100 protein-coding genes, 1 tRNA gene and 2 pseudogenes (2 of these 103 cut by a window edge) are annotated in these 113,641 nt (G+C 70.6%); 65 read left to right on the forward strand and 38 right to left on the reverse strand.

All coding sequences use genetic code 11. From position 1 onward, the window contains the following. The 4 genes from OG897_RS38745 to OG897_RS38760 form a co-directional block, all read right to left on the reverse strand. Window positions 1–467 carry the 5' portion of a phage holin family protein gene (locus OG897_RS38745; RefSeq protein ID WP_266664809.1) on the reverse strand. Its footprint begins 13 nt before the window's first position, so 467 of the gene's 480 nt are visible here — the first part of the coding sequence; it begins with the start codon at window positions 465–467; the stop codon falls past the left edge of the window. A gap of 75 nt (window positions 468–542) precedes the next feature. Beyond that, window positions 543–2,045, reverse strand: coding sequence for a Na+/H+ antiporter NhaA (gene nhaA / locus OG897_RS38750; protein ID WP_266665041.1), 1,503 nt, complete (start codon window positions 2,043–2,045; stop codon window positions 543–545). Window positions 2,046–2,242: 197 nt separating this feature from the next. Continuing rightward, the gene (acs, locus tag OG897_RS38755) at window positions 2,243–4,213 is read right to left on the reverse strand and encodes an acetate--CoA ligase (protein WP_266664810.1); all 1,971 of its coding nucleotides are present in this window, start codon (window positions 4,211–4,213) and stop codon (window positions 2,243–2,245) included. Window positions 4,214–4,442: 229 nt separating this feature from the next. Beyond that, the gene (locus tag OG897_RS38760) at window positions 4,443–6,884 is read right to left on the reverse strand and encodes a bifunctional SulP family inorganic anion transporter/carbonic anhydrase (protein ID WP_266664811.1); all 2,442 of its coding nucleotides are present in this window, start codon (window positions 6,882–6,884) and stop codon (window positions 4,443–4,445) included. A 280-nt stretch (window positions 6,885–7,164) separates the two neighbouring features. Between OG897_RS38760 and OG897_RS38765 the strand changes: the two genes are divergently transcribed. Next, entirely contained in the window at window positions 7,165–8,430 is a 1,266-nt protein-coding gene (locus OG897_RS38765) for a hypothetical protein (protein ID WP_266664812.1), read from the forward strand. 273 nt (window positions 8,431–8,703) lie between these two features. Here the strand turns inward: OG897_RS38765 and OG897_RS38770 are convergent, their stop codons facing one another. Next, on the reverse strand, window positions 8,704–9,696 hold the full coding sequence (locus OG897_RS38770) for an ATP-binding protein (RefSeq protein WP_266664814.1): 993 nt from the start codon (window positions 9,694–9,696) through the stop codon (window positions 8,704–8,706). Window positions 9,697–9,808: 112 nt separating this feature from the next. Here OG897_RS38770 and OG897_RS38775 point away from each other — a divergent pair, with 112 nt between their 5' ends. Next, entirely contained in the window at window positions 9,809–10,636 is an 828-nt protein-coding gene (locus OG897_RS38775) for an oxidoreductase (protein WP_266664816.1), read from the forward strand. 378 nt (window positions 10,637–11,014) lie between these two features. Here the strand turns inward: OG897_RS38775 and OG897_RS38780 are convergent, their stop codons facing one another. Next, window positions 11,015–11,863, reverse strand: a complete 849-nt coding sequence (locus OG897_RS38780; protein ID WP_266664818.1) for an HAD family phosphatase — start codon at window positions 11,861–11,863, stop codon at window positions 11,015–11,017. A gap of 463 nt (window positions 11,864–12,326) precedes the next feature. Between OG897_RS38780 and ssd the strand changes: the two genes are divergently transcribed. The 7 genes and pseudogenes from ssd to OG897_RS38815 all read left to right on the forward strand — a co-directional run. Next, window positions 12,327–13,430 (forward strand): septum site-determining protein Ssd, encoded by a 1,104-nt coding sequence (gene ssd, locus OG897_RS38785; RefSeq protein WP_266664820.1) that lies wholly within the window; start codon window positions 12,327–12,329, stop codon window positions 13,428–13,430. Beyond that, the gene (locus OG897_RS38790) at window positions 13,427–14,578 is read left to right on the forward strand and encodes a TadA family conjugal transfer-associated ATPase (protein WP_266664822.1); all 1,152 of its coding nucleotides are present in this window, start codon (window positions 13,427–13,429) and stop codon (window positions 14,576–14,578) included. Before ssd ends, OG897_RS38790 begins: the two co-directional genes overlap by 4 nt. Before the next feature lie 29 nt (window positions 14,579–14,607). Beyond that, window positions 14,608–15,438, forward strand: a complete 831-nt coding sequence (locus OG897_RS38795; protein ID WP_266665043.1) for a type II secretion system F family protein — start codon at window positions 14,608–14,610, stop codon at window positions 15,436–15,438. Further along, window positions 15,435–16,223: a type II secretion system F family protein gene (locus OG897_RS38800; protein ID WP_266664823.1), complete on the forward strand. Its 789-nt coding sequence runs from the start codon at window positions 15,435–15,437 to the stop codon at window positions 16,221–16,223. The genes OG897_RS38795 and OG897_RS38800 overlap by 4 nt, the downstream gene beginning before the upstream one ends. A gap of 47 nt (window positions 16,224–16,270) precedes the next feature. Continuing rightward, entirely contained in the window at window positions 16,271–16,477 is a 207-nt protein-coding gene (locus OG897_RS38805) for a DUF4244 domain-containing protein (RefSeq protein WP_266665045.1), read from the forward strand. Further along, a complete protein-coding gene (locus OG897_RS38810) occupies window positions 16,464–16,847 on the forward strand; it encodes a TadE family type IV pilus minor pilin (RefSeq protein ID WP_266664825.1) in 384 nt (127 codons plus the stop codon). Before OG897_RS38805 ends, OG897_RS38810 begins: the two co-directional genes overlap by 14 nt. Further along, window positions 16,844–17,167, forward strand: a pseudogene (locus OG897_RS38815) (Rv3654c family TadE-like protein); the annotation flags it as partial. The gene OG897_RS38810 and the pseudogene OG897_RS38815, both read left to right, overlap by 4 nt. A 51-nt stretch (window positions 17,168–17,218) precedes the next feature. Here OG897_RS38815 and OG897_RS38820 read toward each other — a convergent pair. Next, window positions 17,219–19,597, reverse strand: coding sequence for a DEAD/DEAH box helicase (locus tag OG897_RS38820; protein ID WP_266664827.1), 2,379 nt, complete (start codon window positions 19,595–19,597; stop codon window positions 17,219–17,221). 163 nt (window positions 19,598–19,760) lie between these two features. On the opposite strand from OG897_RS38820, the gene OG897_RS38825 reads away from it, so the two are divergent. The 15 genes and pseudogenes from OG897_RS38825 (at window position 19,761) to OG897_RS38895 (ending at window position 40,147) form a co-directional block, all read left to right on the forward strand. Then, the gene (locus tag OG897_RS38825) at window positions 19,761–20,114 is read left to right on the forward strand and encodes an STAS domain-containing protein (protein WP_189826890.1); all 354 of its coding nucleotides are present in this window, start codon (window positions 19,761–19,763) and stop codon (window positions 20,112–20,114) included. A 116-nt stretch (window positions 20,115–20,230) separates the two neighbouring features. After that, complete coding sequence (locus OG897_RS38830; protein WP_266664830.1) at window positions 20,231–20,680, forward strand: ATP-binding protein; 450 nt, start codon at window positions 20,231–20,233, stop codon at window positions 20,678–20,680. 183 nt (window positions 20,681–20,863) lie between these two features. Then, window positions 20,864–23,335, forward strand: coding sequence for a sodium-translocating pyrophosphatase (locus OG897_RS38835; protein WP_266664832.1), 2,472 nt, complete (start codon window positions 20,864–20,866; stop codon window positions 23,333–23,335). A 224-nt stretch (window positions 23,336–23,559) separates the two neighbouring features. Further along, window positions 23,560–24,081 (forward strand): small secreted protein, encoded by a 522-nt coding sequence (locus OG897_RS38840; RefSeq protein WP_266664834.1) that lies wholly within the window; start codon window positions 23,560–23,562, stop codon window positions 24,079–24,081. 124 nt (window positions 24,082–24,205) lie between these two features. Further along, a complete protein-coding gene (locus OG897_RS38845; RefSeq protein ID WP_266664836.1) occupies window positions 24,206–25,756 on the forward strand; it encodes a methyltransferase in 1,551 nt (516 codons plus the stop codon). Window positions 25,757–26,522: 766 nt separating this feature from the next. After that, the gene (gene topA / locus OG897_RS38850) at window positions 26,523–29,357 is read left to right on the forward strand and encodes a type I DNA topoisomerase (protein ID WP_266664838.1); all 2,835 of its coding nucleotides are present in this window, start codon (window positions 26,523–26,525) and stop codon (window positions 29,355–29,357) included. 200 nt (window positions 29,358–29,557) lie between these two features. Next, complete coding sequence (gene tmk, locus OG897_RS38855; protein ID WP_266664840.1) at window positions 29,558–32,719, forward strand: dTMP kinase; 3,162 nt, start codon at window positions 29,558–29,560, stop codon at window positions 32,717–32,719. Between the two features lie 187 nt (window positions 32,720–32,906). Next, entirely contained in the window at window positions 32,907–34,112 is a 1,206-nt protein-coding gene (locus tag OG897_RS38860) for a DNA polymerase III subunit delta' (RefSeq protein WP_266664841.1), read from the forward strand. Between the two features lie 130 nt (window positions 34,113–34,242). Further along, the gene (locus OG897_RS38865; RefSeq protein ID WP_266664843.1) at window positions 34,243–35,811 is read left to right on the forward strand and encodes an alpha/beta hydrolase; all 1,569 of its coding nucleotides are present in this window, start codon (window positions 34,243–34,245) and stop codon (window positions 35,809–35,811) included. 155 nt (window positions 35,812–35,966) lie between these two features. After that, window positions 35,967–36,040, forward strand: a tRNA-Thr gene (locus tag OG897_RS38870). 419 nt (window positions 36,041–36,459) lie between these two features. After that, window positions 36,460–37,221, forward strand: a complete 762-nt coding sequence (locus OG897_RS38875; protein WP_266664845.1) for a hypothetical protein — start codon at window positions 36,460–36,462, stop codon at window positions 37,219–37,221. After that, a complete protein-coding gene (locus OG897_RS38880) occupies window positions 37,218–39,308 on the forward strand; it encodes a DNA methyltransferase (RefSeq protein WP_266664847.1) in 2,091 nt (696 codons plus the stop codon). Before OG897_RS38875 ends, OG897_RS38880 begins: the two co-directional genes overlap by 4 nt. Before the next feature lie 58 nt (window positions 39,309–39,366). Further along, window positions 39,367–39,492 (forward strand): annotated as a pseudogene (locus OG897_RS38885) (SGNH/GDSL hydrolase family protein); the annotation flags it as partial. 33 nt (window positions 39,493–39,525) lie between these two features. Then, the gene (locus tag OG897_RS38890) at window positions 39,526–39,912 is read left to right on the forward strand and encodes an SDR family NAD(P)-dependent oxidoreductase (protein ID WP_266664849.1); all 387 of its coding nucleotides are present in this window, start codon (window positions 39,526–39,528) and stop codon (window positions 39,910–39,912) included. Continuing rightward, window positions 39,833–40,147 carry a hypothetical protein gene (locus tag OG897_RS38895; RefSeq protein WP_266664851.1) on the forward strand — a complete coding sequence of 105 codons (315 nt, stop codon included), beginning with the start codon at window positions 39,833–39,835 and terminating at the stop codon, window positions 40,145–40,147. Before OG897_RS38890 ends, OG897_RS38895 begins: the two co-directional genes overlap by 80 nt. Window positions 40,148–40,209: 62 nt before the next feature. Here OG897_RS38895 and OG897_RS38900 read toward each other — a convergent pair whose 3' ends face one another. The 9 genes from OG897_RS38900 to OG897_RS38940 all read right to left on the reverse strand — a co-directional run bounded on the left by OG897_RS38900 (window position 40,210) and on the right by OG897_RS38940 (window position 48,276). After that, window positions 40,210–41,094 (reverse strand): LysR family transcriptional regulator, encoded by an 885-nt coding sequence (locus OG897_RS38900; RefSeq protein ID WP_266664853.1) that lies wholly within the window; start codon window positions 41,092–41,094, stop codon window positions 40,210–40,212. Window positions 41,095–41,154: 60 nt separating this feature from the next. Next, window positions 41,155–42,390: an MFS transporter gene (locus tag OG897_RS38905; protein WP_266664855.1), complete on the reverse strand. Its 1,236-nt coding sequence runs from the start codon at window positions 42,388–42,390 to the stop codon at window positions 41,155–41,157. Further along, entirely contained in the window at window positions 42,387–43,520 is a 1,134-nt protein-coding gene (locus OG897_RS38910; protein WP_266664856.1) for a Gfo/Idh/MocA family oxidoreductase, read from the reverse strand. The genes OG897_RS38905 and OG897_RS38910 overlap by 4 nt, the downstream gene beginning before the upstream one ends. A gap of 6 nt (window positions 43,521–43,526) precedes the next feature. Continuing rightward, window positions 43,527–44,162: a GNAT family N-acetyltransferase gene (locus OG897_RS38915; protein ID WP_266664858.1), complete on the reverse strand. Its 636-nt coding sequence runs from the start codon at window positions 44,160–44,162 to the stop codon at window positions 43,527–43,529. Continuing rightward, window positions 44,159–45,436 (reverse strand): 5-aminolevulinate synthase, encoded by a 1,278-nt coding sequence (hemA, locus tag OG897_RS38920; RefSeq protein ID WP_266664860.1) that lies wholly within the window; start codon window positions 45,434–45,436, stop codon window positions 44,159–44,161. Before hemA ends, OG897_RS38915 begins: the two co-directional genes overlap by 4 nt. Window positions 45,437–45,710: 274 nt before the next feature. Next, window positions 45,711–46,361, reverse strand: a complete 651-nt coding sequence (locus OG897_RS38925) for a GNAT family N-acetyltransferase (protein WP_266664862.1) — start codon at window positions 46,359–46,361, stop codon at window positions 45,711–45,713. Window positions 46,362–46,499: 138 nt separating this feature from the next. After that, entirely contained in the window at window positions 46,500–47,117 is a 618-nt protein-coding gene (locus OG897_RS38930; RefSeq protein WP_266664863.1) for a thioredoxin domain-containing protein, read from the reverse strand. 203 nt (window positions 47,118–47,320) lie between these two features. Then, on the reverse strand, window positions 47,321–47,836 hold the full coding sequence (locus OG897_RS38935) for a DNA starvation/stationary phase protection protein (protein WP_266664865.1): 516 nt from the start codon (window positions 47,834–47,836) through the stop codon (window positions 47,321–47,323). 62 nt (window positions 47,837–47,898) lie between these two features. Beyond that, complete coding sequence (locus tag OG897_RS38940) at window positions 47,899–48,276, reverse strand: DUF6479 family protein (RefSeq protein ID WP_266664867.1); 378 nt, start codon at window positions 48,274–48,276, stop codon at window positions 47,899–47,901. A 105-nt stretch (window positions 48,277–48,381) separates the two neighbouring features. Between OG897_RS38940 and OG897_RS38945 the strand changes: the two genes are divergently transcribed. Beyond that, window positions 48,382–48,921 (forward strand): SigE family RNA polymerase sigma factor, encoded by a 540-nt coding sequence (locus OG897_RS38945; RefSeq protein ID WP_266664869.1) that lies wholly within the window; start codon window positions 48,382–48,384, stop codon window positions 48,919–48,921. Between the two features lie 52 nt (window positions 48,922–48,973). Further along, the gene (locus OG897_RS38950; RefSeq protein ID WP_266664871.1) at window positions 48,974–50,269 is read left to right on the forward strand and encodes a hypothetical protein; all 1,296 of its coding nucleotides are present in this window, start codon (window positions 48,974–48,976) and stop codon (window positions 50,267–50,269) included. 43 nt (window positions 50,270–50,312) lie between these two features. Here the strand turns inward: OG897_RS38950 and OG897_RS38955 are convergent, their stop codons facing one another. After that, window positions 50,313–52,010, reverse strand: a complete 1,698-nt coding sequence (locus OG897_RS38955; protein ID WP_266664873.1) for a bifunctional 3'-5' exonuclease/DNA polymerase — start codon at window positions 52,008–52,010, stop codon at window positions 50,313–50,315. 147 nt (window positions 52,011–52,157) lie between these two features. Here OG897_RS38955 and OG897_RS38960 point away from each other — a divergent pair, with 147 nt between their 5' ends. Then, a complete protein-coding gene (locus OG897_RS38960) occupies window positions 52,158–53,378 on the forward strand; it encodes a DUF2786 domain-containing protein (RefSeq protein ID WP_266664875.1) in 1,221 nt (406 codons plus the stop codon). A 14-nt stretch (window positions 53,379–53,392) separates the two neighbouring features. Here the strand turns inward: OG897_RS38960 and OG897_RS38965 are convergent, their stop codons facing one another. From OG897_RS38965 to OG897_RS38975, 3 genes are all read right to left on the reverse strand, one after another. Next, window positions 53,393–53,896 carry a hypothetical protein gene (locus OG897_RS38965; RefSeq protein WP_266664877.1) on the reverse strand — a complete coding sequence of 168 codons (504 nt, stop codon included), beginning with the start codon at window positions 53,894–53,896 and terminating at the stop codon, window positions 53,393–53,395. Beyond that, complete coding sequence (locus OG897_RS38970) at window positions 53,893–55,365, reverse strand: HAMP domain-containing sensor histidine kinase (RefSeq protein ID WP_266665047.1); 1,473 nt, start codon at window positions 55,363–55,365, stop codon at window positions 53,893–53,895. Before OG897_RS38970 ends, OG897_RS38965 begins: the two co-directional genes overlap by 4 nt. Before the next feature lie 92 nt (window positions 55,366–55,457). Beyond that, window positions 55,458–56,156: a response regulator transcription factor gene (locus OG897_RS38975; RefSeq protein ID WP_266664879.1), complete on the reverse strand. Its 699-nt coding sequence runs from the start codon at window positions 56,154–56,156 to the stop codon at window positions 55,458–55,460. Between the two features lie 134 nt (window positions 56,157–56,290). On the opposite strand from OG897_RS38975, the gene OG897_RS38980 reads away from it, so the two are divergent. From OG897_RS38980 to OG897_RS39000, 5 genes are all read left to right on the forward strand, one after another. Continuing rightward, window positions 56,291–56,959: a hypothetical protein gene (locus tag OG897_RS38980; protein ID WP_266664881.1), complete on the forward strand. Its 669-nt coding sequence runs from the start codon at window positions 56,291–56,293 to the stop codon at window positions 56,957–56,959. Continuing rightward, window positions 56,956–58,041 carry a peptidoglycan-binding domain-containing protein gene (locus OG897_RS38985; protein WP_266664883.1) on the forward strand — a complete coding sequence of 362 codons (1,086 nt, stop codon included), beginning with the start codon at window positions 56,956–56,958 and terminating at the stop codon, window positions 58,039–58,041. The genes OG897_RS38980 and OG897_RS38985 overlap by 4 nt, the downstream gene beginning before the upstream one ends. Next, complete coding sequence (locus OG897_RS38990; protein ID WP_266664885.1) at window positions 58,038–58,790, forward strand: ABC transporter ATP-binding protein; 753 nt, start codon at window positions 58,038–58,040, stop codon at window positions 58,788–58,790. The genes OG897_RS38985 and OG897_RS38990 overlap by 4 nt, the downstream gene beginning before the upstream one ends. Window positions 58,791–58,870: 80 nt before the next feature. Beyond that, on the forward strand, window positions 58,871–60,052 hold the full coding sequence (locus tag OG897_RS38995; RefSeq protein WP_266665049.1) for an ABC transporter permease: 1,182 nt from the start codon (window positions 58,871–58,873) through the stop codon (window positions 60,050–60,052). A 90-nt stretch (window positions 60,053–60,142) separates the two neighbouring features. Then, window positions 60,143–62,350, forward strand: a complete 2,208-nt coding sequence (locus tag OG897_RS39000) for an FUSC family protein (protein ID WP_266664887.1) — start codon at window positions 60,143–60,145, stop codon at window positions 62,348–62,350. A 159-nt stretch (window positions 62,351–62,509) separates the two neighbouring features. Here the strand turns inward: OG897_RS39000 and OG897_RS39005 are convergent, their stop codons facing one another. After that, complete coding sequence (locus OG897_RS39005; RefSeq protein WP_266664889.1) at window positions 62,510–63,028, reverse strand: hypothetical protein; 519 nt, start codon at window positions 63,026–63,028, stop codon at window positions 62,510–62,512. A 247-nt stretch (window positions 63,029–63,275) separates the two neighbouring features. Here OG897_RS39005 and OG897_RS39010 point away from each other — a divergent pair, with 247 nt between their 5' ends. Beyond that, a complete protein-coding gene (locus OG897_RS39010; RefSeq protein ID WP_189826919.1) occupies window positions 63,276–63,515 on the forward strand; it encodes a DUF397 domain-containing protein in 240 nt (79 codons plus the stop codon). A 42-nt stretch (window positions 63,516–63,557) separates the two neighbouring features. Here the strand turns inward: OG897_RS39010 and OG897_RS39015 are convergent, their stop codons facing one another. Next, on the reverse strand, window positions 63,558–64,052 hold the full coding sequence (locus OG897_RS39015; protein WP_266664892.1) for an ATP-binding protein: 495 nt from the start codon (window positions 64,050–64,052) through the stop codon (window positions 63,558–63,560). A 342-nt stretch (window positions 64,053–64,394) separates the two neighbouring features. Here OG897_RS39015 and OG897_RS39020 point away from each other — a divergent pair, with 342 nt between their 5' ends. The 4 genes from OG897_RS39020 to OG897_RS39035 all read left to right on the forward strand — a co-directional run bounded on the left by OG897_RS39020 (window position 64,395) and on the right by OG897_RS39035 (window position 68,422). Then, window positions 64,395–65,258 carry a helix-turn-helix transcriptional regulator gene (locus OG897_RS39020; protein ID WP_266664893.1) on the forward strand — a complete coding sequence of 288 codons (864 nt, stop codon included), beginning with the start codon at window positions 64,395–64,397 and terminating at the stop codon, window positions 65,256–65,258. A 163-nt stretch (window positions 65,259–65,421) separates the two neighbouring features. After that, entirely contained in the window at window positions 65,422–66,879 is a 1,458-nt protein-coding gene (locus OG897_RS39025) for an aldehyde dehydrogenase family protein (protein ID WP_266664894.1), read from the forward strand. 140 nt (window positions 66,880–67,019) lie between these two features. Next, a complete protein-coding gene (locus OG897_RS39030) occupies window positions 67,020–67,544 on the forward strand; it encodes a DinB family protein (protein ID WP_266664896.1) in 525 nt (174 codons plus the stop codon). A 119-nt stretch (window positions 67,545–67,663) separates the two neighbouring features. Beyond that, entirely contained in the window at window positions 67,664–68,422 is a 759-nt protein-coding gene (locus OG897_RS39035) for a MerR family transcriptional regulator (protein WP_266664898.1), read from the forward strand. A 91-nt stretch (window positions 68,423–68,513) separates the two neighbouring features. Here the strand turns inward: OG897_RS39035 and OG897_RS39040 are convergent, their stop codons facing one another. Continuing rightward, entirely contained in the window at window positions 68,514–68,879 is a 366-nt protein-coding gene (locus OG897_RS39040) for a YbjQ family protein (protein WP_266664900.1), read from the reverse strand. 175 nt (window positions 68,880–69,054) lie between these two features. Here OG897_RS39040 and OG897_RS39045 point away from each other — a divergent pair, with 175 nt between their 5' ends. Next, window positions 69,055–69,897, forward strand: a complete 843-nt coding sequence (locus OG897_RS39045; RefSeq protein ID WP_266664902.1) for a DedA family protein — start codon at window positions 69,055–69,057, stop codon at window positions 69,895–69,897. A 564-nt stretch (window positions 69,898–70,461) separates the two neighbouring features. Here OG897_RS39045 and OG897_RS39050 read toward each other — a convergent pair. Then, on the reverse strand, window positions 70,462–72,132 hold the full coding sequence (locus OG897_RS39050; RefSeq protein WP_266665051.1) for a threonine/serine exporter ThrE family protein: 1,671 nt from the start codon (window positions 72,130–72,132) through the stop codon (window positions 70,462–70,464). Window positions 72,133–72,712: 580 nt separating this feature from the next. Then, window positions 72,713–73,207 carry an inorganic diphosphatase gene (locus tag OG897_RS39055; RefSeq protein ID WP_185034151.1) on the reverse strand — a complete coding sequence of 165 codons (495 nt, stop codon included), beginning with the start codon at window positions 73,205–73,207 and terminating at the stop codon, window positions 72,713–72,715. Between the two features lie 180 nt (window positions 73,208–73,387). Between OG897_RS39055 and dacB the strand changes: the two genes are divergently transcribed. The 6 genes from dacB to folE all read left to right on the forward strand — a co-directional run bounded on the left by dacB (window position 73,388) and on the right by folE (window position 80,820). Beyond that, a complete protein-coding gene (gene dacB / locus OG897_RS39060; protein ID WP_266664904.1) occupies window positions 73,388–74,803 on the forward strand; it encodes a D-alanyl-D-alanine carboxypeptidase/D-alanyl-D-alanine-endopeptidase in 1,416 nt (471 codons plus the stop codon). Between the two features lie 100 nt (window positions 74,804–74,903). Continuing rightward, entirely contained in the window at window positions 74,904–76,043 is a 1,140-nt protein-coding gene (locus OG897_RS39065) for a zinc-dependent metalloprotease (protein ID WP_266664906.1), read from the forward strand. A 187-nt stretch (window positions 76,044–76,230) separates the two neighbouring features. After that, on the forward strand, window positions 76,231–77,250 hold the full coding sequence (gene tilS, locus OG897_RS39070; protein ID WP_266664908.1) for a tRNA lysidine(34) synthetase TilS: 1,020 nt from the start codon (window positions 76,231–76,233) through the stop codon (window positions 77,248–77,250). Window positions 77,251–77,279: 29 nt separating this feature from the next. Next, window positions 77,280–77,840, forward strand: a complete 561-nt coding sequence (gene hpt / locus OG897_RS39075; RefSeq protein ID WP_266664910.1) for a hypoxanthine phosphoribosyltransferase — start codon at window positions 77,280–77,282, stop codon at window positions 77,838–77,840. 220 nt (window positions 77,841–78,060) lie between these two features. Continuing rightward, complete coding sequence (ftsH, locus tag OG897_RS39080; RefSeq protein WP_266664912.1) at window positions 78,061–80,094, forward strand: ATP-dependent zinc metalloprotease FtsH; 2,034 nt, start codon at window positions 78,061–78,063, stop codon at window positions 80,092–80,094. Window positions 80,095–80,214: 120 nt separating this feature from the next. Continuing rightward, complete coding sequence (gene folE, locus OG897_RS39085) at window positions 80,215–80,820, forward strand: GTP cyclohydrolase I FolE (protein ID WP_266665054.1); 606 nt, start codon at window positions 80,215–80,217, stop codon at window positions 80,818–80,820. A 36-nt stretch (window positions 80,821–80,856) separates the two neighbouring features. On the opposite strand, the gene OG897_RS39090 is transcribed toward folE, so the two are convergent. The 6 genes from OG897_RS39090 to OG897_RS39115 form a co-directional block, all read right to left on the reverse strand. Beyond that, window positions 80,857–81,342, reverse strand: a complete 486-nt coding sequence (locus OG897_RS39090) for a DUF3180 domain-containing protein (protein ID WP_266664914.1) — start codon at window positions 81,340–81,342, stop codon at window positions 80,857–80,859. Window positions 81,343–81,427: 85 nt separating this feature from the next. Next, on the reverse strand, window positions 81,428–82,027 hold the full coding sequence (gene folK / locus OG897_RS39095) for a 2-amino-4-hydroxy-6-hydroxymethyldihydropteridine diphosphokinase (protein ID WP_266664916.1): 600 nt from the start codon (window positions 82,025–82,027) through the stop codon (window positions 81,428–81,430). Continuing rightward, window positions 82,024–82,383 carry a dihydroneopterin aldolase gene (folB, locus tag OG897_RS39100; RefSeq protein ID WP_266664918.1) on the reverse strand — a complete coding sequence of 120 codons (360 nt, stop codon included), beginning with the start codon at window positions 82,381–82,383 and terminating at the stop codon, window positions 82,024–82,026. The genes folK and folB overlap by 4 nt, the downstream gene beginning before the upstream one ends. Before the next feature lie 209 nt (window positions 82,384–82,592). After that, the gene (locus tag OG897_RS39105) at window positions 82,593–83,033 is read right to left on the reverse strand and encodes a nuclear transport factor 2 family protein (RefSeq protein WP_266664920.1); all 441 of its coding nucleotides are present in this window, start codon (window positions 83,031–83,033) and stop codon (window positions 82,593–82,595) included. Next, window positions 83,030–83,899 carry a dihydropteroate synthase gene (folP, locus tag OG897_RS39110; RefSeq protein WP_266665056.1) on the reverse strand — a complete coding sequence of 290 codons (870 nt, stop codon included), beginning with the start codon at window positions 83,897–83,899 and terminating at the stop codon, window positions 83,030–83,032. Before folP ends, OG897_RS39105 begins: the two co-directional genes overlap by 4 nt. 112 nt (window positions 83,900–84,011) lie before the next feature. Then, window positions 84,012–84,497 (reverse strand): MarR family winged helix-turn-helix transcriptional regulator, encoded by a 486-nt coding sequence (locus OG897_RS39115; RefSeq protein ID WP_266664921.1) that lies wholly within the window; start codon window positions 84,495–84,497, stop codon window positions 84,012–84,014. A gap of 100 nt (window positions 84,498–84,597) precedes the next feature. Here OG897_RS39115 and OG897_RS39120 point away from each other — a divergent pair, with 100 nt between their 5' ends. Continuing rightward, window positions 84,598–85,524: an NADP-dependent oxidoreductase gene (locus OG897_RS39120; RefSeq protein ID WP_266664923.1), complete on the forward strand. Its 927-nt coding sequence runs from the start codon at window positions 84,598–84,600 to the stop codon at window positions 85,522–85,524. Window positions 85,525–86,025: 501 nt separating this feature from the next. Here the strand turns inward: OG897_RS39120 and OG897_RS39125 are convergent. After that, window positions 86,026–87,870, reverse strand: a complete 1,845-nt coding sequence (locus OG897_RS39125) for a phosphatidylglycerol lysyltransferase domain-containing protein (protein ID WP_266664925.1) — start codon at window positions 87,868–87,870, stop codon at window positions 86,026–86,028. Between the two features lie 148 nt (window positions 87,871–88,018). Here OG897_RS39125 and OG897_RS39130 point away from each other — a divergent pair, with 148 nt between their 5' ends. Continuing rightward, entirely contained in the window at window positions 88,019–89,137 is a 1,119-nt protein-coding gene (locus OG897_RS39130) for an esterase family protein (RefSeq protein WP_266664927.1), read from the forward strand. Between the two features lie 29 nt (window positions 89,138–89,166). On the opposite strand, the gene OG897_RS39135 is transcribed toward OG897_RS39130, so the two are convergent. Beyond that, a complete protein-coding gene (locus OG897_RS39135; RefSeq protein WP_266664929.1) occupies window positions 89,167–90,324 on the reverse strand; it encodes an ABC transporter ATP-binding protein in 1,158 nt (385 codons plus the stop codon). A gap of 199 nt (window positions 90,325–90,523) precedes the next feature. Between OG897_RS39135 and OG897_RS39140 the strand changes: the two genes are divergently transcribed. From OG897_RS39140 to OG897_RS39155, 4 genes are all read left to right on the forward strand, one after another. Continuing rightward, on the forward strand, window positions 90,524–91,255 hold the full coding sequence (locus OG897_RS39140; protein ID WP_266664931.1) for an ABC transporter permease: 732 nt from the start codon (window positions 90,524–90,526) through the stop codon (window positions 91,253–91,255). A 5-nt stretch (window positions 91,256–91,260) separates the two neighbouring features. After that, window positions 91,261–91,929, forward strand: coding sequence for an ABC transporter permease (locus OG897_RS39145; RefSeq protein WP_266664933.1), 669 nt, complete (start codon window positions 91,261–91,263; stop codon window positions 91,927–91,929). Between the two features lie 73 nt (window positions 91,930–92,002). After that, window positions 92,003–93,001, forward strand: a complete 999-nt coding sequence (locus tag OG897_RS39150) for an ABC transporter substrate-binding protein (protein ID WP_266664935.1) — start codon at window positions 92,003–92,005, stop codon at window positions 92,999–93,001. 157 nt (window positions 93,002–93,158) lie between these two features. After that, the gene (locus OG897_RS39155) at window positions 93,159–94,373 is read left to right on the forward strand and encodes a hypothetical protein (protein ID WP_266664937.1); all 1,215 of its coding nucleotides are present in this window, start codon (window positions 93,159–93,161) and stop codon (window positions 94,371–94,373) included. Window positions 94,374–94,392: 19 nt separating this feature from the next. Here OG897_RS39155 and OG897_RS39160 read toward each other — a convergent pair whose 3' ends face one another. Further along, window positions 94,393–95,556, reverse strand: coding sequence for an NADH-quinone oxidoreductase subunit D (locus OG897_RS39160; protein ID WP_266664939.1), 1,164 nt, complete (start codon window positions 95,554–95,556; stop codon window positions 94,393–94,395). 191 nt (window positions 95,557–95,747) lie between these two features. Continuing rightward, on the reverse strand, window positions 95,748–96,749 hold the full coding sequence (locus OG897_RS39165) for an SAM-dependent methyltransferase (RefSeq protein WP_266665058.1): 1,002 nt from the start codon (window positions 96,747–96,749) through the stop codon (window positions 95,748–95,750). Between the two features lie 175 nt (window positions 96,750–96,924). Here OG897_RS39165 and OG897_RS39170 point away from each other — a divergent pair, with 175 nt between their 5' ends. Further along, window positions 96,925–98,124: a sensor histidine kinase gene (locus OG897_RS39170; protein WP_266664941.1), complete on the forward strand. Its 1,200-nt coding sequence runs from the start codon at window positions 96,925–96,927 to the stop codon at window positions 98,122–98,124. 22 nt (window positions 98,125–98,146) lie between these two features. Next, the gene (locus OG897_RS39175) at window positions 98,147–98,830 is read left to right on the forward strand and encodes a response regulator transcription factor (RefSeq protein ID WP_266664943.1); all 684 of its coding nucleotides are present in this window, start codon (window positions 98,147–98,149) and stop codon (window positions 98,828–98,830) included. 98 nt (window positions 98,831–98,928) lie between these two features. Here OG897_RS39175 and OG897_RS39180 read toward each other — a convergent pair whose 3' ends face one another. Next, a complete protein-coding gene (locus OG897_RS39180) occupies window positions 98,929–100,041 on the reverse strand; it encodes a DUF5937 family protein (RefSeq protein ID WP_266665060.1) in 1,113 nt (370 codons plus the stop codon). A 138-nt stretch (window positions 100,042–100,179) separates the two neighbouring features. Between OG897_RS39180 and OG897_RS39185 the strand changes: the two genes are divergently transcribed. Continuing rightward, window positions 100,180–100,497, forward strand: a complete 318-nt coding sequence (locus OG897_RS39185) for a hypothetical protein (protein WP_266664945.1) — start codon at window positions 100,180–100,182, stop codon at window positions 100,495–100,497. Here the strand turns inward: OG897_RS39185 and OG897_RS39190 are convergent. Further along, window positions 100,494–101,705, reverse strand: a complete 1,212-nt coding sequence (locus OG897_RS39190; protein ID WP_266664947.1) for a low specificity L-threonine aldolase — start codon at window positions 101,703–101,705, stop codon at window positions 100,494–100,496. The two genes, OG897_RS39185 and OG897_RS39190, sit on opposite strands and share 4 nt — an antisense overlap. A gap of 158 nt (window positions 101,706–101,863) precedes the next feature. Here OG897_RS39190 and OG897_RS39195 point away from each other — a divergent pair, with 158 nt between their 5' ends. The 11 genes from OG897_RS39195 to OG897_RS39245 all read left to right on the forward strand — a co-directional run bounded on the left by OG897_RS39195 (window position 101,864) and on the right by OG897_RS39245 (window position 110,389). Further along, window positions 101,864–102,775, forward strand: a complete 912-nt coding sequence (locus OG897_RS39195; protein WP_266664949.1) for a Rossmann-like and DUF2520 domain-containing protein — start codon at window positions 101,864–101,866, stop codon at window positions 102,773–102,775. Next, window positions 102,772–103,752 carry a pantoate--beta-alanine ligase gene (gene panC, locus OG897_RS39200; RefSeq protein WP_266664951.1) on the forward strand — a complete coding sequence of 327 codons (981 nt, stop codon included), beginning with the start codon at window positions 102,772–102,774 and terminating at the stop codon, window positions 103,750–103,752. The genes OG897_RS39195 and panC overlap by 4 nt, the downstream gene beginning before the upstream one ends. Then, complete coding sequence (locus OG897_RS39205) at window positions 103,749–105,452, forward strand: L-aspartate oxidase (protein WP_266664953.1); 1,704 nt, start codon at window positions 103,749–103,751, stop codon at window positions 105,450–105,452. Before panC ends, OG897_RS39205 begins: the two co-directional genes overlap by 4 nt. Then, window positions 105,449–106,477, forward strand: coding sequence for a carboxylating nicotinate-nucleotide diphosphorylase (gene nadC, locus OG897_RS39210; protein ID WP_266664955.1), 1,029 nt, complete (start codon window positions 105,449–105,451; stop codon window positions 106,475–106,477). The genes OG897_RS39205 and nadC overlap by 4 nt, the downstream gene beginning before the upstream one ends. After that, window positions 106,477–107,277: a type III pantothenate kinase gene (locus OG897_RS39215; protein WP_266664957.1), complete on the forward strand. Its 801-nt coding sequence runs from the start codon at window positions 106,477–106,479 to the stop codon at window positions 107,275–107,277. Before nadC ends, OG897_RS39215 begins: the two co-directional genes overlap by 1 nt. 91 nt (window positions 107,278–107,368) lie before the next feature. Beyond that, window positions 107,369–107,668 (forward strand): hypothetical protein, encoded by a 300-nt coding sequence (locus OG897_RS39220; RefSeq protein WP_266664959.1) that lies wholly within the window; start codon window positions 107,369–107,371, stop codon window positions 107,666–107,668. A gap of 200 nt (window positions 107,669–107,868) precedes the next feature. Next, window positions 107,869–108,456 carry a hypothetical protein gene (locus OG897_RS39225; protein ID WP_266665062.1) on the forward strand — a complete coding sequence of 196 codons (588 nt, stop codon included), beginning with the start codon at window positions 107,869–107,871 and terminating at the stop codon, window positions 108,454–108,456. Between the two features lie 13 nt (window positions 108,457–108,469). After that, a complete protein-coding gene (locus tag OG897_RS39230) occupies window positions 108,470–108,664 on the forward strand; it encodes a hypothetical protein (protein WP_266664961.1) in 195 nt (64 codons plus the stop codon). Between the two features lie 165 nt (window positions 108,665–108,829). Beyond that, complete coding sequence (locus tag OG897_RS39235; RefSeq protein ID WP_266664963.1) at window positions 108,830–109,360, forward strand: BlaI/MecI/CopY family transcriptional regulator; 531 nt, start codon at window positions 108,830–108,832, stop codon at window positions 109,358–109,360. 9 nt (window positions 109,361–109,369) lie between these two features. Further along, complete coding sequence (locus tag OG897_RS39240; RefSeq protein ID WP_266664965.1) at window positions 109,370–109,900, forward strand: amino-acid N-acetyltransferase; 531 nt, start codon at window positions 109,370–109,372, stop codon at window positions 109,898–109,900. A gap of 156 nt (window positions 109,901–110,056) precedes the next feature. After that, on the forward strand, window positions 110,057–110,389 hold the full coding sequence (locus tag OG897_RS39245) for an Lsr2 family protein (RefSeq protein ID WP_266664967.1): 333 nt from the start codon (window positions 110,057–110,059) through the stop codon (window positions 110,387–110,389). On the opposite strand, the gene OG897_RS39250 is transcribed toward OG897_RS39245, so the two are convergent. Further along, a complete protein-coding gene (locus tag OG897_RS39250) occupies window positions 110,368–110,994 on the reverse strand; it encodes an SCO3374 family protein (RefSeq protein WP_266664969.1) in 627 nt (208 codons plus the stop codon). The two genes, OG897_RS39245 and OG897_RS39250, sit on opposite strands and share 22 nt — an antisense overlap. A 430-nt stretch (window positions 110,995–111,424) precedes the next feature. Here OG897_RS39250 and OG897_RS39255 point away from each other — a divergent pair, with 430 nt between their 5' ends. Further along, window positions 111,425–113,641 carry the 5' portion of an ATP-dependent Clp protease ATP-binding subunit gene (locus tag OG897_RS39255; protein WP_266664971.1) on the forward strand. The gene runs 309 nt beyond the window's last position, so the window shows 2,217 of its 2,526 coding nt (coding positions 1–2,217); it begins with the start codon at window positions 111,425–111,427; its stop codon lies beyond the right edge, outside the window.

Here is a 113,641-nt window from a genome sequence, read left to right on the forward strand (position 1 = left end):
CGTGCCACAGCGGACGTGTTGTCCTGCACCTGACGGGGGTGCGGCTTCGCGTTTCCGAGGACGGCGGCGGTCTCCTTGGCGGACGCTGCGGCCTTCTGCGGCCCCCGGCCCTTCTTGGCCTTCTTCGCGAAGACCACGCCGATCAGGGCGAGCAGGCCCGCGACCAGTACGTTCGCCGCGAAGGACAGGAGGAAGCACCAGGCGAGGTTCCAGTCGCTCCAGGTGTGGATGCCGTACGCCAGCGCGAAGCTCAGCATCGGCAGGGAGAAGATCAGCACCGCACCGGCCGCGCCGAACGCACCGCCGCCGACCGCCCCGCGCTTCACGTCCTGCTTGAGCTGGATCTTCGCCAGCGCGATCTCGTCGTGCATGAGCGCCGACATCTCGGTGGTCGCCGTGGCGACCAACTGGCCGAGGCTGCGCTCGGCGCTCTCGACGCCGTGGACGTTGCGCGCGGGGTCGCTCATCGCTTACTCCCTCTTTTGTTCAAGCTCTGCGAGTTTCCGTCAATCGTCGGATCACTCGTCGGATCTGAAGTCAGATCATGCCGGACCGCTGCTGTCGTCGCGCGCCGCCCCCGGCACTTCCGCGTTGTTGTCGGCAGCGGATTTCCCGGTGCCGTTGTTGCCGCTACCCGCACACTGCTCGGCCAGCCGTCGGTGTTCCGCCGCCTTCGCCTCGAAGATGTCGGCCATCCGCAGGTGGTAGTCGGGCTTGCCCACCTCGTAGACGTCCGGGATCCCGTCCATGTCCTCGTCGCGCTCTTCCTCGTCGTAGAGCGCACGGTACTTACGGACGCGCAGTTTCAGCAGTACGCCGGACAGGATTGCCGCGATCAGCGAGCCGATGAGGACCGCCGCCTTGACCTCGTCGGCCAGTTCCGGGTCGTCGCTGAAGGCGAGTTCACCGATCAGCAGCGAGACGGTGAAGCCGATCCCGGCCAGCGAGGCGACCGCGAAGACGTCCGGCCAGGCCAGGTCCTCGTTGAGTTCCGCCTTGGTGAAGCGGGCCGCCAGCCAGGTGCCGCCGAAGATGCCGAGGGCCTTGCCGACCACCAGACCGAGCACCACACCGAGCGTCTCCGGCTGGGTGAAGACGTCGGCGAGCGCGCCGCCGGACACCGAGACACCCGCCGAGAACAGGGCGAACAGCGGCACCGCGAGCCCCGCCGAGATCGGCCGCACCAGATGCTCGATGTGCTCGCCCGGCGAGTGCTCCTCGCCCTCGCGCCGGGAGCAGCGCAGCATCAGGCCCATGGCGACACCGGCGATGGTGGCGTGGACACCGCTGTTGTACATCAGGCCCCAGATGACCAGGGCGAGCGGCACGTACACGTACCAGCCGCGCACGTCGGCGCGCAGCAGCAGCCAGAAGACGACCAGGCCGACGACGGCTCCGCCGAGCGCCGCGAAGTTGATGTCGCTGGTGAAGAAGACCGCGATGATCAGGATCGCGAAGAGGTCGTCGACGACGGCCAGGGTCAGCAGGAAGGCCCGCAGCGCGGACGGCAGCGAGGTGCCGATCACCGCGAGGACCGCGAGCGCGAACGCGATGTCGGTGGCGGTCGGGACGGCCCAGCCGCCGGTGTCGCCGTCGCCGATGACGTTGACGAGTACGTAGACGAGGGCCGGGACCGCCATGCCGCAGAGGGCCGCGATCACGGGGAGGGCGGCGGCCTTGGGGTCGCGCAGTTCGCCCGCGACGAGTTCGCGCTTGAGCTCGATGCCCGCGACGAAGAAGAAGATGGCCAGCAGGCCGTCGGCCGCCCAGTGCTGGACGGACAGGTCGAGGCCGAGGAAGCCGGGTCCGAAGTGCAGCCCGCGGAACGCCTCGTAACCGGAACCGAAGGTGTTCGCCCAGATCAGCGCCGCGACGGCGGCTATGAGGAGCAGGACGCCGCCGACCGTCTCGGTGCGGAGCGCGTTGGCGACGTAACGCCGCTCGGGGAGCGGGAGCCGTCCGAGGAACTTGCTCCTGGTGGGCGTGGGGTCAGTGGGCGCGGCCACGGGTGAATACCTCCGGTCGGTGGGCAGCATGAAGCACATTGCCGACCAGACTTCCCGGCGCACCTGTTGAGTTTTGACGCGTTCCTGACGCGACGGTCAACTCTACCCGTGGTGCGCAAGGGCGTATCCGGCGATCTTCACCTTACGAGCGAAACGGGCACCCGGCGCGGGGAGCGCGGGGTGCCCGTGGGCCGTTCAGGGGATCAGCGGAGGGGGAGGGGGAGGGGGAGGGGGATTCAGTCCTCGCTGCCCGCCGAGTCCGGCAGCTTCGTCTGGATCAGGCCCATCACGGAGGCGTCGGTGAGCGTCGAGACGTCGCCCAGCTCCCGGCCCTCGGCGATGTCGCGCAGCAGCCGGCGCATGATCTTGCCGGAGCGCGTCTTCGGCAGCTCCGCCACCGGCAGGATGCGCTTGGGCTTGGCGATCGGGCCGAGCGTCGAACCGACGTGGTTGCGCAGGTCCGCGACGAGCGAGTCCGTCTCGGACGCCGTACCGCGCAGGATCACGAACGCCACGATCGCCTGACCGGTCGTCTCGTCCGCGGCGCCGACCACGGCCGCCTCGGCGACCGACGGGTGCGAGACGAGCGCGGACTCGACCTCGGTGGTGGAGATGTTGTGACCGGACACCAGCATCACGTCGTCGACGCGGCCGAGCAGCCAGATGTCGCCGTCGTCGTCCTTCTTCGCGCCGTCACCGGCGAAGTACTTGCCCTCGAAGCGCGACCAGTACGTGTCGATGAAGCGCTGGTCGTCGCCCCAGATCGTGCGGAGCATCGACGGCCACGGCTCGGTGAGGACGAGGTAGCCGCCCCCGCCGTTCGGCACCTCGTGGGCCTCGTCGTCGACGACGGTCGCGGAGATGCCCGGCAGCGCGCGCTGCGCCGAACCCGGCTTCGTCTCGGTGACGCCCGGCAGCGGCGAGATCATCATCGCGCCGGTCTCGGTCTGCCACCAGGTGTCGACGATCGGGCACCGGTCGCCGCCGATGTGCTTGCGGTACCAGATCCACGCCTCGGGGTTGATCGGCTCGCCGACCGATCCGAGGACGCGCAGCGACGAAAGGTCGAACTTCGCGGGGATGTCGTCGCCCCACTTCATGAACGTGCGGATCGCGGTCGGCGCGGTGTAGAGGATCGTCACGCCGTACTTCTGCACGATCTCCCAGAAGCGCCCCTGGTGCGGGCTGTCCGGCGTGCCCTCGTACATGACCTGCGTCGCGCCGTTCGCCAGCGGCCCGTACACGATGTACGAGTGCCCGGTCACCCAGCCGATGTCGGCCGTGCACCAGTAGACGTCGGTCTCCGGCTTGAGGTCGAAGACCGCCTGGTGGGTGTACGCCGCCTGGGTGAGGTAGCCGCCGGAGGTGTGCAGGATGCCCTTGGGCTTACCCGTCGTGCCCGAGGTGTAGAGGATGAAGAGCGGGTGCTCGGCCTCGAACGCCTCGGGGGTGTGCTCGGCCGACTGACGGCCGACGATGTCGTGCCACCACACGTCGCGGGTCTCGTCCCACGCCGTTTCCTGCTTCGTGCGCCGGACGACCAGTACGTGCTCGACCGTGGGGCACTTGGCGACGGCCTCGTCGATCGCGGGCTTCAGCGCGGACGGCTTGCCGCGCCGGTAGCCGCCGTCGGAGGTGATGACGAGCTTCGCGTCGGCGTCCTGGATGCGGGAGGCGACGGCGTCGGCGGAGAAGCCGCCGAAGACCACCGAGTGCGCGGCGCCGACGCGGGCGCAGGCCAGCATCGCGATGGCGGCCTCGGGGATCATCGGGAGGTAGACGGCGACGCGATCGCCCTTGCGTACGCCCAGCTCGGCGAGGGCGTTCGCGGCACGCGACACCTCGTCCTTGAGCTCCGCATACGTAATGGCGCGGCTGTCGCCCGGCTCGCCCTCGAAGTGGATGGCGACGCGGTCGCCGTTGCCCGCCTCGACGTGGCGGTCCACGCAGTTGTACGCGACGTTGAGTTCGCCGTCCGCGAACCACTTCGCGAAGGGCGGGTTCGACCAGTCGAGCGTCTCGGTGGGCTCGGTGGCCCAGCTGAGGCGGCGTGCCTGCTCGGCCCAGAAGCCGAGTCGGTCGGCCTTGGCCTGTTCGTACGCCTCCGCCGTGACGTTGGCGTTGGCGGCCAGCTCGGCAGGAGGAGCGAATCGGCGCTCTTCCTTCAGCAGATTGGCCAAGCTCTCGTTGCTCACGACATCTCCCATTCCCAGGGCGTCCGATGTGTCCCGGGGCCTAGCTCATCAGTCCGAAGCCCAGGTGACAAGAGCCATCCGAGAATTGGTTTAGACCTGTGGACTGGTGTGGCGCCGGTACGGCCCCCTCCGCGGGCGTGCGGAGGGGGCCGTACGGTCTCACGTACGCGAACCCCGAAAGGTTCAGGCTGCACCTGTCAGGCGCCGAGGTCTGCCGACTCCGCCGCCGAGGCATTCCGGTTCAGGCGCTGAGGTCCTCCAACTCGGAGTGTGCCGACGGCGTCACGCGGTCGAAGACCTCGATGGTCTCTCCGACGCGTGCCCCGTCGACCAGCAGATATGCCTGCGCCTCAGCCACGTGGAAGTACATCCCGTGCAGCTCCAGCGTCCCCTCGGCGAGCCTGCGCTTCACCGATTCGTGCTGCCGCAGGTGTTCCAGTTGCTGCACCACATTGGTCAGGCACAACTGCTCCACCACGTCGGTGGGCAGCCTCCCGGAGATCCGTGCCCAGGAGTGGTGCCTGCTCCTCATCCGCTTCAGGCTCGGCGCGCCGTGCCGCAGCCAGCGTCGCAGCGGGGTGCTCGCCACGTCCTCGGCGGGCCCGTTCAGCAGGGCCTGCATCGCCCCGCATCCCGAGTGCCCGCAGATGGTGATCGACTCGACCTTCAGTACGTCCACGGCGTACTCGATGGCCGCGGCGACGGAGTCGTCCCCGCTCTCCGAACCCGCGGGCGGAACCAGGTTCCCCACGTTCCGCACGGTGAAGAGGTCGCCCGGACCACTGGACGTGATCATGCTGGTGACCAGGCGGGAGTCCGCGCAGGTGAGGAAGAGCTGCGAGGGGCTCTGGCCTTCGCGGGCGAGACGGGCCAGCTCGTCGCGGACCAGCGGCGCGGTGTTGCGCTGGAACGCGCTCAGCCCGCTGGCCAGTTGACGCGTGCCGGTCGGCCGGACGGCTGCCTCGCTCGGGCTCGCCGCCGACTGCTCGACGCGGGGGGCGTGTTCGTCGCAGTGGTGGTTGCGCCAGGGCGTCCAGGGGCGGCAGCAAGTGTGTGCGGCGCTGGTCACGGGACCGGCGAGCCGGATGCCCGAACGACCGGTGACCTCGACTTTTCCGCCCTGCGCGACATGGCCGTCCTGCCAGGTCTGCAAGGTCTCGTACGCCGCGTGGTCCATGAAGGAGCCGTCCAGCTCGACCACCGTGTGCGTCCCCTGCGGAATCTGGCCGAGCGTCCGGGTCAGCCGGGGTACGGCCAGGAACGTCAACTGGCCGCGGGCCCGGACGTGATGGACGCCGTCGGGGGTCGTCTCGGTGACGATGCGGGTCTTGGCCAGCCGGTGCATGGCGACCGCGACCGCGACCGCGATCCCGAGGGCCACGCCCTCCAGGACGCCGAGCACGACGACACCGGCGACCGTGGTGACGTACACCAGGAATTCGCGGTGCCTGTGGACGTTGCGGATGTGCGCGAAACTCACCATCTGGATGCCGACCATCATCACCAGGGCGGCCAGTGCCGCCAACGGAATCCACTCCAGTACGCCGACCAGCAGCGCGCAGGCGCCCAGCACCCACACTCCGTGCAGCACGGTGGACGCCCGGCTGACCGCGCCCGTCCGGACGTTGGCGGTGCTGCGGACGGCACCGCCGGAGATCGGCAGCCCGCCGAGCAGTCCGGACAGCATGTTGGAGATGCCCTGGCCACGCAGCTCGCGGTCCAGGTCGGAACGCGGTACGCGTCCCTGCGGTCGCTCGGCGGCCAGCTTGTCCACGGCGACCGCGGACAGCAGTGACTCCAGGCTCGCCACCAGCGTCACCGTCAGCACCGCCGCGATCAGTCCCAGCACCGGGCCCTCGGGCATCTGGGGCAACGCGTGCGTGCTCCAGGAGGGCAGGTCGACCCGGGCGATCGAAGGGGCCGCCGCAGCGGCGACCGCGGTGGCGATCGCGACGGAGGCCAGGGCGGCAGGGATCTTGCGCAGGGTTCTTCCCGTACGTCCGGGAAGGCGTGGCCAGAGGATCAGTACGGCGATGGTGAGCCCGCCGATCAGTGGCGCGGCCGGGCCCAGGTTCGCCAACTGCTCCGGCAGGGCGAGGGCGTTGGCCGTGGCGGAGCTCTCGGGGGAGCCGCCGAGCACGATGTGCAGTTGGGCGAGTGCGATGGCGACGCCGATTCCCGCGAGGGTGCCGTGCACGATGGCGGGGCTCACGGCCAGGGCGCTGCGCGCCGCCCTGAGCGAGCCCAGCAGGATCTGTACGAATCCGGCACAGATGACGATGCCGCAGGTCGTGCGCCAGCCGTAGCGGTGGATCAACTCGGCGGTCACGACGGTCAGTCCGGCGGATGGGCCGCTGACCAGGAGGGGGGAGCCGCCGAGCAGCCCGGCGACGATGCCTCCGACGGCGGCGCCGATCAGGCCCGCGGCCAGGGGCGCGTCGATGGCGACGGCCAGGCCCAGCGACATGGGCACGGCGATCAGGAACACGGTGATCGAGGCGGCGAGGTCACCACCGGCGATCTTGAAGCGGGCCCGGTGGGGCTTTCCGCCGTTCGCGCTGCCGCTGTCACCGCTGTTGTCGACGTCACCGTCGCCGGACGGCGGGCTGTGCGGGCGGTTGAAGCGTGAGGCTCGGGTGGTGCGAGAGGTGTGTTCGGGGCGAGTGGGTACGCAAGCAGACATTGCTCTTGTCTCCTCCGGGGCAGCTCGGTCGCGGAACTGAGGTGTCGCGGCCGTGGGTCACGGCGTGCAGCGGGGGACTCTTAAAACTCTCGGTAAACGAATCGTAATCCAGAGTAAAGAGATGCGGGGTGGTTTGCGAGCAAATGGGCTATTCCTTCACCCGAATTAGTGAATAAGCATTTCGGGCGGCTTGTCGCAACTACCGGCGTGTGGGTGCATGCGAGGTTTGCCGCGCCGTTTCGGCCGACTCGCAGATCAGACCAAGAAAGAGGGTGGGCGGATGATGGCCGCCACGAAGAGAGCCACCTTCGGCGTCACCGCCGCCGCACTGTCCCTGGCCGCCCTCGCCGGTTGCTCGGGCCAGGAGTCACCGGCGAAGGAGGGCTCCCACGGTGCGAAGAAGGCCCCGGCCGCCGCCCCCAAGAGCCCGGTCCGTCTGATCGGCGACGGCTCGACCGCGTACACGGGACTCCAGCCGCTCCAGCCCGTACCGAAGAAGCTGGCGCCCGGCGAGAAGCCGCCGCAGTTCGTGGTCTTCTCCTGGGACGGCGCGGGCGAGGACAGCCAGCGGCTCTTCTCCCACTTCCGCAAGGTGGGGCAGAAGTACGACGCGAAGATGACGTACTTCCTCAGCGGCGTCTACCTCCTGCCCGAGGGCAGGAAGGACCTGTACAACCCGCCGCAGCACTCGGCGGGCCGCTCCGACATCGGCTTCAACGACGTCAAGGGAATCAGGGACACCGTGGAGCAGATCCGCGGCGCCTGGTTCGAGGGCAACGAGATCGGCACCCACTTCAACGGCCACTTCTGCGGCAAGGACGGCGGAGTCGGCACCTGGTCGAAGGACGAGTGGAAGAGCGAGATCGCCCAGGCCAAGTCCTTCGTCAAGAACTGGAAGTCCAACGCGGCCCTCAAGGACGTCAAGCCGCTGCCCTTCGACTACGAGAAGGAACTCGTCGGCGCCCGCACCCCCTGCCTGGAGGGCCGCAAGAACTTCATGCGCGCCGCTTCCGAGATGGGCTTCCGCTACGACACCAGCGGCGTCAACGACCAGATCTGGCCCGAGAAGCAGGGCAAGCTCTGGGATCTGTCGATGCAGCTGGTGCCGGTGCCGGGGCGGGCCTTCCAGACCCTCTCCATGGACTACAACTTCTACATGAACCAGTCGGGCGCGACCCGTGGTGACGAGGACAGGCACGCGTACTGGGGAGACCAGATGCGCGACGGCCTGGTGCAGGCATTCGAGCGTTCGTACAAGGGCAACCGCGCTCCGCTGATCATCGGCAACCACTTCGAGTCCTGGAACGGCGGCACGTACATGCGTGCCATCGAGGAGACCATCAAGACGGTCTGCACCCAGCGCGACGTGAAGTGCGTCTCCTTCCGCCAGCTCGCGGACTGGCTGGACACCCAGGACCCGCAGGTCCTGGCCAAGCTCCGCACCCTGAAGGTCGGCCAGCCCCCGAAGCCGGACTGGCCCACCTTCCTGAACCCGGCCACCCCCGCCCGACCCGCGACACACGCCCCGGGGACCGCACAGCACTGATCCCCTGTCTGGCCTGCGCGGGCCGAGCGACACTGACGGTCTCCGGCCTACGCCGGTTGGACGGCGCCGACCGCCAGGCGCTCGTCGAGGACGAAGGCCGGGTCGACCTGGGCAGCCAGGGCAGAGCCGCCGTCTGCGCCCCTCGCACCGTTCGGCGCCTGGGGCGCCTCTCGGGCTTCGGGGCGCCGCGCCGGACTCCGTCCGTCGGTCCGCTGTCGGTGTGCGCGGGCAGGGTGCGGGTCCGGCCGCACCGCGTGTCGGCCGCTGGGGCGGCTACGCCGGTTGGGTGGCGCCGACCGCCAGGCGTTCGTCGAGGACGAAAGCCGGGTCGACCTGGGCAGCCAGGTCGGCGCCGGTCTTCGCGTTTCCCCAGCTCTCCGCGTTCTTCAGGTGGAAGTGCACCATCTGGCGGGTGTACCGCTCCCAGTCGCGGTGCGCGTAGCTGTCCTCGGCGGCGTCCTGGAGGGTCTGGAGGGCGAGACGGTTGTCCGCCTCCAGGAGCTCGAAGCGGGAGGGGCGGCCCTTCTCCATGGCCCGTACCCAGTCCGAGTGGCCCATCGTGACGAGCAGGTCGTCGCCCACCTCGTCGCGCAGGAACTCCAGGTCGTCCGGGCCCTGCACCTTGTTGCCGACGACCTTCAGCGCGATGCCGTAGTCCCGCGCGTACTCCTTGTACTGGCGGTAGACGGAGACGCCCTTGCGGGTCGGTTCGGCCACCAGGAACGTCATGTCGAAGCGGGTGAACATGCCCGACGCGAACGAGTCCGAGCCCGCCGTCATGTCGACCACCACGTACTCGTCGGGGCCGTCGAGCAGGTGGTTCAGGCACATCTCGACCGCGCCGACCTTGGAGTGGTAGCAGGCCACGCCGAGGTCGGACTCGGTGAACGGGCCCGTCGCCATCAGCCGGACCTCGCCGTCGTCGAGGGCCACCGGACGCGCGCAGGCGTCGTACACCGGGTTGTCCTCGCGGACCCGCAACAGACGGGAGCCCTCGCCGGGCGGGGTCGTCTTGATCATCGTCTCGGCGGAGGCGATGCGGGGGTTGGTGCCGCGCAGGTAGTCCTTGATGAGAGGGAGGTGCGCACCCATGGCGGGCATCGCGGCGGACTCGTCCTCGCTGAGGCCGAGCGCAGCGCCCAGGTGCTGGTTGATGTCGGCGTCGACGGCGACGACCGGGGCCTCGTTGGCCGTGAGGTGGCGGATGAACAGCGAGGACAGCGTGGTCTTGCCACTGCCGCCCTTCCCGACGAAAGCGATCTTCATGTTCACCAAGAGTAGGTGAATGAATGCGGTGCGTGTGCAATTGAAGTGAAGAAGACCACTCCAAGGTGGGGCGGGAGGGGGCGCGGCGGAACGGTGCGTACGCTCCTTACTTATGAGTACGAACGCTGATCCGCTCGCGGCGCTGGGCGCCCTGCCCGGCGTGCCCGAGGCCGTGGGTTCCGTACGCAAGGCCGTGGACCGGGTGTACGGGCACCGCGTCATGCGACGTAGGAGCAACGCGGTCACCGGGGAGGCGGCGCTGCGCGGTTCGCGCGGCTCGGCGGCGCTCTCGGGTGCGGACTGGGCACTGGAAGAGGTGCGGCGGCGTACCGACTTCAGCGGTGACGACGAGGCGCGGGTGGTCGGCGGGGCGCTGCGGCTGACGGCCGAAGCCGGTCAGCTCCTGTCCATCTGGCGGCAGTCGCCGGTACGGGTGCTGGCCCGACTGCACCTGGTGGCTGCCGGTGGCGCGGGGGTCGAGGACGAGCTGGTGGGGCGGCCGAGGCTGGCCGGGGAGCCGGTCGACGAACCGCTGATCGAGCTGCCGCTGCCGAGTGCGAGCGAGGTCGCGGGGCGGCTGGAAGGGCTGTCGCAGCTGATCATCGCCGGTGGTGCGGCCGCTCCGGCGCTGGTGACGTCGGCGGTTGTGCACGGCGAGCTGCTCGCGCTGCGGCCGTTCGGCTCGCACAACGGGCTCGTCGCGCGTGCCGCCGAACGCATCGTGCTGATCAACAGCGGACTCGACCCGAAGTCGGTCTGCCCGGCCGAGGTCGGCCACGCGGAACTGGGGCGCGCGGAGTACGTCGCCGCTCTGGAGGGATACGTGTCCGGTACGCCGGAGGGCGTCGCGGCGTGGATCACGCACTGCGGGCGCGCCGCGGAACTCGGTGCGCGCGAGTCGATGGCGGTCTGCGAGGCGCTCCAGCGCGGCGCGGCCTGACGTGTCGGAACCCGGAGAACAAAGATGCGGCGGTACCGGAATCGGTACCGCCGCTGGCATGTCCGTCGAGTTACCAAGCGTCCTCGGATTTTTGCCCATCAGGTCGGGAACTTAGCCCGTGGCCTGGTGCGGCTGGCCCGTAATCGACGGGTCGACGTCGCGTGGGTGCTCGACTTTCATGCGCGGTCCGTGGGGCCGTCATGCGTAGCAGGTGATCCTCTCGGATGTCCTTGGTCTCGCGGGCCGTTGAATCCTTTGTACTCCCGTTCTCGGGGAAGCGGAACCCCTGGAAACGCTTCTTTACTTTTACTCTCAAATACGGGCAAAACATCCCGTGTGGCGTCGGGGCTGAGCAGTCGGGGCCGAGCAGAGGTGGACTCAGCCGGTGACGGCCGCCCGGCGGCGGCTCGCGTACCAGACGAGACCGGCGGTGGCGGCCGCCGCTCCCACTGCTGCCGCCGCCATCAGTGCGGGGCGCGGCGGCATGGAGAGGGTGGGCAGTCGCTGCTTGAGGCGGACGGGGCGGTTAAAGACGAGAATCGGCCATTCCCGGGCGGTCGCTTCGCGGCGCAGCGCTCGGTCCGGGTTGACCGCGTACGGATGGCCGACGGACTCCAGCATCGGCACGTCGGTCGCCGAGTCGCTGTACGCGAAACAGCGCGCCAGGTCGTATCCCTCGGAGGCGGCGAGTTCCTTGACGGCCTCCGCCTTGGTCGGGCCGTAGGCGTAGTACTCCACCTCTCCGGTGAAGCAACCGTCGTCACCGACGACCATCCGGGTGGCCACCACCCGGTCGGCGCCCAGCAGTTCACCGATCGGCTCGACCACCTCCGCGCCGGACGTCGAGACGATGACCACGTCCCGCCCGGCCGCGTGGTGCTCCTCGATGAGGGATGCGGCCTCGTCGTAGATGATCGGGTCGATCAGGTCGTGCAGGGTCTCGGCGACGATCTCCCGCACCTGCTGCACGTTCCAGCCTTTGCAGAGGGCGGAGAGGTATTCGCGCATCCCTTCCATCTGATCGTGGTCCGCGCCGCCCGCCAGGAAGACGAACTGTGCGTAGGCCGTTCGTAGAACGGCTCGGCGGTTGATCAGTCCGCCTTGGTAGAAGGACTTGCTGAAGGTCAGCGTGCTCGACTTCGCAATGACGGTCTTGTCCAGGTCGAAGAAGGCAGCGGTGCGGGGCAGCGAGTGGTTTTCCACGAGCCGAGCATAGAACCCCACCATTCGGCGTACGCTGGGGCGCGTGGGTTTGCCTGGGAAGGCTCTCGGGTACACCATGGAAGTCACGGATCGTTCGCGACCGTGCTACCCCGGTTCGGCTCCTCCCCCCCCGAGTCGAACCGTGGCAGACGACCCCCGCTCTCCCCCCCGGCGGGGGTCGTCGCATGTCCGGATGCTTTTTCGGGGCCCGTGGCGGCTCCTGATCCCTGTGCATCGTGCGACTCCTCTCTCCACGTTCGTGCGTCGGTGACACCTTCGTACCCACTCAACTCGTCACTCTGTGTAGTTGTTCCGTTCCCCTTGGAAGTCACTGGTATGGGTGAGTGGAATATTCACAACCGATGAGTTGTCCACAGTTTTCGAGCAAGATCCACATGATTTTCCGGATCGCTGCACGGTGATTCCCCACCGCGAACTTCGCGGATGTCGGAATCGCTTGAGATCGCAGTGAGAGGGGGCGGAGATCGTGGCTGGACCGATCACACCCGACCGCTTGTCGGCCGCCGAGGCGGGGCGGGGCGGACCGTTGATCGTCACCGAGGATGTGGAACTCCTCGACGATCTGCTGAGATTGTGCGCCGCGGCCGGCGCGGAACCGGAAGTCCATCACGGAATCCCGGAACGGCAGGGGAGTTGGGAAGCGGCCCCGCTCGTGCTCGTCGGCGACGACGCGGCGGCGAGGGTACGCGGAGCGGTGCGCAGGCGCGGCGTCATGCTCGTCGGCCACGACCAGGACGACCCGCTCGTATGGCGGCGGGCGGTCGAGATCGGCGCGGACTACGTACTGCGGCTGCCCGACGCGGAGAACTGGCTCGTGAATCAGCTCGCCGACGCGGCGGAGGGCGTCGGCGGGCAGGCGCTCACCGTGGGCGTGATGGGCGGGCGCGGCGGAGCCGGTGCCTCCACCCTGGCGTGCGCCCTGGCCGTCACGGCGGCGCGCACAGGCCGCCGGACCATGCTCGTGGACGGTGACCCGCTCGGCGGCGGGCTCGACGTCCTGCTCGGCGGGGAAAGTGCCCAGGGCATGCGCTGGCCGGATTTCGCCGCCTCACGCGGCCGGGTCGCGAGTGCCGCCCTGGAGGAGTCGCTGCCCCGGCTGCACGACCTGAGGGTGCTCAGCTGGGACCGCAGCGACACGGTGGTGATCCCGCCCGAGGCGATGCGGGCGGTTCTGGCGGCGGCCCGGAGGTCCGGCGGAGTCGTCGTCGTGGACCTGCCGCGCCGGGTCGACGAGAGCGTCGCCGAGGCGCTCGCGCAGCTGGACCTGGGACTGCTGGTGGTGCCCGGCGAGCTGCGGGCGGTCGCCGCCGCGCGCCGCGTCGCGGCCAGCGCCTCGATGGTGCTGGGCGACCTGCGGACCGTCGTGCGCGGCCCGTACACGTCCGGTCTCGACGAGGAATGGGTGGCCAAGGCGCTCGACCTGCCTCTGGTGGGCGAACTCCCGGCCGAGCCCGGACTCTGGGAGGCGCTCGCGGACGGGGAACCTCCGGGCGGCAGCCCGCGCGGGCCGCTGGCCAGGTTCTGCACGGCCTTCTGGGAGCGGGCACTGGTCGGGGGTGCGTCCGGATGAGCGCGACCGTACTGCTGAACGCCGTGCGCCAACGGCTCGCGGAGTCCGGGGCCGAGCCGACGCCCGCCAGGGTGGCTGCCGCGCTGCGGGCCCAGGGAAGGCTGCTGGGCGACGCCGAAGTGCTCGGCGCGGCAGCCGAGTTGAGGAACGAGCTGGTGGGTGCGGGGCCGTTGGAGCCGCTGCTCGCCGACCCGGCGGTGACCGATGTGCTGGTCTCGGCGCCGGACCGGGTGTGGGTGGATCGCGGGGCGGGCCTGGAGCTGGCCGACGTGACCTTCGAGGACGCGGCCGCGGTACGCAGGCTGGCCCAGCGGCTCGCGGCCGTCGCCGGACGGCGGCTGGACGACGCCCGGCCCTGGGTGGACGCACGGCTGCCGGACGGGACGCGAATGCACGCCGTACTGCCGCCCGTGGCCGTCGGAGGGACCTGTCTGTCGCTGCGGGTGGTGCGGCCGAAGGCGTTCCGGCCGGAGGAACTGGTGGCGGCGGGGACGGTGCCGCCCGGCGGTGACGTGCTGCTGCGGGCGCTGGTCGAGGCCCGGCTGTCGTACCTGATCAGCGGAGGAACGGGGGCGGGCAAGACGACGTTGCTCTCGGCCCTGCTCGGGCTGGTGGGTCGGCGGGAGCGGATCGTTCTCGCAGAGGATTCGGCCGAGCTGCGGCCGGACCACCCGCACGTGGTGCGGCTGGAGTCCCGGCCCGCGAACCAGGAGGGGGCCGGACAGGTCACCTTGCGGGACCTGGTGCGTCAGGCGCTGCGGATGCGTCCCGACCGGCTGGTGGTCGGGGAAGTGCGCGGGGCCGAGGTGACGGAGCTGCTGGCAGCCCTCAACACGGGGCATGAGGGAGGCTCGGGCACTCTGCACGCGAACGCGGCGGCCCATGTCCCGGCCCGGCTTGAGGCGTTGGGGACGGCCGCCGGGCTCGACCGGGCCGCACTGCACAGCCAGGTGGCGGCCGCGCTGTCGGTGGTACTGCATCTCGTACGGGACCGGGACGGGCGGCGCAGGCTCGCCGAGATGCACGTCCTGGAACGGGACGCGGCGGGCCTGGTGGTGACCGTGCCCGCGCTGCGGTGGGATCCCGACGGGTTCGTACGGGAGCGGGGCTGGCCCCGGCTGCGCGAGCTGATCGGGGGTGCGTGGTGAGCCCGTGGGGGCCGACCGCGTACGCGGCGATGGTGTGCGCCGGAATGGCGGCCCGGCTGCTGGTCGGCGGGGAGCGGGGGTTGCGCAGGGCGCGGCTGGTGGTGGCCGGGAGCATGGCAGAGGACGCGCGTCCCGCGCCCTGGGAGCGGCTGTGGGCGCTCGTACGGGAACGGGGGCGGCCGGAGTGGCTGTGCCTGCCCGTGGCGGGCGTGGTGGCCGTACTGGGGGAGTCGGTGATTCCGCTGCTGTGCGGGGCGGTGGCCGTGCCCGTGGTCGGACGAGGGCTGCGGGCACGGGAGTCGGGGCGGGCGCGGGAGCGGCGAGGTGACCGGGTGATCGCGCTGTGCGGGGCGGTGAGCGGGGAACTGCGGGCCGGAAGCCAGCCGGGGCAGGCCCTGTTCGTCGCGGCGGCCGACACCGGGGGCCTCGGGGAAGCGGAGGCCGAGGTGCTGGCGGCGGCCCGGTTCGGGGGCGACGTGCCGACCGCGCTGCACAGGGCCGCGCGCGACCCGGGGGCGGAGGGGCTGGTCGGGGTCGCCGTGTGCTGGCAGGTGGCCGTGGGCAGCGGAGCGGGGCTCGCGGCCGGACTCGACCGGCTGGAGGCGGCGCTGCGGGCCGACCGGGAGCGAAGGGAACTGCTGCGGGCCCGGTTGTCCGGGGCCTGGTCGACGGTGGGACTGCTCGCACTGCTGCCGGTGGCGGGCGTGCTGATCGGGAGCGCGATGGGCGCGGACCCGCTGAGGGTGCTGCTGCACACGCCGTTGGGGCTCGGCTGCCTGGTGGCGGGCGGGTTGCTGGAGGCGGCGGGCCTGCTGTGGTCCCGTCGGATCGTACGGAGCGGAGAGGGGGAGGGTGCGTGAACGGGGACGTTGTCCACAGGCTGGGGGTAGTGGTGTCGGCCGCCGCGGCGGTGGGGTGTCTGGCTTTCGCGTTGGCCGGTAGGCGCCGGGAGCAGGAGTCCCGTCGGCGGCTCGTGACGCTGCTGGCGGTCGAGGCGGCGATGGCGGGACGGCGGCGCGGTGACTTCCGGGCCGGGGTGGCGTGGGCACGGGACTGGGGCGGCCCCCTGGCGGCTGTGGTGGCCGGGTACGTGCTGGTCGGAGGGGTGTGGGGGTGCCTCGCCGGGGCGATGGCCGGAGTCGGGGTGCGGAAGTGGCAGCGGGGCCGGAAGTCGAAAGGGGCCATGGCGGCGGAGGAGGCGGCCGCAGGTCGGCAACTGCCGCTGGCCGCGGACCTCTTGGCTGCCTGTGTGGCTGCGGGTGCCGGGCCGGGAGAGGCGGCGCGGGCGGTCGGGGAGTCGCTCGGCGGGCCGGTCGGGGAGCGGTTGGCCCGGGCGGCGGCGGAGCTGCGGCTCGGAGGTGAACCGGCCCAGGCGTGGGGTTGGTTGGGGGAGATACCCGGTGCTGCCGGGCTGGCCAGGTGTCTGGCCCGGAGCGGGGCCAGCGGGGCTCCGGCGGCAGGGCCGGTGGCCCGGATCGCGGACGGCCTCCGCGCGGAGCGGGCCCGCAGGGCCGAGGCCGGGGCGAATCGGGCGGCCGTGCTGATCGTCGTGCCGCTGTCGCTCTGCTTCCTGCCCGCCTTTCTGGTGGTGGGTGTGGTTCCGGTGGTGATCGGGCTGGCGGAGGGACTGCTGGCCGGTGGGTGAGTGACTCAAGTGACGTGAATATTCAGGAGGTTGAGATGGGAAAGCGGATGTGGGTGCAGGTGGTACGCGTGGTGGGAAGGGCGCGGACGAGGTTGCGCGGGACCGGGGACGCGGGGATGAGTACGTCCGAGTACGCGGTCGGGACGATCGCCGCCTGCGCCTTCGCGGCGGTGCTCTACAAGGTGGTCACCAGTGGCGCGGTCTCGGGGGCGTTGCAGGCGGCGGTGGAGAGGGCTCTCGATGTGCAGTTCTGAGGGGGAGCCGGGGGACCGCAGGCGTGCGGACCGGGGCTATGTGACCGCTGAGGCGGCGTTGGCGGTGCCGGTGCTGGTGCTCTTCGGGATGGCCCTGGTGTGGGCGCTGATGGCGGCCTCCGCGCAGATCCAGTGCGTGGACGCCGCCCGGGTGGGGGCGCGGGCGGCGGCCCGGCAGGAGCCGACGGCGGCCACCGAGGCGGCAGCCAGGCAGGCGGCGCCGGACGGGGCGAAGGTCGGGTTCCGGCGGGAGGGCGACCTGGTGCGGGTGGTGGTCGAGGCCCCCGCGCCGGGACCGGGTCCGCTGGGCATGACGCTGCGGGCCGAGGCGGTGGCGTTGGCGGAGGAGACGGTGGGGGTGGGGACGTGAGGACGACTGGTGGGAGAGGGGAACGCGGGTCGGCGACGGTGTCGGCACTGGGGGTGGTCGCCCTGCTCGGGGTGGTGTTCGCGGGGGTGCTGGCGATGGGCCAGGCGGTGGTCGCCCGGCACCGGGCCGGGGGCGGCGCGGACCTGGCCGTACTGGCGGCGGCCCAGGAGTGGGCGCGCGGGGAGCGGGCCGCCTGCGGGCGGGCGGCCGAAGTGGCTCGGGCCCAGGGAGTGCGGGTGGTGCGGTGTGCGCTGCGGGGCGAGGTGGCGGACGTCTCGGTGGAGGCGGGGGTGGGGCCGTACGAGGTGGTGGTGAGGGCGCGGGCGGGGCCGGGGCGAGGACCGGGGGACCCGGTGGGCCCCGGGGCGGGGTCAGGCAGATTCGGGGGCCGCGTCGAGGAGGGCGGTGAGGAGGCGGAGGGCGCCGCGTTTGTGGAGGGGGTCGTTGCCGTTGCCGCATTTCGGGGACTGGATGCAGGACGGGCAGCCCGCGTCGCACTCGCAGGAGGCGATGGCCTCGCGGGTGGCGGCGAGCCAGGCGCGGGCGGTGTGGAAACCGCGCTCGGCGAAGCCCGCGCCGCCCGGGTGGCCGTCGTAGACGAACACCGTGGGGAGCAGGGTGTCGGGGTGGAGTGGGATGGAGACGCCGCCGATGTCCCAGCGGTCGCAGGTGGCGAAGAGGGGGAGGAGGCCGATGGCGGCGTGCTCGGCGGCGTGCAGGGCGCCCGGGAGGATCTCCGGGGTGAGGCGGGCCGTGTCGAGGTCGTCCTCGGTGAGGGTCCACCAGACGGCGCGGGTGCGGAGCTTGCGGGGCGGGAGGTCGAGTTTGGTCTCGCCGAGGACCTCGCCGGTGATCAGTTTGCGCCGCAGGAAGGAGACGACCTGGTTGGTGACCTCGACGGAGCCGTAGTGGAGGCGGGCCGTGCCCCAGGGGACGGTCTCGTCGGTGGAGAGGATCGAGATGGCGGTGGTGTCGCGGGCGGTCGTGGAATAGGGCGGACTGGCCTCCTCGACGAGGGCGGCGGAGTCCTCCAGGTCGAGGCGGCGGACCAGATAGGTGCGGCCCTGGTGGAGGTGGACCGCACCCTCGTGGACGGAGGCGTGGGCGGCCTCGGCGTCGACCGTGCCGAGCAGGCGGCCGGTGGACTCCTCGACGATCTGGACCGGGTTGCCGCCCCCGCCCCGGATGTCGGCCAGGTCGGCGGCCCGTTCGCGGCGGGTCCAGTACCAGGACGTGCCCCGGCGGCGCAGCAGGTTCGCCGCTTCGAGGGAGGGGAGGAGCGGTTCGGCGGCGGGGCCGAAGAGGGCGAAGTCGGATGTGGTGAGGGGGAGTTCGGCGGCGGCCGCGCAGAGGTGGGGGGCCAGGACGTAGGGGTTGTCGGGGTCGAGGACCGTGGATTCGACGGGCTGGTCGAAGAGGGCCTCGGGGTGGTGTGCGAGGTAGGTGTCGAGCGGGTCGTCGCGGGCGATCAGGATCGCGAGGGCACCCTCGCCGGAGCGGCCCGCGCGGCCCGCCTGCTGCCAGAGGGAGGCGCGGGTTCCGGGATAACCGGCGATCAGGACGGCGTCCAGGCCGGAGACGTCGATGCCGAGTTCGAGAGCGGTGGTGGCGGCCAGGCCGAGGAGCTCGCCGGAGTGCAGGGCCGCTTCGAGGGCCCGGCGTTCCTCGGGGAGATATCCGCCCCGGTAGGCGGCCACCCGGCGGGGGAGTGAGCGGTCGCTGTGGTCGGCGAGTCGCTCCTTGGCGATCAGGGAGATCAGCTCGGCCCCGCGACGGGATCGTACGAAGGCGACTGTGCGGATGTTGTGGAGAACCAGATCGGTGAGGAGGTCGGCGGTCTCGGCGGTCGCGGTGCGCCGGACAGGGGCGTTGTTCTCGCCGTGGAGCTCGGTGAGCGGGGGCTCCCAGAGGGCGAAGACCAGTTCGCCGCGGGGCGAGGCGTCGTCGGCGACCTCCTTGACCGGGAGGCCGGTCAGGCGGCCCGCGGCGACGGCCGGGTCGGCTGAGGTGGCCGAGGCGAGGAGGAAGACCGGGTTCGCGCCGTACCGCTCGCACAGGCGGCGCAGCCGTCGTACGACCTGGGCGACGTGCGAGCCGAAGACGCCCCGGTAGGTGTGGCACTCGTCGATGACGACGTAGCGCAGGGCCTTGAGGAAGGAGGACCAGCGGGGGTGGGAGGGCAGGATGCCGCGGTGCAGCATGTCCGGGTTGGTGAGGACCAGGTTGGCGTACTGGCGGACCCACTCGCGTTCCTCGACGGGGGTGTCGCCGTCATAGACGGCCGGGCGGACCGCGTTGCCCAGCGGGGCCGCCAGGGACCTCACCGCACGGCGCTGGTCGGCGGCCAGGGCCTTGGTGGGGGCCAGGTAGAGGGCGGTGGCCCCCCGGCCGTTGGGGGCCTCGGAGCCGTCCAGGAGGGCGCTGAGGACCGGGGCGAGGTAGGCGAGCGACTTGCCCGAGGCCGTTCCTGTGGCGATCACCACGGACTCGCCGTCCAGGGCGTGCTCGGCGGCCTGCGCCTGGTGGGTCCAGGGGTCCCGGATGCCCGCCGCTTCGATCGCCGCGATCACTTCGCTGCGGATCCGGTCCGGCCATACCGCATGGCTGCCCTCCCGCGCGGGCAAGTGCTCCGTATGAGTGACGCGAGCGGCCCGGCTCTCCCCTGCGGAGAGACGGGCGAGGACCTCGCCGGGAGACGGGCCTGCGGCCCTGCTCTGGGGAGGTCGTCCGGGACGGGGATTCTTGGCCATCACCGCCGAGTGTGTCACTGGCGTGACGGACAATGGTCTCAAGGCGTCGTGCTCGCCTGCTGGTAAGTGATTGAATGCGTTTCGCGGCTGGCGTTCCGTCCTCTGGCTCCGCCGGGGAGACCTCAGGGGGGCGGCCGCTCGATAGCAAGGTGCTGGAGGATCCGTGGACCTGTCCCTGTCGACTCGCAACGTGAACGGCCCCAACGGCGACCGTACGGTCGTCGAGGTCGGTGGCGAGATTGATGTGTATACCGCGCCCAAGCTGCGCGAGCAGTTGGTCGAGTTGGTGAACGACGGCAGCTATCACCTGGTTGTCGACATGGAAGCCGTGGACTTCCTCGACTCCACCGGGCTCGGCGTGCTTGTGGGCGGACTGAAGCGTGTGCGTGCCCACGAGGGCTCGCTGCGCCTGGTCTGCAACCAGGAGCGCATTCTCAAGATCTTCCGGATCACCGGACTGACCAAGGTGTTCCCGATCCACACGACGGTCGACGAGGCCGTCGCGGCGGCCGACTGACGCCTGCCGGTCCGCCGGAAGTGAACAACAAGCTCAGAGCAGTACAGCGCGGGGTGCCGGGCCTCACCGCCCGGTCCCTCGCGGATGCACGCCCGTACGTCCGAGGGGGATGCGCAATGGCCACCGTGGAACTCCGTTTCAGCGCCCAGCCCGAGCACGTCAGGACGGCCCGCCTCGTGGCGGCCGCCGTGGCGCGTCGGGCCGGGGTCGACGAGGCGGTGCTGGACGAGGTCCGGCTCGCGGTGGGTGAGGCGTGCTCCCGGGCCGTGGGCCTGCACCGTACGAACAACATCGTGGCACCGGTCAAGGTGGCGCTGACCGAGGAGGAGAAGACCTTCTCCATCGAGGTCAGCGACGAGGTGCCGGCGCCCGTCGGTTCGGTCCCCGGTGCGCGTAGCGCGCCGGAGGCGGGGCCGCGCGCGGTGGATCTCGAAGCGGACGGCGAGGACGACATGGGTCTCGCCGTCATCAGCGGACTCGTCGACGACCTGGAAGTCCTCGGCGGGGAAAGCGGCGGTTCGATCCGTATGAGCTGGCCGACCGCTTCCGCGGTGGTAATGCCCTGAAAGCATTTCCCTGTCGGGTGCAGTCGTCATTGATATTCGTGAGGCCCTGCTGAGCAGGGCCTTTCGTTTTTTCCGGGCCGCTTCAAAATCATTTTCGGAGATCAATTCTGCGGCGGTCTGTTGAGATCAGCTTCCGCTCCCTAGAATCCGTCCATCTTGAGCTCCGCGCGTCAAGGAGGACGAATGGCGGGACCTTTCAACTCCCCACAGTCCGAACACTTCTCGAACCTCGCGGTTTCACTCACCGACAACAACCGGCTCATCGTGATCGTCATCGCCGCCGTCGCGATCGCCGCACTGATCGTCGCCCGGCTGCTGGTGCGTCAGGTCCTGGCGGCCGACGAGGGCACCGACTCCATGAAGGAGATCGCCGCCGCCGTACAGGAGGGCGCAAACGCCTATCTGATGCGGCAGTTGCGCACTCTGGGGATCTTCGCGGTAGTGGTGGTATTCCTGTTGCTGCTGCTACCGGCGGACAACACCTCGCAGCGGATAGGGCGTTCGCTGTTCTTCCTCGTGGGCGCGGTGTTTTCCGCAGCCACCGGATACATCGGGATGCGCCTCGCGGTGCGCAGTAATGTGCGGGTGGCGGCTGCCGCGCGCGAAGCGACTCCCGCACAGGGTGAGCCGGAAAAGGATCTCAAAACCGTTTCGCACAAAGCGATGAAGATCGCATTTCGCACGGGTGGCGTCGTCGGAATGATCACCGTGGGCCTCGGCCTGCTCGGTGCGGCCGTCGTCGTCCTCGTGTACGCCGATCACGCGCCCAAGGTCCTGGAGGGCTTCGGCCTGGGAGCCGCCCTCATCGCGATGTTCATGAGGGTCGGCGGCGGCATCTTCACCAAGGCCGCCGACGTCGGCGCCGACCTGGTCGGCAAGGTGGAAAAGGGCATTCCGGAAGACGATCCGCGCAATGCCGCGACCATCGCCGACAACGTGGGCGACAACGTCGGCGACTGCGCGGGCATGGCGGCCGACCTCTTCGAGTCGTACGCCGTCACGCTCGTCGCCGCGCTGATCCTGGGCATGGCGGCCTTCGGCGACGCGGGGCTCACGTTCCCGCTGATCGTTCCCGCGATCGGCGTGATCACCGCCATGATCGGCATCTTCGCCGTCGCACCCCGGCGCACCGACCGCAGCGGCATGACCGCGATCAACCGGGGATTCTTCATCTCCGCCGTGATCTCGCTGGTGCTGGTCGCCGTGGCAGTGTTCGTCTACCTGCCGTCCTCGTACCGGGAACTCGACGGCGTCGCGGACGAGGCCGTGCTCGGGCACGGCGGCGACCCGCGGCTGCTGGCGCTCGTCGCGGTCGCCATCGGCATCGTGCTGGCCGCGCTGATCCAGCAGCTCACGGGGTACTTCACCGAGACGACCAGGCGGCCGGTCCGCGACATCGGCAAGTCGTCGCTGACCGGACCCGCGACCGTGGTCCTGGCCGGGATCTCGATCGGGCTGGAATCCGCCGTGTACACCGCGCTGCTCATCGGGCTCGGCGTGTACGGAGCGTTCCTGCTCGGCGGTACGTCGATCATCCTGGCCCTGTTCGCGGTCGCGCTGGCCGGGACCGGGCTGCTCACCACGGTCGGCGTCATCGTCGCCATGGACACCTTCGGACCGGTCTCCGACAACGCGCAGGGCATCGCCGAGATGTCCGGCGACGTGACGGGCGCCGGCGCGCAGGTGCTCACCGACCTGGACGCCGTCGGCAACACCACCAAGGCCATCACCAAGGGCATCGCCATCGCCACGGCCGTGCTCGCCGCCGCCGCGCTCTTCGGCTCGTACCGGGACGCCATCCTGGGCGCGGCCAGGAAGGCGGGCCTGGTGACCGGCGGTGAGGGCACTCCGGTCAACCTCTCCATGGACATCTCGCAGCCCAACAACCTGGTCGGGCTGATGCTCGGCGCCGCGGTCGTCTTCCTCTTCTCGGGGCTGGCGATCAACGCGGTGTCCAGGTCGGCGGGGGCCGTTGTCCACGAGGTGCGGCGGCAGTTCCGCGAGCACCCCGGGATCATGGACTACACGGAGAAGCCCGAGTACGGGCGGGTCGTCGACATCTGCACGAAGGACGCGCTGCGCGAGTTGGCGACGCCAGGACTGCTGGCCGTCATGGCCCCGATCGCCGTCGGCTTCACCTTCGGCGTGGGCGCGCTCGGCGCGTATCTCGCCGGGGCGATCGGCGCGGGCACGTTGATGGCGGTCTTCCTCGCGAACTCCGGAGGGGCCTGGGACAACGCCAAGAAGCTCGTCGAGGACGGGCACCACGGCGGCAAGGGCAGCGAGGCGCACGCCGCGACGGTGATCGGCGACACGGTGGGCGACCCCTTCAAGGACACCGCGGGCCCGGCCATCAACCCGCTGCTGAAGGTGATGAACCTGGTGGCGCTGCTGATCGCACCCGCCGTGGTCCAGTACAGCTTCGGCGTCGACGCCAGTCCGTGGGTGCGGGCCGTCGTCGCGGTGATCGCCTTCGGCGTGATCGTCGGTGCGGTGTACGTGTCCAAGCGGCGCGGCATCGTGATGGGCGACGAAGCGGGGGGCGAGTCCGGTGGCGGAGGAGTCGGTGACGGATCGGCCGGTGGTGACGAAGGCAACTCGGCTACCGTTCCGGCGCAGTCCGAGCCGTCCGTGACGACGAAGGCGGTGCCGTAGGGAAGAGACGTAACGGCTGGTCAGGGAGCGGGCGGGCGGCGCGGATTGACGCGCGGGCCGCCCGCTTCGGCGTATGCGCGGAAAGGGGGCGTGAGGGGGCTCGCGCACGGCGCACTCTTGGTGCAAATGGCTTCAATGCCGGATGAATGGGAAGCACGGCACGCGGCGGTAGGCCACTTGGCGTGTATGTTCCGGGGCCGAGAACCTTGGAAGGGACCAATCCGGTGAACAAGAAGCTTGCGGCCGTGCTGTCCGGCGGTGCGGTACTCGTGATGATGACGACCCTCTCGGGCTGCGGTGACGACGCCGAGGACAAGGCCAAGGAATGGTCCAAGACCTACTGCCCCAAGGAGAAGGCGGCCGTCGAGAAGAGCACCAAGGCCGAGAAGCTGATCAGCTCGGTCGCCGCCGACGGCAAGCCCGAAGAGCTCAAGAAGGTCGATGTCCAGGCGTTCCAGATGTACGGCGACGCCGCCCGGGACCGGATCAAGGCCCTGAAGGAGGCCGGGATTCCGCCCGTCAAGGACGGTGAGCGCGACCACAAGGAAATGATCAAGAACCTGGACGCCAAGGCCAAGGCGTACGACGAGCTGAAGAAGCAGGCGGAGGCCCTGGACCCGGCGTCGAAGGAGTTCCCGAAGGCGCTCGACAAGATCGGCGCGGACCTCGGCAAGGCGGACAAGCTGCCCGCGCCGAAGATCTTCTGCCCGAGCTCGAACGCGGGGGCGACGACGAACCCGGTGTAAGCCCTGTGGGGCTCGTGGGACTGGAGGGCTCTTCTGTGATCCCTGGTAGGTCCTGCGGGCCCGTGACCGGGGCAGGGGCCGTGGGCGTACCGCGATTGTCAGAGGCAGCGGCGACAATGGCCGGGTGAGTCAGACCAGCCATTCCGCGCCCCTGCCCGAGTCCCTGCCCGCCGCCGGGAGTGCCGCCCGCCTCCGGGAGGCCCTGCTCGCGGCGGCCTTCACCGCCGACGGGCTGCTCGACCTCCTCGGCGCGCCCGCCTACAGCGCGCTGGCGCGCGGCGAGACCGTGCCCGCACTGCGTGCGACCAGGGGGGAGGGGTCGCTCGCGGCGTTGGTGCGGCTCTTCCTGCTCCAGGAGTCCGTGCCGGTCGACCGGGTCGCCGGTGTGCTCCCCGTGGACGTGTGCCTGGCCGACGCGTGGCTGGTCCGGGACGGTGAAGCGCTGCGGGCGACCGTCGACGTGCGGCCGTACGGCGGGGAGGACGGCCAGGACTGGTTCATCGTGTCCGACCTGGGGCGCGCGGTCGGCGGCGCGGGCGGTGCCGGGACCCGTCAGGAGGGCGTCGTGCTCGGCGTCGGCGGCGCGTCCACCACGCTCGCCGGAATCACCGTACGTACGCCTGTCGGCTCGGCCCTCGACCTCGGTACGGGGTCCGGAATCCAGGCATTGCACGCCGCGCAGCACGCGGTGCGGGTCACCGCCACCGACCTCAACCCCCGTGCGCTGGACTTCACCCGGCTGACCCTCGCCCTGTCCGGGGCGGCGGAGGCGGAGCTGGTGGAGGGGTCGCTGTTCGAGCCGGTGGGGGAGCACACTTATGACCTTGTTGTCTCGAATCCGCCGTTCGTGATCTCGCCGGGTGCGCGGCTGACGTACCGCGACGGCGGCATGGGCGGGGACGACCTGTGCCGGACGCTCGTCCAGGAGGCGGGGGAGCGGCTGAACGAGGGCGGGTACGCACAGTTTCTGGCCAACTGGCAGCACGTCGAGGGCGAGGACTGGAAGGACCGGATTCGTTCCTGGGTGCCGCGTGGGTGCGACGCGTGGATCGTGCAGCGCGAGGTCCAGGACGTGGCGCAGTACGCGGAGTTGTGGCTGCGGGACGGGGGCGACCACCGGACGGATCCGGCCGAGTACGCGGCGCGGTACGAGGCGTGGCTGGACGAGTTCGAGGCGCGGAAGACCGTGGGGGTGGGGTTCGGGTGGATCACCCTGCGGAAGTCGGCGGCGGCGTGGGACGAGCCTTCTGTGGTGGTGGAGGAGTGGCCGCATCCGGTGGAGCAGCCGTTGGGGGATGTCATCCGGCAGCACTTCGAGCTGCGGGACTATCTGCGGGCGCAGGACGACGCGGGGCTGTTGAGCGGGCACTTCGTGCTGGCCGATGAGGTCGTGCAGGAGCAGATCGGGGAGCCGGGGACCGAGGATCCGGAGTACGTGGTGCTCCGTCAGCACCGGGGGATGCGGCGGGCGACGCGGGTCGACACGGTGGGGGCGGGGTTTGCGGGGGTGTCGGACGGGTCGCTCAGTGCGGGGCAGATTCTGGATGCGATCGCGCAGTTGTTGGGGGAGGACGCGGTGGGGTTGAGGGAGCGGACTCCGGAGGCGATCCGGGGGCTGGTGGAGGAGGGGTTTTTGCTGCCCTTGCAGGGGGCTTGCGTGAACGTGCTCCGTTAGGGGCGCGGGGAACTGCGCGGCCAGCCCCCACGCGCCCGCACGTCCGAACCCCAAGCCTCGCGAGTTTAGGTGAAGGGTGGGGTCTCCCCTGCTCGAACGAAGTTGAGAGCTTGGGGAAGGGTCTGGGGCAGCCCGCCGCAGGCGCACCGGGGTGCGGCGCACCCATGGGGCGGGGTGACGGCGGGGGTGCTCCGGGGTGGGCCCGGAGCGAGGGGTGCCGCCCCCTTGCCCGCCCGTTCCGCCCCCGGGGGGCGGCCCCGCCGCCCAAGGGGGCTGGGGAAGCGGAGGGCGGAGCCCAAGGGGGCTAGGCGGAAGCGGAGCCCAAGGGGGCCGGGCGGAGGCGGAGCCTGAGGGGCTAGGCAAGGTGCTGCCCAAGGGGACTGGGCGGGAGCGGGGCCCGAGGGGCGAGGCGGAGGCGGGGCCCGAGGGGCGAGGCGGAGGCGGGGCCCGAGGGGGTTGGGTGGGGGTGGGAGGGGGAGGTGTTGCTGGTCAGGGGGGAGGGGGTGGTGGGGTGGGGGAGGGCTTGCTGGGGCTGCCCGGGAGGGGCCCGTACGGGGGCGGTGGGGTGGTCCGGGCGGCAGGAATGGCGATTGTCGGGTTACCGTCTCTCAGGTGGCCGTTGCGGGCTTTCGGGCTTTTGCCGTCTGACACGAGGACGGGATGTACCGTCACACTCCGCAGCGTTGCGCGTCAGGCCCGGCCCGTCCGGCGGACGCGTACGACCACGACTGTGATCACTGAGTGTCGACCGGAGAGAAGAGCCAAGTTGTCCCCGACCAGCGAGACCGCACAGGGCGGCCGCCGACTCGTCATCGTCGAGTCGCCTGCCAAGGCGAAGACGATCAAGGGCTACCTCGGCCCCGGATACGTAGTCGAGGCGAGCGTCGGGCACATTCGCGACCTCCCGAGCGGCGCAGCCGAGGTGCCCGACAAGTACACCGGTGAGGTACGCCGCCTCGGGGTCGACGTCGACAACGACTTCCAGCCCATCTACGTCGTGAACTCCGACAAGAAGGCGCAGGTCAAGAAGCTCAAGGACCTGCTGGCCGAGTCGGACGAACTCTTCCTCGCCACCGATGAGGACCGCGAGGGCGAAGCCATCGCGTGGCATCTGCAGGAAGTGCTGAAGCCCAAGGTTCCGGTGCACCGGATGGTCTTCCACGAGATCACCAAGGACGCGATCCGCGAGGCGGTGTCGAACCCGCGCGAGCTGAACAAGCCGATGGTCGACGCGCAGGAGACCCGGCGCATCCTCGACCGGCTGTACGGCTACGAGGTCTCGCCGGTCCTGTGGAAGAAGGTCATGCCGAAGCTTTCGGCGGGCCGGGTGCAGTCCGTCGCGACACGTCTCGTCGTCGCCCGGGAACGCGAGCGCATCGCTTTTCGTTCTGCTGAGTACTGGGACCTCACCGGTACGTTCTCCACCGGACGCACCGGGGACGCCTCCGATCCGTCCTCGCTGGTCGCCCGCCTGGCGACGGTCGACGGCAGGCGCGTCGCCCAGGGCCGTGACTTCAACGCGGCCGGACAACTGAAGAGCGACGTCCTGCACCTGGACGAGGCGAACGCCCGTGCCCTGGCCGCCGCCCTCGCCGACTCCTCCTTCGCGGTGCGCTCGGTCGAGTCCAAGCCGTACCGACGCTCGCCGTACGCCCCGTTCCGTACGACGACCCTCCAGCAGGAGGCGTCCCGCAAGCTCGGGTTCGGCGCGAAGTCCACGATGCAGGTGGCCCAGAAGCTGTACGAGAACGGCTTCATCACCTACATGCGTACGGACTCCACCACGCTGTCCGACACGGCGATCACCGCGGCCCGTGCCCAGGTGACCCAGCTGTACGGCGCCGCGTACCTGCCGGACAAGCCGCGCACGTATGCCGGGAAGGTCAAGAACGCGCAGGAGGCGCACGAGGCGATCCGCCCGTCGGGTGATCGTTTCCGCACCCCCGCCGAGACGGGTCTGGCCGGCGACCAGTTCAAGCTGTACGAGCTGATCTGGAAGCGGACCGTCGCCTCGCAGATGAAGGACGCGGTCGGGAATTCCGTGACCGTGAAGATCGCGGGTCAGGCATCCGACGGCCGTACCGCCGAGTTCTCGGCGTCCGGCAAGACGATCACCTTCCACGGCTTCATGAAGGCGTACGTCGAAGGTGCGGACGACCCGAACGCGGAGCTGGACGACCGGGAGCGGCGCCTGCCGCAGGTCGCCGAGGGCGACGCGCTGGCGGCCGAGGAGATCACGGTCGACGGCCACGCGACCAAGCCGCCCGCCCGCTACACCGAGGCTTCGCTGGTCAAGGAGCTGGAAGAGCGCGAGATCGGGCGTCCTTCGACGTACGCGTCGATCATCGGGACGATCCTGGACCGCGGGTACGTGTTCAAGAAGGGGACGGCTCTCGTCCCGTCGTTCCTGAGCTTCGCCGTGGTCAATCTGCTGGAGACGCACTTCGGGCGGCTCGTCGACTACGACTTCACCGCGCGGATGGAGGACGACCTCGACCGCATCGCACGGGGCGAGGCGAAGTCCGTGCCGTGGCTGAGGCGGTTCTACTTCGGTGAGGGCGAGGCGACGGGGGTCGCGTCCGACGCGGGCAATGGCGACGGGGACCACCTGGGTGGTCTCAAGGAGCTGGTGACGGACCTCGGCGCGATCGACGCGCGGGAGATCTCGTCCTTCCCGGTCGGCGACGGGATCGTGCTGCGGGTCGGCCGGTACGGGCCGTACATCGAGCGCGGTGAGAAGGACTCCGAGGGCCACCAGCGCGCCGACGTTCCGGACGACATGGCTCCGGACGAGCTGACCGTGGAGTACGCGGAGGAGCTGCTCGCCAAGCCGAGCGGTGACTTCGAGCTCGGGGCCGACCCAGAGACCGGGCGGCAGATTGTCGCCAAGGACGGGCGTTACGGGCCGTATGTGACGGAGATCCTGCCCGAGGGGACGCCGAAGACGGGGAAGAACGCGGTGAAGCCGCGGACCGCTTCGCTGTTCAAGTCCATGACGTTGGACACGGTGACGCTGGCTGACGCGTTGAAGCTGATGTCGTTGCCGCGTGTGGTGGGTGCCGATGCCGAGGGCGTCGAGATCACCGCGCAGAACGGGCGGTACGGGCCGTACCTGAAGAAGGGGACGGACTCGCGGTCGCTGGAGACCGAGGACCAGCTGTTCTCCATCACGGTGGAGGAGGCACTGGCGATCTACGCGCAGCCCAAGCAGCGCGGGCGGGCAGCCGCCAAGCCGCCGCTGAAGGAGCTCGGGACGGACCCGGTGAGCGAGCGGCCGGTCGTGGTCAAGGACGGTCGTTTCGGGCCGTACGTGACCGATGGCGAGACGAACGCGACGCTGAGGTCCGGCGACAGCGTGGAGGAGATCACTCCCGAGCGCGGGTACGAGCTGCTGGCGGAGAAGCGGGCGAAGGGGCCTGCGAAGAAGGTCGCCAAGAAGGCGGCGAAGAAGGCTCCGGCGAAGAAGGCCGCTGCGAAGAAGGTGGCGGCGAAGAAGACGGCTTCTTCTTCGGCTGAGGCGAAGAAGACTGCTGCTTCTCCGGCCAAGAAGGCTCCGGCGAAGAAGGCTCCGGCCAAGAAGGTGGCTTCCGCCTCGGAGTAGGCGCGAGGCCCTGGGGTGGGGCGGGGCCAGCACCGGGGCGGGGCGGGAGCGAGGGGTGCCGCCCCTTGCCCGCCCGTTCCGCCCCCTTGCCCGCCCGTTCCGCCCCCTTGGGCGGCCCCGCCGCCCAAGGGGGCTCGGCCTTCACACGTTCGTTCGAGGACCCGCGCATGGGTGCCGGGCAGGCCGGATAGGCTGGCGGGATGACGCGAGCCGAGCAGCCAACGGTCGTGAGCCCCACCTCCGACGCACTAGCCGCAGACTCACGCGAGCGAGCCGTACGGGCTCTTCTGCGCCACCAGCCGTTGAAACGGCTGTGGAGCGCACAGCTCGTCAGCGGTGTCGGGGATGCTCTCGCCCTACTCGTACTTCTTCTGCTGACGCTGGAGGCATCAGGCCCCCGAGCGGTGTTCGGCGGCGAATACCGCGGTGCCGCCTTCGTGGTCGCCGCCGTGTTCGGGGCGCGGCTCCTCGCGACGCTGCTGTTCGGGGCCGTCCTGCTGGGGCCGGTTTCGGCGCTCGTCGCGCCGGGCGGCCCGCTCGACCGGCGCTGGGCGATGCTCGCCGCCGACGGGCTGCGGCTCGCGCTGCTGGTCGTCGCGCCCCTGTGGATCGGCTGGATGCCGGACAAGGCGACGCCGATGCTGCTGGTCACCGTCTTCATCGTCGGGGTCGCGGAGCGGTTCTGGTCGGTGGCGCATGAAAGTGCCGCCCCGGCGCTGCTGCCCGCCCCGCCCATCGAGGGCGATGCGGTGCGTCCGCTTCCGGATCACCTCGGGGCGCTGCGCAGGCTGACGCTCCGTACGAACTTCGCGGCGATCCCTCTCGCCGCCGCGGCTCTTCTCGTCGCGACGCTGATCGGGCGGCTGCTCGGAACCGGGCTCGGGTGGTTCTCCAGCCACCAGGCGGCCCTTGGGTCGTACGTCGCGGCCGGGCTCTTCGCGGCCTCGCTCTCGACGCTGGTCTTCCTGGAACTGCCCGACGCCCACACCCCGCGTCCGCGCTCCCCGCTGGAGGGCCTGCGCAGGCCCAGTACCGGCAACGGACCCGACAAGGGGCGTACCGGGGCCATTCCGCTTCTGGTGCTGGCCGGGGGTGCCGTGACCGGTGCCGTCGCCGTTGCCGCCGCCGTTTCCGTACTGCACGCGCAGGACCTCGGCGGCGGGGGCGCGGTCTTCGCGCTGCTGGTGCTCGCGCTCGCCGCAGGTACCGGGCTCGGGATCCGTACGGCGGTCAAGGTTCTTCCGGCGTTCTCGCGGCGGCGTCTGCTGGCGCTCGCGCTCGCCGTCACCGGGGTCGCGCTGCTGGCCATGGGGCTGGTGCCCGACACCACCACGGTGCTGCTCCTCGCGCTGCTCGCGGGGTACGCGGCGGGTGTCGCCGCGCACACTGCGCACACCCTGCTGGACCTGGAGACCGAGGACTTCCGGCAGGCCAGGACCACCGAGCACCTCCAGGCCGTCGTACGGGTCAGCGGGTCGCTCGGCATGCTCGCCGGGCCGCTGCTGGCCGCCGCGATCGGGCTGCACCGGTTGCAGAGCGGAAGCTTCGTCTTCGTCCAGGGCGGCGGGGCCGCGTACACGTTGATGCTGGTCGGGGCGTTGTTGCTGCCCGTGGCCGCGCTCGTACTCGCGAAAACGGATGACCGGCAGGGCGTACCGCTGCGGCGGGACCTGCGGGAGGCGATCCGGGGCGGCGAGCCCGCGCAGGCACCGTCGAAGACCGGGTTCTTCATCGCCCTGGAGGGCGGCGACGGGGCCGGAAAGTCGACACAGGCGAAGGCTCTGGCCGACTGGATAAGGGCCAAGGGGCACGAGGTCGTCGTCACCCGGGAGCCGGGTGCGACGCCGATGGGGAAGCGGCTGCGGTCGATTCTGCTGGACGTGTCGAGCGCCGGTCTGTCGAACCGGGCGGAGGCGCTGCTGTACGCCGCCGACCGCGCGGAGCACGTGGATTCGGTGGTGCGGCCCGCGCTGGAGCGGGGCGCGGTGGTCATCACGGATCGGTACATCGACTCGTCGGTGGCGTACCAGGGGGCGGGGCGGGATCTGGCTCCGACCGAGATCGCGCGGATGTCGCGGTGGGCGACGCACGGTCTCGTACCGCATCTGACGGTTCTGCTGGACGTGTCCCCGGAGACGGCGCGAGAGCGCTTCACGGAGGCGCCGGACCGGCTGGAATCGGAGCCTCCGGAGTTCCACGCGCGGGTCAGGGCCGGTTTCCTGACGCTGGCGGCCTCGGATGCGAGCCGGTACCTGGTGGTGGACGCGGGGCAGGAGCCCGAGGCGGTCACGACGGTCGTACGGCATCGGCTCGACCAGATGCTGCCCATGTCGGAGCAGGAGATCGCGGCTGCCGAGGCGGCGCGCAAGGCGGCCGAGGAGGAGGCGCGACGCCTCGCCGAGGAGGAGGCCGCGCGCAAGGCCGAGGAGGAGCGCGTCGAGCGCGAGCGGCAGGAACAGCTCGCCCGGCTGCGTGCCGAGGAGGAGGAGCGCAAGCGCCGCGAGATCGAGGAGGCGCGGCGTCGTGAGGCGGAGCGCCAGGCGGAGGAGGCCAGGCAGCGCGCCGAGGAGGCGCGACGGCTGGCCGAGGAGGAGCGCGTACGGCGCGAGGCCGAGGCCAAGGCGCGGGCCGCCGAGCAGGAGCGGATGCGCAAGCAGGCCGAGGAGGAGGCGCGGCTGCGTGCCGAGGCGGAGGAGCGCCGCAGGGAGAAGCAGCGCAAGGCGGAGGAGGCCCTGCTGAAGGCGGAGGCGGCGCGGTCGGCGGCGGCTGCGGCCTCGGCGGCTTCCGCGGCTGCGGCGGTGGCTTCGGCCCCTGTGGCTCCTGCGGCTCCTGCGCGGGGTCCGGTTGTCCCTCCGAAGGCGGCGGTTTCGGATCGCGTGCCGGAGACGGACAACGAGACGACCGTGCCGACGCCGATCGTGCGGCTGGACATGACGAAGGGGGAGGAGCCGGGTGCACCGGCGACTCCCGACGTGGCCGAGACGACGGTGCTGCCGAAGCCGGTTCCGGGCGCGGGTGTGACTCCGGGTGCGGCGGACGAGACCGCGGTGATTCCGGCCGTACGGGAGACGGGTTCGGCGGCGGACGAGACGGCCGTGCTGCCGCCCGTACGGGACGGAGGCCCGACGGACCGGGTGCCCTCGGGGTACTTCCGGGACGAGCCCGAGGTGGACCGGACCCGGGAGCTGCCCCAGTACTACTCGGACGATCCCGAGGGCACCGAGGCCGAACGCAGGCCGAAGCGGCGCTCGGACTGGGCGGAGGAGACTCCGCTGGACGACCTGCCGTCGCTGGCGGACGAGCTGCTGGGCGGGCCGGACGAGGACGAGGGCAAGGGTCGTAAGGGGCGCGGACGCAGGTAGGTGGTGGGGGCGGCGCCGAGGGTGGCGCCGCCTCTCAGCCTCGCCGAGGGTGGCGCCGCCTGTCCGTCTCAGCGGAGGCCGATGCCACGGAGGGGGCCTTCGGAGGACCCCGTCCCCGATTGTCAGTGGGGTCACCCACAATGGGAGACCAGCCCCACCCCGGGGCCCGCAAGCGCAGGGAGCGGCCATGTCCGTATGGGACGACCTCGTCGGCCAGGAGCGTGTCCAGGAGCAGCTGGCCGGTGCCGCCAAGGACGCCGATGCCCAGGTCACGGCCCAGTCCGTCGGCGGGTCCAGCCCCGAGGCGTCGAAGATGACGCACGCCTGGCTGTTCACCGGACCCCCCGGCTCCGGGCGCTCCACGGCCGCCCGCGCCTTCGCTGCCGCGCTTCAGTGCACCAGCCCCGACCGGGCCCTCGGCGGTGCCCCCGGCTGCGGGTTCTGCGACGGTTGTCACACCGCTCTCGTCGGTACGCACGCCGACGTGGAGGTCGTCCGTACGGACCTCCTCTCCATCGGCGTCAAGGAGACCCGCGACCTGGTCCGCCGCGCCCAGCTCTCGCCCGCCGTCGGCCGCTGGCAGGTCATCGTCCTGGAGGACGCCGACCGCCTCACCGAGGGCGCGGGCAACGTCCTCCTCAAGGCCGTCGAGGAGCCCGCCCCCCGCACGGTGTGGCTGCTCTGCGCGCCTTCCCTCGAAGACGTGCTCCCCACCATCCGCTCCCGCTGCCGCCACCTCACCCTCAGCACCCCCTCCGTCGACGCGGTCGCCGACGTCCTGGTCCGCCGCGACGGCATCGACCCCGAAGCGGCCATGACCGCGGCCCGCGCCACCCAGGGCCACATCGGCCGCGCCCGCCGCCTCGCCACCGACGAACGGGCCCGCAACCGCCGGGCCACCGTCCTGCGGCTGCCCCTGCGCGTCGACGACATCGGCGGCTGCCTCAAGGCCGCACAGGAGCTGGTCGACGCGGCCGGTGAGGACGCCAAGCAGGTCGCGGAGGACGTCGACGAGAAGGAGACCGAGGACCTGAAGGCCGCCCTCGGTGCGGCCGCCGGAGGCCGGATGCCGCGCGGCACGGCGGGCGCGATGAAGGAGCTCGCCGACCGCCAGAAGCGCCGCTCCACCCGTACGCAGCGCGACAGCCTCGACCTCGCCCTCACCGACCTCACCGGCTTCTACCGCGACGTCCTCGCCCTCCAGCTCCGCTCCTCGGTCGCCCTCGCCAACGAGGACGTACGGGAATCCCTGGACCGCATCGCCCGCGACTCGACCCCCGAGCGCACGCTGCGCCGCATCGAGGCGATCATCGCCTGCCGCCGCGCCCTGGACCGGAACGTCGCCCCGCTGCTCGCGGTCGAAGCCATGGCGGTGTCCCTGCGGGCGGGCTGAGCGGGACCGAGGAGCAGGACCAGGGCCTGGGGACCCGGGGCCGGGCACCCTGGTTGACCGCCTCACTCGTACGGGCAACTGCTCGCACCCAGGGCACACGCCACGTAACAATCCCACTACGCTCCGACATATGAACTCCAGGCGTCTGCTCCGCTCCTCCGCCACCCTGTTCGTCGCGACCGGTCTGCTGATCACCGGCTGTTCCACCGGATCGGGGGCCTCGTCACCGCCGAGCCGTACGGTCTCCACCGCCGCGCAGGTCACCGGATCGGCGCAGGCCGTCGACCGGGCCGCCCTCGCCCCGTACTACTCCCAGAAGCTGACCTGGCGGGAGTGCGGCGTTCCCGGTTTTGAGTGCGCGACGATGAAGGCACCGCTGGACTACGCGAAGCCCACGGGCGGCGACATCAACCTGGCGGTCGCCCGCAAGAAGGCCACAGGACCCGGTAGGCGCATCGGATCACTGCTGGTCAACCCGGGCGGGCCGGGCGGTTCCGCGATCGGCTACCTCCAGGCGTACGCCGCCCTCGGCTACCCCGCGCCGGTCCGCGCCCGCTACGACATGGTCGCTGTCGACCCCCGAGGCGTCGCCCGCAGCGAGCCCGTCGAGTGCCTGACCGGGCCCGAGATGGACGCGCACACGCAGGTCGACCAGACCCCGGACGACGCGGCCGAGATCGCGAAGCTGACGGCGGCGTACGAGAAGTTCTCGAAGGGCTGCGAGCGGCGCTCCAAGAAGATCCTCCCGCACGTCTCCACCGTCGAGGCGGCCCGCGACATGGACGTCCTGCGCGAGATCCTCGGCGACGAGAAGCTCCAGTACGTGGGCGCCTCCTACGGCACCTTCCTCGGAGCCACGTACGCCGAACTCTTCCCCGACCGCACCGGCCGCCTCGTCCTCGACGGCGCGATGGACCCCTCTCTGGCCGCGCGGGACATGAACCGCGACCAGACCGCCGGGTTCGAGACCGCCTTCCAGTCCTTCGCCGCCGACTGCGTCAAACAGAAGGACTGCCCGCTCGGCACCGGCACCCCCGCCGAGGCCGGTACCCGCCTCAAGGCCCTCTTCACCTCGCTCGACACCAAGCCCGTCCCCACCAAGGACAAGAACCGCCCGCTCGGCGAGGCCCTCGCCACCACGGGTGCGATCGCCGCGATGTACGACGAGGGTGCCTGGCCCCAGCTCCGCGACGGCATCAAGGCCGCCCAGCAGGGCGACGGCAACGGCCTCCTCGCCCTCGCCGACACCTACTACGAGCGCGACGGCAGCGGCACGTACGCCAACCTCATGTACGCCAACACCGCCGTCAACTGCCTGGACCTCCCCCCGGCCTTCACCTCCCCCGCCGACGTCCAGTCCGCCCTCCCTGCCTTCGACAAGGCGTCCCCGGTCTTCGGTGAGGGCCTCGCCTGGGCCTCCCTGAACTGCGCCTCCTGGCCCGTGAAGCCCACCGGCTCCGGCCACCGCATCGAGGCCAAGGGCGCCGCCCCGCTGGTCGTGGTCGGCACCACCCGCGACCCCGCGACCCCTTACAAGTGGGCCAAGTCCCTCGCCGACCAGCTCGCCACCGGCACCCTCCTCACGTACGACGGCGACGGCCACACCGCGTACGGCCGAGGCAGCGACTGCATCGACACGGCGATCAACACCTACCTCCTGGAGGGCACCCCTCCGAAGGACGGCAAGCAGTGCTCCTGACCCCTCGCTGACCCGTCACCGACCCGTCACCGACCCGTCACCGACCCGTCACTGACCTGCGCGGAGTCCCCGGTTCCGGGGGTGTGCGGAGCACCCCCGGAAACTGTGTAGACTTGGCTCCGCTGCTGATCGCACTATGGTGTGAACGCAGCGGCGCCGCCTTAGCTCAGTTGGCCAGAGCAACGCACTCGTAATGCGTAGGTCTCGGGTTCGAATCCCGAAGGCGGCTCGGATCAGCCCCAGGACTCACTCGCCGTGACCTGGGGCTTTTTCATGTGTGGGGCATGCCGAGCCGCACGACGAGGATGCCGTGGAAGTGCTTGCGCTGGAGCGGTACCTACTCGTCGGTGGCGTCGGCCGCGTTCTCCACCTTCAGCGGAGCTGGTGGCTCGGGCAGTTCCTGCCTCTGGCGCACGTGTGGACGGCTTGCTCCGGCAGCCCGGCCCCGGGCCAGTCGGGAGCGCAGCTCGCGCATTACGGACACTTGCTCGGGACTGCCAGAACCTCCCGCAACCTCCATCAGCGCGAAGAGTGGTTTCTGCCTGCATGGCTCTTTGTGCGCGTGGTTGTTCTGTAACCTCGGGTCGTCGACGCCTTGAGCGGCGGCCCGGGTGGACTCCGAGCTACAGAGAATGACAGAGGGTGGCAGTGAGCGCGGTTGAGCAGGTATTTCTGGAGTGCGAGCGCGCTCGGGCAGACGGTGACTTGATTCGGCGCGTCTCCGCCAGTGACAAGGAGTACCACTTTCAGAATTGGGTGCAGACTCGTATAGAAGCATGCGGGCTTTCGTACGACGAGCCCGGCCGAAACACCTACCCGGACTTCCGACTCGTTCATCATCCGGAGGGGTACGAAGTCAAGGGTCTTGAATTTCCCGGCCGCGAAGCGGACTACGACTCAAACTCACAGGTGCCCACCGGCAATCATGGCGGGCGTGAGGTCTTTTACGTCTTCGGTCGCTACCCGAAGTCAGAGCGCGGTGTCGATGAGTACCCGGTTGTGGATCTGGTGGTGTGCCACGGCAGCTTCCTCAATGCCGAAAGCGAGTACGTCCACAAAAACAAGTCATTTCGCGGCTTTGGTTCATACGGTGACATTCTGGTGCGCGACCGTAAGATGTATGTCGTGCCAACTCCCTTCGCTCTAGCTTCCGGAACTGCAGGGCTCTCGACCCTGATCGTTCCTTCTGAATTCAAGCCGCAGTCGGACGCTTTGGTTCAGGTGGGTGAGCTTGATCGGACTGAGGTTGACGAGGTCCTCGTTTCGTATGAGTTTAACCTTCAGAGCAATGAGATGGTGACGCGCAAGGCGCCGAATCCTAATTTCGGCAAGGTCCACAGCTTTCGTGCATATCGTTCGCGTGGTGCGGGCGATTCCAAGTTGGTTTCCCTCTCGGGGGGCCGTGGGTGACAGTCGTAGTTCCGTCGCGAACCAGCCTGGAGTCAAACTTTCCGGCAGCGATGCTTAGCGAAGTCGGTACGAAGGAATCTTGGCGCAAAGAAGTCCACCGCCCAGCCACCAGCACCCACAAATGGTGGGCGAAGCGCCTAGGTACCGTATTCCGGGGGATTATTGCGTCGGCAACGACGCCTGATGGAGCTGATGCCGCAGGGGTCTACGGATCGTCGCTCGACCTGATGGGCGCAATTGTTCTCGATCCGTTTTCAGGCTCAGGTGTGACCGGCGTGGAAGCCCTCAAACTTGGTGCCAGGGCCGTTTGCTTCGACATCAATCCTGTGGCCACGCTCGTGCAGCGTCAGGCTGTTCAGCCGTGGGACCTCGGGGCTCTTGAAGCTGCTTACAAGGAGGTTGAGTCGGCCTGTCGGCCGGAGGTTGATCGACTCCATCGCACAGAGGACGGAAGGACCGTTCTTTACTATTTTTGGGTCGCGACCGTCGACTGTCCCGATTGCTCCAAAGTAGTTCGTTTGTTTGACTCGCCAGTATTCTCCAAGAACGCGTATCCGAAACGAGTACCCAAAGCGCAAATCGTCTGTCCTGATTGCCTCTCCATTCAGGAGGGGAGGTATGATTTCGTTGCTGAGACATGTCCAAACGGGCATGCGATTATGCAGCGTGGCGCAGTGCGGGGCCAGGTGGCGACATGTGGGAACGGCCATAGCTTCAAGGTTCTCAGTGCTCTCAACGGGTCGCGACCGCGATACGAGATGTACGCAAAGATGGTGGCCAACTCGGACGGGTTGAAAAGCTACGAAGCTATTACCGACTGGGATCGGGAACTCTACGAAGAGTGCGTCGAAGCGCTCGCAGCTCTACCTCAGTCTGCTGTTCTTCCACGCGGTCGGCTGGCTCCCGGTAACAACACCAATCAGGCCCTGAAGTGGAACTTCCGGGAGTGGCGTGATTTTTTCAACGCGCGCCAGTTGATTTCCCTCTCGCTGATGTCGACAACCATTCGTGACCTTCCCGGGCCAGCGTCGGAACGCGAAGCGCTCTGTGCTCTTTTCTCAGGAACGCTCGAATTTAACAACCTGTTTACATCGTTCAAAGGTGAGGGGACAGGGGCTGTCCGGCATATGTTCAGTCATCACATCCTCAAGCCGGAGAGGACTCCACTGGAGGCGCATCCATGGGGCACTTCCCAGTCCTCCGGCGCATTCTCCACCCTTTATAAGAGTCGCCTGCTCCGTGCTCAGGAGTACAAAACGAAACCTGCCGACCTCGTAGACCGAGGCGCTGGGGTCGAGCGTATCTTCGGAGTTTCAAAGCCAGTGGGTGCGAGTATTGCGGGCTCGTGGGATTCTTTCGCCTCGTCCGAAGGGCAGGCGGCATATGTTGCTACCAGGAACTCGGCAGAGACAGATATTCCGGATGAGGCGGTTGACCTCATCGTTACCGATCCGCCCTATATGGATAACGTTCATTACGCTGAGCTCGCGGACTTCTTCCATGCGTGGCTCCAGTGCATGCGGCCGTACACCGGGTACTCCGATGCGGCAACAACTCGTCGATTTGGCGAGGTTCAGAATGCTGACCCGGTGGAGTTTGGGAAAGCACTCGAGTCCGTGTGGGCCGAGTCGGCGCGAGTCTTGAAGCCGGGCGGTCTGCTGGCTTTCACATTCCACCAATCTCGGATGAGCGGATGGGTGCAAGTCGTTGAGTCGCTACGCCGTTCCGGTTGGGTCGTGACGGCCGTTCAACCGGTGAAGGGCGAGATGACGACCAGCGTCGTCAAGGCTGGAGCCCGTGAACCTTCCAATCTCGACAGCGTTGTGGTGTGTCGCCGGGTCGTGGACGGAGCGACGAATCCGAATTCTTCGGTAGAGGAAGCGCTAGCGACTGCCGCGAGGGAGCTGACAGACCTTCTGGATTCCCAAGTCGAGGTTGGGGCAGGCGACGTCAGGTCAGTTGTTCGTGGAGCGCTTCTGGCCTACCTCGCTTCCACGGGCGTAGACCTGGATGAGGCAGCGGCCGCACTGGTGGACTCCCTCGCGACGGAAAGCATCGAGACACTGCTTGGAGTTCGGACCAGGTAGCGGCGCTCGACAGGCGCGGAGGGTGGATCTGGGGGTCTCCAAGCGGGCCATTCTGCTTGCCTTCGCCGATCCCGCGGGCCTCGAGTGGCTCGACCCCGCCTACGACAGCGGCGACCACAAGCACCCCAACGATGCCGGATACGGCGAGATGGCCCGTGCTGGGGAACGCACGCTGCTGATCTGACCGATCGCAGCCGCAGCGGAACGTCCGCAGGGAGTGGGTCTCCGCAGGGATCGGGCGGCCACCGTACGACTGCTCGCCGCCGAGGGCGCCACCGTGGTGCGGGTTGCCAGGAAGGCAAACTCCATCGCGGCTCTCGGCGACCGCGTCGACGGCATCGCGGCGGACACCTCCGAACCAGACGCACCCGCGCGCGTCGTCGACGCGGTTCTGGAGCGTCACGGGCGGCTCGACGGCCTAATCAACAACGCCGGGCGGTCTGCACTTGCTTACCGGGTCCCTCGTGGGGTCGGACGAAAAGTGGGAGCGCGGCTGCGCGTTGAACTTCCATGCCGCCGTCCGCATGACCCGGGCCGTGCTGCCCGCGCTGCTCACCAACGGTGCGGATACCGGTACCGGGAGCGTCGTTCATGTCGCCAGTGAGGCCGCCTGCTTCCTGGGTTCGCCGATCGTCGACGCCGCTGCCAAGACGGCGCTGCTCTCGGTCTCCCCATCCCTGGCCGCAGAGTTCGGGTCGCAGGGCTCCGGTCCAACGTCGTCTTTTCCGGCCCGGCCCGTACCGTTCTCTTTGACTCCCCGGGCGGCTTCGCCGAGCAGCTCGCGGAGTGGTTCGGGCTGCCGGTCGAGGAGGCCGTCGATCACTTCGTACGAGAGGTAGGGCGGCTGCCCAGTGGCCGTATCGGAACCCCTGATGACGTCGCCAGGCACAGGCGCGCCATGTCAGGTGTGGGCCGGGATGCGGTGGGGGGTGGGGGTTTCTGAGGGGCGGGGGTGGCGGAGGGCTTGGCCGAAGGTGGCGGCGTGGGGGTGGGGGTTGGTGCGGGGGTAGGCGTAGGTGAGGACGGCGGAGGGGGCGTCCGTGAGGGGGAGGTAGAGGATGTCGGGGTCGGGGTGCTGGGCGGCGACCGAGACGGGGAGGACGCCGACGCCTCGGCGGCCGGCGACGGCGTGGAGGTACTCCTCGATGTTGGTGGTCTCCGCGCCGATCTCGGGGGTCGAGTCGGCGGGCCAGTCCTGGGGGGTGAGGGTGCCGCTGACCGTGTTGACGATGAGGCAGCGGCGGCCGAGGTCGCGCCAGGTGACGCGGTCGCGTACGGCCAGGGTGGAGCGGCGGGAGACCGCGGCGATGTAGGGCTCGCGCAGGATCTCGGTGGTGGTGAAGCGGGGGTCGGGGACCGGGCCCCAGAGGAGGGCGGCGTCGACGGAGCCTTCGCGCAGGCCCGCGGTGCTGTCGTCGCGGCGGATGGTCTGGACGAGGACCAGGTCGCGTTCTTCGAGGGTGGACTGGGCCTGGCGGCCTCGGTGCAGCGGGTAGCCCCAGGCGTAACCGAGGCGGAGGGAGCGCTGGGGTTCGGCGGGGCGGAGGGCCGATTCCAGTTGGGGGAGGAGCAGGTGGAGGTCCGCCTGGAGGCGGCGGCCTTCGGCGGTGAGGTTGGGGTGGCGGGTGCTGCGGTCGACGAGCTGCCGCCCCAGCACCTCCTCCAGACGCTGAATCTGCCGGCTCAGGGTCGGTTGGGAGATGCCGAGGCGGTCGGCGGCCCAGGTGAAGTGCTGTTCCTCGGCCAGGGTGAGGAAGCATCGCAGGTGGCGCAGCCCGATATCCATGGGGTCATGCTAGCCAGGGGCGGGGTGCACCTGGGTGGGGTGGGGGTGTGTTTCCGCAGGTCAGGGGGTTGGGGCGGGGGCAGAGGTGGTCTTTGCCCGGACCAGCGTGAGGTGGAGGAGGAGGGCGAGGAGGGTGAGGGCTCCCGTGAAGTACGGGAGGGAGGAGGGCGAGGCGCCGAGGCCCAGGACCAGGCCGCCGAGGGCGGAGCCGATGCCGCTGCCGAGGTAGACGGCGGAACTGTTGAGGGAGACGGCGACCGTGGGCTGGTCGGGCTGGGCGGCGATGAGCTGGTGCTGCTGGGGGACCTGGACGGCCCAGCCCGCGGCGCCCCAGACGACCAGGGGGAGGATCGCCGCCCAGGCGGCGGCGTGGGCCGCGGCGGGGAGGGTGAACTGAGCGACCACGATGAGGGCCAGGATGCAGGTGACCGCCGCGAACGGGCGGCGGGTGCGGTCGACGATCGGGCCGATGAGGAGGCTGCCGATGATGCCGCCCGCGCCCCAGGCCCACATCGCCCAGACGGTCTGGTCGGTGTGCGCGGCGTCGACGAGGAACTCGGCGAGGTACGTGTACAGGCCGAGGCTGGCGATGCCGCCGAGGAGCGAGACGGTGACGATCCCGGCCACCCGGCCGTTGGCGAGGGCGCGGACGCGCTTGGCCAGCGGCGGGGGCGGACTCACGTCGAGGTGGGGCAGGCGGGTCAGGCCGATCAGGGCGATCAGGCCGAGGCCCGTGATCAGCCAGAGCGTGCCGCGCCAGCCGATGTGGTCGGCGAGGAGCATTCCGGCGGGTACGCCGATGACGGTGCCGATGCTCAGGCCGCCCATGACGGTGGCGAGGGCACGCCCTCGGCGTTCGGGGGTGGTGAGGCCCGCGGCCGTGGCGGCGGCGATGGGGGAGTAGACGCCCGCGCCGATTCCGGCCACCGCGCGGGAGAGCAGGAGCACCCAGAGGGAGGGGGCGAGGGCGGTGAGGGCGTTGCCGATCGTGAAGACGAGGAGCGCGACGGCGAGGACCGTCTTGGCCGGGCGCTTGGCGAGGAGAGTGGCGAAGACCGGGCCGCCCAGCGCGTAGCAGAGCGTGAAGACGGTGACCATCTGTCCGGCCGAGGAGGCGGAGATGTTCAGGTCGGCGGAGACGTGGGGGAGCAGGCCCGCCATCACGTAGGCGTCCACGCCGAGGGCGAAGGTGCCCAGGGCGAGGAGGGGGATGAACTTGGCGCGGCCGTCCCCCTTCTGGGGCTTCTGGGGGGACTTTTGGGAGGCGGCAGCTGTCGTGGGTGGCGTGGTGGTCATCCGAGGCGTTCCAGGTTCGTTTCGGGGGTGATCTGGCGGCCGTCGGGGAAGTAGGCGGCGGGGCCGGTCAGCCGGGCCTCCAGTTCGATCTCGTTGAGGAGGCGCTGGAGGCGTACGGACTCGGCGAGGTCCGCGAACTCCACGGCGGGGCGCTGACGGTCGTACGCGTAACGGACGGCGTCGGCGGTGATCCGGCGCAGGCCGACGATGGTGTCGAAGCCCTCGGGGACGGGGTCGTGGCGGGTGTCGACCGTGAGCAGGGTCTCCTCCCGGCCGTCGGCCGTCCGCCAGATCCGCAACTGGTCGGCGTCCCAAGTGGGGTTGGAGTACTCGGCGGCGGCGTAGACGAGACCGCCGTCCGGGTCGCGGAAGACGCAGTCGATGGTGCGCTGGCGGGTGACGTTGACGAAGCTGCTGTACGCGCTGACCACGGCGTCGCCCAGCTGTGCCGTCAGGGCCACGCTGTCCAGGACGTCGCGGCCGGAGATCGAGTAGTCGGAGCTGACACCGACCGCGTGGCGGAGCTGGAGGCGCGAGCCGTCGAGGGAGAGGCGCTGCACGAGGTCGAGGGAGTGGATCACCTCGCTGGTGACGCCGACCGTGGGGCGGTGGTCGTTGATGCGGTTCTTGCCCCAGGTGGCGTGGGCGCGGACCAGGGCGAGGCGGTTGTGGTGCACGTACCTGTGGAGGGCGACGCTCGCCTCCGAGTAGCGGCCGACCAGGTCCATGGCGAAGCCCGAGACCTCGGTGAGGGCGGAGGTGACCGCCTCCAGGTCGTCGTGGAGGGAGGTGAGGGGCTTCTCGGCGAGGACGAAGCCCCGGTAGCCCTTCAGGCGCGTGAGGATTTCGGCGTGCGCGGAGTCCGTCACGGCGACGATGACGAGGTCGGGCGAGAAGGTGTCGAGGGCCTCGGTGAGGGAGGCGAAGTACGGGATGTCCTCGATGGTGCGGTGGCGGGCGTGGTACGCGACCTCGATGTTCAGGTCGAGGGGGCCGGAGCTCGGTCCGGAGGGGCCCGGTCCGGTGGGGCCCGGGCCCGGTTCGCCAGGGCCGGAGAGGGTGCGCAGGGCGGTCAGGAACCGCGTACCGGCGTAGCCCATGCCTGCGATCAGTACTTTGACGGTGTTCATCGGGGATCAGCCCTTTCGCTGCGCGGTGACCGGCTGGTGGTAGAGGTTTTCGCCGGTGGGCAACCAGCCCGCGCGGCGGTGGAAGTCCACGGCCCCGCTGGCGCTCTGCATCACGGCGACGTCCGCACCTCGGGTGTGCGCCCAGACGAAGAGGTGATCGACCACGGCGGTGCCGAGGCCCTTGCCTCGGTCGCGCGGGTCGGTGACGAGGGTCTGCATCCAGGCCACGCGACCGCTGGGGTACGCGGGGGAGGGCGGGCGCAGGTCGATGACGGCGATGGCGCAGGCGCTGAGCCGCCCGTCGGGGCCGGGGGCCACGGCGACGCAGACGTCGTTACGGCGGTGGGCGTGGGCCAGCGTCTCGGTCAGCCAGGTGCGGTAGCCGTCGCGCCAGGCGGCGCGGGCTTCGGGGGTCGACGCGGTGTAGGGGAGGGCGGCGGCAGGTGCGGCTGTGCCCTTCGCGTCCACCGTGTTCGTCGCGCCCTCCGTGCCCTCTGTGTCCTCCGCGCCCTTCGCGCCCTCCGTGCCCTTCGCGTCCTCCGCGCCCTTGCCGTCCAGCAAGTACGCGCGCAGGCGGATGAGTTCGTCGATGTCGGCCGGTTCCGCGTGCCGGACCGCGGGCGGGGCGGTGGTCGTCGTCACGCCGTCCTCCCGTACGTCTCCTGCGTCCCGTACGTCTCGTGCGACTCGGGCGTCCTGCCGTGGATGCCGAAGTGGCGGAAGACCTCGTCCAGGGCGTGCACCAGGTGCGCGATGTCCTCGGCGGTGTGGTTGGGCGTCACGTTGACGCGGAAGCGCTCGGTGCCGACCGGAACGGTGGGCGAGTTGATCGGCTGGAGGTACACGCCGTGTACGTCCAGGAGCCGGGCGGCCGACCGCTTGCACAGGTCGGAGTCACCGATCAGGACCGGCAGTACGTGGGTCGTGCTCTGCGGCATGACCTCGATGCCCACGCCCGCCAGGGCCGCGCGCAGGTCGGCGGTCTTGCGCCGCAGCGCGTCCCGTTCGACGGTGGAGGACTTCAGGTGTTCCACGCTGGCGTGGCAGGCCGCGACGATCGCGGGCGGCAGCGAGGTGGTGAAGATGAAGCCCGAGGCGAAGCTGCGGATCGTGTCGATCAGGGTGTGCGAGCCGGTGATGTAGCCGCCGATGACGCCGATTCCCTTGGCCATCGTGCCCTGGATGATGTCGACGAAATGGTCGACATTCAGTTCGGCGGCCATTCCCGCGCCGCGCGGCCCGTACATTCCGATGGCGTGCACTTCGTCGAGGTAGGTGAGCGCGTTGTATTCGTGGGCGACCTTGACCATGCGTTCGATGGGAGCGACGTCGCCATCCATCGAGTAAATGGACTCGAATACGACGATTTTCGGGCGGTCCAGCGGCTGATCGGCGAGGAGTTCTTCCAGGTGGTCCACGTCGTTGTGGCGGAATACCTTGCGTTCCGCCTTCGTGCTGCAAACGCCGTTGATGATCGAAGCGTGGTTCAGTTCGTCCGACAGCACGAGGGTGTCGGGCATCAGGCGCAGCAGGCACTGGAGGGTGGCGTCGTTCGAGCCGTAACCCGTGGGGAAGACCAGGGCGGCCTCCTTACGGTGCCACTCGGCGAGCGACGTCTCCAGTGCGGCGTAGTGGGCGTGGGTGCCGCCGATGTTCCGGGAACCGCCGGAGCCCGCCCCGTACGCGTCGATCGCCCGGTGCATGGCCTCGACGACCCGGGGGTGCTGCGACATTCCCAGGTAGTCGTTGCTGCACCACACGGTCACCTGCTGAGTGCGCCCGTCGGCGGCGCGGTGCGTCGCCTTCGGGTAGGCGCTCGCGTGCCGATTGATTTCGACGAAGGACCGGTACTGTCCGTCTCGTCTCAGCTTTTCGAGTTTCTCGGCCAGATAACCGTCGTACATTTCCCCGTGCATTTCCCCGCCTTGCAACGAGCGTGTGTCGGTGGTCGTTCACTGATCGCTCACCGATCGCACGCAACTTGTAATCGAGGGAAGTACATACAGGCGGCATCCCGGCCGCAAGCCGATGGCCTGCATCTCTTATGCATTCTCCGTATGCATGCAGGACATCGGCATCAAGGCGGGGCGTGAGATGCCAGTCACACTGTTGCGGAAGAATTGCGGGGCGACGTTTCGGAGCGGGGCGGGCCCGCCGCTTCTTTCAGTACGTCGCCGGAGTGGTCGCCGGTCAGGGCCGGGTCGGGGTGCGGGGGGCCCGGGACCAGACCTCCAGTGCGGGGCGGCCGTTGGCGGCCGGGAGGTCGTCGGTGCGGTGCCAGTGCCAGGACTCGTACGCCGCCTTGGCCACCGTGTTGGAGGACTCGATGAGGGTGGTGACGTGCTCGGCGTCGACCCGTACGAGCAGCCGCTCCTGGAGTTCCTCGGCGACTCCGCGGCGGCGGTGGGACGGTGCGACCATCAGCTCCGCCACGTTGAAGACCCGGCCGGAGTCGGCCAGTTGGCCCATGCTGGACGGGGCGATGTCGTGGCGTCCGTACCACCAGGAGCCCTGGCGGTCGGGGAGGAAGCCGTAGATGCAGCCGACCAGTACGGTCGCGGAGCTGGCGATCAGCATGTCGAAACCGGGGCGCTGGACGTCCGCGGCGAAGCGGTCGAGGAAGGCGGCCCGGTCGTGGAAGACGGGGGCGGGGGCGCTCGCGGGGGCCCCCTTGTCGCCCTTCTGGTACGAGATGCGCCCGTCCGTGGTGTACGGGCGGGCCGGTGCGACGGCCCCGCCGTCGCGGTACGTCGCCTCGTACAAGTCGGCGACGGATTCCCGTTGTTGGTCGGCCTGCCACCTGCTCAGCCGACGGATGAAGACCTCTGCCACTGCTGCCATGCACACAGAGTGTCAGGGGGCGGCGGGGAGCGGAACAGGTCGCTTGTTTCCTGTGCGGGGCCGGTCCCGGGGGCCGAGTTCCGGTCCTCCTGCCGGTCCTCCGGGCCGTGCTTCCGCCGGTCCTCCCGCCGGTCCCGTCTACCGCGTCAGCGCCGCTTCGATCTGGGAGGTGATCTCGGCGGCGGGGAGCGGTCGGCCCGTGCGGTCGAAGCCGTGCACCGAGACCTCGCCCAGGCGCAGCGTCGGCGTGCCGCGCACGCCGCTGGTGCCGAACGCCTCCGCGACGGCCGTGGCCCAGGACGCGTACGTTCCTGAGGTGACGGCCTCGCGGAAGGCGGGCGCGGTCAGGCCCGCCGATTCCGCGACGCGCAGGAGGACGGCCGGGTCGCCGTAGGAGTCGACGCTCTCGTCGGGCTGCTGGGCGTAGAGGGCCTCGTGCAGGGTCTTGAAGGCCGACTGGCTTTCGTTGATCGCCGCGCCCGCCGCGTTCAGCGCCGTGGCGGAGCCCTTGCCGCCGAGCATTCCGTCCAGGAACGCCGCGAAGTGGTACTCCAGGCGCAGCCGCCCGGCGTCCGCGAAGCTCCGGATCGCCGCGCCCGAGGTCTGTTCGAGGGCCGCGCAGTACGGGCAGCGGAAATCCTCGTACAAGGAGAGAACCGGCAGGTCACTGGCTTCTCCGTACGGGATCACCAGGCCGGATCCGCCGGTGGTGTGCGCGGGGGCCAGGGGCTGCGGCGACGTGGGCTGCTGCGACATGGGGCGGGCTCCTTTTCCGTCCCTCCCAGGTACGCACAGGGGGGCGGGGGCCGCATCTCAGGCAGGCAGGGAGGCAGGCAGGGAGGCAGGCAGGGAGCGGGGCGGGGGCGGGGGCGTTGGTGGCGCCCGCCCCTACGGCCCCTACGGCCCCTACGGCCCCTACGGCCCCTACGGCCCCTACGGTGCCTGTGACCCCTGTCGTGTCAGTGGTTCTCGGCCTGGAACATCCAGTGCTGCTTCTCCAGCTCAGCGGTGAGGGAGATGAAGATGTCCTGGGTCACCGGGTCCGGCCGGTCGGTCGCGGCGATGCGCTCGCGCATCCGCTCGATCGTGCCGCCCAGCGCCTGGACCAGGAGGGCCACCACGTCGTCGTCGGCGATCCAACCGGACGCGGGCTGCGGCAGCTTGGTGGATTTGGCGATGGTGGCCGCCCGGCCGTCGGGGGCGATGCCGATCGCGGAGGCGCGTTCGGCGACGGTGTCGGCGTAGGCGCGGGCCGTGTCGACGATCTCGTCGAGCTGGAGGTGCAGCGAGCGGAACCGCGGGCCGATGATCGTCCAGTGCGCCTGCTTGGCGAGCAGGGAGAGGTCCAGCAGGTCGACCAGGGCGCCCTGGAGTGCGATGCCGGTGATCTGGCGGGAGGTCTCGGGCAGCGTGCTCTTGATGGTGGGGGGCGTGAGGGAGGTGGGCGTGGTGGGGGTGTGGGTGGGGGTGGCCATGGTGGTGGTCCTCCTGTGGTTCTTGTGATTCCTGTGGTGTGGATCGCTCGGCCGGTGGGCCGTTACGTGTCCGGGCCCTGCCCGCCCAGGTGGTGCGGGGTGCGGCGGACGCCGTCCTGCGGGAGCTCGTGCGACTCCGGGTGCTCGTGCACCACGCCGGGCGGGTGGTCCCGCTCCGGGGCGCGCGGCTGCTCCTCGGGGCGCGGTGCCGGGGGCTCGCGCTTCTTGACGCGGATACCCAGCACGACGGCGCCTATGAGCATGGCCACGATCACCAGCCCGATCAGGAACGGCGCGATGCCCACCAGCAGGTCGCGGGAGACGGCGAGCTCCTGGGAGGAGAGGCCGGGGGAGACGTGCCCAGGGGAGACGGACCCGGGGGAGGTGAGTCCCGTGGCGGCGAGTTCTGATCGAATGCTTTCGGCGCTGAGTGCGTACATGCGTCCCGCGTACCCCACACCTGGCCTCGAATGCGGATGAAACATTCCGCCGGGGACAGCGCGTCAATGAGGTGTAGGCGGGGAGCGAAGAAGGGGCTGGACTGGATGCGGGGGACGCGGCGCGACGCGGAGTACCTGGAGTTCGCGACCGTCAGGGGCGGTCACCTCTACCGGTCCGCATGCCTGCTGACCAGCGGCGATACATATTTCGCCGAGGATCTGACCCAGGAGACGCTGGGGCGGATGTACGCCCTGTGGGGGCGGGTCTCGCGGATAGACAACCCCGCCGCCTACGCCCAGACCGTTCTCGTACGGACCTTCCTCACTCAGCAGAGACGGCGCTCCTCCACCGAGCGGCCGTTCGGAGAGGTCCCCGACGGAGCGGACGTCGCGGGCGGCGCGGGCGGCTCGGGTGGCTCGGGCGCCGACCCGGAACTGCGCGTGACCCTCCTCCAGGCGCTGGGGCGGCTCGCGCCGAAGGACCGGGCGGTGATCGTGCTGCGCTACTGGGAGGACCGCAGCATCGAGGAGACCGCCGACGCGATGAACGTGAGCTCGGCGGCCGTACGCACCCGGTCCGTACGAGCGCTGGCGAAGCTGCGCGAGCAACTGGGCGGAAGTCTGGTCGAGTTCGCCTCCCGCTGACGACCTTCTCCTGACGACACGACAGACACGACACCCATGACGGGGGTTTGCCATGCCAGATTTCGAGGACGAACTCGGCCAGGCGCTGCGGCGCACCGGCGACAGCTTCTCCACCGACCAGCAGCGGCTCGCCGACACCGGGCAGGCCAGGGGCCGGCGCGCCCTGCGCCGCCGCCGGGTCGGCGCGGTCACCGGCAGCGTGGCCGCACTCGCCCTGGTCGGCGTGGGCGGGGCGTGGGCGGGCGGCCTGCTCGGCGGCTCCGGCAGTTCCGGCGGCGGCCGGGGCGACGTGGCGGCCCCCCTGCCGTCGGTGGAACGGACCAGCGCGAAGAGCGGCGACACCACGGGCAGGGGCAGTGGCACCGACAAGGCCGGTACGGCGACCGGCAGCACGCACCACATCACCCGCGCCTGGATGACCGACACCTTCAAGGGGCTGCTGCCGCGCGGCGAACTGACTGAGGTGTCGGCCAAGGGGACGGAGCCGAAGGAGGACGTCAAGAACAGCCCGATGGTCTACGCGGTCTTCGACGACGGCAAGGGCAGGGCGGCCGTCACCCTCGGCATCACGCGGACCGACGCGAAGAGCGAGACGGCCCGCGAGATGGTCACCTGCCCGGCCAGGACCTACGTGCGCTTCGACTCGTGCAGGAGCGAGAAGCTCTCGGACGGCTCGGACTTCATGCTGCTCCAGGGGTATGAGTACAGCAACGGCCAGGAGAAGACCAAGAACTGGCGGGCGACGCTGGTCACGCCGGACGGCCTGGTCGTCGACGCGAGCGAGTACAACGCGCCCGCCGAGAAGGGCAAGCCGGTCAGCCGCCCCAACCCCCCTCTGGACCCGGCCCAGTTGAAGAAGCTGGTGACCGCCGGGGCGTGGCGCGACGTCACGGACGCCCTTCCGGCAGCGGAGCCCGTAGGCGACGCCGGCATTCCGGGTGAGCCGAGTGCCGAGAAGATGACCGGCACCCTCGCGGCCCTGCTGCCGAAGGGGTTGAAGACCAGCGACAAGTTCAGCCAGTCCGGCTTCACCAGCGCGGTCGTCAACGACGGCAAGGGCGGCAGCCTCGTCCAGGTCAACGCCCAGGTGGACATGAGCGACCTGCTCGGCGGCAAGAAGCCGACGGAGCCCGACGGCCGCGTGGTCTCCGTGACCCGGGGCGGCGGGGAGAAGGGTGTTTCGGGCATCGTGATGCTCACCGTCGACGCCGTCGGCCCCGACGGGCGGCGCGTCGTGATCTCCGCCTTCAACTCCGACACCCAGCACTCCGCCCCCACCCGCAGGCAGCCCGCCCTCACGGTCGAGCAGCTGAAGGCGATCGTGCTCAGCCCCACCTGGTGGAAGTGACGCCCGTACGGGCTCGCTCGGCCGCAGCGACTCCCGTGCGGGCTCACTTGGCGTCGGCATAGCACTCCACCTCCGCCACCGTGAACGGGAAGCGCACCGGGGTCTCCCCGAAGGCGATCCGCCCGGCCAGCTCAGCGGCCGCGCGGATCGCCTCCGCGACCGCCCCCGCCTCCTCGGCGGGACAGTGCACGATCACCTCGTCGTGCTGGAAGAAGACCAACTGCGCCTTCATCCCGGCTTGGTGCAGCGACTGCCGGAGTGCCGCGAGGACCAGCAGCATCCAGTCCGCCGCGCTGCCCTGGACGACGAAGTTACGGGTGAAACGGCCCCGCGCCCGGCTGTTCCGGGAGGCGTATCCCGGGGCGAACTCGCCCTCGCCCGGCGGTGGCTCCCGGTCGGCCTCCTGGGGAAGGCCCGCCTCGCCGAAATCGTCGTCCGCCCCCGCCGCCGGAGGGCAGGTCCGGCCGAGCCAGGTCCGTACGAGACGGCCCTCCTCGCCCGCGCGCGCCGCGTCGTCCACGTACGCGACGGCGAGCGGGAATCTTCGGCGCATCGCGGCCAGGTTCTTCAGGCCGTCGCCCGATGTCTGCCCGTACACCGCGCCCAGCACCGCCAGTTTCGCCGCCTCGCGGTCGCCGGAGAAGGCCCGGTCGGAGACCGATTTGTAGAGGTCGCCGGGCTGTCCGGCCACGTCCATCAGGCCGGGGTCGCGGGAGATCGCGGCGAGTACGCGCGGCTCCATCTGGTCGGCGTCGGCCACGACGAGACGCCAGCCCGGGTCGGCGACCACCGCACGGCGGATCACCTTGGGGATCTGGAGGGCGCCGCCGCCGTTGGTCACCCAGCGCCCGGTGACCGTGCCGCCCGGCAGGTACTCCGGGTGGAAACGGCCGTCGCGCACCCAGTCCTGGAGCCAGCCCCAGCCGTGCGCCGTCATGACGCGGTACAGCTTCTTGTACGCGATCAGGGGCTCCACCGCCGGGTGGTCGATGCCCTCCAGCTCCCAGCGCCGCGTCGACTTCACCTTGATCCCGGCCTGCCCGAACGCCTTGATCACGTCGGCGGGCAGCTCGGGGCGCACCCGGCGGCCGAACGCCCGCGACACCTCGTCGGCCAGCTCCGCCATCCGGCGCGGGTCGCCGCCGCCCGTGTACCGCTCGCCGAGGAGTTCGTCGAGTACGGCCCGGTGGACGTCGGCCCGCCAGGGGAGGCCCGACCCGTTCATCTCGGCGGCGACGAGCATCCCGGCGGATTCGGACGCCGTCAACAGGCGCATCCTGTCCGGGTGCTCGGCCGCGTCGTGTCTTCGCTGCTGGTCGGCGTACACCTCCAGGAGGGCGTCGAAGGGGAGGTGCACGGGCTGCGGCTCGAAGAGCGAGGACTGCGATCCCGGCTCGGCGGCGCGCTGCGGCGGATCGGGCGGCACGGGGCGGTGGTGCAGCCGGGCGTGCGCGGCGGCGGCGGAACGGGGCTCGCCCCAGCGGCCCGCGTGCCCCAGGAGGAGGAGCTCGGCGTCCTCGATGTCGTAACAACGGTCCACCCGGACCCCGGCGGCGAGCAGGCCCGGGTAGATCTCGGCGGTGTTGCGCCACACCCAGCGGCCGACCTCGGGGCGGGAGCGGACCGCCTCGGCGAGGTCGGGTTCGTGGCACGGCTCGGCGGCGGGGCGGCCGTCCCGGTCGAGCGGGACGAGCAGTGCCCCGCCCCCCTCTGCCGAGGCGACGGCCCACCGGTCGTTCATGATGCCGAGTGTGGCAGGGGGGTCTGACAACGAGGTCCGACGACGGGGACGCGGGCTGAGGCCGAGGCTGAGGCTGAGGTCCCGGCCCCGGCCCGCACGCCGGTCGGGGTATACCAGAGGGGTGAGCCCGACCGAGGAGAGACGACGTTGACCGAAGATGCCTTTCCGGGGGCGGACCAGGCGTTTTCCGCCCTGTACGGCACCGGCGACGACGACCTCGACCTGGGCGCGTCGCTGCTGGCCGCCGCCCCCTGGCAGGACGCCGGGCGCGAACTGCTGCGCCGGGGCGAGGAGTTCGTACGGCGTGCCTGGGACCGGGGCTGGCAGCCCGCCGACGTCGCCCGCCTGGTCCGCCGCGACCTCGACGAGCCCCACGTACGGTTGCTGGCCGACCTGGTGGCCGCCGAGCGGCGCCGGCACGGGAGCCAGGAGGTCCCGCCGCGCTGGCGCGCGCAACTGCGCGAGCTGGGCGTCGGCGAGGACGGCGTCTGGTGGAAGCGCGACGAGGAGTACGGCGAGGCGCTGGCCCGGCGCGAGAGGACCGACCGGTTCTCCCTCGCCACCGCCGCCCTGGAACTGCTGCGGCTGCTGATCAGGCTGCCCTCGATCGAGCCCGTGGGGCCCGCGCCCGGTGCCTCCGCAGGCGTGCGGCAGGTGCAGGCGTCCCCCGACGAGCCGCGCATGCTCACCCGTATCCGCGCGCTCCTCGCCAAGGCGGAGGCCACCGACTACCCGGAGGAGGCGGAGGCGCTCACCGGGAAGGCGCAGGAGCTGATGGCGCGGCACAGCATCGACGAGGCCGTGCTCGCCGCACAGGGGCAGAGCACGGGCGGGCCCGGGGCGTGCCGTATCGGCGTGGACGCACCGTACGAGACGGCGAAGGCGATCCTGCTGGACGCGGTCGCGACGGCCAACCGGTGCAGGGCGGTGTGGAACAGCGAGTTCGGCTTCTCCACGGTGGTCGGCTTCGAGGCGGACCTGGACGCCGTTGAGCTGCTGTACACCTCCCTGCTGGTGCAGGGGACGTCCGCGATGACCCGTGCGGAGGCCGAGCAGCGGGCGGGCGGCAGGAAGCGCACCAAGTCGTTCCGGCAGTCCTTCCTGACGGCGTACGCCAGCAGGCTCGGCACCCGCCTTGCGGAGGCCACCGAGCACGTGGTGGAGGAGGCGGCGGGGTCCCTGCTGCCTGTGCTGGCGGCCAGGGACGTCGCGGTGACGGACCGCGCGGAGCAGATGTTCCCGCGCACCACCTCCACGCGCGTGCGCGGGGTGACCGATCTGGCGGGCTGGGAGCACGGGACGGCCGCCGCCGACCGGGCGTCGGTGCCGGGGCGGCAGACGCCCCGGCGGGGACACATCCGGCGGTGAGGGAGCCGGTGCGCTCAGCGCGCCAGGTAGGTGCCGCAGCGGTATGGCCCCGCCGTGCCCTTCCCTTCGAACGTCACCTGTACGTCGTCCGGGCGCACGCCCTTCGTCAGCAGCGACTGGGCGCGCGCCAGGGTGCAGACGAGCTGCCCGGTCGGCAGGTCGTCGATGCCTCCCGGAAGGATGGTCTCCGGGCTGCGCAGGACGACCCTGTCGCCGTTCCCGGTCACCTCGTAGGAGGGCGGGGGACCCAGCGGTGAGGTGAGTCCGCGCTTCTGCTCCGCGCTGTTGGGGCCCCCGGCGAGGTACTTCAGGGCGTCCGCGAGGTTCCTGACCGGTGTGAGGTCCGGCCGGGACACCCCTTCCAGCCGCCCCGACTTCGACACGTAGTACAGGCGCAGCCCCTTCGTCAGTCCGGTCGCCGGTTCGCCCGCCCCTATGACACCGGTCGGCTGCACCCCACAGGCGGACAGCAGAAGGGCGCACAGGGTGCCGGTGACGGCGGCACGCGTACGGATCATCCGGCGGGCTCCTCTTCGTGGTGCTCTTCGTGGTGCTCTTCGTGGTGGCGGTGCGGCAGGCGCAGCGTGAACACCGCCCCGGTGACACCGTCCGTGCGGTTGGACACCTCGACGGTGCCGCCGTGCAGGCGTGCGTTCTCCAGGGCGATGGCGGTACCGAGACCGCTGCCGCCCGTGTCCGTCTTCGAGGAGCGCGTACGGGACGCGTCCGCCTTGTAGAAGCGCTCGAAGACGTGCGGCAGCACCTCGGGCGGCAGGCCGGGGCCCGCGTCCGTGACGGTCACCGTCACCCCGTCCCACTCCGCCCCCACGGTGACGCTCACCGGGGGAGCGCCGTGCCGCAGCGCGTTGCCCACCAGGTTGGCGACGATCACGTCGACGCGCCGCCGGTCGGCCGCCGTCCGTACGCCCTCGGGCAGTTCGAGGCGCACCGCGTCCGTCCACCCGCGCAGCGCCAGGGACGCCCGTACGGTCTCGCCCAGGTCGATCTCGGAGGCGTTCAGCGCGGCCGCGCCCGAGTCGAAGCGTGACATCTCCATCAGGTCGTCCACCAGCCGGGACAGCCGGGCCGTCTCGGCGCTCACCGTGCGGGCCGCCTGTGCGGCGTCCGGCGGGAGCTGGTCGGCGTCCTCGTCGAGGACGGTGGCGACCATCGTCATCGCGGCGAGCGGGGTGCGCAGTTCGTGGCTGACGTCCGCGACGAAGCGGCGGGAGCGGGCGTCCTGCTCGCGCAGTTCACTTACGGAGGTGCGCAGTTCGTCGGCGGTGTGGTTGAAGTCCCGTGCGAGGTCGGCGAGCTCGTCGCCGCCCCGGACCGTGACGCGGCTGTCCAGGTCGCCCTCGGCGAGCCTGCGGGTGGCCCGCCCCAGCTCCCGTACCGGACGCAGCACCGTACGCGCCGCCAGCAGCGCCAGCAGAGCCGCCAGCAGCACCACAGGGGCGATGCCGCCGCGCACGGCGTCCAGCACGCCCGTCGTGTCGTCCTGCTCGGGGCGCAGCGAGGTGGTGGCGTAGACCTCCAGGCCGGACGTCTGCTTGTTCTCGTACGTCACCGGAGTGCCCACCACGAGGTACGGCTCGTCCCCGTGCAGCACGCGCTGGAAGCTGGTGCGGTCCTTCGTCGCGACGGCGGTCCGCAGCGCCGGGGTGATGCGGGAGTCGTCGGCCAGCGAGTCGGAGGTCGCCTTCAGGTCCTGGTAGCGGGCGACGACGAGCGGGGCGCCGCCCAGGCCGTCGGAGACGCGGGTGGCGAAGGCGGCGAGGGACTGCACGTCGGGCGGCATGTCGACGTTCGGGGCGACGGTGTTCACCCGTTCCAGGAAGTCCCGCTGGAAGGAGTCCTGGGCGCGCTGGAGGACGGCGGTGCGCGACTCCCGGTAGGCGAGCGCGGTGGAGGTGACCGCGCTCACCAGGGCGACCAGCACGAAGGCCACCACCAGACGGGTGCGCAGCCCGCCGAGGAGATGCAGCCGCCTCCCGCGCCTCTTCGGGGTGCTGCTCTTCGGGGTGCCGCTCTTTGAGGTGCTGGGGGACGTGCGCGAGGGAGTGCCGTTCGCGCGCGTCACAGTGGCCCGAACCGGTAGCCGAAGCCGCGCACCGTCTGGACGTACCGGGGCTTCGCCGGTACGTCCTCCAGCTTGGCGCGCAGTCTGCCGACCGCCGCGTCCACCAGCCGGGAGTCGCCCAGGAAGGTGTGGTCCCACACCGATGCGAGGAGCTGCTCGCGGTTGAACACCCGCCCCGGGGACGCCGACAGCTCCAGGAGCAGCCGCAGCTCGGTGGGCGGCAGCGGGACGGGCGTGCCGTTCTTGGTGACGGTCAGCCCCGCCCGGTCGATGCGCAGACCGCCCCCCTGGTCGAGGGGCGCTCCGGCTGTCTGCGGGGAGGGCTCCGCACGCCGCAGGGCGGCCCGGATGCGGGCTTCCAGCACGGGTGCGGTGACCGGCTTGACCACGTAGTCGTCGGCACCCGCCTCCAGACCGTTCACGATGTCCTGGTCGTCGCCGCGTGCCGTCAACATGATGACCGGCAGCGTCGTCGTACGGGTGCGGATGCGGCGGCACACCTCGAAGCCGTCCATGCCGGGCAGCATCAGGTCCAGCACGGCCAGTTCGACCTTCGTGCCCCGCTCCCCGTCCAGCAGGGCGAGGGCCTCCTCGCCGGTGGCGGCCGTGTCCACGTCGTAGCCGTGGCGGCGCAGCACCAGCTCCATACCGTCCCGTACGGACGCGTCGTCCTCGATCAGAAGCACATGCGGCATGAGGGCGATCATGCCGCACACCAGGGCTGGTCACAGGGCCTCGCACCAGGCGTGGGCGCAGGTCGGGGGCATTGTTACGTTCCCATCATGTGGCCATGGAGAGGTCATCATCCGGGGGCCCGAACGTGGTGGGCATGACCTTCCCCATGACCTCGCGCAGGGCGAACCCCCGCGCCGTCGCCCGGCTGCGCCTGGCGTCCCTCGTGGCCGTCCCCGTCCTGGCCTTCTCCGTCGCCTGCGGTGGTGCTCAGGCCCCGGAGAAGGACGACGCGATCGCCGACGTGCCGTCCGCGCCTGGTGCGAGCGAGACCACGAGCGACACCACGAGCGACAGCACACCGAGTGCGAAGGCCCCCGCCAAGAGCGCCTTCTACGACGCGCAGATGACCTACATCCAGTGCATGCGTGCCAAGGGCGGCTACCCGGACTTCCCCGACCCCCACCTCGACGGCTACATGGACTGGGACAAGGTCAACGCGATCGGCTCCCAGCCCGGCCGCAACGAGGGCATCAAGGGCGGCAAGAAGGGTGCCTGCGTCAAGGAGATGCGGGCCGCCATGGACGCGGAGCCCAAGCGCGACCAGCAGAAGGACTACGAGTCGATGCTCGCGCACTCCAAGTGCATGCGCGACAACGGCGTCTCCCGGTTCACCAACCCGCAGATGTCCGGCGGCAACGCCATCCCCGGCGGCGATCCGAACCCCGCCGGCCCGGTGCTCGACTCCGAGTCCCCGGCGTACAAGAAGGCGGCGAAGACCTGCAAGCCGAAGCTGCTGCCCGGTCTGGACGGTATGCAGGGATGAAGCGACGCGCCGTCTTCCTCGCCCTCGGCGCGGTGACCACCGCTGCCGTCGTCACCGCAGGTGTCCTCGTCCTCGGTGGCGGTGGCGGTGCGGACGCCAAGGCAGGACTCTCGCTGCCGGGCGGAACCGCGACGGTCGTGCGCACCGACCTGGTGCAGTCCAAGACCGTCGACGGCAAGCTGGACTTCGCACAGCGCCGCCCGGTCAAGGCGGTCGTCGAGGGCACCGTCACGGTGGCCGCCAGGGAGGGACGCACCCTCGGCCTCGGCGACACCCTCTACGAGCTGAACGACAAGCCGGTGACGCTCCTGTACGGGCCGGTGCCGGTGTTCCGCGAGATGAAGGCGGGCGACAGGGGCAGCGACGTACTCCAGCTGGAGCGCAATCTGCGCGACTTGGGGTACGGGGAGAAGCTGTACGTCGACCCCCGGTACGACAAGGACACCGAGGCCGCCGTCAAACGGTGGCAGAAGTCCCTCAACCGGGAGCCCACCGGCAGGGTCGGCATGGGCGATGTCGTCTTCCAGCGCGGCGAGGTCAAGGTCGTCTCCGCCGACGCGGCGCTCGCCGACCGGGTCGCCCCCGACAAGGTGGTGCTCACCGTCGCCTCCACCAAGCCCGTCGTACGGGCCGAACTGGAGCAGAGCGACGGGGCGCTCGCCGCCAAGGGCACCCGGGTCGAGATCACCCTGCCGAGCGGGAGGGGGGCGCAGGGCAGGGTGCTGGGGACGGTACGGCCGGAGGAGGACGGTGCGGCCGCATCAGGTGGCGGCGCGGGCAAGCAGGACGGCATCACCGTCGAGGTCGAGCTGACCGGTGGCGGCTCGGCGGCCTCCGGGGAGGACGTCCGGGCGACCGCGAGCGTGAAGTTCGTCAGCGAGAGCCGCAGGGGCGTCCTCGCGGTGCCCGTGGAGGCGGTGCTCGCCCTGCGGGGTGAGAGGGGCGGCTACGGACTTCAGGTGATCGCGGGAAGCACCTCAAAGATGGTGCGCGTCGAGACGGGCATGACGGCGGACGGACAGATCGAGGTCTCGGGGGCGGGCGTGCGTGAGGGCATGAGGGTCGGAGTGGCGAAGTCATGACAACGCCGTCCGTGCCCTCGCTGTCCGCCGTGCCGTACCCGGCCGTTCCGGCCGCTCCAGTCGCTCCAGCCGCTCCGGTGGTCGAGCTGCGCGGTGCCACCAAGTCGTACCCCGGCGGCGTCCACGCCCTGCGCGGTGTGGACCTGACCGTCCGCGAGGGCGAACTGCTGGCCGTCGTCGGTCCTTCCGGCTCCGGCAAGTCCACGATGCTCCAGATCATGGGCACCCTCGACAAGCCGACCACGGGCACCGTCAGGGTCGCCGGATACGACGTGGACGAGCTGACCGACGCCCAGTTGTCCGCACTGCGCGCCCGCCACATCGGCTTCGTCTTCCAGCACTTCCACCTCGCGGCGGGCCGCGACGCGGTCGACAACGTCGCCGACGGGCTGCTGTACGCGGGCACCTCCGCGAAGGAGCGCAGAGCGCGCGCCAGGGAGGCGCTCCGCCGAGTGCGCCTGGACCACCGCTTCTCGCACACCCCGAACGAGCTGTCCGGCGGGGAGAAGCAGCGGGTGGCCATCGCCCGCGCCCTGGTGGGCGAACCTCGGCTGCTGCTCGCGGACGAGCCGACCGGAGCACTGGACAGTGCGTCCGGGGAGGTCGTCATGGAGCTGCTGCACGAGCTGAACGCGGGCGGCACGACGGTGTGCGTCATCACCCACGACGACGAGATCGCGGACTCGCTGCCGCGCAGGGTGCGGTTCAGGGACGGGGAGATCGTCTCGGACGGAGGGGACGCCTCGTGAAGCGCGACCCGAAGAGCGACTCGCAGCGCGATCCGAAGCACGGCCAGAAGAGCGCCCCCAAGCGCGACCCGAAGCGCGATCTGAAGCCGTCCCGGCTGTCGCCCCGTGACGTCCTGCGCGTCGGCGCGGTCGGCCTGCGCGCGCGTCGCACGCGCGTGGTGCTCTCCGCGCTCGGCATCGCCATCGGCATCGCGACGATGGTCGCGGTCGTCGGGCTCTCCGAGTCGAGCCGCGCCGATCTGATGGCCCAGCTCGACCGCCTCGGCACGAATCTGCTGACCGCCAGCGCGGGGGAGGACCTCGGAGGCAAGCCCGTCAAGCTGCCCAAGACCGCCGTCGCCATGGTCGAGCGCATCGGCCCGGTGCAGCACGCCACCGCCACGGGCGAGGTCGACACCCGTATCCGGCGCAGTGACGTGGTGCCGAAGGAGCGCACCGCCGGTGTCACCACTCAGGCGGCCCGTACGGACCTCCTGAGCACCCTCGGGGGCAGGGTCGCCCGGGGGGTGTGGCTGAACACGGCCAACGAGCGCCTGCCGGTGACGGTCCTCGGTTCGGTGGCCGCCGAGCGGATCGGAGTCACCCGCCCCGGCGAGACGATCATGATGGGCGACCTGCGCGTGGTCGTCGTCGGCATCCTCGAACCGATCGAGCTCGTCCCCAACCTGGACCGCGTCGCCCTGGTCGGCTTCCCCGCCGCCGAACGCCACTTCGGCTTCGACGGCCACCCCACCACGGTCTTCGAGCGGTCCACGGACGCGTCGGTCGAAGACGTACGGGCGATCCTGGCCCGCACCATCAGCCCCGGCGACGGAACGGGCGTCAGGGTCTCCCGGCCCTCCGACGCGTTGGCGGCCAAGGCCGCCACGGACAAGGGGCTGACGACGCTGATGCTGGGGCTCGGTGCGGTGGCGCTGCTGGTCGGCGGGGTGGGGGTCGCCAACACCATGGTGATCTCGGTACTGGAGAGGCGGCAGGAGATCGGGCTGCGGAGGTCACTGGGGGCGACGAGGGGCGACATCCGGATTCAGTTCCTGACGGAGTCGCTGCTGCTGTCCGCGCTGGGGGGTGCGACGGGGGCGGTGCTCGGGGCGCTGGCGACGTACGGCTTCGCGCGGGTGCAGGGGTGGATGGCGGTGGTCCCGCCCTGGTCCCTCGCGGGCGGCCTGGCCGCGACCCTCCTCATCGGAGTGCTCGCGGGCCTCTACCCAGCCGTCCGCGCCTCCCGCCTCCACCCGACGGTCGCGCTCAACGCCACGTGACGCCCGAGCCCCTGCGGGGCTCCCGCCTCCCCCTCCAGGGGAGCCCCGCACACCTCGGCGAAACCCCCTGACCAGCTACTGTCGGAGACTATGAGCTGGCTCCACGCCCTGAAGCACACCGCCCGCTCCGGACTCAAAGTCGAACGACAGCGCCTCGACCCCCTCGTCGCCGTCCGGGCCGCCGTCGGGCTGGCCCTCGTCGTCGGTGCCGCCCTGTACCTGTTCGGCCCTGCCGTCGCCGCCAGCTCCGCCTTCGGAGCCTTCCAGGCGGCCCTCGCGACCTTCCAGCGGTCCTGGCGCACCCGGCCCGTCCTCGCCCTCGCCTCGGGCGCCAGCCTCGCCGTCACGACCTTCGTGGGGTACCTGACCGGCGCTCACCCGGCCCTGTTCGTCAGCCTCCTGGCCGTATGGACCTTTCTGGCGGGGCTGACCTGGGCCGTCGGCCCGACGGCGGGCATGATCGCCAGTTCCAACGTCGCCATCATGCTGGTCACGGTCACCCTGCCGACGTCGGTCGGGGCCGCCGCCCAGCACGCCGGAATGATCATGGTCGGCGGGATCGTCCAGGCGGTGCTCATCGTGCTCTTCCCGGTACGGAGGTGGGGCGCCCAGCGGGACGCCCTCGCCGACGCCCTGGCCGCCGAGGCCGACTACGCACGCAGGCTGCGGCACGACCCCGTCGCGCCGTTCGACCCCGAGCCCCTCATGAACGCCCGCAGCGCCGCCGCGATCACCCCCCGGCAGGCCCGCCGCCGCCCCGCCGAACTGCACGGTGCGCGCGGCCTGGCGGAACGTATCCGCCCCGTCCTCGCCTCCCTCGCCGACCCGGCCCTCGGCGTCCCCGCCGAGGGCGAGCAGCGCGCCCGGGTGAGGGAACTGCTCGCCGCCGCCGGGTCCACCCTCGACGCCGCCGCCCGCGCCGTGCGGCACGGCGAGCCCGTCACCATGTCGCCCGCGGCCAGGGCGGTGCTCGCCGTGCCCAAGGAGGGTGCGGTGCTCACCGGCCCCGCCAGGCGCGCCGAGTCCCGCCTCATCAGCCTGCTGCGCGACGTCATCGAGACCGCCCAGGGCACCGGCACCACCGACGCAGGGCGCACCACCCCCGACCGCAGCCCCACCGAGGACACCGCCTACCGCACCGCCCGCCGCCTCGCGCTCGGTGCCGCCCGCCGGGTCGCCCGCCGCCCCGAGCACCGTGCCGACCCGCACGACCACCTGCACCGGCCCACCGTTCCCGGACTGATCCCCGTCGCCCTGCGTGCCATGCGCGCGGAACTGCGCCGTGACTCCCCGGTGTTCCGGCACGCCGTACGGGTCGCCGTCGTCGCCGCCACCGGGTACGCCGTCGGCGCCTCCCTGCCGCTCGGCCACGGCTACTGGGCGCCCATGGCCTCCGTGATGGTGATGCGGCCCGACTTCTCCCAGACGTACTCCCGTGCGGTGGCCCGCTTCGGCGGCACCCTGCTGGGCGTCGCCCTCGCGACAGGGCTGGTGCAACTCACACACCCGGACACCCGGCTGTCCGCAGCGCTCGCCGTGGGGTGCGCGTTCCTGATGTTCCTGCTGCTGCGCACCGGGTACGCCGTCACCCAGGTGTGCGTCTCCGGGTACGTCGTCTTCCTCCTCGGCATGGGCGGCCTCCAGTGGACGCAGACCGTCCCCGAACGCGTGGTGCTCACCCTCGCTGGCGGACTCCTGGCGATGCTCGCGTACGCCGTCTACCCGGCCTGGGAGACCCCGCGCCTGCGCACCCGCCTCGCCGACTGGCTGATCGCCGACGGGCGGTACGCGACGGCCGTCCTCCAGCGGTACGCCGACCCGGCGGGCGCTCCTCGTGACGCCGTACGGGAAGCGCTGCTGGCCACCCGGGAGGCCAGGGTCGCCTGGCAGGACGCCCTGGAGCGGGCCGCCAACGAGCCCGTACGCCACCGGGGCCTGTCCCGCACCGCCGCCGACGACGCCCCGCACGCGCTGGCCCAGCTCGCCCGGGTGGCCATGCTGATGGAGGCCCACCTCCCGGCCCGCGACACCACCCCGGTACCCGCGGCGGCCGCCCTCGCGGAGGCACTCCGTACGGACGTCGAGGCCGCCGCCCGCGCGGTGCGCGAGAGGCGCACCCCGCGCTGGGACGCCTTCCGGGCGGCCCTGGACGCGTGGGACGCCCAGGACGCCGCAGGTGACGACAAGGTCGTACGGAAGGGAGCGGGCCTCCTTCTTGAGGCGCTGGACGAACTCGCCCACGCCCTGGACGCCGAAGGGCCGCGCCCCCAGGGGAGCGCGGCCCGCACTGCTGCGTAGAGGCATCGCGTGGAGCACCTCCGTGTGGAGCACGGCGGAGAGCACCTCAAAGAAGGTGCACCGGACACCTCAGCACCGGACACCTCAGCACCGGACACCTCAGCACCGGACACCTCAGCACCGGACACCTCAGCACCGGACACCTCAGCACCGGACACCTCAGGAGCCCGGCAGCTTCGGCATGCTCGGCAGATCCGTCGGGATGCCCGAGGGGAGCCCGTTCGCGGGCGCCTTGGTGAACGTGTCCTCGATGCCGCTGCCCTCCCACTTCACCGTGAGGGTCTTGCCGTCCGGACCGGGGGTCGCCGTCCCCTTGCTGCGGGCGGTGTCGCCGTTCGCGCACTTGAGGCTCAGCGTGACGGTCCCCTGGCGGGACACCGTGCCCGAGCAGATGTTCTCGCCCGCGATCCCCGCCATGCCGTCGTGCACGGACAGCGCGACCAGCTTGCCGTCGGTGGTGGCGGCCCACTCGCCGTCGACGGACCCGGCCCCGGCGTCCCCCGCGGGCGGGGTGCTGGCGCCTCCCGTGGCGCTTGCGCCGGCGCTCGGCGCGCTGCCCGTCGGCTTCCCCTTGTCTGTCGCGCCGTCGCCCTTGCCACTGTCGCTGCTGCAACCGGTCAGCAGGAGCACCGCTGCGAGAGCGGCCGTTCCGGCGGCGGTGCGTACGTAACTGTGCACTCCGGTTCTCCCCATGTGCGCTCGTACGGCGGTCAATTGGCCGCCGGAAGGAACGGGTCAAGCTATCAGGGCGTCTACAGAGGAAGTGCATACAGGGAGATCGCTATTACGGCCGTCTGCTTCTGTAGTCAAGAGGCAACCCCGCGTGCACGTGCATCTGCCCATGCATCTGCAGATGAACGAAGCTATGATCCGGGTCAGTTGACAGTTCGGCAGTAGTTGACACCAGCGCATCCGGGAGCGACCTGTGCACCACGCGTACAACGGCATGGCGGCCACAGAGCTTCACGGGGTGGTCTGGCAGAAGAGCAGGCACAGCAACTCGCAGGGCACCTGCGTGGAGTTCGCGAAACTGCCCGGTGGCAACGTTGCCGTGCGCAATTCGCGGCACCCCGAGGGGCCCGCGCTCGTCTACACGCCGGCGGAGATAGAGGCGATGCTGCTCGGCATCAAGGACGGCGAGTTCGACCACCTCATCGGGAACTGAGGGCCGGACCCGGCGCTGTGGGGGCCGTACGGCCCCGAGTCCCTAGGCCCGCTCGTCCCGCAGCTGGAACAGCGCCCACACGACCTTGCCGTGCAGCGTGCCCGCCAGAGGGTGCCAGCCCCAGCTGTCGCTGAACGAGTCCACCAGGAACAGCCCCCGCCCCGACTCCGCCGAGAAGTCCTCGCTCGCACGCGCGGAGGGGCCTTCGTGGCTGGGATCCCGCACGGCACACACCAGCCCCGCGTTCCAGTGCATCAGGTGCAGCCGCACCGGAGGTTCGTTCTCGCGCGGGGGGTCCGCGGGGAGGGCGTGCCGCAGCGCGTTGGTGACGAGTTCGGAGACGACCAGGGCGACGTCGTCGAAGCGGTTCTCCAGGTTCCACTGGCACAGCGTGCTGCGGGTGAACTTCCGTGCTCCGCGCACCGCTTCGTACCGTGCGGGCAGCGCGCACGAGGCCGAGGAGGAGGCGTCGTCGGGTCCGACGGGGGGAAGGCCCTGCCGTAACGGCACAAGCATGGTCGATCCATTCGTCCCCATGCGGGCACTCCCGACTGTCACGGTCGCGGCGAACAGCGGCGGCCGAACGCTGGCGTCCACGGGGGAACGGAAGCGAGGGGCGAACGCTGGTGGTCATACGTGCGCGCGGACCATGGTTCCGAATGCGTACGGCAGATGCAAGGGCAGATGCACGTGCACGCGCCTGACTTGGACAACAGCGTGCCGTTTCTTGCTCATTTCTTCCCCGGACCACTTTCATAGCATTGCCATTTCTGTAACCGAATGCGTACGGGCTGAAGCGTTTTGGTGGCAGACTTCGGCTCTCGGGACCTTGGGGGAGGGCCTCGCGCACAGAGATGAACGAGAGGGAGGGCCGGAGAGGTGACCGCAGGCGAGTCGAGCGGATCGGTGGTCCGACGCATCCTGCTGGGCTCACAGCTCAGGCGCCTGCGCGAGTCGCGCGGCATCACCCGCGAGGCGGCCGGCTACTCGATCCGTGCATCCGAATCGAAGATCAGCCGCATGGAGTTGGGACGGGTGAGCTTCAAGGCCAGGGACGTGGAGGACCTCCTCACGCTCTACGGCGTGACGGACGGGGCGGAGCGCGAGTCGTTGCTCGCGCTGGCGCGAGAGGCCAACCTCGCGGGCTGGTGGCACAGTTACGGCGACGTCCTGCCGGGCTGGTTCCAGACGTACGTCGGACTGGAGGGCGCGGCCTCCCTGATCCGGATCTACGAGGTCCAGTTCGTGCACGGCCTGCTCCAGACCGAGGCGTACGCGCACGCCGTCGTCTCGCGCGGCATCCCGAACGCCACGGCCGCCGAGGTCGACCGCAGGGTCTCCCTCCGCCTCGACCGGCAGAAGGTCCTGGTCGCCGAGCGTTCCCCGCACTTCCACGCCGTACTCGACGAGGCGGCGCTGCGCCGCCCGTACGGCGACCGGAGCGTCATGCGGGGGCAGTTGCAGCACCTCATCGACATCTCCGAGCGGGAGAACGTCACGCTCCAGGTGATGCCCTTCAACTTCGGCGGGCACGCGGGCGAGAGCGGCGCCTTCACCCTGCTGAGCTTCCCCGAGTCCGACCTCTCCGACCTCGTCTACCTGGAGCAGCTGACCAGCGCGCTCTACCTGGACAAGCGCGAGGAGGTGGCCCAGTACGAACGCGTGATGGACCGCCTCCAGGGCGACTGCCCGAGCCCTTCCGAGACCCGGGACGTCCTGCGTGGACTCCTTCAACTGCTGTGATCCGAATGTCCGTTGACGCAACCTCGGGCTCGCATTGAGCATCAGAGGGAACGGAGAACAGCGCGAACACCGACAGCACCAGGAGCACCGGAGCCACCGGGGCGCCACGGAGCCGAGCACCACACGGCGACGCGACGGAGCGGAAGCAGAGCTAAGGGATCACATGTCCTACTTCACCGACCTGGCCCACCAGTACATCGACGGCGAGTGGCGGACCGGCAGCGGCTCGTGGGACATCATCGACTTCAACCCGTACAACGGGGAGAAGCTCGCCGCGATCACTGTCGCGTCCGTCGCCGAGGTGGACGACGCCTACCGTGCCGCCGAACGCGCCCAGCGCGCGTGGGCGGGCGTGAACGCCTACGCGCGCAGAGACGTCGTCGAACGGGTGCTGCGCCTGGTGGAGGAGCGCGAGGACGAGATCGTCGCCGCGATCACCGAGGAGGTCGGCGGCACCCTGGTGAAGGCCCGGTTCGAGGTGGGCCTGGCGAAGGAGTTCCTGCGCGAGGCCACCCAGCTGGCGACCCTTCCCGAGGGGCGCATCCTCGCCTCCCCGATCCCCGGCAAGGAGAACCGCGTCCACCGGCTCCCCGTCGGTGTCGTCGGCGTCATCAGCCCCTTCAACTTCCCCTTCCTCACCGGCATCAAGGCCGCAGCACCTGCGCTGGCGCTCGGCAACGCCGTCGTCATCAAGCCCAACCAGAACACCCCCGTCGTCGGCGGCGGACTCGTCGCGCACCTCTTCGAGGAGGCGGGGCTCCCCGCCGGACTGCTGAACGTCCTGATCACCGACATAGCCGAGATAGGCGACGCGCTCCTGGAGCACCCCGTCCCCAAGGTGATCTCCTTCACCGGCTCCGACCGCACCGGCCGCCACGTGGCCGCCGTCGCCGCCGCCCGCTTCAAGCGCACCGTGCTCTCCCTCAGCGGCAACAGCGCCCTGGTCGTCCTTGACGACGCGGACCTCGACTACGCCGTCGACGCGGCCGTCTTCAGCCGTTTCGTCTCCCAGGGCCAGGTCTGCATGGCGGCCAACCGGATCCTCGTCGACCGGTCCGTGGAGGCCGAGTTCACGGAGAAGTTCGTCGCCCGGGTGCGGAGTCTGCGCACTGGCGACCCGGCCGACCCCGCCACCCAGCTCGGCCCCGTCATCAACACCTTCCACGCCGACGCCCTCACCGGCCTGGTCGACCAGGCCCTCGCGGCGGGCGCCACCGCTCTCGTACGGGGCGCTACGCGCGGCAACCTGGTCGAACCCACGGTCCTCGCGGGGCTCCCGGAGGGCTCGCCCATCCTGGAACAGGAGATCTTCGGGCCCGTCGCCCTGCTGCTGGCCTTCGACGGCGAGGAGGAGGCCGTACGGATGGCCAACGACAGCCCGTACGGCCTGAGCGGCGCGGTGATGACCCGCAACGTGGAACGCGGTGTGCGCTTCGCCCAGCGCATCGAGACCGGCATGATGCACATCAACGACTCCACCATCCAGGACGACCCCCTGGTCGCCTTCGGCGGCGAGAAGGCGTCCGGGCTCGGGCGCATGAACGGCGAGTCGACGGTAGACGTCTTCACCACCCAGAAGTGGATCTCCGTGCAGCACGGCCGTTCGGAGTTCCCCTTCTGACGCTGCGACGTGTCTGATGCTTCGACGTGTCTGATGCTTCGACGTGTCAGGCGCTGTGACTTGCGGACAGTAGTTGTCCGCAAGCCTTCCTAATGTGGTCCACGTACCGCACAGCGACTCCCACCGAAGGATGGCCCGCCATGGTCCTGCATGTCAGCGCCGACAACTGCACCGACGAGGTCACCACCCTCCTCGCCTTCCTGGAGGAGCAGCGCAAGGGCATCCGCAACGCCCTGGGCGGCCTCACGGACGAGCAGGCGGCCACCACCCCCAGTGCCAGCGAGCTGTCCCTCTCCGGGCTCCTCAAGCACGTCACCGAGGTCGAGCAGAACTGGCTCGCCCTGGCGGGCTGCGACATCCCGCCCGTCGAGCGCACCGAGGCCGACTGGAACGAGAGCTTCCGCCTGATCCCCGAGAAGGGCGAGACGGTCGAGTCCAAGCTCGCGCAGTGGGCCGAGGTCGCCGCCAAGGGAGCCGAGTTCAGCCGCAGCGCGGACCTGAACTCCACCTTCTCGCTGCCCGAGGCCCCGTGGTTCCCCAAGGAGGACGTCTCGCTGCGCTGGGTCCTGCTGCGCCTGATCACCGAGATGGGCCGCCACGCGGGCCACGCCGACATCATCCGCGAGTCCCTGGACGGCAAGAACTCGTACGAACTGGGCGAGTGACCGGGGAACCTCCGGGCGTCCCGCGGGATGCGGTGTCAGGCTTGCACCTCACGTGGCGTGAGGGCACAGGCTGAGGGCGTACCGAGGAAGACACCTCAGAGAGAGGGCGGCGGGCAGGCATGAGTCATCCCGTGGGGAAGGTCGCCGAAGTCGCCGGAGTGACCGTGCGCACCCTGCACCACTACGACGCGATCGGCCTGCTCTCCCCGAGCGGGCGCAACCACGCGGGGCACCGCCGCTACAGCGACGGGGACCTCGACCGGTTGCAGCAGATCCTGTTCTACCGGGAGCTCGGCTTCCCTCTCGACCAGGTGGCGTCCCTCCTGGACGATCCGGCGACGGATCCGCGGGAGCACCTGCGGCGTCAGCACTCCCTGCTGACCGACCGGATCGAACGACTCCAGGAGATGGCCGCCGCCGTCGAAACCGCCATGGAGGCACAGAAGATGGGCATCAACCTCACGCCCGAGGAGAAGTTCGAGGTCTTCGGGGACTTCGACCCCGACGCGTACGCGGAGGAGGCCGAGCAGCGCTGGGGGAACACGGACGCCTGGCGCGAGTCGCAGCGCCGCACGGCGTCGTTCACCAAGGAGGACTGGAAGCGGTTCACCGAGGAGTTCGACGCCATCCACCGCAGGATGGCCGCTCTGCTCGCGGAAGGGGTCCCGGCGACCGACGACCGGGCCATGGACGTCGCCGAGGAGCACCGCGGATTCATCTCCGGCAGCCAGTACGAGTGCGGCTACGAGATGCACACGTCCTTGGGCGAGATGTACGTCGCCGACCCCCGCTTCACCGCGACGTACGAGGCCATCCGGCCCGGTCTCGCCGTCTACATGCGGGACGCGATGCTGGCGAACGCGCTGCGGCACGTCTGAGGCGTCTGAGGCGTCGGAGGCGGGACGTACGGGGCGCAGGGGGCGGGTCCGGTGCCGGGCCCGCCCCCTGCGTACTTCCGTTACTCCTTGCTTACTCCTTGCTGATGACGACCGCGGTGCCGTACGCACACACCTCGGTCCCCACGTCGGCGGCCTCCGTGACGTCGAACCGCATCATGAGGACGGCGTTCGCACCGCGGACCCGCGCCTGTTCGACGAGGCGTTCCATGGCCTGGTTGCGGGTCTCCACGAGCGTCTTGGTGAGGCCCTTCAGCTCGCCGCCCACCAGCGATTTCAGGCCCGCGCCGATCTGGCTGCCCAGGTGGCGGGACCTGACCGTGAGGCCGAAGACCTCGCCGATCACCTGCTGCACCCGGTATCCGGGGACGTCATTCGTCGTCACGACAAGAATGTCCGACTTGTCGCTCTGTCCGCCGCCGAACTCCTCCATGCCCACCGCACCCACCTCTTCCAGCCGACTTGCCTGCGGATCTCTCCGGTTCCTACCGGAGAGCTTTGCGCCGGTCTGAGCAGAGTGCACCCTGGGAGGGCCGGGGGAACCCGGAAGTACCCGCGTGCGTTGATACTTTTGCCCAGCCCCCGCAGCCAATCCCCCCAGGAGTCCGGAACCCGTGAATACGCTTGCGCTCGGACCGAGCTGGCTGGACCCGGACTATTTGCTCAATACGTTCGGGCCGTGGGGCCTGTTGGCCATCGTCTTCGCCGAGTCGGGGCTGCTGATCGGCTTCTTCCTGCCCGGCGACTCGCTGCTCTTCACGGCGGGCCTGCTGGTCACCCACGGCTCATTGGACATGCCGTTGTGGCTGCTCTGCACGCTGATCGTGCTGGCGGCGATCCTCGGTGACCAGGTCGGGTATCTGTTCGGGCGGAAGGTGGGTCCGGCGCTGTTCAGGCGACCGGACTCCAAGATCTTCAAACAGGAGAACGTCCAGAAGGCGCACGAGTTCTTCGAGAAGCACGGACCGAAGGCGCTGATCCTGGCCCGCTTCGTGCCGATCGTACGGACGTTCACGCCGATCATCGTCGGCGTCAGCAAGATGAACTACCGCGTGTTCATCACGTACAACATCATCGGTGGTGTGCTGTGGGGTGCCGGTGTGACGCTGCTGGGTGCGGCGCTCGGCAACATTCCGTTCGTGCACAAGCACATCGAGTTCATCCTGGTCGGCATCGTGCTGCTGTCGGTCGTGCCGATCGTGATCGAGGTGCTGAAGGCGCGCAGCCAGTCCAAGAAGAACCCTCCGGCTGAGGTCGCTCCCGCTTCTGCTCCCGCTCCTGCTCCCGCTCCTGTTCCTGCTCCTGAGAACGCTCCGTCGGCTCCGGGGTACCCGAGCGTCCCTCCGGCTCCCGGTGCTCCGTACGGCGCGCCCGAGCAGGACCAGGCCACCCAGATCCTCCGGCCCCAGAACCCCCCGAACAATCCGCCCCAACGCGGCCGCCACGCCAAACGCTGACCCCTCCCCCCACCCGCCTCGGTCTCCCCTCCACCTCGCCCCCTCGGGCGGCGGGGCCTTTGCCCAGCCCCCTTGGACGGCGGATCCTCCGCCTAGCCCCCTTGGGCGCCGGTGCCTTTGCCTAGCCTCCTTGGGCGGCGGGGCCGCCCCCCGGGGGCGGGACGGGCGGGCAAGGGGGCGGCCCCCTCGCTCCGGGCCCACCCCGGTGCCGCCCGCTGTTACCTCGCCTCATGGGTGCGCCGCACCCGGGTGCGCCTGCGGCGGGCTGCCCCTCCCCGCCCCTTCACCTAAAGCGCTCGCCGCGCGGCTGTCCCGCACACGTGCGGGTGCGTGAGGGCTGGGCGCGCAGTTCCCCGCGCCCCTAACGGGGCACGTCCACGCAAGCCCCAGCGGAGCCGGGAGCGCACGCGCGGCGGAGCCGCACAGTGACACAGCCCCGCGCCCCTAACGGGGCACGTCCGAGCAAGCCCCAGCGGAGCCGGGAGCGCCCCGCGCGGCGGAGCCGCACAGTGACACATCCCCGCGCCCCTAAAGGGAGCGCTCACGCGACGCAGCCCCGTACCCCTAGAAGCCCCTCGTCCGCTTCGCCGCCCGCCGCGTCCCCCCCTCCCGCCCAGCCCCGGGCATCCGCAGGAACAGCCGGGAGATCTCCCCGCCCAGATTCACCCCGATCGCGATCGCCAGCGCGATGGCAGCCGCCTTGGACAGGGAGGCGAGCCCCGTGTTGACCTCGTTCTGGGCGATGCCCAGCAGTCCGTAGTACGTCGCGGAACCCGGCAGCAGCGGCCCGATCGCCGCCGTCACGTACGGCAGCGCCGACGCGTACTGGTAGCGCGAGAAGAGCTGTCCGAAGAGGCCGACGAGGCCCGCGGCCACCGCCGTCGCCGCGACCGCGGAGATCTTGCCCGTCGTGTTCATCGCGCCGAAGACGACCCACGCGACCCCGCCGTTCAGAGCCACCATGATCACCGTGTTCCGCTCCTGCTGGAGCAGGATCGCGAAGGCGAAGCACAGGACGATCGAGGCCAGGATCTGGACCACCGGCCGTGGCTGGACGTGCATCGTCGCGTCCGGGTGGAGGTTGGGGTTCAGGCCCGCCCCCGCGTACAGCACGATCAGCACGCCCAGCACGATCGCGATGAAGAAGTACATGACTTCGAGCAGACGCGCCGACGCGGTGATGTAGTAGCCGGTCAGGCCGTCCTGCACGCCCGCGACGAGTGCCCGCCCGGGGAGCAGGGCGAAGAGCCCACCGGTGATCACGGCGGACGGCAGGATTCCGCTCACCACGTTCTCGGGGACGAAGGCCAGGGCCACCCCCATCGCGGCCGGAGGCATCGCCGCCGCCACGAACTGGTAGAACTCCGGCAGCCCGCGCCCCGCGCACAGCCACGCCAGCCGGTCGCCCAGGATCGCCCCGAGCGCCGCCGCGATGAAGACGAGCACCCCGCCGCCGACGAGGACGGAAGCGGACCCCGCGAGCAGCCCGCTCGCGGCGGTCAGCGCCCAGCCCGGGTACGGGTGGCGGTTTCGCCGGATCTCCGCGAGGCGGCGGTACGCCTCCTCCAGCGTGACGTCGGTGTCCTCGGCGGTGATGTCCGCGATCAGCCGGTAGACGCCCGCCAGCCGGGTGTAGTCGGTGCCGCGACGGCGGACCGTGCGGCTCGCCGTGACCGGGTCGTCGATCAGGGAGGGCTGGTACGAGATGGAGAGGAGGGTGAAGGTGACGTTCGGCTCGCAGCGGTCGAGCCCGTAGGCCCGGCACACCGCGAACATGGCCGCCTCGACGTCCTCGGCGCCCTCGCCGCCCGCGAGCAGCAGCTCGCCGATGCGGAGGGTCAGGTCGAGCACACGGGGGACGGCGGGCCCGGAATCCTCGTCCTCGCCGTGCCGCTGCACGCTGTCCGGCACGGGGCGGTCGCCGACCGGCATGCGCAGCAGCGTGCGCATCCGGTCCTGCCAAGGGGCCTCCTTGGTCAGCTTGATCATGGGTATGCCGTGCGCGGGCGTGAACGCGGGCGGAGAATGGCGGGCGCTGTAGGTCTTGGGGGCGTCGAATCCGCTGCCGTTACGTTTCTGCGCCGCCGTCCTCGGGACGTCGAAGGCGGAACCTTCCGGCACGGGCGGTGCTTCGGGCGTCAGCCCCTGCGGGAGCTGGAACTCCGAGGTCGGCTGGTCCTCCTCGACCTGCGGAGCGGCCTTCAGGCCCTGTGGGAGCTGGAACTCCGAGGTCACCGACTGGTCCTCGTCCACGGACACCACGGGAATGGCCTGCGTGGCCCCGATCCCGGCCGTGGCGCTGGACGGGTTGCGGGCGGCCAGAGGAGAGGCCGCCTGGTGAGCTTCGGCGATCTTCGTGGAGCTAACGGTCTTCGTGGAGCCGTCACTGGTTTTCGTGGCGTCGGTGATCTTCGCGGAGTCGGCGGTCTTCACCCCGGACGGAGGCGGGAAGGCGCTGCGTGCCTCGTCCGACTGCGGCTTGCGGTCCTCGGCCTCCGCGGTCGCCGCCTCCTCCCGGGGCCCCTTCTCGGGGCCCTTCCGGGGTCGGCCCTTGCCGCCGCCCTGCGCCTCCGCCACCACTCGCCTCGCTCCCGCTGCTCCAGGCTCCGACATTCCCGCCCGCCCAGTATGTCCACGACTACGGCATTACCGCCGCCCCGCCCGCCCCACCACCGTCGTACGTTCACAGGGGCCCCTACCCCCACATCCGTACCGCCGCACCCCTCCGGCCCCGTACAAGCAAACGGGCGGCTCCCCACCTCGAAGAGGAGGGAACCGCCCGCCGCACGGGACCTGCTTAACGCATGCGCGCAGTTCAGTGCGCGCCGCCCTGCGCCTCAAGGCGCTTGTACGAAGCCTCGATCTCGGCCTCCGCCTCGGTGCGACCGACCCAGTCGGCGCCCTCGACCGACTTGCCCGGCTCCAGGTCCTTGTAGACCTCGAAGAAGTGCTGGATCTCCAGGCGGTCGAACTCCGACACGTGGTGGATGTCGCGCAGGTGCTCCACGCGCGGGTCCGAAGCCGGGACGCACAGCAGCTTGTCGTCGCCGCCGGCCTCGTCCGTCATGCGGAACATGCCGATGGCGCGGCACTTGATGACGCAGCCCGGGAACGTGGGCTCGTCCAGGATGACCAGCGCGTCCAGCGGGTCACCGTCCTCGCCGAGGGTGTTCTCGACGAAGCCGTAGTCCGCGGGGTAGCTGGTCGAGGTGAAGAGTCGACGGTCCAGGCGGATCCGGCCGGTCTCGTGGTCCACCTCGTACTTGTTCCGCGAACCCTTCGGAATCTCGATGGTGACGTCGAACTCCACGGGTGGCTCCTCCATGATCAACACAGTTTCTGGGAAATCTGCGTCCCCCCGGAGGAAACCGACCCCCGGAGCCCCGGCCGAATGGGTCGGATGTGCCCCGCGGGGTGCCGTGCTCGCGCAAGACGCAGTGATTAAGTGTCCCTCACGCAGACGTGTGATCGCGAAAGGGGCTGGTCCGCAGTGCCCAAGCTCAAGACCTGGCAGCTCACGGCGGGCTCCGCCGTCGCCGGACTGGCACTTGCGGCCGGTGCCGTGGCCGTGGCGGGACCCTGGGACTCCGGTCAGCGTAAGGCCGAGCGGGACCTGGCGGTCGCCCGGGACCGTACGGGTGGCGCACATCACGCATCCGGGCGCCGGGACCCGGCCGAACCGTCCCCCGCGCCGAGCGCCCGCGGCGTCCTCAGCGCACTCGGCGCACCCGCCACGACAGGTGACGGTTCCGAGCACCTCAAAGAGGTGCTCGCGCCGCTCCTCGACAGTGCCGCCCTCGGGTCCGTGCAGTCCGCCTCCGTCGTGGACGCCGTCACCGGCAAGCAGCTGTACGGGAGTGGGGAGCGCGAGGTGCTGACGCCCGCCTCCACGGTCAAGATCGCCACGGCGGTCGCGGCCCTGGCGGCGCTGGGCCCCGACCACCGCATCGCCACCACCGTCCTCGCCACCCCCGACGGCAGGCGGATCGTCCTCAAGGGCGGCGGCGACCCCACCCTGGAGAAGGACGGACTGCGCACCCTCGCGGCCGACACTGCCCGCTTCCTGCGCGACAAGGGGGCGGGGCCCGTGGCGCTCGCGTACGACACGAGCCTGTACGCGGGACCCGACATCCACCCCATCGGCAAGGGCAACGAGAACGTCGCCCGGGTCACCTCCCTGATGGTGAACGAGGGGCGTACGGACGGTTCGCACAGCGGCACGGGGGACCGGACCCCCGACCCGGCGGGGGACGCGGCGCGCACCTTCGCGGCGGAGCTGCGCGCGGTGGGCGTCGAGGTGACGGGCGAGCCCGCGTCGGCCCAGGCCCCCGGCGGCGCCGAACCCGTCGCCAAGGCGCTCTCGGCCCCGCTGTCCGCCCTGGTCGAGCGGACCCTCACCAACAGCGACAACGACATCGCCGAGGCCCTCGCCCGGCAGACGGCGCTCGCGGCGGGCGAGGAGGTCAGCTTCGCGGGGGCGGGCAAGGCGGTGTACGACCGGCTCGCCAAGCTGGACCTTCCGGCGGAGGGCCTGCTGAACGGCGCCCACTTCGCGGACGGCAGCGGTCTCGACCGCTCGGACAAGGTGTCCGCGGCACTCCTGACGGGGCTGCTCGCGCGGGCGGCGGACCCGGCACACCCGGAGCTGCGCTCCGTACTCACGGGGCTGCCGGTGGCGGGCTTCAGCGGGACGCTGAGCACGCGGTACGGGGGAGACTCGGCGGGGCCGGGGCTGGTGCGCGCCAAGACCGGCACCCTGTCCGGGGTGAACACGCTGGCCGGGACGGCGGTCACCCGGGGCGGCCGGCTCGTCGCCTTCGCCTTCCTGGCGGGGAACACTCCTGATCGGGACCCGGCGCAGAAGGCCCTGGACGGCCTGGCCTCCGCCCTGATCTCCGGGGGCTGATCGGCGAACACCGGGCGCCCTCGCCCGGACGCTCTGCCTCCACTTCGATGGGGCCGCCGATCAACTCCCCCTGCCCCACTCGACAACGTACGGTTGACGTATGACGAGCCTCGGTGGTGCAGCCTCATCAGGGATGGTCGACTGGAAGCTCGCGGTGGCGACCGCGACCCGACTCGTACGGCCGGGCCCGGACATCAGCCGGGAGGAGGCCCGCGCGGTCGTCGCGGAGCTCCGCCGGCACGCCAAGGCGTCCGAGGAGCACGTCCGCGCGTTCACCCGGATGATCCCGGAGGGGGCCGAGCCCGAGGACACCCCCGTCCTCGTCGTGGACCGAACCGGCTGGGTGAAGGCCAACGTCGCGGGCTTCAGGGAGCTGCTCAAGCCGCTCCTGAAGAAGATGGAGGAGCGGCGCGGGTCGACCCCGGGCGGTGCCGTCCTCGGTGCGGTCGGCGGCAAGGTGACCGGCGTCGAGGTCGGGATGCTGCTGTCGTTCCTCTCGTCGCGGGTGCTCGGACAGTACGAGACCTTCGCCCCGGCCACCCGGGACCTGCCCTCCGGTGAGAACGGCGGAGGGCGGCTCCTGCTCGTCGCGCCGAACATCGTCCACGTGGAGCGGGAACTCGAAGTCGACCCGCACGACTTCCGGCTCTGGGTGTGCCTGCACGAGGAGACGCACCGGACGCAGTTCACCGCCGTCCCCTGGCTGCGCGACCACCTGGAGGGCGAGATCCAGGCATTCCTGAGCGAGACCGACGTCGACCCGATGACGCTGCTCGAGCGCGTCAGGGAGGCCGTGCAGTCCTTCGCCGGGAGCCGCCCCGAAGGCGAGGAGGACGAAGGCGGACGCAGCCTCGTCGAGCTGGTGCAGAGCCCGGCGCAGCGCGAGATCCTCGGCAGGCTGACCGCCGTGATGTCACTGCTCGAAGGGCATGCGGACTACGTCATGGACGGGGTGGGGCCGCAGGTCGTGCCGTCCGTCGCGGAGATCCGGGAGAAGTTCCAGCAGCGCCGGGCGAAGGGCGCAAGCCGCCTCGACCTCGCCCTGCGCAGGCTGCTCGGTCTCGACGCCAAGCTGCGTCAGTACAAGGACGGCGAAAGGTTTGTGCGCGCGGTCGTGGAAGAGGTCGGGATGGACGGCTTCAACCGGATCTGGACCTCTCCGAACACACTCCCGACCAAGGCGGAGATCGCCAAACCGGCGGACTGGGTCGCGAGGGTGCACCGTAAGGGAGAAGCGTGAAACCGGTGCGTGCGACGGCAGGAACGGTAAGGGAAACGCCCCCTAAATCACCCATCTGAGGGACCGTAAGCGCTGGGTAGGCGTGCAATGCTCGGGTAACCGCTCGTTTCTGTCACCATCTACGCACTCTCAGTGACAGAGGCGTCCTCCTCCCGAGGCACCCCAACTCCACCGAAGGGCACCGGACATGGGTCCCCATCCTGCGGTCGCGGCGATACGCCTGGCGGTCCGCCGCGTACTCCACGACGTCATGAACGACCACCGTGCACATCAAGACCCGCGCGAGTCGGCCGCCCCGCCGCTCGTGCTCGTCGCCTGCTCCGGCGGCGCCGACTCCATGGCACTCGCCTCCGCACTCGCCTTCGAGGCGCCCAAGCTGGGCGTCCGCGCGGGCGGCGTCACCGTCGACCACAACCTCCAGGCGGGCTCCGGCACCCGGGCCGCCGAGGTGGTCGCCCGGATGACCGTCCTCGGCCTCACCCCCGCCGAGGCCGTCTCGGTGACCGTCGGCCGGGCGGGAGGCCCGGAGGCCGCCGCCAGGGACGCCCGCTACGCCGCCCTCGACGGCGCCGCCCAGCGGCACGGAGCCGCGGCGGTCCTCCTCGGGCACACCCGCGACGACCAGGCCGAGACCGTCCTCCTCGGCCTCGCCCGCGGTTCGGGCACCCGGTCCCTGTCCGGAATGGCGGCCGTCTCGGGGGCGGCCGGGCGCTACCGCCGACCCTTCCTCCAGCTCGACCGGCAGACCGCCCGCAAGGCATGCATGGTCCAGTCCCTGCCCGTCTGGGACGACCCGCACAACGCCGACCCCGCCTACACCCGCTCCCGGCTGCGCCAGGAAGGGCTGCCCGCCCTGGAGAAGGCGCTCGGCAAGGGCGTCGTCGAGGCCCTCGCCCGTACGGCGCAGCTGTCCCGCGACGACGCGGACGCACTCGACCACTGGGCCGCCGAGGCGGACCGTTCCGTCCGGGACGACACCGGGCGGCTGGAGTGCGCCAAGCTCTACGCGCTGCCGCCCGCGGTGCGCCGCAGGGTGCTCCGTAAAGCCGTCATCGAGGTGGGCTCGCCCGCCGGATCACTCTTCGCCCGGCACATCGAGGAGGTGGACCGGCTGATCACCGGATGGCGGGGGCAGGGGGTCATCAACCTCCCCGGCCGGGTGGAGGCTCAGCGGCAGGGTGGCAGACTGGTCATTCGGCAGGGCTGATTCGGCAGGGCCGAAGTTCTACGAAAGTGATGCGGGTGGACGCGAACGACATGGGCACCGACCTCAAGTCGGTGCTCATCACCAAGGAAGAGATCGACGCGAAGCTGGCCGAGCTGGCCGCCGAGGTCGACGCGGAGTACGCGGGCAAGGACCTGCTCATCGTCGGGGTGCTGAAGGGCGCCGTGATGGTGATGGCGGACCTGGCGCGTGCGCTGTCCACCCCGCTGACCATGGACTGGATGGCGGTGTCGTCGTACGGCGCGGGCACCCAGTCCTCCGGCGTGGTCCGGATCCTCAAGGACCTGGACACCGACATCAAGGGCAAGCACGTCCTGATCGTCGAGGACATCATCGACTCCGGCCTGACGCTGTCGTGGCTGCTGTCGAACCTCGGCTCGCGCGAGCCGGCCTCCCTGAACGTGTGCACGCTGCTGCGCAAGCCGGAGGCCGCGAAGGTCGCCATCGACGTGAAGTGGGTCGGTTTCGACATTCCGAATGAGTTTGTCGTCGGATACGGCCTGGATTACGCCGAGAAGTACCGCAATCTCCCCTTCGTCGGGACTCTCGCGCCCCACGTCTACGGGGGCTGAGACCCGGGTACACCCCGGGCGAACGGGCCCCTGGGACACCTCAGGGCCATATTGGGGAACCCTCGCGCAATTCCCGCCGTTGGAGCAGGGGAAGGCAGGTTTGTCAGCCGTCCCCTGCGGTCGCGGGTGACAATGCTGGGGTACCGTCCGAAGAACAGTCTTTTATTCAGCGGCATTTACCTACGGGCAGGAGGGACGGGGCGCAGTTCGCCCCGTATGGATGGACGTGAAGCGATACTTCCGTGGGCCGGTCATGTGGATCGTGCTGGCCGTCCTCGCCGTGGTCGTGCTGATGCAGGTCGTCGGCTCGTCTGGCGGCTACAAGACGGTCGACACCGGCAAGGTCATCCAGGCGATCGACAAGGACCAGGCCCGTCAGGTCAAACTGACCACTGGTGACGAACAGATCATCAAGCTGGAGCTGAAGGGCGACCTCAAGGTCGACGACAGCTCCAAGATCCAGGCGAGCTACATCGGGGACCAGGGCTCCAAGCTCACCGCGAAGCTCGACCAGAAGTACGAGAACGGCAAGCTCGAAAAGGGCTACACCGTCACCCCGACCAAGCAGAACGCCTTCGTCGGGATCCTGCTCTCCCTCCTGCCCTTCGTCCTGATCGTCGTCGTCTTCCTGTTCCTGATGAATCAGATGCAGGGCGGCGGCTCCCGGGTCATGCAGTTCGGGAAGTCCAAGGCGAAGCTCATCACCAAGGACACCCCGAAGACGACCTTCGCCGATGTGGCCGGGTCCGACGAGGCGGTCGAGGAACTCCACGAGATCAAGGAGTTCCTGCAGGAGCCGGCGAAGTTCCAGGCGGTCGGCGCCAAGATCCCCAAGGGTGTGCTGCTCTACGGCCCGCCCGGCACCGGCAAGACGCTCCTCGCGCGTGCTGTCGCGGGTGAGGCGGGCGTGCCCTTCTACTCCATCTCGGGCTCCGACTTCGTCGAGATGTTCGTGGGTGTCGGCGCCTCGCGTGTCCGTGACCTCTTCGAGCAGGCCAAGGCGAACGCCCCGGCGATCGTCTTCGTCGACGAGATCGACGCGGTGGGTCGCCACCGCGGTGCGGGCATGGGCGGCGGTCACGACGAGCGCGAGCAGACGCTCAACCAGCTGCTCGTCGAGATGGACGGCTTCGACGTGAAGGGCGGCGTCATCCTGATCGCCGCCACGAACCGCCCCGACATCCTCGACCCGGCGCTGCTGCGCCCGGGCCGCTTCGACCGGCAGATCGCGGTCGACCGGCCGGACATGCAGGGCCGTCTGGAGATCCTCAAGGTTCACCAGAAGGGCAAGCCGGTCGCCCCGGACGTCGACCTGGGCGCAGTCGCCCGTCGTACGCCGGGCTTCACCGGTGCGGACCTGTCGAACGTGCTGAACGAGGCCGCGCTGCTCACCGCGCGCAGCAACATGAAGCTGATCGACAACCACATGCTCGACGAGGCGATCGACCGTGTCGTGGCGGGCCCGCAGAAGCGGACCCGGATCATGTCCGACAAGGAAAAGAAGATCACCGCGTACCACGAGGGCGGCCACGCCCTGGTCGCGGCGGCTCTCCCGAACTCGGACCCGGTCCACAAGATCACGATCCTGTCGCGCGGCCGGGCCCTGGGTTACACCATGGTGCTCCCGGACGAGGACAAGTACTCCACCACCCGCAACGAGATGCTCGACCAGCTGGGTTACATGCTGGGCGGGCGTGCGGCGGAGGAGCTCGTCTTCCACGACCCGACGACGGGCGCTGCGAACGACATCGAGAAGGCCACCAGTACGGCCCGCGCGATGGTCACGCAGTACGGCATGACCGAGCGCCTCGGCGCGATCAAGTTCGGCGGCGACAACACCGAGCCCTTCCTGGGCCGGGACATGACGCACCAGCGCGACTACTCGGAAGAGGTCGCCGCGCTCGTCGACGAAGAGGTCAAGAAGCTCATCGAGACCGCGCACAACGAGGCGTGGGAGATCCTGGTCGAGAACCGCGACGTCCTCGACAACCTCGTTCTGGCCCTCCTGGAGAAGGAGACGCTGAACAAGGAGCAGATCGCCGAGATCTTCCAGCCGATCGTGAAGCGCCCGGCCCGCCCCGCGTGGACCGGTTCGTCCCGCCGGACGCCCTCGACGCGTCCGCCGGTGCTCTCGCCCAAGGAACTGGCCCTCACCAACGGTGCGGCCAACGGCACGACGCCCGCGATCACCTCGGTGGTCAAGGACGCCGCGCAGGGCGAGGCGGTCCCGGAGGAGCGCCCGGAGAACAGCTAGTCCCATGAGTGCCCGGGGTCACACCCGGTCCGGAATGGATGCCGCGACCCCCAGGTTTTAGCCTGGGGGTCGCGGCATTTCCGTATGCATGCGCAGGTGAACCACAGGAACGAGGCACTGATGACCGACCCGGTGACGCTGGACGGCGAGGCCACTGTCGGCGAGTTCGACGAGAAGCGGGCCGAGAACGCGGTGCGCGAGCTCCTCTTCGCCGTGGGGGAGGACCCGGACCGCGAGGGCCTGCGGGCGACCCCGGGCCGGGTGGCACGGGCGTACAAGGAGATATACGCGGGCCTGTGGCAGAAGCCCGAGGACGTCCTGACGACGACCTTCGACCTGGGCCACGACGAGATGGTCCTGGTCAAGGACATCGAGGTCATGTCGACCTGCGAACACCACCTGGTGCCGTTCCACGGCGTCGCGCACGTCGGCTACATCCCGTCGAGCGACGGCAAGATCACCGGTCTGTCGAAGCTGGCCCGGCTGGTGGACGTCTTCGCGCGCCGCCCGCAGGTGCAGGAGCGGCTGACCACGCAGGTCGCGGACTCGCTGATGGAGATCCTGGAGCCTCGCGGCGTGATCGTCGTCGTGGAGTGCGAGCACATGTGCATGACGATGCGCGGGGTCCGCAAGCCGGGCGCGAAGACCATCACCTCGGCGGTCCGCGGCCAGCTCCGCGACCCGGCCACGCGGGCCGAGGCGATGAGCCTGATCATCGCCCGCTGAGGCGTCTGCCGGCTCGTCCGGTCGTACGAGTGGGGCTCAGGCGGCGTCGGCCGCCGGGGCCCCCTCGTCGTCCTCGGGGAGGCGCAGGACGCGCTCCAGGAAGAAGGCCGCGGCGACCACCGCCGCACCCGCCAGGACCGCCAGGCCCGCGTACAGGGCCTGGTCGCGGCGGGCCGGGAGGTCGAGGGCCTCGGTGAGCAGATGGACGCCCACGCCGCCGTACAGACCGGCGACGAGGGCGGCGACCAGGGCGCTCGCCTGGCCGAAGACGACGGCGCGGGCCGCCAGCATCGGGTCGACGCCCTTCGCGCCCGGCCTGCGCTCGCGCTGGGCGCGGAGCCGGGAGCGCAGGGCGATGGCCGTCGCCAGCAGGACCGCGGCGATCAGGGCCAGCACGATCGGCGCGGCGACCGGCACGCCGGGCAGCGTGTCGATCGAGGCCCACAGCCGGGCGCCCGCCCAGGACACCACGGAGGCCCCGGCGAACAGGCCGATCAGTACTCCGAGCCGTAGTTGCTTCACGAAGCTCCGCTTTCCGTCATCTCGTCACACGTGTGCGCACGACCACGCGCGCCCGTACGGCACCAGTGTCGTACGAGGACAACGTCTACTCGGGCAGTCGGAGTTCCAGGTCGGCGCGGGCCTGTACGCCCTCGGTGGAGACGGCGGCGAGGAGCTCGGCGACCGGGCCCCGGCCGGGGACCTGTCCCTCGGGGTCCACGTCGTGCCAGGGGGCCAGCACGAAGCCGCGCTCGTGGGCGCGGGGGTGGGGGAGGGTCAGGACCGGGTCGTCGGAGACGACGTCGGCGTACGACAGGATGTCGACGTCGATGGTGCGGGGGCCCCAGCGCTCCTCGCGGACGCGGTCGAACGCCTCCTCGATGGCCTGGCCGCGCTCCAGGAGCGAGGACGGCGGCAGGGTGGTCTTCACCCGGATCACCGCGTTGAAGTACGAGGGCTGGGAACCGGTCTCGACGCCCCACGGCTCCGTCTCGTACACCGGGGAGACCGCTTTGACGCGGACGCCGGGGGTGTCCTCCAGGAGGTCGACCGCGCCCTGGAGGGTCTCCAGGCGGTTGCCGAGGTTGCTGCCGAGGCCGATCACGGCCCACTTCGGGTTGGAGAGGGTGATGTCGGCGGCGTCGACCTGCTCCGTGACCGAGCTGGGAACCGGCTGGACGGTGGGGTCGCTCTGCATGGGCTTCATACACGGCTCCGGGTGATGGTGATGGTCACGTCGTCGAAGGGGACGGTGATCGGGGCGTCGGGCTTGTGGACCGTCACCTCGACCTGGTCGACCCCGTCGTGCTTGAGGCACTGCTGGGCGATCCGCTCGGCGAGCGTCTCGATCAGATTGACCGGCTCGCCCTGGACGACCTCCACGACCTCCTCGGCGACCACGCCGTAGTGGACGGTCTTCGTCAGGTCGTCGTCGGCCGCCGCGGGGCGGGTGTCCAGGCCGAGGACGAGGTCCACGATGAAGGTCTGGCCCTCTTCGCGTTCCCTGGGGAACACGCCGTGGTGCCCACGGGCCTTGAGGCCGCGCAGCGCGACACGATCCACGCGAATCACTCCTGCTGTTCGTAGTCATCGGGGGTCCGTGCCGTATGCGGGCGGCACATCACCTGAGAACCGAATCTACCTGCGAGCACTGACAGACCCCGCCCGCGGGTGTCGCGGGAGGGGTGCCTCCGGTCGATTCTCCGGTGCCTCTACCCACTGGTCGTGGGGATTCGCCGTCCCCCAGGAGGAGGAATCGAAGGGAAGCCGCGTCAGTCGTCGTCCTCGTCGCCGTCGGCGAGGACGGGCGAGCCGTGATGCGCCCAGAGCCGCCAGCCGTCCGGGGTGCGCCGGAAGGCGTTGGTGGCGACGACCAACTGACCCACCAGCGGGCCCAGTTCGCCGCTCTCCTCGTCGGCGGGGCCGCCGCTGAGGATGTTCTCGGTGCAGGTCACCAGGGCGGTGTCGCCCATCACGGAGACCTTCACGTCGGTCAGGAAGAACTGGATGTAGTCCGTGTGCGCCATGATCAGCGCGTACGAGCGCAGCACCTCGCCGCGTCCCGCGAGCACCGGCCAGCCGGGGTGCACGCAGGAGATCTCGTCGTCCAGCCAGAGCGCGGACAGCTCCTCGAAGTCGCCGCGCTCCAGGAATTCGTAGAACGCCGTGTTGGCCAGCTCGACCTGCTCGGCGTCGGTGCCTCGGGGGGTCACCGGGGGCCCGCCGCGGGGGTGGCCGTCCGTGGGCCGTGTGCCGACCGTGGGCCGTTCGGCGTCCGTGGGTCGCGTGCGCCCGCGACGGCGCGGGCGACCCGTACGGCGTCCGCCGTGGCCCGTACCTCGTGCACCCGGACCGCCCACGCGCCCTCGTGGGCGGCGATGGCGGAGACGGCGGCGGTGGCGGCGTCGCGCTCGCGGGCGGGCGGCGGGGCGGCGCCCTCGCCCGCCAGGACGTGGCCGAGGAAGCGCTTGCGGGAGGCGGCCACCAGGAGCGGGAAGCCCAGGGCGCGCAGGTCGCCCAGGTGGGCGAGGAGCGCGAGGTCGTGCTCGGCCCGCTTGGCGAAGCCGAGGCCGGGGTCGACGACGATGCGCTGCGGGTCGATGCCGCCCGCGACGACGGCGTCCACCCGGGTGCGGAGTTCGGCCACGACCTCGGCGACCACGTCGTCGTACACGGCGAGGCTGTTCATGTTCTCGCTGAAGCCGCGCCAGTGCATGACGACGAAGGGGGCGCCGGTGGCGGCGACGGCGGGGACCATGGCGGGGTCGGCGAGGCCGCCGCTGACGTCGTTGACGAGGACCGCGCCCGCGGCGACGGCCTGCTCGGCGACGGCGGCGCGCATGGTGTCCACGGAGACGGCGACGCCCTCGGAGACCAGGCCGCGCACGACGGGCACGACCCGCTTGAGCTCCTCGGCGGCGTCGACGCGGCTGGCTCCGGGGCGGGTGGACTCGCCGCCCACGTCGACCAGGTCGGCGCCCTCCGCGACGAGGGCCAGGCCGCGCTTGACGGCTGCGGCGGTGTCGAACCAGCGGCCGCCGTCGGAGAAGGAGTCGGGCGTGACGTTGACGACGCCCATGACCGCACAGCGGTCCCACTGGGGGAGTCCCTCCGGCAGCCCCTCGGGGAGTCCTTCCGGCAGTCCAGCGGCGGAGCGTGTGCGCAACGTACTCATGCGCCAAGCGTAGGCGTCAACAGGTGATATCCGGACCGCCCCGGCTGTCCGGGAAAACCCGCCCCAGGAGGGTGAAGAGCGCGGTGCGCTCGGAGTCGTCCAGGGTGTCCAGAGCGCTCAGTGTGGTGTGCATGCGGGCCCGGATGGCGTCGATGGTCACCTCGCCCGCCACGGTCAGGACGACGTTCTTCACGCGGCGGTCGGTGGGGCTGGGCTCGCGGCGCACCAGTTCGCGCTTCTCCAGCCGGTCGACGATGCCGGTGATGTTGGAGGCGTCGCAGGCCAGGGTGGTGGCGAGGGCGCGCATGGGGGCGGGCGTCGCGCGCAGCACGCTGAGGGCCTTGGCCTGGCTGGCGGTGAGGCCCTCGGTGGCGGCGGCGAGGGTGAAGTCGCCGTAGTAGAGGCCGAAGGACGCAGCCAGCCGGCCGACGAGCTCGGCCTTGGTCGGCGGGGCGGACCCGTCCTGAGATGCGGGGGCCGGGTGCGGGGGGTTGGCTGGCATGGGACGAGTGTACGCCGGAAAACTTGACCATCTCAATGATTGAGGCTTAACGTCGGAGTCAGTGCTTGAGATAGTCAACTATTGAGTTTGGAGTTCTTCGATGAAGGCCATCACGTACAGCGCATACGGCAGCCCCGACGTCCTGGAGTACGTCGAGCGGCCCGAACCCAAACTGGGGCCGGACTCCGTGCTGATCCGGGTGAAGGCGGCCTCGGTCAATCCTGTGGACTGGAAGATCCTCGGGGGGTACCTCGATCCGGTGCTGGACGCCGTGTTCCCGGTCGTCCCCGGGTGGGACGTGGCGGGTGTCGTCGAGAAGGCGGGCGCCTCCGTGTCCGAGTACGCCCCGGGTGACGAGGTCGTGGGTTACGTGCGGGAGGACCTCGTGGGCCGGGGGACGTTCGCCGAGTACGTGGCCGCTCCCGTCCGGACGCTGGCCCGCAAGCCCGCGAACATGAGCTTCGAGGAGGCCGCGGGGCTGCCGCTGGCCGGGCTCACCGCGTACCAGGCACTGGTGAAGAGCCTGGGGGTGCGGGCGGGCGAGACCGTACTCGTGCACGCGGCGGCCGGTGGGGTGGGATCGCTCGCCGTACAGATCGCGAGGGCGCTCGGGGCCGAGGTCATCGGCACCGCGAGCGAGAGGAACCACGCGTACCTGCGTGAGCTGGGAGCGATTCCCGTGGCGTACGGGGACGGGCTGGAGGAGCGCGTGCGGGAGGTCGCCCCGGACGGGGTGGACGCGGTGCTCGACCTGGTCGGGGGCGAGGCGCTCCAGGTGTCGCCCTCGCTCCTCGCGGCGGGCGGGAGGCTGGCGTCCGTCGCGGACGGGGCGGTGATCGGGCTGGGCGGGTCGTACGTCTTCGTACGGCCGGACGCGGGGGATCTGACGGAGTTGGGGGCGCTTGTGGAGCGGGGGGAGCTCAAGGTCGAGGTGGCGTCGGTGTATCCGCTGGAGAAGGTCGCGGAGGCTTTTCGGGAGAGCATGGCGGGGCATACGCGGGGCAAGATCGCGATCCGGGTCTCCTAGCCCTTTTCACCGACGGAGCCGCACCTTCTCCGCTCCCTCAGCCCTTTAGGGCCCTGAGGCCGCCCCTCCGCCTAGTTCCCTTCGGCGGCGGGCCAGCTTCCTCCGTTCCGCCTCGCCTCCTTGGGCGGCGGGGCCGCCCCCCGGGGGCGGAACGGGCGGGCAAGGGGGCGGCCCCTCTCCTCCGGGCCCGCCCCGGTGCCGCCCGCTGGTACCTCCGCGATCAGGTGCGCCGCGCCCGGGTGCGCCTGCGGCGGGCTGCCCCTCCCCGCCCCTTCACCTAAAGCGCTCGCCGCGCGGCTGTCTCGGATACGTGCGGGTGCGTGGGGGCTGGTCGCGCAGTTCCCCGCGCCCCTGAAGGGGCACGTCTTAGCAAGCCCCAGCGGAGCCGGGAGCGCATGCGCGGCGGAGCCGCACAGTGACACAGCCCCGCGCCCCTGAAGGGGCACGTCCACGCGAGTCCCGGCGAGCAGGGAGCGCATGCGCGGGCGGGGGCGGCTTTGGTTAAGCGACGCGTTCGATTTCTACCGGTTGTGCCGGTACGTGGGCGCACGGCTGCGGGCCCCGGCGCGGTGAAGGCTTGCGGCGGAGGAGGCGGGGGAGGGCCAGCGTGACGAAGCCCTCTGCCTGCATCGCGGCGAAGCCGATGCGCGGAAGGTCGCTGGTGGTGCGGAAGACCACGAAGCGGGGCTCCCAGCGCGGGCGGAACTTCGCGTTGAACTTGTACAGGGACTCGATCTGGAACCAGCGGGAGAGGAAGACCAGCAGACCGCGCCAGCCCCGCAGGACCGGGCCCGCGCCCAGCTTCTCGCCGCGGGCCAGGGCCGAGCGGAACATCGCGAAGTTCAGGGAGACCTTGGTGATGCCGAGGGAGGGAGCCGCGGTGAGGGAGGCGACGATGAGGAGTTCGTTCATGCCCGGGTCCGCGCTGCGGTCGCGCCGCATCAGGTCCAGGGACATGCCGTCCGGGCCCCACGGGACGAAGTGCAGGACGGCCTTCAGATCGCCGTACGGGCCGGGGGCCTCGCCCTCCGCCACGGCCTTGTGGGCCGTCGCGATGAAGCAGTCCTCGTCGCCGGGCTCGCCCACGCGGCCCAGGGCCATCGAGAAGCCGCGCTCCGTCTCCGTACCGCGCCAGTCGGCGGCGGCGCGGCGGATGCGGGTCAGCTCGTCGGCGTCGAGGTCGCCGACGCGGCGCACGCGGGTCTCGTAGCCGTTGCGTTCGATGCGCTTGACCATCTGGCGCACGTTGCGCATCGCACGGCCCGAGAGGGAGAAGTCGGGGACGTCGACGATCGCTTCGTCGCCGAGTTCGAGAGCGTCGAGGCCCGTTTCGCGGGTCCAGACCTCGCCGCCCGTTTCCGAGCAGCCCATCACGGCGGGGGTCCAGGAGTGGGCCTTGGCTTCCTGCATGAAGCGTTCGATCGCGCCGGGCCACGCCTCGACGTCGCCGATCGGGTCGCCGCTGGCGAGCATCACGCCGGAGACCACGCGGTAGGTGACGGCTGCCTTGCCGGACGGGGAGAAGACCGCCGCCTTGTCGTGGCGGAGCGCGAAGTGGCCCAGCGAGTCCCGGTCGCCGTGCTTGGTGAGGAGGGCGCGGAGCTGGGTCTCGTCCTCCTCGGTGAGGCGGGCGGCGGGGTGTTCCGGGCGGAAGGCCAGGTAGATCGTGGTGATCGCGGTGATCCAGCCGAGCGCGCCGAGGGAGTAGCCGACGGTCCAGGAGACCTGGCCGCCGTAGGAGAGGGGGCCTTCGAGGCCCACCAAGCCGTACAGGACGTGTTCCAGGCGTTCCAGCACGCTCGGGTCGCCCACCAGCTTCCGAGGGTGGGAGCTGACGATCAGGAGACCGAGGGCGAGGGAGCCGACGGTCATGAGGACGAAGTTGGTGAGGGCCTTCCAGCGGCTGCGGGGGTCGGGAAGGGCCGCGAATTCACTCCGATGGACTATCAGGAGTGTCAGGAGTGCCAGGGCGATCAGGACGCCGATGACGGAGTGCCGGTAGGTGTACTGGGCGACCGCGCCGACCGGCAGCAGGAACACCGCGGAGCGCCAGGCGCGGCGCTTGCGCCTCTTGAGGCCGTGGGCGAGGAGGAGCAGCAGGACGCCCACGGTGAGGGAGAAGGCCGCGGCGAAGGGGCCGAAGGTTCCGGGGAGGACTTCGGCCAGGCTGTGCATCTTGCTGTGCCGGAAACGGGGGAAGACCCCGGCGGCGATGTCGAGCAGGCCGACGAGCGTGACGGCCGCGCCCACCAGCGAAGGGACCGACTCCGGTCGGGGTCCGCGCAAGATCCGTCGCACCCGATCCGGAACCGCTCCGGACTTATCCCCATCTATTCTGATTGACATCGCTTCCCGAGGTTCCGCGAGAGGTTTATGCCCGTGGAACCCAGGAGAAGGTCCGTCCGGACATTGTGCGTTCACTAGGACGGTGCTTGCGGGAGCGGGGTTCACTCAGCTCTCAGGAAATCCTCATCCAGGAAGTAACGATCTCGACATGGGTCTCACCAGCAGCAAAGTCCTTCTGCTCGCCGTAGTGATCGCGGTGCTGCTCTTCGCCGCCACGATCTGGCTCTGGCCGCGTCTTTCGGGACGTACCTGGCGCTCCGTGCTGGGCAGGATCGGCATGCTGCTGGCGACCCAGCTGGCGTTGTTCGCCGCGATCGGCCTCGCCGCGAACAAGTCGTTCCTCTTCTACGGCTCCTGGGCCGACCTCTTCGGCCAGGAGGACCAGATGGGCGTGGTCGTCGACCACGCGGGCGGCAACGGCGGCAACAAGCTGGCGCAGCTCATCGGCACGCAGGCGATGGACGTGCCCGGCGGCAACAAGCCGACCTCGGGCGGGCAGATACAGGAAGTACGGATCGAGGGCAGCCAGTCCAAGATCGTGAGCCCCGCGTTCGTCTACCTGCCGCCGGAGTACTTCCAGCCGGAGTACGCGAAGAAGACCTTTCCGGCGACGGTCGTGCTGACGGGTTACCCGGGCATCGCGATGAATCTCATCAAAGGGCTCCGGTATCCCCAGACCGCTCTGATGCAGGCGCGTGCGGGAAAGGCACAGCCGATGATCATGGTGTTGATGCGTCCGACGATCGCGCCGCCGCGTGACACCGAGTGTGTCGACATTCCGGGCGGGCCGCAGACCGAGACGTTCTTCGCCAAGGACCTGCCGCGCGCCGTCTCCTCCGCGTACCGGGTGGGGACGAAGCCCGAGAACTGGGGCTTCATGGGGAACTCCACCGGCGGCTACTGCGCCGTGAAGATCGCCATGGCGCACCCGGACAGGTTCGCCGCGGGCGCCGGGCTCTCCCCGTACTACAAGGCGGCGGACGACCCGACGACCGGTGACCTCTTCGGCGGCGACGAGAACCTCAAGAAGCGCGCCGACCTGCTGTGGGCGCTGGACAACCTGCCCGCGCCCAAGACCTCCCTGCTCCTCACCACCAGCTTGAAGGGCGAGGACAACAAGAAGCCGACGGCCGAGTTCATCAGGAAGGTGAAGCCGCCGACGCACGTCTCGTCGATCACGCTGAACAGCGGCGGTCACAACTTCAACACCTGGAAGCGGGAGATTCCGGCCGTCATCGAGTGGATGAGCAAGAAGCTCACCCCGTGACGACCGGGGCCGGGCCGTCCCCGTGAGGATCAGCCCACGGTCTCCACGTCCACCTCCGTACGGGAGACCTTGCGCCCGTCCGCGTCGATGGACCGGCGCAGGGCCTCGTGCAGACGGGCCGGAGTGAGTACGCCCAGGAACCGGCCCTCGCTCCGCTCGTCGATCACCGCGATCCACCCGGCGTCGTGCTGGAGCATCGTCGCGAACGCCTGCTTCAGCGACGCCCCCACGGGCAGCCACGCCTCCATCCGCCGGGCGTGCTCGCGCACCGTTCCGTCCTGCGTCGCGGTTCCGGCGGGGATCCAGCCGTGGAGGTTGTCCTGCGCGTCCAGTACGACGGCCCAGCGCGAGCCCTGTGCGGACAGGCGCTGTGAGGCGTCGCGCATCGGGTCGTCGAGGTGCACCACGGGAGGCTGCTCCAGGTCGCCTTCTTCTATGGGCGTCACCGAGAGCCGCTTGAGGCCGCGGTCCGCGCCGACGAAGTCCGCGACGTACGGGGTGGCGGGTGCGCCGAGCACCACGGCAGGAGCGTCGAACTGTTCGATGGTGCCCTGTCCGTAGACGGCGATGCGGTCGCCGAGGCGGACGGCCTCCTCGATGTCGTGCGTCACGAAGAGCACGGTCTTGCGGACCTGCGACTGGAGCTTCAGGAACTCGTTCTGGAGGCGCTCGCGGACCACCGGGTCGACCGCGCCGAAGGGTTCGTCCATGAGCAGCACGGGCGGGTCGGCGGCGAGTGCGCGGGCGACGCCGACGCGCTGGCGCTGGCCGCCGGAGAGCTGTTCCGGGTAGCGCGATCCGTAGACCGTGGGGTCGAGGCCGACCAGGTCGAGGAGTTCGGCGGCGCGCGCGCGTGCCGCGGACTTCTTCACGCCCAGCAGGTGCGGGACGGTGGCCGTGTTGTCGAGGACGGTCCTGTGCGGGAAGAGGCCGACCTGCTGGATGACGTACCCGATCCGGCGGCGGAGTTCGACGGGGTCGACCTCGGCTATGTCCTCGCCGTCCAGGAGTATCCGGCCCCCGGTGGGCTCGATGAGCCGGTTGACCATCTTCATGGTGGTGGTCTTGCCGCAGCCCGACGGGCCGACGAGCGTGACGAGTTCACCTGCGGCGACCTCGAAGGACAGGTCGTCGACGGCGGTCGTTCCGTCGGCGTAGCGCTTGGTGACGTGCTCGAACCGGATCATGGGTCCCCATTGTGGCGGCTGGTGGCGGGTGTTGTGTGAAGGGCGTGTTGCCGGGATGTGGCAGCCCGAACCGGGCCGAGTGCGTTGTCAGTGGTCGGCGATATGGTCCTTCCACGGGCATTGAACATACGTTCCACATGGGGGATCCGGCTCCGGCTCCAGCAGTGTGGAACGGCCGGATCGGGGGAGGTGGGAACGCGTGAGCGAGCAGAGTTGTCTGGTGACGAACGACTGGATCTGCGGGGAGTACCTGCGTTCCCGCAGTCAGGAGTTGACCGACGCGACGCTCCAGCACGTGGGCATCACGGTGGCGTCGGTGCTGATCGGGCTGGCCGTGGCGCTGCCGCTGGCCGTGCTCGCACGGCGGCACAAGCGGTTCGCGGGGCCGGTCCTCGGGCTCACCACGATCCTCTACACCGTGCCCTCGCTGGCGATGTTCTCGCTGCTGCTGCCCTTCTTCGGTCTGTCGTCGGCGCTGGTGATCACCGGTCTTGTGCTGTACTCGCTGACCATCCTCGTACGGAACATCCTGGCCGGGCTCGAAGCGGTGCCGGAGGAGGCCAGGGAAGCGGCGCGCGGGATGGGGTACGGGCCGTGGCGGATGCTGTGGGAGGTCGAACTGCCGCTCTCCCTGCCCGCGTTGATGGCGGGTGTGCGGATCGCGACGGTGTCGACGGTGGCGCTGACCACGGTCGGGTCCATCGTCGGGCGGGGCGGGCTCGGGAACCTGATCGAGGACGCGCTGCCCACGTTCTTCAAGGCGCAGGTGCTCGCCGCGTCCGTGCTGTGCGTACTGCTGGCGCTCGCCGCCGATCTGCTCCTCCTCGGTTTGCAGCGGTTGCTGACGCCCTGGACGCGAGCGCCCAAGGCGCGCCGGGAGCCGCGCGGCGAGCGCATACGCAAGACTTCTGCGGCTGTTGAGGCGGGCTGATCGCGATGGGTGTGCTCGGGGATGCCTGGACCTGGCTGGTCACGGGATCGAACTGGTCGGGTGACGGCGGGGTCTGGGCCCGGCTGACGGAACACCTGTACGTGAGCGGGGTCGCGCTGGGAGTGGCGTGCCTGCTGGCGCTGCCGCTGGCCTTCCTGCTCGGGCACCTCGGCAAGGGGGGCACGCTCGCGGTCAACATCTCCAACGCGGGTCGGGCCGTTCCCGTGTTCGCGGTGCTGGCGCTCTTCATGGTCTCGCCGCTGCGGTCCGCCGGATACGTGCCGACGATCATCGCGCTGGTGCTGTTCGCGGTGCCGCCCCTGCTGACCAACGCCTACGTGGGGGTGCGGGAGGTGGACCGGGCGGTCGTGGAGGCCGCGCGCGGCATGGGCATGTCGGGCACGCAGCTCTTCCTGCGGGTGGAACTGCCCCTCGCGTACCCCCTGGTGATGACCGGTCTGCGATCGGCCGCCGTCCAGGTGGTGGCCACCGCCTCGATCGCCGCGATGGTCGGCCAGGGCGGTCTCGGGCGGATCATCACCGCCGGGTTCAACACGTACGACACGGCGCAGGTCGTCGCGGGCGCCGTGCTGGTGGCGTTGCTCGCGCTGCTGGTGGAGGGGGCGTTGGTGCTGCTCGGGCGGGTCTGCTCACCGCTGCGGAAGACCGTGTGAGCGGCCCGCGTTCTGCTTCGTTGTTCTCTTTTCTGTTCTTGCGCTTCGCGCACCTCACGGATGGTGAATCCTCATGACCAAGACCTCACGCCTCGCGGGCGCGGTAGTCGGCCTGGTTGCCCTGACCGGTTCGCTCGCCGCGTGCGGCGGCGACAGCCTGGAGAAGGAGAAGCCGGGGGCCGGTGGCGCTTCCGCCGGTTCCGGGGCGGGTTCCGGCGGCGGCAAGAAGGGCTCGCTGGTGGTGGGCGCCGCCGCGTTCACCGAGTCCAAGGTGCTGGCGGAGCTGTACGCGCAGGTGCTGAAGGACGCCGGATACGACACCTCGGTGACCGTCGTCAAGAACCGTGAGCTGTACGAACCCTCGGTGGAGAAGGGCGAGATAGACGTCATCCCGGAATACGCGGCGACGCTCACGGAATTCCTCAACGCGAAGGTGAACGGCGCCAAGGAGGCCGAGAAGAAGCCGCTGGCCTCGCCCGATGTCGCCGCCACCGTCGCCGCACTGGAGAAGCTGGCCACTCCGCTCGGGCTGAAGGTCCTGCCCGCCGGAGAGGCCGTCGACCAGAACGCCTTCGCGGTGACCAAGGAATTCGCCGCGAAGAACAAGCTCACGACCCTTTCCGACCTGGGGAAGTCCAAGCTCAAGGTCAAGATCGCGGCGGGCGACGAATGCGAGATCCGGCCGTTCTGCGCGCCCGGTCTGAAGTCCACGTACGGCATCGACGTCGTCGGGATCGACCCCAAGGGCGTCGGCACCCCCCAGTCCAAGCAGGCCGTCAAGGACGGTGAGGACCAGCTCGTCCTCACCACCACGACCGACGCCACCATCGACAGCTTCGGCCTGGTCTTCCTCCAGGACGACAAGAAGCTCCAGAACGCCGACAACCTGCTGCCCGTGGTCAACGCCAAGGACGCCTCGGACCCGGCGATAGCCGAGGCCCTCGGCAAGCTCACCAAGGCACTGACCACCGCCGACCTCGGCGAACTCAACCGCAAGGTCGACATCGAGCGCGCCAAGGAAGCCGACGTCGCGAAGGCTTATCTGGAGTCGAAGGGGCTCGTCAAGAAGTAGTACGGAGAGGAAAAGGGAGGGGATGGCGGGGGAATGGGGTGCGCCCGGAGCTTCCCGGGCCCGTTCGGGGGCGCGGGGGAGGTTCTCCGCGTAACTGGCGCGAACAGATTTACGGGCGATACCCCATACGTGTCTCGGGCACGGTAAATTTCAAGCCATGCCACGTGGACGCCACCGCCATTCCCCACCCCTGCACAAACTGCTGCCGCCTTCCACGGTCGCGGGCGCCTCGCTCGTGATCGCGGGTGGGGCCTGGTTCGTGGCGGAACCCGTGGTGCTCCGGATACTGGTCGCCGCGGCAGCCGCGGCGGCCGTCACCGGGGCCGCGCTGATGCGCAGTTGGGACCGCACTGCCGGACGTACGGTCGCCGAGCTGAACCGCGCCCGCGAGGCCGACGTGTGGAAGACCGAGGAGCGGGTCGCCGATCTGGAGGGCGACCTGGAGGAGTCCCGCGCCCTGCGGATCCGCCTCGAAGGCAAGTTGCGCACCAAGCGCGTGGAGCTGGCCGGGCTGCGCAACGAGCACGCCGCGCTGCTGCGCCGGTACGCGACCGCCGAGACGGAGCGGGCGACCGCGCTGGAGCGGCGGCGGCTGCTGGAGCTGGAGGCGGCTGCCGCGCCCGCCGCTCCTTTCCCGCTGCCCAAGGAGCTGACGGCGGCGGCTTCCACGCCGACTCCGGCGGCGTACGCGCGGGCGGCCGCTGCGCTGGAGAAGCTGGCGGCCGGCGCGGGGCGGACCGGGCGTGAAGTGGAGGTGCGGGTTCCGGCGCAGGCTCCTGCTCGGGTCGAGGAGGCGCCGGTGGCTCCGGTGGCGCCGGTCGGTCACGTGGGTCCGGTGGGTCCGGTGGGTCCGGTGGGTCCGGTGGGTCCGGTGGCTCCGGCCGTGGAGCCGACCGGGGTGGAGGCGTTGGCTCCGGTTCCGGCCGTCGTGCAGCCTCCCGTGCTTCCCGTACCTCCCGTGCGGCTTCCCGTACGCGCCGCCGTGCGGGCTCCCGTACCGACGAGGGAACTGCGGGAGCACATGCGGCCGTCGGGCGCGCTCGCGCCGTACGCCCCGCAGAACCTGCCCGCGGTGCGCAAGCAGGGCGGCTTCGACTTCTTCGGTACGGGGAAGGGCGCGGGGGCGGCCGCTGGTGCCGGTGCCGGTGCCGGTGCCGGTGTCGAGGAGGAGCCCTCGGTGCGGTCCGAGCGGCCCGTGGACTCCGTACAGGACGCCGATCTGGCGGACGTCGTCGGGGACGAGGCGCTCGCGGAGCACCGTTCGGCGCGTGCGGTGAGCGGCGACGCGGTCGGCGAGGTCATCGACCTGACGGCGCATGACGAGACCGAGCAGCTGGACGTGGCGGGGCTCAGGAGCGTCGCGGGATCCTGAACCCCCTGCGCGGAGTGCGTTACTTGTCGATGTCGCCGACCACGAAGAAGAGCGAGCCGAGGATCGCGACCATGTCGGCGACCAGTGTTCCGGGGAGCAGTTCGGTCAGCGCCTGGATGTTGTTGAAGGACGCCGAGCGCAGCTTGAGGCGGTACGGGGTCTTCTCGCCCTTGGACACCAGGTAGTAGCCGTTGATGCCGAGCGGGTTCTCGGTCCACGCGTAGGTGTGGCCCTCGGGGGCCTTGAGGACCTTCGGCAGGCGCTGGTTGATGGGACCCGGCGGCAGGTCGGCGATGCGGGTCAGGCAGGCGTCGGCGAGGTCGAGCGCGTTGTGGGTCTGTTCGAGGAGGCACTCGAAGCGGGCCAGGCAGTCGCCCTCGGTGCGCGTGACGACCTTGAGGGTGTCCTGGAGCTCGCCGTACGCGAGGTACGGCTCGTCGCGGCGCAGGTCGAAGTCGACGCCGGAGGCACGGGCGATGGGGCCCGAGACGCCGTAGGCGTGGACGGCTTCGGGGGAGAGGACGCCGACGTTCCGGGTGCGGCCGCGGAAGATCTCGTTGCCGAGGACCAGGTCGTCGTAGATGTTCATGCGCGAGCGGACCGAGGCGACGGCGTCGCGGACCCGGCCGAGCCAGCCCGCGGGAAGGTCCTCCTTGAGGCCGCCGACGCGGTTGAACATGTAGTGCATACGGCCCCCGGAGATCTCCTCCATGACGTGCTGGAGTTCCTCGCGCTCGCGGAAGGCGTGGAAGACGGGGGTGATGCCGCCGAGTTCGAGAGGGTACGAGCCCAGGAACATCAGGTGGTTGAGGACGCGGTTCAGTTCGGCGAGGAGGGTGCGGGTCCACACCGCGCGCTCCGGGACCTCCATGCCGAGCATGCGCTCGACGGCCATGACGACGCCGAGCTCGTTGGAGAACGCGGAGAGCCAGTCGTGGCGGTTGGCCAGCATGACGATCTGGCGGTAGTCGCGGGCCTCGAAGAGCTTCTCCGCGCCGCGGTGCATGTAGCCGATGACGGGTTCGGCGTGCTGGATGCGTTCGCCGTCGAGGACGAGCTTGAGGCGCAGGACGCCGTGGGTGGAGGGGTGCTGGGGGCCGATGTTGAGCACCATGTCGGTGGACTCGGCGGCACCGCCGATGCCGACGGTGGTCGTCTGCGGGGGCGTCTGCTGCGGCGTCATGGGGGCCAGTATCTCCCGGGGGGCCCGGAAGAGGGGCCCTGCGGGCCGGGCCGCTTGATCTTGTTGAGCGGAGCCCGGGTTCGCCTGCGGCGGGCTGCCCCGACCCCGGCCCCGCACCTCAACCCTGACGGGGCTGGGGTGACGGAGGGGGGCTACGCCCCTCGCCCCCAGCACGGCTTCGCCGCGCGTCCTCAAACGCCGGACGCGCTGGAGGTGCGTGACGGGCTATATGTCCTCTGCATCAGCCACCCGAAGTCCCCCAGCCCGCCCCGCTGCACCAGTTCCGCCGCCTCCCCCGCCCCCGAAAGTGCCCGCACGTACGCCGTCGGGTCGCTCGATGCCAGCGTCAGCGGAGGGCGGGTCCCCGACACCCCGAGCCGCCCCAGCGCCTCCCGCTGCGTCAGCAGCTCCGTGTGTACGGCGAGACTCCGCGCCGCCTCCGCGCACGCGTCGAGGGCCACGTGCGCCGTCACGTCGCACGAACCGTCCGGCACCGCCCGTACCTCCCGCCCCCCGGCGAACCCGCTCAGCGTCCCGAAGGGCGGCCGGGAACCCAGCGCGTGCGCGTAGTCCACCGCCACCGCCAGGCCCGCGTCCAGCGTCCCCACCGCCGACGCCCACGCCTCGTCGCGCGGGCGGCCGATCTCCGCCCGGTGGCCGGGGTGCCCGGCCAGCGGCCACCACCGCTCCAGCCACCGCGCGTCCGCGCCCGAGACCGGCGGGCCCAGCCGCTGCGTGCCGTCGGATGTCCGTACCTCCACAAGGCGAGGTACGCCGTCCTCGTCCGCCTCCGCCACGTCCACCGGCACGTTGTCCAGCCACTCGTTCGCGAAGACCAGTCCGCTGACCCCCTTCGGAGGCTCGGCGCACCACTCGATGCGGTGGTCCAGAGCGGCCGGGCGCGGGGCCTTCTCGACACCGTACGCACGCACCCCGACCCCGGGCGGAAGCGCCGCCAGCACTCCCGTCAGGAGTTCGCCGCGGCCCGCGCCGATGTCGACGAGGTCGATCACGGGGAGGCGGGAGGGGCCGCCCAGGTCCTCGTACGTACGCATCAGGACGCGTGCGACGGCCCCGGCGAAGAGCGGGGACGCGTGCACCGACGTACGGAAATGGGCGGCCGGGCCCTCGGGGCGCAGATAGAAGCCGCCCGGTCCGTAGAGCGCGCGCTCCGTGGCCGCGCGCCAGCCCAGCCAGTCGCCCGCCGCGTCCGAAACGTTTGTATTGTCCCGCCTGCCAGGCGGAGTCGACCGGTCGTTCACAGCACCCAGTCTCCCCTGAGTCTCCACCTTGGGGAGTAGGGGGCGGACAGGTGGATCGCCCCTCCGGTTGACCCAATGGCCTCCGTGGTTTCCCTACGCTGGACATGTGCAGCGCCTCTACGACTTCATCCGCAGACACCCGACGAGCGTCGACAGCTTCTGGGCTGTGATTCTCCTCGGGATGTCCACGGCGTCCGCGGGCTACGCCTGGGACGGGAGCCTGCTCCCTGGCGTGGGCATCGTCAGCGTCCTGCTGCTGTGCCTGGTGGTCGCGCTGCGCCGCCGCTTCCCGGAGTGGATGCTGCTGCTCGCCGTCGTCACCGGACTCTCCCAGGTGGTGCTCGACGTCATGCCGCACACGGCGGACTTCGCGATGCTCGTGATCGTCTACACGGTGGCCGCCAACGGGGCCCGCTGGGCCTCCCGGCTGGCGCTCGGCGGCTCACTGCTCGCGGCGACCATCTCCCAGCTCCGCTGGCCGGTGGACAAGGCCGACGGGGCCGCCGCCCCGATCGCGTACGCGATCTTCCTGACCATTCCGTTCCTCCTCGCCTGGGTCCTCGGCGACTCCCTGCGCACCCGCCGCGCGTACTTCGCGCAGCTGGAGGAACGGGCGTCGAGGCTGGAGAGGGAGCGTGAGGCGCAGGCGAAGGTCGCCGTCGCCGCCGAGCGCGCCCGCATCGCCCGCGAGCTGCACGACGTCGTCGCGCACAACGTGTCCGTGATGATCGTCCAGGCGGACGGCGCCGCGTACGTCATGGACGGTTCGCCGGAGCAGGCGAAGCAGGCCCTGGAGACGATCTCCACCACCGGCCGGCAGGCGCTCGCCGAGATGCGGCGGCTGCTCGGCGTGCTGCGCAGCGGCGAGGCGCCGGAGAGCGGCGAGTACGTGCCGCAGCCCGACGTCCAGCAGATCGAGGACCTGATCGAGCAGGTGCGGATCGCCGGGCTCACCGTCGACTTCCGCGTCGAGGGCACCGCCCGCCCGCTGCCCAGCGGCGTCGAGCTCACCGCGTACCGCATCGTGCAGGAAGCCCTCACCAACACCCGCAAGCACGGCGGTCCCGACGTCGGCGCCAGCGTGCGGCTGGTCTACTTCGACGACGGCCTCGGGCTGCTCGTCGAGGACGACGGGCGCGGAGCCGCCCACGAGCTGTACGAGGACGGCGGCGCGGACGGTCAGGGCCACGGCCTGATCGGCATGCGCGAGCGGGTCGGTATGGTCGGCGGCACGCTGGACGCGGGTCCGCGCCCCGGCGGCGGCTTCCGGATCAGCGCGCTGCTGCCGCTCAAGCCCGCCCACTGACACCCCCCATGGAGAGCCCCTTATGCCGCCGATTCGCGTGATGCTCGTCGACGACCAGATGCTGCTGCGCACCGGATTCCGCATGGTGCTGGCCGCCCAGCCGGACATGGAGGTCGTCGCCGAGGCGGGCGACGGACAGGAGGCGCTGGACGTCCTGCGCACCACGGCCGTGGACGTCGTCCTGATGGACGTACGCATGCCGAGGCTGGACGGAGTGGAGGCGACCCGGCGGATCTGCGCGCAGGACGACGCGCCGCGGGTGCTCATCCTGACCACCTTCGACCTGGACGAGTACGCCTTCTCCGGGCTCCAGGCGGGGGCCAGCGGCTTCATGCTCAAGGACGTGCCCCCGGCCGAACTGCTGGCCGCGATCCGCTCGGTGCACAGCGGCGACGCGGTCGTCGCGCCGTCCACCACCCGGCGGCTGCTCGACCGCTTCTCGCCGATGCTGCCGAGCACCGGCAAGGAGCCGCAGCACAAGGAGATCGAGAAGCTCACCGACCGCGAGCGCGAAGTGATGCTGCTCGTCGCGCAGGGGCTGTCGAACGGCGAGATCGCCGCCCGCCTCGTCCTCTCCGAGGCCACCGTGAAGACGCACGTGGGCCGCATCCTGACCAAGCTCGGGCTGCGCGACCGCGTGCAGGTGGTCGTGCTCGCGTACGAGACCGGGCTGGTGCGGGCCGGGGGATCGCCGGGCGGCGCGTAGTCCGGGGCTCCGGAGCCCGGGTTCGCGGGCCCCTGGGGTCCGGGTTCGCGGGCCTTCGGGCCTCCTGGGTGCGGGGATTTCGAGGCCGGGCGGATCGTCTACCGCAGCACCCCCTCCAGGAAGTCGCTGCCGAGCCGGGCCACCACCGTCATGTCCAGCTGGTGCAGTACGTACCGGCCGCGCCTCTGTGCCGTGATCAGCCCGGCCTTCTTCAAGACGGTGAGGTGGCGGGACACCTCGGGGGCGGTGATGTCCAGCGCGTCAGCCAGCTCCAGCGTCGTGTACGGAGTCCTGCCCAGGAAGCGGCACAGCCGCATCCGCAGCGGGTGCGACAGGGCTTCCATCCGGCGCTGCAATAGCTCCAGCGAGGCGGGCGCGTTCAGCTCGGGGGTGCCCACCGGGTAGTGGATCACCGGGCGCCAGCCCGGGGCGTGCAGCACCATCAGGTGCGGCCAGCCGAAAGTGGAGGGCATGAGGGTCAGCCCGGCGCCGTCCTCCGGATTGGTGGCGGTGGTGTGCCCCTCGGCCAGCTTGTCGACCCGGATGCGGTGCGTGGCCTCGTCCAGCGCGACGGCGGGGGACACCGCCTCCAGGGCCGCCGCCAGGCCGCGGCGGCGCAGCAGGTCGGTTTTCTGGCGGGCGTCGGCGGCCAACTGGACCCGTACCCGGTGCCAGGTGTCCGCGAAGAACGCGTCCTCGCAGTCCTCGAAGAGCCGCCGCATCCACAGCCGGACGGCACCGGGGTCCTTCAGCAGCCGGTCGGTGAACTCCAGTGGCTTGGGGCCGCGCGCCGCCGCCAGGTCGAGGGCGCGGGACTGGAGTTCGGCGTTCACCAGGGGCGAGGGGCCGCCCGCCGCGTACGTGGCGGAGCAGGTGAACTCCAGGGCCACCGACACGAACGCCTCGTCGTCCAGCAGGTCCAGCAGGTCCAGTTCCTCGGCGAGCGTGGTGCCCGGCACCCGCGCCCGCCCCTTGACCCCCGCGAACGGCATGAAGACGTCCGAGAACGTCGTCCGCCACAGGAAGTCCGCCTCGGTCAGCCGGTCCGCGAGGTCCGGCTTCAGCCCGGCGGCGGTCGCCGTCGCCCAGCCGTGGTGCCCCGGATGGTGGCCGGGCTCGGACAGGGCGTGCAGGGCCATGCCGAGCTCCGCCAGGGGGGAGATCGCGAAGTCGATCCGCTCGGGCGGAAGTCCGGTGATGTCGATGGACACGCTCATGGCCCCATGGTGCACGCCACCACTGACAATCAACCCGCCGATTGACGGCCCCCGTCAATCGACGGCGGTCCGATTGGCTGACCTCGTCAATCGGTTGGCGGGGACGGCAGCGCCGGGTGCAGCGTGCAGCACATGAACGCATCCCAGCAGCACCTCTTCGACGCCTACCGCGCCGCCCAGCACGGCACCCCGACCCCGCCCGCTCCCGGTCGGCACGACTGGGAGACGGTCCGCGAACTCCGCGACACCGTCCGGGACGACCTCCGCTTCCGCGCGGTGGTCGCCGAACGCCCCGCCGGTGCCTACCTCAGGGCCGCCTTCGCCCGGCTCGCGGACCGCTTCCGTACGAGCCGCTTCCGTATGGACCGCTTCCGTACGGACCGCTCCGGTGCGAGGCGGGCCGTACAGGGAGCGCGCCCGGCCCGTCCCCGTACGGCGGACTGCAACTAGGCGATGCGGCCGACGAATGCGGCCAGCGCCGAGCGCACGTCCCGCGCGGTCCACTCCAGCCCCTGCGCCGCCACCGTCACCTCGGTCACCGAAATCCCCGGAGGTCCCTCCGGACACGGGAACCACCGGTGGAACAGGGCCACCCCGGTCTCCTCCGCCTGCCGTACCGCCGCGTCCGTCGTGACGTCCGCGGCGTACGGCAGCCACACCTGGAACTGATGCGTGTGCGGGACCTCCGGATTCACCCGGAACCACGGCACCCCCGCCTCCCGCAGACCCTCCCCGAGCGCCTCCGCCACCACCTTGGCGTGCGCCACGTACTCCGGCAGCCGGGGCAGTTCGCGCGCCAGGCCGAGCAGGGCGCTCAGCGCCGCCGGGTACTGGTGGAAGAGGTCGCCGCCGTACCGGTGCCGCCAGGTCCGCGCCTCCTCGATCAGCGTCGCGGGGCCCGCGAGCGCCGCCCCGGACATTCCCCCCAGCGACTTGTAGAACGACACGTACACGGTGTCCGCGAGCGCGGCGATCTCCTCCAGAGGACGCCCGAAGTGCTCGGTGCACTCCCACAGCCGCGCCCCGTCGAAGTGGACGACCGCGTCCCGCTCCCGGGCCGCCTCCACGACCTCCTCCAGCTCCTCCCACGACGGCAGGACGAACCCCGCCTCCCGGAGCGGCAGTTCGAGCATCAGGGTGCCGAAGGGCTCCTCGAAGTCGCGCACCTCCTCGGCGGTCGGCAGCCGGGGCTCGCCCGTGGGGTGCACGGTGCGCAATCCGCTCACCTCGGAGAGGGCGTTGCGTTCGTGCTGCTCCGGGTGCGCGCGGGGGTGCAGCGCGACCGTGCTGTTGCCGGTGCGCCCCGCCCAGCACCGGAGGGCGACCTGCTGCGCCATGGTGCCGGTGGGGAAGAACGCGGCGGCCTCCTTACCGAGGGCGCGGGCGGTGCGCCGCTCCAGCTCCCCGACGACGCCGTCGCCGTACAGGTCGACGTACGCGTCGAGGTCGTACACCGCACCCGCGTCCGCCGCGAGCGCGGCCAAGCTGTCACCGATCCGGTGCTCGACGGGGACCCGCGCCAGCACCTTCTTCGCACCACGCCAGGCGTCACGCCTGCGCTGGTCGGGGGAGGGGCTGGGGCTGGGGCCGGGGCCGGGGTCGGTACTGGGGGCGAGGCTCGGCGTGGGGCTGCCGGAACCACTGCTGTCGTCGCTCATCCGGCGATGATGGCCCACCCACGCCTGGACGGCACCGGGGTTTCGCGCCCCCGAAAGGCCCGGATCTCCGCCCCCGGTAACCGCCCGAACCCCTGGCGTAGCATGACGACCAGTCGTCCGGTACCCCCTGCGGACTGGAACGGAAGGCCGTTTCGAAAGTGAACCCACCCCACCTCCCCGACCCCTCCGACCGCCCCGCCCGCCTCACCGTCGGTGTGGTCGGAGCGGGCCGCGTCGGCACCGCCCTCGCCGCCGCCCTGCGCCAGGCGGGCCACCGTCCCGTCGCCGCGTCGGGCGTCTCCGACGCCTCCGTGCGCCGTGCCGCCGCCCTGCTGCCCGGCATCCCCCTGGTCACCCCCGCCGAGGTCCTGGCCCGTGCCGACCTCGTCCTGCTGACCGTCCCCGACGACGCCCTGCCCGGTCTCGTCGAGGGCCTCGTCGAGACCGGGGCGATCCGTCCGGGGCAGCTCCTGGTGCACACCTCCGGCCGGTTCGGCACGAACGTCCTCGCGCCCGCCCTGCGCGCCGGTGCGCTGCCGCTCGCCCTGCACCCCGTGATGACCTTCACGGGCACGTCCGTGGACGTCCAGCGCCTCGCCGGGTGCTCCTTCGGGGTCACCGCCCCCGAGGAGCTCAGGCTGGCCGCGGAGGCCCTCGTCATCGAGATGGGCGGCGAGCCCGAGTGGATCGCCGAAGAGGCCCGCCCGCTCTACCACGCGGCCCTCGCCCTCGGCGCTAACCACCTGGTCACCCTCGTGGCCCAGTCGATGGAGCTGCTGCGCACCGCAGGCGTCGAGGCCCCCGATCGGATGCTCGGCCCGCTCCTGGGCGCGGCCCTCGACAACGCCCTGCGCTCCGGCGACGGAGCCCTCACAGGACCCGTCGCACGCGGCGACGCGGGCACCGTCGCAGCGCACGTCACGGAGCTGCGCAAGCACGCCCCGCAGACCGTCGCGGGCTACCTCGCGATGGCCCGTACGACGGCCGACCGCGCCCTCGCGCACGGCCTCCTCAAACCCGAGCTCGCCGAAGACCTCCTCGGCGTCCTCGCGGAAGGCGACCTGCGATGACCGCGACGCCCGCCCTCGTCCGTACGGCCGCCGAACTGGCCGCCCTGCCCCGCACCGGCCGCCGCTGCGTCGTCATGACCATGGGCGCGCTGCACGACGGGCACGCCACCTTGATCCGTACCGCACGGGAGCGCGCGGGAGCCGCAGGACAGGTGATCGTCACTGTCTTCGTCAACCCCCTCCAGTTCGGTGCGAACGAGGACCTCGACCGCTACCCGCGCACCCTCGACGCCGACTTCGCCCTCGCCGGGGAGGCGGGCGCGGACGCCGTGTTCGCCCCTTCCGTCGACGAGGTCTACCCGGGCGGCGACCCGCAGGTGCGGCTCTCCGCAGGTCCCATGGGCGAACGCCTCGAAGGTGCCACCCGGCCCGGGCACTTCGACGGCATGCTCACCGTCGTCGCCAAGCTGCTCCACCTGACCGCCCCCGACCTGGCCTTCTTCGGCCAGAAGGACGCCCAGCAACTCGCACTGATCAGACGCATGGTCCTCGACCTCAACTTCCCCGTCGAGATCGTCGCCGTCCCCACCGTCCGTGAGGACGACGGCCTGGCCCGCTCCAGCCGCAACCGCTACCTCTCCGCCGACGAACGCCGCACCGCCCTCGCACTGTCGGCGGCGCTGTTCGCGGGTGCCGCGCAGACGACTCCCCCAGCGGTACGGGAAGCGGCGCACCGCGTCCTCAAAGAGGCGACAGGGCTCGACCTCGACTACGTGGCGCTCGTGGACCCCGCCGACTTCACCGACGCCGGCGACGGGCACCGGGGCGACGCGGTCCTCGCCGTCGCCGCCCGGGTCGGCGCCACCCGCCTCATCGACAACCTGCCGCTGACCTTCGGCGACGTAAGCAACGACGCAAGCAACGACGCAAGCAACGACGCAAGCAACGACGTAAGCAACGACGCAGGCAACAACGTGAGCAACGACGTAAACAACGCGGCGAACGCACCGCAGCACACCCCAGGAGCAGCACCGTGACCGGCATACGCCTCGCCGCACCCGCCCCCGGCTGGTCCATCGACGCCGACGTCGTCGTCGTCGGCTCCGGAGTCGCGGGCCTCACCTGCGCCCTGCGCTGCACCGCCGCCGGACTGCGCACCGTCGTCGTCACCAAGGCCCGCCTGGACGACGGCTCCACCCGCTGGGCCCAGGGCGGCATCGCCGCGGCCCTCGGAGACGGCGACACCCCTCAGCAGCACCTGGACGACACTCTGGTCGCCGGAGCGGGCCTCTGCGACGAGGAAGCCGTACGCACCCTGGTGACGGAAGGCCCCGACGCCGTACGGCGGTTGATCGCCACCGGGGCGCACTTCGACACCGACCCCGACAGCGGTGTCATCCAGCTCACCCGCGAGGGCGGCCACCACCGCAGGCGCATCGCGCACGCGGGCGGCGACGCCACCGGCGCGGAGATCTCCCGGGCCCTCGTGGACGCGGTGCGCGCACAGTCCGTGCGCACCGTCGAGAACGCCCTCGTCCTCGACCTCCTCATCGACGCCGAGGGACGCACCAGCGGTGTCACCCTGCACGTCATGGGTGAGGGCCAGCACGACGGCGTCGGCGCGGTGAACGCCCCCGCCGTCGTCCTCGCCACCGGCGGCATGGGCCAGGTGTTCGCCGCCACCACCAACCCGGCGGTCTCCACCGGCGACGGCGTCGCCCTCGCACTGCGCGCGGGCGCGGAGGTCTCCGACCTCGAATTCGTCCAGTTCCACCCGACGGTGCTCTTCCTCGGCGAAGGCGCGGAGGGCCAGCAGCCGCTGGTGTCCGAAGCCGTACGGGGCGAGGGCGCGCACCTCGTCGACGCGGACGGCGTGCGCTTCATGCTCGGGCAGCACGAACTCGCCGAACTCGCGCCCCGCGACATCGTCGCCAAGGCGATCATGCGCCGCATGCAGGAGCAGGGCACCGCCCACATGTACCTGGACGGGCGGCACTTCGGCGCACGGATGTGGGAACAGCGCTTCCCGACCATCCTGGCCGCCTGCCGCTCCCACGGCATCGACCCGGTGACCGAGCCGATCCCGGTCGCCCCCGCCGCGCACTACGCCTCCGGGGGCATCCGCACCGACCTGAGGGGCCGGACCACCGTTCCGGGCCTGTACGCGTGCGGCGAGGTCGCCTGCACCGGCGTGCACGGCGCGAACCGGCTCGCCTCGAACTCCCTCCTGGAGGGGCTGGTGTTCGCCGAGCGGATCGCCGACTCGGTGACCGCCGCCGACCGCCGGGTTCCCGCCGCCCCCACCGAACCCGCCACCGTCCTCCCGCTGATCTCTCCGGACGACCGCCAGGAGATCCAGCAGACGATGTCGCGGGGTGCGGGCGTCCTCCGCTCGGCCGAGAGCCTCGCCGACGCCGCGGACGCCCTGGAGGCCGTACACCTCAACGCGCGCCACGAGGCCGCCGGTTCGGGCAAGTCCGCCGAGCCCGGCGTCGAGTCCTGGGAGACCACGAACCTCCTGTGCGTCTCGCGCGTCCTGGTCGCCGCCGCCCAGGAGCGCGAGGAGACCCGCGGCTGCCACTGGCGCGAGGACCACGCCGACCGCGACGACGCGCAGTGGCAGCGCCACCTCGTCGTCCGGCTGACCGACGACCACCGTCTTGTGGTGCGCCGCACGGCCACCGCCGCTTTCCCTCCCGTCGTACGAGAATCCCTTCCGAAGGAGCAGCACCAGTGAGCACCCCCGAGAACCCCCAGCTCCTCCCGCAGGCGGGCGGCTGCGGCGACGCCTGCGGCTGTTCCGGCGGAGCGGTGCAGGAGATCGCGGAGGACGGCACCTACGACCTCTCCGACTGCGGTCTGGACCCCGACCTCGCCCAGCTCCTCCTGGACTGCGGCCTCGACCCCATCGAGGTCGAGGACATCGCCAACGTCGCCCTCGCCGAGGACCTCGCGCACGGCGTCGACGTGACCACCGTCGCGACCGTCCCCGAAGAGGCCGTCGCCACCGGCGACTTCACCGCCCGCGAGGCGGGCACGGTCGCGGGCCTGCGCGTCGCCGAGACGGTCCTGTCCATCGTCTGCACCGAGGAGTTCGAGGTCGAGCGGCACGTGGAGGACGGCGACCGCGTGGAAGCCGGTCAGAAGCTCCTCACGGTCACCACCCGCACCCGGGACCTCCTCACCGGCGAACGCAGCGCCCTGAACCTCCTGTGCCGCCTCTCGGGCATCGCCACCGCCACCCGCGCGTGGGCGGACGCCCTGGAGGGCACCGGGGCGAAGGTCCGTGACACCCGCAAGACGACGCCGGGCCTGCGTTCGCTGGAGAAGTTCGCGGTCCGCTGCGGCGGCGGCGTCAACCACCGCATGTCGCTCTCCGACGCGGCCCTCGTCAAGGACAACCACGTCGTCGCCGCCGGGGGAGTCGCCCAGGCGTTCAAGCTCGTACGGGACGCCTTCCCCGAACTGGCCATCGAGGTCGAGGTCGACACCCTCGCGCAGGTCACCGAGGTCCTGGCGGCGGGCGCCGACCTGATCCTCCTGGACAACTTCACCCCGAAGCAGACCGCCGAGGCCGTCGCCCTGGTCGCGGGCCGCGCCGCCCTGGAGTCCTCCGGCCGTCTCACCCTCGACACGGCCCGCGCGTACGCCGACACGGGTGTCGACTACCTCGCCGTCGGGGCGCTCACGCACTCCTCCCCGATCCTCGACATCGGCCTCGACCTGCGCGAGGCGGACACCGCAGCCGGGGACGCCGCCTGATGCTCCTCACGATCGACGTCGGCAACACGCACACCGTCCTCGGCCTGTTCGACGGCGAGGAGATCGTCGAGCACTGGCGCATCTCCACCGACTCCCGCCGCACCGCCGACGAACTCGCCGTCCTCCTCCAGGGGCTGATGGGCATGCACCCCATGCTCGGCAACGAACTGGGCGACGGCATCGAGGGCATCGCGATCTGCGCGACGGTCCCCTCCGTCCTGCACGAGCTGCGCGAGGTCACCCGCCGCTACTACGGCGACGTCCCCGCCGTCCTCGTCGAGCCCGGTGTGAAGACCGGCGTGCCGATCCTCATGGACAACCCCAAGGAGGTCGGCGCGGACCGCATCGTCAACGCGGTCGCCGCCGTCGAGCTGTACGGCGGCCCGGCGATCGTCGTCGACTTCGGTACGGCCACCACCTTCGACGCGGTCTCCGCGAAGGGCGAGTACGTCGGCGGCGTCATCGCCCCCGGCATCGAGATCTCCGTCGACGCCCTCGGCGTCAGGGGAGCCCAGCTCCGCAAGATCGAACTGGCCCGCCCGCGCAGCGTCATCGGCAAGAACACCGTCGAGGCGATGCAGTCGGGCATCGTGTACGGCTTCGCGGGCCAGGTCGACGGGGTCGTCGCCCGCATGGCCCGCGAACTCTCGCCGCAGGACCCGGACGACGTCACGGTCATCGCGACCGGCGGCCTCGCCCCGATCATCCTCGGCGAGGCCACCGTCGTCGACGAGCACGAGCCCTGGCTCACCCTCATCGGCCTGCGCCTGGTGTACGAGCGCAACATCGCCCGTATGTGAGCGTGTGCCCGATCGGTTCCGGATGCAAGGGGGTTGCGGAGCCCTGTCACGGCTGCGCAACCCCCTCGCACCGGCGCTGGTCGTACCCCGCATGCACGACGCACCGCACGGAGCACCGGCGCACGGAGCACCGGCGCAGGGAACACCGGCACAGGGAGCCCCTGCGCAAGGGCGGAGCGCGGCGAGGCGCGGCGCACTGTCCCGCGCCGCCGCCCCGCTCGCCCTGCTGGCCCTGCTGGCGGCCTTCTTCGCGGGTACGGTGCCCGCCGGTGCGGCACCACCGCGCGAGGCGGCGCCCTCCGCGCCACCCCTCCTCCGCTGGGCTCCGCAGGCCCACTTCCTGCCTCCGGGAAGCCACGGCCCCGACGGCCGCTACCACCACCCTCCGTAAGAGGTGCTCCTGCGCTCCGAGGGGCGCGAGATCCGCGCCGACTTCGCCCCCGGCCAACGGCCAGGCCCCGATCACCGTCGAGGTGACCCCGCAGGAGGCTCCACCCACGGCAACGCGCCACCGAACACCCGATAAACGAAATTTGTCCGCTTAGCACTTAAAGTCACCACATGCCCACGCCATACGGTTCCCGCGGCGGCATGGCGTTCAGCGCAGACGAACTGCGTGTGCTCCGGCGCGCCCTCGCCCTCGCCCTCCACCCCGCCCCCCTTCCCTCCGACGAGGTGCGGGAGTGCCTGCGCCTGGCCGAATCCGTCGACGAGGCGATCCGCGAGGCGGGACGGCTGCGCGCCTTCCTCCTCGCCGACCTCGCCCGCTACCGGGCCGCGCTCCCCGGCTCCGCCACCGGCTACCTGGAGCTCCTCCAGGACGCCCTGGCGGCCGGATACCGCCCGCAGCCCGACGACCTCGCCTCGCTGCGTTCCCTGCGCACGCTTCCACTCGCGGCGGCGCTGCTCGGCCGCTGCCAGGGCATCGCCGAACGCTCGGTGCGCGCCAGGCTCGCCCGTACGGCGGTCTCCTCGGCGGCCCCCGCCGCGCCCGCCCCGCGCACCCGCCTCACCGCACTGCCCGGCGGCCGGGCCGACACCAAGCCGGTGCGGCCCGCGCCCAAGGAACCGGCCCCGGCCGACAACCCCGCGCGCGGGCGCCCGATGCCCACCCCTTCCGAGGCGTTCCCGCCCCGCAAGCGGCCCGCGCCCCCCGGGGAACAACGCGAGGCGAGCTAGCTACTCTGGAGCCATGGACTATGTCTCCGCGCTCCTGCCCCCGGTGGTGATGGCCGCCTTCTTCATCGGTCTCGTCGTGACGATCGTCAAGACCCAGGGCGGTACCAACAAGACCAAGGAAGACCGCATCGTGGACGCCGTCGCCGCGGCCACCATGGCCCCCGGTCCGACCCCCGACACCGCGAAGCGCAACAGCGGCGACGCCTGAGGCGCCAACGCCCGGAGCACGGTGCGACGCCCGGAACGCGGCGACGCCCGGTACGGCGACAAAGAGGGGCGTGCGATCCCGTGAGTACGGGATCGCACGCCCCTCTTTTCTTGTGCCCCGCCCGAATAGCCGGGAATTACTGATATCTCCCACTAGGGTGGCGCTGTGCCACGCCGATTGGGAGAGCTGGAAGACGCCGTCATGACGCGCGTGTGGCAGTGGAACCGTCCCGTCACCGTCCGGGAAGTCCTCGAAGATCTTCAGAAGGACCGTTCCATCGCCTACACCACCGTCATGACCGTAATGGACAATCTCCATCAGAAGGGCTGGGTGCGCAGGGAAGTAGACGGCAGGGCCTATCGATATACCTCGGTCTCCACGCGCGCCGCCTACTCGGCCGCACTGATGAACGAAGCCTGGTCGACCAGTGACAACCCCGCCGCCGCCCTTGTCGCGTTCTTCGGCATGATGTCCGCCGAGCAGCGCGAAGCACTTCAGGACGCGATGCGCGTCGTCCAGCGCGACGACGCGGAGGATTCGGCTCCAGTCACGGATACCGGGCCGGAAACCGCGCCGGATACCCGGGCCGTTACGGGGACCCATACGGGGTCCGATACGGGGTCCGATACCGGGCCGGATACGACCGGGACGCCCGCCGAAGTCCCCGGTGGGGGCGCGAAGCCGCCGGGGCGATAGCGTCCGGGCATGGCCCCAGATCGTATTGCGCCCGCAAAAGCCATCACCGTCCGCCGGGCGCGCACCAGTGATGTCCCGTCGATCCGCGCCCTTGTTGACGCCTACGCGCGCCAGAGCATCCTGCTCGACAAAGCGAACGTGACGCTTTACGAGGACATCCAGGAGTTCTGGGTCGCGGAACGCGACGAGGACGCCAGGGTGATCGGCTGCGGCGCCCTCCACGTCATGTGGGAAGACCTCGCCGAAGTCCGCACTCTCGCTGTGGACCTGGACTTCAAGGGCTCCGGAGTAGGGCATCAGGTGCTGGACAAACTCCTCCAGACCGCCCGTTGGATCGGAGTGCGCCGGGTATTCTGCCTGACCTTCGAAGTGCAGTTCTTCGCGAAGCACGGCTTCGTGGAGATCGGTGAGTCGCCGGTCGACGGAGATGTCTACAGCGAGCTGCTGCGTTCCCATGACGAGGGTGTGGCGGAGTTCCTCGGTCTCGAACGGGTGAAGCCCAACACCCTGGGTAACAGCCGGATGCTTCTGCACCTCTGAAGCGCGCGTGAAGCGCTGTGAAGCGCATGTTGTCAATGTCCGAATCGCGCACGTTTCCCGTGTTCTCGCGGTACTGAACCTCCGACAGGGGTTTGTGTTTTCCCCGGAAAAGCGGTTTCCTTTCCGCGTACTGCATTTTCGATGAAAGGAAATCCGGTGGCGCAGAAGGTTCAGGTCCTTCTTGTTGACGACCTCGACGGCGTCGAGGCGAACGAGACGGTGACGTTCGCTCTGGACGGCAAGACCTATGAGATCGACCTCACCACCGCGAACGCGGAGAAGCTCCGCGGGCTGCTCGACCCGTACACCAAGAACGGACGCCGTACCGGTGGCCGTTCCGCTGGTCGCGGCAAGGCACGCGTTGTTTCCGGTGGAGCCCAGAACACGGCCGAGATCCGTAAGTGGGCGAAGGACAACGGTTACGACGTGAGTGCCCGGGGCCGTGTTCCCGCCTCGGTGAAGGACGCCTACGAGAAGGCCAACGGCTGAGCCTGCCGCATTTTCGGCAGTTCCGTAGTCCCGTTGAGGTCCTTGGCGTTTGCGTTGGTCAATCTGGTCCGGTGGCATTCTGTCGCCGCCGCGGCCAGGAGGCGTACGAGATCGGGGGCATCCCCACTGCCCCCGATGCCGGCGAAGGCCGGAAGTGCCCGTTTCCCCTCGTGCCCCGGCACCGGGGGCCGCAGCCACACGGCGGCCCCGCCCGAAGGCAGGGGGCCGGAATCCGGCGGAGCGGGGGCGGCGATCAGGCCGCCCGTGCCGGTCGCCCGCAGATCGAGCGCGACGGAACCCCACTCCAGCCAGTCCAGGAGTGACGGCACCTCCTCCGCGCTTCCCGCGGCGAGCAGCAGCCGCATCCGCCGTCCCAGCAGGGCGACGGGCCCGGTGGGCCCGATCCGGCGCAGTACGGCGTGTCCCGCCTCCGCGGGGAGTTCCAGTACGTCGAAGTGCGTGCCGGTGCGCAGCAGAACCGGTTCTCCGGGAGCGCGGACGGTGGCCCAGCCGAGTTCGTCCTCGTACCAGCGGGCCCAGCGGGTCCGGTGCGCGTCGTCGTCGCCGGGCAGTGCCGGGCGGGGATGCGGAACGGTGGGGGCCATGACCGGAGCAACTCCCCAGACGGCCAGTGGTTACGCTCCGTCCGCCTTCGGATGCCCTGCGTGGGCGAAATGGGGGCGTACGCGTGCATCCGGCGGCGCAAGGATGTTCGCCCGTAGCTGAGGGAACCGGCGTGCGCCGCATGGAGTGTCAGTCCTTGCGGGTAAGACAGTCCTAGTGGGGAGGGGCGACACGCATCCCGAGCGGTCCCACGTTCGCCATCGGCGTAGTGGCGATAGGGCTAACTGCTTGGCCTGCGGGAACATCGTCTCGCACCATCGAGTTGGAGTAGTTGTCGGCTGTTCAAGCCGGGAGGCAGGAACGGGTGTCGGCAGTTGGAATGAGCTGTCCCGCCCCGCGGGACTAGCATGCGGAAGGACAGGGAGGGGACCGACCCCTTAACTGCCCGACCGCTCTGAGGAGCGAATAACGATGTTCGAGAGGTTCACCGACCGCGCGCGGCGGGTTGTCGTCCTGGCTCAGGAAGAAGCCCGGATGCTCAACCACAACTACATCGGCACCGAGCACATCCTCCTGGGTCTGATCCACGAGGGTGAGGGTGTCGCCGCTAAGGCCCTGGAGAGCCTCGGCATTTCGCTTGAGGCGGTTCGCCAGCAGGTCGAGGAGATCATCGGTCAGGGGCAGCAGGCCCCGTCCGGTCACATTCCCTTCACCCCGCGTGCCAAGAAGGTCCTGGAGCTTTCGCTCCGCGAGGCCCTCCAGCTCGGCCACAACTACATCGGCACCGAGCACATCCTGCTCGGCCTGATTCGCGAGGGCGAGGGCGTCGCCGCCCAGGTCCTGGTGAAGCTGGGCGCCGATCTCAACCGGGTGCGGCAGCAGGTCATCCAGCTGCTCTCCGGATACTCGGGCAAGGAGACCGCCGCAGCCGGCGGCCCTGCGGAAGGCACGCCTTCCACGTCCCTGGTGCTCGACCAGTTCGGCCGGAACCTCACCCAGGCCGCTCGTGAGTCCAAGCTCGACCCGGTCATCGGGCGCGAGAAGGAGATCGAGCGGGTCATGCAGGTGCTGTCCCGCCGTACGAAGAACAACCCGGTCCTCATCGGCGAGCCCGGCGTCGGCAAGACCGCCGTCGTCGAAGGTCTCGCGCAGGCCATCGTCAAGGGCGAGGTGCCCGAGACCCTCAAGGACAAGCACCTCTACACCCTCGACCTCGGCGCGCTCGTCGCGGGTTCCCGCTACCGCGGTGACTTCGAGGAGCGGCTGAAGAAGGTCCTCAAGGAGATCCGCACCCGCGGCGACATCATCCTGTTCATCGACGAGCTGCACACGCTCGTGGGTGCGGGTGCCGCAGAGGGCGCGATCGACGCGGCTTCGATCCTGAAGCCGATGCTGGCCCGCGGTGAGCTCCAGACCATCGGCGCCACCACGCTCGACGAGTACCGCAAGCACCTGGAGAAGGACGCCGCTCTTGAGCGACGCTTCCAGCCCATTCAGGTCGCGGAGCCGTCGCTGCCGCACACCATCGAGATCCTCAAGGGTCTGCGCGACCGTTACGAGGCCCACCACCGCGTCTCCATCACGGACGAGGCCCTCGTCCAGGCGGCGACGCTGGCGGACCGCTACATCTCGGACCGCTTCCTTCCGGACAAGGCGATCGACCTGATCGACGAGGCCGGATCGCGAATGCGCATCCGCCGGATGACCGCGCCGCCGGACCTCCGCGAGTTCGACGAGAAGATCGCCAACGTCCGCAGGGACAAGGAATCGGCGATCGACTCGCAGGACTTCGAGAAGGCCGCCTCCCTGCGCGACAAGGAGAAGCAGCTCCTCGCCGCGAAGGCCAAGCGGGAGAAGGAGTGGAAGGCCGGCGACATGGACGTCGTCGCCGAGGTCGACGGCGAGCTCATCGCCGAGGTCCTCGCGACCGCGACGGGCATCCCGGTCTTCAAGCTGACCGAGGAGGAGTCGAGCCGCCTGCTGCGCATGGAGGACGAGCTCCACAAGCGCGTCATCGGCCAGAAGGACGCCATCAAGGCGCTCTCCCAGGCGATCCGTCGTACGCGTGCCGGTCTGAAGGACCCGAAGCGTCCCGGTGGTTCGTTCATCTTCGCCGGTCCGTCCGGTGTCGGTAAGACCGAGCTGTCCAAGACGCTCGCGGAGTTCCTCTTCGGCGACGAGGACGCACTGATCTCCCTCGACATGTCGGAGTTCAGCGAGAAGCACACGGTCTCGCGTCTCTTCGGTTCGCCCCCCGGCTACGTGGGCTACGAAGAGGGCGGCCAGCTGACGGAGAAGGTGCGGCGCAAGCCGTTCTCGGTGGTCCTCTTCGACGAGGTCGAGAAGGCGCACCCGGACATCTTCAACTCGCTGCTCCAGATCCTGGAGGACGGTCGCCTGACCGACTCCCAGGGCCGCGTCGTGGACTTCAAGAACACGGTCATCATCATGACGACCAACCTTGGAACCCGTGACATCTCGAAGGGCTTCAACCTGGGCTTCGCCGCCCAGGGCGACGTCAAGACCGGGTACGAGCGGATGAAGAACAAGGTCAACGAAGAGCTCAAGCAGCACTTCCGCCCCGAGTTCCTCAACCGTGTCGACGACACGGTCGTCTTCCACCAGCTGACCGAGGAAGACATCATCCAGATCGTCGACCTCATGATCAACAAGGTGGACGAGCGGCTC

The sequence above is a fragment of the Streptomyces sp. NBC_00237 genome (assembly GCF_026342435.1).
In the GTDB taxonomy this organism is placed as follows: domain Bacteria; phylum Actinomycetota; class Actinomycetes; order Streptomycetales; family Streptomycetaceae; genus Streptomyces.

What these genes read in the sequence shown, in the direction of transcription:
- OG897_RS39155 (WP_266664937.1), top strand. Translation starts at nt 93,159, where the DNA reads ATGCCACGTGGACGCCACCGCCATTCCCCACCCCTGCACAAACTGCTG.
- OG897_RS39120 (WP_266664923.1), top strand. Translation starts at nt 84,598, where the DNA reads ATGAAGGCCATCACGTACAGCGCATACGGCAGCCCCGACGTCCTGGAG.
- ftsH (WP_266664912.1), top strand. Translation starts at nt 78,061, where the DNA reads ATGGACGTGAAGCGATACTTCCGTGGGCCGGTCATGTGGATCGTGCTG.
- OG897_RS39185 (WP_266664945.1), top strand. Translation starts at nt 100,180, where the DNA reads ATGAACGCATCCCAGCAGCACCTCTTCGACGCCTACCGCGCCGCCCAG.
- OG897_RS39250 (WP_266664969.1), bottom strand. Translation starts at nt 110,994, where the DNA reads ATGGCCCCCACCGTTCCGCATCCCCGCCCGGCACTGCCCGGCGACGAC.
- OG897_RS38975 (WP_266664879.1), bottom strand. Translation starts at nt 56,156, where the DNA reads ATGCCGCATGTGCTTCTGATCGAGGACGACGCGTCCGTACGGGACGGT.
- OG897_RS38810 (WP_266664825.1), top strand. Translation starts at nt 16,464, where the DNA reads ATGTGCAGTTCTGAGGGGGAGCCGGGGGACCGCAGGCGTGCGGACCGG.
- OG897_RS39115 (WP_266664921.1), bottom strand. Translation starts at nt 84,497, where the DNA reads ATGCCAGCCAACCCCCCGCACCCGGCCCCCGCATCTCAGGACGGGTCC.
- hemA (WP_266664860.1), bottom strand. Translation starts at nt 45,436, where the DNA reads ATGCACGGGGAAATGTACGACGGTTATCTGGCCGAGAAACTCGAAAAG.
- tmk (WP_266664840.1), top strand. Translation starts at nt 29,558, where the DNA reads ATGACGCGAGCCGAGCAGCCAACGGTCGTGAGCCCCACCTCCGACGCA.
- OG897_RS38765 (WP_266664812.1), top strand. Translation starts at nt 7,165, where the DNA reads ATGATGGCCGCCACGAAGAGAGCCACCTTCGGCGTCACCGCCGCCGCA.
- OG897_RS39030 (WP_266664896.1), top strand. Translation starts at nt 67,020, where the DNA reads ATGGTCCTGCATGTCAGCGCCGACAACTGCACCGACGAGGTCACCACC.
- OG897_RS38835 (WP_266664832.1), top strand. Translation starts at nt 20,864, where the DNA reads ATGGCGGGACCTTTCAACTCCCCACAGTCCGAACACTTCTCGAACCTC.
- OG897_RS39215 (WP_266664957.1), top strand. Translation starts at nt 106,477, where the DNA reads ATGCTCCTCACGATCGACGTCGGCAACACGCACACCGTCCTCGGCCTG.
- OG897_RS38905 (WP_266664855.1), bottom strand. Translation starts at nt 42,390, where the DNA reads ATGACCACCACGCCACCCACGACAGCTGCCGCCTCCCAAAAGTCCCCC.
- OG897_RS39145 (WP_266664933.1), top strand. Translation starts at nt 91,261, where the DNA reads ATGGGTGTGCTCGGGGATGCCTGGACCTGGCTGGTCACGGGATCGAAC.
- OG897_RS38950 (WP_266664871.1), top strand. Translation starts at nt 48,974, where the DNA reads ATGCCAGATTTCGAGGACGAACTCGGCCAGGCGCTGCGGCGCACCGGC.
- OG897_RS38895 (WP_266664851.1), top strand. Translation starts at nt 39,833, where the DNA reads ATGACCCGGGCCGTGCTGCCCGCGCTGCTCACCAACGGTGCGGATACC.
- OG897_RS38865 (WP_266664843.1), top strand. Translation starts at nt 34,243, where the DNA reads ATGAACTCCAGGCGTCTGCTCCGCTCCTCCGCCACCCTGTTCGTCGCG.
- folE (WP_266665054.1), top strand. Translation starts at nt 80,215, where the DNA reads ATGACCGACCCGGTGACGCTGGACGGCGAGGCCACTGTCGGCGAGTTC.
- OG897_RS39065 (WP_266664906.1), top strand. Translation starts at nt 74,904, where the DNA reads ATGACGAGCCTCGGTGGTGCAGCCTCATCAGGGATGGTCGACTGGAAG.
- OG897_RS38860 (WP_266664841.1), top strand. Translation starts at nt 32,907, where the DNA reads ATGTCCGTATGGGACGACCTCGTCGGCCAGGAGCGTGTCCAGGAGCAG.
- OG897_RS38805 (WP_266665045.1), top strand. Translation starts at nt 16,271, where the DNA reads ATGTGGGTGCAGGTGGTACGCGTGGTGGGAAGGGCGCGGACGAGGTTG.
- OG897_RS38935 (WP_266664865.1), bottom strand. Translation starts at nt 47,836, where the DNA reads ATGGCCACCCCCACCCACACCCCCACCACGCCCACCTCCCTCACGCCC.
- tilS (WP_266664908.1), top strand. Translation starts at nt 76,231, where the DNA reads ATGGGTCCCCATCCTGCGGTCGCGGCGATACGCCTGGCGGTCCGCCGC.
- hpt (WP_266664910.1), top strand. Translation starts at nt 77,280, where the DNA reads ATGCGGGTGGACGCGAACGACATGGGCACCGACCTCAAGTCGGTGCTC.
- OG897_RS38795 (WP_266665043.1), top strand. Translation starts at nt 14,608, where the DNA reads ATGGTGTGCGCCGGAATGGCGGCCCGGCTGCTGGTCGGCGGGGAGCGG.
- OG897_RS39240 (WP_266664965.1), top strand. Translation starts at nt 109,370, where the DNA reads ATGGCCCCAGATCGTATTGCGCCCGCAAAAGCCATCACCGTCCGCCGG.
- OG897_RS39230 (WP_266664961.1), top strand. Translation starts at nt 108,470, where the DNA reads ATGGACTATGTCTCCGCGCTCCTGCCCCCGGTGGTGATGGCCGCCTTC.
- OG897_RS39190 (WP_266664947.1), bottom strand. Translation starts at nt 101,705, where the DNA reads ATGAGCGACGACAGCAGTGGTTCCGGCAGCCCCACGCCGAGCCTCGCC.
- OG897_RS39130 (WP_266664927.1), top strand. Translation starts at nt 88,019, where the DNA reads ATGGGTCTCACCAGCAGCAAAGTCCTTCTGCTCGCCGTAGTGATCGCG.
- OG897_RS38910 (WP_266664856.1), bottom strand. Translation starts at nt 43,520, where the DNA reads ATGAACACCGTCAAAGTACTGATCGCAGGCATGGGCTACGCCGGTACG.
- OG897_RS39135 (WP_266664929.1), bottom strand. Translation starts at nt 90,324, where the DNA reads ATGATCCGGTTCGAGCACGTCACCAAGCGCTACGCCGACGGAACGACC.
- acs (WP_266664810.1), bottom strand. Translation starts at nt 4,213, where the DNA reads ATGGGAGATGTCGTGAGCAACGAGAGCTTGGCCAATCTGCTGAAGGAA.
- OG897_RS38980 (WP_266664881.1), top strand. Translation starts at nt 56,291, where the DNA reads ATGACCTTCCCCATGACCTCGCGCAGGGCGAACCCCCGCGCCGTCGCC.
- OG897_RS38775 (WP_266664816.1), top strand. Translation starts at nt 9,809, where the DNA reads ATGAGTACGAACGCTGATCCGCTCGCGGCGCTGGGCGCCCTGCCCGGC.
- OG897_RS38985 (WP_266664883.1), top strand. Translation starts at nt 56,956, where the DNA reads ATGAAGCGACGCGCCGTCTTCCTCGCCCTCGGCGCGGTGACCACCGCT.
- OG897_RS39150 (WP_266664935.1), top strand. Translation starts at nt 92,003, where the DNA reads ATGACCAAGACCTCACGCCTCGCGGGCGCGGTAGTCGGCCTGGTTGCC.
- OG897_RS38940 (WP_266664867.1), bottom strand. Translation starts at nt 48,276, where the DNA reads ATGTACGCACTCAGCGCCGAAAGCATTCGATCAGAACTCGCCGCCACG.
- OG897_RS39220 (WP_266664959.1), top strand. Translation starts at nt 107,369, where the DNA reads ATGCACGACGCACCGCACGGAGCACCGGCGCACGGAGCACCGGCGCAG.
- OG897_RS38955 (WP_266664873.1), bottom strand. Translation starts at nt 52,010, where the DNA reads ATGAACGACCGGTGGGCCGTCGCCTCGGCAGAGGGGGGCGGGGCACTG.
- OG897_RS39175 (WP_266664943.1), top strand. Translation starts at nt 98,147, where the DNA reads ATGCCGCCGATTCGCGTGATGCTCGTCGACGACCAGATGCTGCTGCGC.
- OG897_RS38760 (WP_266664811.1), bottom strand. Translation starts at nt 6,884, where the DNA reads ATGTCTGCTTGCGTACCCACTCGCCCCGAACACACCTCTCGCACCACC.
- OG897_RS38780 (WP_266664818.1), bottom strand. Translation starts at nt 11,863, where the DNA reads ATGGTGGGGTTCTATGCTCGGCTCGTGGAAAACCACTCGCTGCCCCGC.
- OG897_RS38965 (WP_266664877.1), bottom strand. Translation starts at nt 53,896, where the DNA reads ATGATCCGTACGCGTGCCGCCGTCACCGGCACCCTGTGCGCCCTTCTG.
- OG897_RS38900 (WP_266664853.1), bottom strand. Translation starts at nt 41,094, where the DNA reads ATGGATATCGGGCTGCGCCACCTGCGATGCTTCCTCACCCTGGCCGAG.
- folP (WP_266665056.1), bottom strand. Translation starts at nt 83,899, where the DNA reads ATGGGCGTCGTCAACGTCACGCCCGACTCCTTCTCCGACGGCGGCCGC.
- nhaA (WP_266665041.1), bottom strand. Translation starts at nt 2,045, where the DNA reads ATGTGCTTCATGCTGCCCACCGACCGGAGGTATTCACCCGTGGCCGCG.
- OG897_RS39015 (WP_266664892.1), bottom strand. Translation starts at nt 64,052, where the DNA reads ATGGGGACGAATGGATCGACCATGCTTGTGCCGTTACGGCAGGGCCTT.
- folK (WP_266664916.1), bottom strand. Translation starts at nt 82,027, where the DNA reads ATGAAGCCCATGCAGAGCGACCCCACCGTCCAGCCGGTTCCCAGCTCG.
- OG897_RS38945 (WP_266664869.1), top strand. Translation starts at nt 48,382, where the DNA reads ATGCGGGGGACGCGGCGCGACGCGGAGTACCTGGAGTTCGCGACCGTC.
- OG897_RS39160 (WP_266664939.1), bottom strand. Translation starts at nt 95,556, where the DNA reads ATGACGCCGCAGCAGACGCCCCCGCAGACGACCACCGTCGGCATCGGC.
- OG897_RS39035 (WP_266664898.1), top strand. Translation starts at nt 67,664, where the DNA reads ATGAGTCATCCCGTGGGGAAGGTCGCCGAAGTCGCCGGAGTGACCGTG.
- OG897_RS38925 (WP_266664862.1), bottom strand. Translation starts at nt 46,361, where the DNA reads ATGGCAGCAGTGGCAGAGGTCTTCATCCGTCGGCTGAGCAGGTGGCAG.
- OG897_RS38990 (WP_266664885.1), top strand. Translation starts at nt 58,038, where the DNA reads ATGACAACGCCGTCCGTGCCCTCGCTGTCCGCCGTGCCGTACCCGGCC.
- OG897_RS38820 (WP_266664827.1), bottom strand. Translation starts at nt 19,597, where the DNA reads ATGGCCAAGAATCCCCGTCCCGGACGACCTCCCCAGAGCAGGGCCGCA.
- OG897_RS39025 (WP_266664894.1), top strand. Translation starts at nt 65,422, where the DNA reads ATGTCCTACTTCACCGACCTGGCCCACCAGTACATCGACGGCGAGTGG.
- OG897_RS39000 (WP_266664887.1), top strand. Translation starts at nt 60,143, where the DNA reads ATGAGCTGGCTCCACGCCCTGAAGCACACCGCCCGCTCCGGACTCAAA.
- OG897_RS39125 (WP_266664925.1), bottom strand. Translation starts at nt 87,870, where the DNA reads ATGTCAATCAGAATAGATGGGGATAAGTCCGGAGCGGTTCCGGATCGG.
- OG897_RS38930 (WP_266664863.1), bottom strand. Translation starts at nt 47,117, where the DNA reads ATGTCGCAGCAGCCCACGTCGCCGCAGCCCCTGGCCCCCGCGCACACC.
- OG897_RS38790 (WP_266664822.1), top strand. Translation starts at nt 13,427, where the DNA reads ATGAGCGCGACCGTACTGCTGAACGCCGTGCGCCAACGGCTCGCGGAG.
- OG897_RS38830 (WP_266664830.1), top strand. Translation starts at nt 20,231, where the DNA reads ATGGCCACCGTGGAACTCCGTTTCAGCGCCCAGCCCGAGCACGTCAGG.
- OG897_RS38770 (WP_266664814.1), bottom strand. Translation starts at nt 9,696, where the DNA reads ATGAAGATCGCTTTCGTCGGGAAGGGCGGCAGTGGCAAGACCACGCTG.
- panC (WP_266664951.1), top strand. Translation starts at nt 102,772, where the DNA reads ATGACCGCGACGCCCGCCCTCGTCCGTACGGCCGCCGAACTGGCCGCC.
- OG897_RS39225 (WP_266665062.1), top strand. Translation starts at nt 107,869, where the DNA reads ATGGCGTTCAGCGCAGACGAACTGCGTGTGCTCCGGCGCGCCCTCGCC.